At 41.2% G+C, this 115,343-nt stretch carries 100 protein-coding genes, 1 tRNA gene and 1 pseudogene (1 of these 102 only partly in view); 59 read left to right on the top strand and 43 right to left on the bottom strand.

The window, feature by feature from the left end; translation table 11 throughout:
- The 5 genes and pseudogenes from bcsB to VCA1004_RS14335 all read left to right on the top strand — a co-directional run.
- Positions 1-161, top strand: the 3' end of a protein-coding gene (gene bcsB / locus VCA1004_RS14355; protein ID WP_086981119.1) for a cellulose biosynthesis cyclic di-GMP-binding regulatory protein BcsB. It extends 2,101 nt beyond the left edge of the window; the window shows 161 of its 2,262 coding nt (coding positions 2,102-2,262); its start codon lies beyond the left edge, outside the window; the stop codon is at positions 159-161.
- A complete protein-coding gene (locus tag VCA1004_RS14350; protein ID WP_086981118.1) occupies positions 151-3,942 on the top strand; it encodes a cellulose biosynthesis protein BcsC in 3,792 nt (1,263 codons plus the stop codon). The genes bcsB and VCA1004_RS14350 overlap by 11 nt, the downstream gene beginning before the upstream one ends.
- A 3-nt stretch (positions 3,943-3,945) precedes the next feature.
- The gene (gene bcsD, locus VCA1004_RS14345) at positions 3,946-4,386 is read left to right on the top strand and encodes a cellulose biosynthesis protein BcsD (protein ID WP_086981117.1); all 441 of its coding nucleotides are present in this window, start codon (positions 3,946-3,948) and stop codon (positions 4,384-4,386) included.
- Between the two features lie 19 nt (positions 4,387-4,405).
- Positions 4,406-5,410 (top strand): annotated as a pseudogene (locus VCA1004_RS15320) (glycosyl hydrolase family 8).
- A gap of 207 nt (positions 5,411-5,617) precedes the next feature.
- Positions 5,618-5,854: an RNA recognition motif domain-containing protein gene (locus tag VCA1004_RS14335; RefSeq protein ID WP_086981116.1), complete on the top strand. Its 237-nt coding sequence runs from the start codon at positions 5,618-5,620 to the stop codon at positions 5,852-5,854.
- A gap of 19 nt (positions 5,855-5,873) precedes the next feature.
- Here the strand turns inward: VCA1004_RS14335 and VCA1004_RS14330 are convergent, their stop codons facing one another.
- The 6 genes from VCA1004_RS14330 to VCA1004_RS14305 form a co-directional block, all read right to left on the bottom strand.
- Positions 5,874-6,755, bottom strand: a complete 882-nt coding sequence (locus tag VCA1004_RS14330) for a DMT family transporter (protein ID WP_086981115.1) — start codon at positions 6,753-6,755, stop codon at positions 5,874-5,876.
- Positions 6,756-6,886: 131 nt separating this feature from the next.
- Positions 6,887-7,366, bottom strand: coding sequence for a copper chaperone PCu(A)C (locus tag VCA1004_RS14325; RefSeq protein WP_086981114.1), 480 nt, complete (start codon positions 7,364-7,366; stop codon positions 6,887-6,889).
- Positions 7,367-7,954 carry an SCO family protein gene (locus tag VCA1004_RS14320; RefSeq protein ID WP_086981113.1) on the bottom strand — a complete coding sequence of 196 codons (588 nt, stop codon included), beginning with the start codon at positions 7,952-7,954 and terminating at the stop codon, positions 7,367-7,369.
- Complete coding sequence (locus VCA1004_RS14315) at positions 7,951-8,418, bottom strand: hypothetical protein (RefSeq protein ID WP_086981112.1); 468 nt, start codon at positions 8,416-8,418, stop codon at positions 7,951-7,953. The genes VCA1004_RS14320 and VCA1004_RS14315 overlap by 4 nt, the downstream gene beginning before the upstream one ends.
- Before the next feature lie 189 nt (positions 8,419-8,607).
- Positions 8,608-9,525, bottom strand: a complete 918-nt coding sequence (locus VCA1004_RS14310) for a DUF368 domain-containing protein (RefSeq protein ID WP_086981111.1) — start codon at positions 9,523-9,525, stop codon at positions 8,608-8,610.
- A 111-nt stretch (positions 9,526-9,636) separates the two neighbouring features.
- Positions 9,637-10,320, bottom strand: a complete 684-nt coding sequence (locus VCA1004_RS14305) for a hypothetical protein (protein WP_086981110.1) — start codon at positions 10,318-10,320, stop codon at positions 9,637-9,639.
- Between the two features lie 210 nt (positions 10,321-10,530).
- Between VCA1004_RS14305 and VCA1004_RS14300 the strand changes: the two genes are divergently transcribed.
- The 3 genes from VCA1004_RS14300 to VCA1004_RS15310 all read left to right on the top strand — a co-directional run bounded on the left by VCA1004_RS14300 (position 10,531) and on the right by VCA1004_RS15310 (position 13,996).
- On the top strand, positions 10,531-12,144 hold the full coding sequence (locus VCA1004_RS14300) for a peptide ABC transporter substrate-binding protein (RefSeq protein WP_086981109.1): 1,614 nt from the start codon (positions 10,531-10,533) through the stop codon (positions 12,142-12,144).
- 469 nt (positions 12,145-12,613) lie between these two features.
- Positions 12,614-13,495: an MATE family efflux transporter gene (locus tag VCA1004_RS15315; RefSeq protein ID WP_232012660.1), complete on the top strand. Its 882-nt coding sequence runs from the start codon at positions 12,614-12,616 to the stop codon at positions 13,493-13,495.
- 3 nt (positions 13,496-13,498) lie between these two features.
- Positions 13,499-13,996, top strand: coding sequence for an MATE family efflux transporter (locus tag VCA1004_RS15310; protein ID WP_232012686.1), 498 nt, complete (start codon positions 13,499-13,501; stop codon positions 13,994-13,996).
- Here the strand turns inward: VCA1004_RS15310 and yjeH are convergent.
- Both yjeH and VCA1004_RS14285 read right to left on the bottom strand, forming a co-directional pair.
- Positions 13,986-15,266: an L-methionine/branched-chain amino acid transporter gene (yjeH, locus tag VCA1004_RS14290; protein WP_086981108.1), complete on the bottom strand. Its 1,281-nt coding sequence runs from the start codon at positions 15,264-15,266 to the stop codon at positions 13,986-13,988. The two genes, VCA1004_RS15310 and yjeH, sit on opposite strands and share 11 nt — an antisense overlap.
- A gap of 33 nt (positions 15,267-15,299) precedes the next feature.
- Positions 15,300-16,256, bottom strand: coding sequence for an AEC family transporter (locus tag VCA1004_RS14285; protein WP_086981107.1), 957 nt, complete (start codon positions 16,254-16,256; stop codon positions 15,300-15,302).
- 334 nt (positions 16,257-16,590) lie between these two features.
- Here VCA1004_RS14285 and ppnP point away from each other — a divergent pair, with 334 nt between their 5' ends.
- On the top strand, positions 16,591-16,872 hold the full coding sequence (gene ppnP / locus VCA1004_RS14280) for a pyrimidine/purine nucleoside phosphorylase (protein WP_086981106.1): 282 nt from the start codon (positions 16,591-16,593) through the stop codon (positions 16,870-16,872).
- Positions 16,873-17,039: 167 nt separating this feature from the next.
- Here ppnP and VCA1004_RS14275 read toward each other — a convergent pair whose 3' ends face one another.
- The 4 genes from VCA1004_RS14275 to cysM form a co-directional block, all read right to left on the bottom strand.
- On the bottom strand, positions 17,040-18,179 hold the full coding sequence (locus tag VCA1004_RS14275; RefSeq protein WP_408646912.1) for a succinylglutamate desuccinylase/aspartoacylase family protein: 1,140 nt from the start codon (positions 18,177-18,179) through the stop codon (positions 17,040-17,042).
- Positions 18,139-19,044: a 30S ribosomal protein S6--L-glutamate ligase gene (rimK, locus tag VCA1004_RS14270; RefSeq protein WP_086981105.1), complete on the bottom strand. Its 906-nt coding sequence runs from the start codon at positions 19,042-19,044 to the stop codon at positions 18,139-18,141. The genes VCA1004_RS14275 and rimK overlap by 41 nt, the downstream gene beginning before the upstream one ends.
- Positions 19,044-19,493: an ATP-dependent zinc protease family protein gene (locus VCA1004_RS14265; RefSeq protein ID WP_086981104.1), complete on the bottom strand. Its 450-nt coding sequence runs from the start codon at positions 19,491-19,493 to the stop codon at positions 19,044-19,046. Before VCA1004_RS14265 ends, rimK begins: the two co-directional genes overlap by 1 nt.
- Positions 19,494-20,263: 770 nt before the next feature.
- The gene (gene cysM / locus VCA1004_RS14260; RefSeq protein ID WP_086981103.1) at positions 20,264-21,154 is read right to left on the bottom strand and encodes a cysteine synthase CysM; all 891 of its coding nucleotides are present in this window, start codon (positions 21,152-21,154) and stop codon (positions 20,264-20,266) included.
- 208 nt (positions 21,155-21,362) lie between these two features.
- Between cysM and cysP the strand changes: the two genes are divergently transcribed.
- The 4 genes from cysP (at position 21,363) to VCA1004_RS14240 (ending at position 25,299) form a co-directional block, all read left to right on the top strand.
- Complete coding sequence (gene cysP / locus VCA1004_RS14255) at positions 21,363-22,364, top strand: thiosulfate ABC transporter substrate-binding protein CysP (protein WP_086981102.1); 1,002 nt, start codon at positions 21,363-21,365, stop codon at positions 22,362-22,364.
- A gap of 77 nt (positions 22,365-22,441) precedes the next feature.
- A complete protein-coding gene (gene cysT / locus VCA1004_RS14250) occupies positions 22,442-23,293 on the top strand; it encodes a sulfate/thiosulfate ABC transporter permease CysT (protein WP_086981101.1) in 852 nt (283 codons plus the stop codon).
- Between the two features lie 9 nt (positions 23,294-23,302).
- A complete protein-coding gene (cysW, locus tag VCA1004_RS14245) occupies positions 23,303-24,172 on the top strand; it encodes a sulfate ABC transporter permease subunit CysW (protein ID WP_086981100.1) in 870 nt (289 codons plus the stop codon).
- Positions 24,169-25,299 carry a sulfate/molybdate ABC transporter ATP-binding protein gene (locus VCA1004_RS14240; RefSeq protein ID WP_086981099.1) on the top strand — a complete coding sequence of 377 codons (1,131 nt, stop codon included), beginning with the start codon at positions 24,169-24,171 and terminating at the stop codon, positions 25,297-25,299. The genes cysW and VCA1004_RS14240 overlap by 4 nt, the downstream gene beginning before the upstream one ends.
- A 222-nt stretch (positions 25,300-25,521) precedes the next feature.
- Here VCA1004_RS14240 and artM read toward each other — a convergent pair whose 3' ends face one another.
- The 9 genes from artM to uraH form a co-directional block, all read right to left on the bottom strand.
- Positions 25,522-26,196: an arginine ABC transporter permease ArtM gene (gene artM, locus VCA1004_RS14235; protein ID WP_086981098.1), complete on the bottom strand. Its 675-nt coding sequence runs from the start codon at positions 26,194-26,196 to the stop codon at positions 25,522-25,524.
- Positions 26,197-26,198: 2 nt separating this feature from the next.
- Positions 26,199-26,906, bottom strand: a complete 708-nt coding sequence (gene artQ / locus VCA1004_RS14230) for an arginine ABC transporter permease ArtQ (protein WP_086981097.1) — start codon at positions 26,904-26,906, stop codon at positions 26,199-26,201.
- Between the two features lie 17 nt (positions 26,907-26,923).
- On the bottom strand, positions 26,924-27,658 hold the full coding sequence (locus VCA1004_RS14225) for a lysine/arginine/ornithine ABC transporter substrate-binding protein (RefSeq protein WP_086981096.1): 735 nt from the start codon (positions 27,656-27,658) through the stop codon (positions 26,924-26,926).
- Positions 27,659-27,739: 81 nt separating this feature from the next.
- On the bottom strand, positions 27,740-28,468 hold the full coding sequence (gene artP / locus VCA1004_RS14220) for an arginine ABC transporter ATP-binding protein ArtP (RefSeq protein WP_086981396.1): 729 nt from the start codon (positions 28,466-28,468) through the stop codon (positions 27,740-27,742).
- Positions 28,469-28,914: 446 nt separating this feature from the next.
- Positions 28,915-30,369 carry a DUF294 nucleotidyltransferase-like domain-containing protein gene (locus VCA1004_RS14215; RefSeq protein ID WP_086981095.1) on the bottom strand — a complete coding sequence of 485 codons (1,455 nt, stop codon included), beginning with the start codon at positions 30,367-30,369 and terminating at the stop codon, positions 28,915-28,917.
- A 109-nt stretch (positions 30,370-30,478) separates the two neighbouring features.
- Entirely contained in the window at positions 30,479-32,110 is a 1,632-nt protein-coding gene (locus VCA1004_RS14210; protein ID WP_086981094.1) for a sodium/sugar symporter, read from the bottom strand.
- A gap of 232 nt (positions 32,111-32,342) precedes the next feature.
- Positions 32,343-33,344: a substrate-binding domain-containing protein gene (locus VCA1004_RS14205; protein ID WP_086981093.1), complete on the bottom strand. Its 1,002-nt coding sequence runs from the start codon at positions 33,342-33,344 to the stop codon at positions 32,343-32,345.
- A 275-nt stretch (positions 33,345-33,619) separates the two neighbouring features.
- A complete protein-coding gene (locus VCA1004_RS14200; RefSeq protein WP_086981092.1) occupies positions 33,620-34,966 on the bottom strand; it encodes an NCS2 family permease in 1,347 nt (448 codons plus the stop codon).
- Between the two features lie 323 nt (positions 34,967-35,289).
- Complete coding sequence (gene uraH / locus VCA1004_RS14195; RefSeq protein ID WP_086981091.1) at positions 35,290-35,643, bottom strand: hydroxyisourate hydrolase; 354 nt, start codon at positions 35,641-35,643, stop codon at positions 35,290-35,292.
- Positions 35,644-36,080: 437 nt separating this feature from the next.
- On the opposite strand from uraH, the gene puuE reads away from it, so the two are divergent.
- From puuE to VCA1004_RS14165, 6 genes are all read left to right on the top strand, one after another.
- Positions 36,081-37,001 carry an allantoinase PuuE gene (gene puuE / locus VCA1004_RS14190; protein ID WP_086981090.1) on the top strand — a complete coding sequence of 307 codons (921 nt, stop codon included), beginning with the start codon at positions 36,081-36,083 and terminating at the stop codon, positions 36,999-37,001.
- A gap of 108 nt (positions 37,002-37,109) precedes the next feature.
- Positions 37,110-37,625: a 2-oxo-4-hydroxy-4-carboxy-5-ureidoimidazoline decarboxylase gene (uraD, locus tag VCA1004_RS14185; RefSeq protein ID WP_086981089.1), complete on the top strand. Its 516-nt coding sequence runs from the start codon at positions 37,110-37,112 to the stop codon at positions 37,623-37,625.
- A 114-nt stretch (positions 37,626-37,739) separates the two neighbouring features.
- On the top strand, positions 37,740-38,270 hold the full coding sequence (locus tag VCA1004_RS14180) for an ureidoglycolate lyase (protein ID WP_086981088.1): 531 nt from the start codon (positions 37,740-37,742) through the stop codon (positions 38,268-38,270).
- Positions 38,271-38,367: 97 nt separating this feature from the next.
- Positions 38,368-39,627: a urate hydroxylase PuuD gene (locus VCA1004_RS14175; RefSeq protein ID WP_086981087.1), complete on the top strand. Its 1,260-nt coding sequence runs from the start codon at positions 38,368-38,370 to the stop codon at positions 39,625-39,627.
- Positions 39,628-39,787: 160 nt separating this feature from the next.
- Entirely contained in the window at positions 39,788-40,678 is an 891-nt protein-coding gene (locus VCA1004_RS14170; protein ID WP_086981086.1) for a dienelactone hydrolase family protein, read from the top strand.
- 402 nt (positions 40,679-41,080) lie between these two features.
- Positions 41,081-41,320: a GlsB/YeaQ/YmgE family stress response membrane protein gene (locus tag VCA1004_RS14165; RefSeq protein ID WP_086981085.1), complete on the top strand. Its 240-nt coding sequence runs from the start codon at positions 41,081-41,083 to the stop codon at positions 41,318-41,320.
- Positions 41,321-41,424: 104 nt separating this feature from the next.
- Here the strand turns inward: VCA1004_RS14165 and VCA1004_RS14160 are convergent, their stop codons facing one another.
- The gene (locus VCA1004_RS14160; protein ID WP_086981084.1) at positions 41,425-41,607 is read right to left on the bottom strand and encodes a hypothetical protein; all 183 of its coding nucleotides are present in this window, start codon (positions 41,605-41,607) and stop codon (positions 41,425-41,427) included.
- Between the two features lie 358 nt (positions 41,608-41,965).
- Here VCA1004_RS14160 and VCA1004_RS14155 point away from each other — a divergent pair, with 358 nt between their 5' ends.
- The 9 genes from VCA1004_RS14155 to VCA1004_RS14115 all read left to right on the top strand — a co-directional run bounded on the left by VCA1004_RS14155 (position 41,966) and on the right by VCA1004_RS14115 (position 49,763).
- Positions 41,966-42,313, top strand: coding sequence for a transcriptional regulator (locus VCA1004_RS14155; RefSeq protein ID WP_086981083.1), 348 nt, complete (start codon positions 41,966-41,968; stop codon positions 42,311-42,313).
- A 4-nt stretch (positions 42,314-42,317) separates the two neighbouring features.
- Positions 42,318-42,680 carry an SFCGS family glycine-rich protein gene (locus VCA1004_RS14150; RefSeq protein WP_086981082.1) on the top strand — a complete coding sequence of 121 codons (363 nt, stop codon included), beginning with the start codon at positions 42,318-42,320 and terminating at the stop codon, positions 42,678-42,680.
- Between the two features lie 3 nt (positions 42,681-42,683).
- Positions 42,684-42,980 (top strand): DUF4312 family protein, encoded by a 297-nt coding sequence (locus VCA1004_RS14145; protein WP_086981081.1) that lies wholly within the window; start codon positions 42,684-42,686, stop codon positions 42,978-42,980.
- A 35-nt stretch (positions 42,981-43,015) separates the two neighbouring features.
- A complete protein-coding gene (locus VCA1004_RS14140) occupies positions 43,016-43,780 on the top strand; it encodes a DUF4311 domain-containing protein (RefSeq protein WP_086981080.1) in 765 nt (254 codons plus the stop codon).
- A gap of 10 nt (positions 43,781-43,790) precedes the next feature.
- The gene (locus VCA1004_RS14135) at positions 43,791-44,438 is read left to right on the top strand and encodes a DUF4310 family protein (RefSeq protein ID WP_086981079.1); all 648 of its coding nucleotides are present in this window, start codon (positions 43,791-43,793) and stop codon (positions 44,436-44,438) included.
- 130 nt (positions 44,439-44,568) lie between these two features.
- Positions 44,569-45,720 carry an amidohydrolase/deacetylase family metallohydrolase gene (locus VCA1004_RS14130; RefSeq protein ID WP_086981078.1) on the top strand — a complete coding sequence of 384 codons (1,152 nt, stop codon included), beginning with the start codon at positions 44,569-44,571 and terminating at the stop codon, positions 45,718-45,720.
- Positions 45,704-46,813, top strand: a complete 1,110-nt coding sequence (locus VCA1004_RS14125; protein ID WP_086981077.1) for a DgaE family pyridoxal phosphate-dependent ammonia lyase — start codon at positions 45,704-45,706, stop codon at positions 46,811-46,813. The genes VCA1004_RS14130 and VCA1004_RS14125 overlap by 17 nt, the downstream gene beginning before the upstream one ends.
- A gap of 37 nt (positions 46,814-46,850) precedes the next feature.
- Positions 46,851-47,591, top strand: a complete 741-nt coding sequence (gene dagF / locus VCA1004_RS14120; RefSeq protein ID WP_086981076.1) for a 2-dehydro-3-deoxy-phosphogluconate aldolase — start codon at positions 46,851-46,853, stop codon at positions 47,589-47,591.
- A gap of 231 nt (positions 47,592-47,822) precedes the next feature.
- Positions 47,823-49,763, top strand: a complete 1,941-nt coding sequence (locus tag VCA1004_RS14115; protein ID WP_086981075.1) for a BglG family transcription antiterminator — start codon at positions 47,823-47,825, stop codon at positions 49,761-49,763.
- Between the two features lie 161 nt (positions 49,764-49,924).
- Here VCA1004_RS14115 and VCA1004_RS14110 read toward each other — a convergent pair whose 3' ends face one another.
- Positions 49,925-50,515 carry a TetR/AcrR family transcriptional regulator gene (locus tag VCA1004_RS14110; protein WP_086981395.1) on the bottom strand — a complete coding sequence of 197 codons (591 nt, stop codon included), beginning with the start codon at positions 50,513-50,515 and terminating at the stop codon, positions 49,925-49,927.
- Positions 50,516-50,825: 310 nt separating this feature from the next.
- Here VCA1004_RS14110 and VCA1004_RS14105 point away from each other — a divergent pair, with 310 nt between their 5' ends.
- The 4 genes from VCA1004_RS14105 to VCA1004_RS14090 all read left to right on the top strand — a co-directional run bounded on the left by VCA1004_RS14105 (position 50,826) and on the right by VCA1004_RS14090 (position 55,853).
- Positions 50,826-51,365 (top strand): carboxymuconolactone decarboxylase family protein, encoded by a 540-nt coding sequence (locus tag VCA1004_RS14105; protein ID WP_086981074.1) that lies wholly within the window; start codon positions 50,826-50,828, stop codon positions 51,363-51,365.
- Between the two features lie 195 nt (positions 51,366-51,560).
- The gene (locus tag VCA1004_RS14100) at positions 51,561-52,010 is read left to right on the top strand and encodes a DUF2127 domain-containing protein (RefSeq protein ID WP_086981073.1); all 450 of its coding nucleotides are present in this window, start codon (positions 51,561-51,563) and stop codon (positions 52,008-52,010) included.
- A 283-nt stretch (positions 52,011-52,293) separates the two neighbouring features.
- Positions 52,294-53,388 (top strand): NapC/NirT family cytochrome c, encoded by a 1,095-nt coding sequence (locus VCA1004_RS14095; RefSeq protein WP_086981072.1) that lies wholly within the window; start codon positions 52,294-52,296, stop codon positions 53,386-53,388.
- Between the two features lie 5 nt (positions 53,389-53,393).
- Complete coding sequence (locus VCA1004_RS14090) at positions 53,394-55,853, top strand: molybdopterin guanine dinucleotide-containing S/N-oxide reductase (protein WP_086981071.1); 2,460 nt, start codon at positions 53,394-53,396, stop codon at positions 55,851-55,853.
- 182 nt (positions 55,854-56,035) lie between these two features.
- Here the strand turns inward: VCA1004_RS14090 and VCA1004_RS14085 are convergent, their stop codons facing one another.
- Positions 56,036-57,283 carry an MFS transporter gene (locus VCA1004_RS14085; RefSeq protein WP_197715835.1) on the bottom strand — a complete coding sequence of 416 codons (1,248 nt, stop codon included), beginning with the start codon at positions 57,281-57,283 and terminating at the stop codon, positions 56,036-56,038.
- Positions 57,284-57,547: 264 nt separating this feature from the next.
- On the opposite strand from VCA1004_RS14085, the gene VCA1004_RS14080 reads away from it, so the two are divergent.
- The 15 genes from VCA1004_RS14080 (at position 57,548) to VCA1004_RS14010 (ending at position 73,736) form a co-directional block, all read left to right on the top strand.
- Positions 57,548-58,720: a sugar transporter gene (locus VCA1004_RS14080; RefSeq protein WP_086981070.1), complete on the top strand. Its 1,173-nt coding sequence runs from the start codon at positions 57,548-57,550 to the stop codon at positions 58,718-58,720.
- Between the two features lie 122 nt (positions 58,721-58,842).
- A complete protein-coding gene (locus VCA1004_RS14075) occupies positions 58,843-59,922 on the top strand; it encodes an AI-2E family transporter (protein ID WP_086981069.1) in 1,080 nt (359 codons plus the stop codon).
- Positions 59,923-60,003: 81 nt separating this feature from the next.
- Complete coding sequence (locus tag VCA1004_RS14070) at positions 60,004-60,513, top strand: helix-turn-helix domain-containing protein (protein WP_086981789.1); 510 nt, start codon at positions 60,004-60,006, stop codon at positions 60,511-60,513.
- Positions 60,510-61,355: an IS3 family transposase gene (locus tag VCA1004_RS14065; protein ID WP_086981067.1), complete on the top strand. Its 846-nt coding sequence runs from the start codon at positions 60,510-60,512 to the stop codon at positions 61,353-61,355. Before VCA1004_RS14070 ends, VCA1004_RS14065 begins: the two co-directional genes overlap by 4 nt.
- A 201-nt stretch (positions 61,356-61,556) precedes the next feature.
- Positions 61,557-61,631: transfer RNA gene (locus VCA1004_RS14060), tRNA-Gly, on the top strand.
- Positions 61,632-62,066: 435 nt separating this feature from the next.
- Positions 62,067-62,423 carry a MerR family transcriptional regulator gene (locus VCA1004_RS14055; RefSeq protein ID WP_086981066.1) on the top strand — a complete coding sequence of 119 codons (357 nt, stop codon included), beginning with the start codon at positions 62,067-62,069 and terminating at the stop codon, positions 62,421-62,423.
- 58 nt (positions 62,424-62,481) lie between these two features.
- Positions 62,482-62,871 carry a carboxymuconolactone decarboxylase family protein gene (locus VCA1004_RS14050; RefSeq protein WP_086981065.1) on the top strand — a complete coding sequence of 130 codons (390 nt, stop codon included), beginning with the start codon at positions 62,482-62,484 and terminating at the stop codon, positions 62,869-62,871.
- A 344-nt stretch (positions 62,872-63,215) separates the two neighbouring features.
- Entirely contained in the window at positions 63,216-64,526 is a 1,311-nt protein-coding gene (locus VCA1004_RS14045) for an SIR2 family protein (protein WP_232012659.1), read from the top strand.
- Complete coding sequence (locus VCA1004_RS14040; protein ID WP_232012658.1) at positions 64,523-66,235, top strand: ATP-binding protein; 1,713 nt, start codon at positions 64,523-64,525, stop codon at positions 66,233-66,235. Before VCA1004_RS14045 ends, VCA1004_RS14040 begins: the two co-directional genes overlap by 4 nt.
- Positions 66,236-67,303: 1,068 nt before the next feature.
- A complete protein-coding gene (locus VCA1004_RS14035) occupies positions 67,304-67,657 on the top strand; it encodes a tRNA-binding protein (protein ID WP_086981063.1) in 354 nt (117 codons plus the stop codon).
- Positions 67,658-67,782: 125 nt separating this feature from the next.
- Positions 67,783-68,694 (top strand): LysR family transcriptional regulator, encoded by a 912-nt coding sequence (locus VCA1004_RS14030; RefSeq protein WP_086981062.1) that lies wholly within the window; start codon positions 67,783-67,785, stop codon positions 68,692-68,694.
- Between the two features lie 179 nt (positions 68,695-68,873).
- Complete coding sequence (locus tag VCA1004_RS14025; RefSeq protein ID WP_086981061.1) at positions 68,874-69,977, top strand: adenosine deaminase family protein; 1,104 nt, start codon at positions 68,874-68,876, stop codon at positions 69,975-69,977.
- A 26-nt stretch (positions 69,978-70,003) separates the two neighbouring features.
- Positions 70,004-71,311 (top strand): NCS2 family permease, encoded by a 1,308-nt coding sequence (locus tag VCA1004_RS14020; protein WP_086981060.1) that lies wholly within the window; start codon positions 70,004-70,006, stop codon positions 71,309-71,311.
- Between the two features lie 235 nt (positions 71,312-71,546).
- Entirely contained in the window at positions 71,547-72,428 is an 882-nt protein-coding gene (locus VCA1004_RS14015; protein ID WP_086981059.1) for an NAD(P)-dependent oxidoreductase, read from the top strand.
- Between the two features lie 552 nt (positions 72,429-72,980).
- Complete coding sequence (locus tag VCA1004_RS14010; RefSeq protein ID WP_086981058.1) at positions 72,981-73,736, top strand: SDR family NAD(P)-dependent oxidoreductase; 756 nt, start codon at positions 72,981-72,983, stop codon at positions 73,734-73,736.
- Between the two features lie 316 nt (positions 73,737-74,052).
- Here the strand turns inward: VCA1004_RS14010 and VCA1004_RS14005 are convergent, their stop codons facing one another.
- Complete coding sequence (locus tag VCA1004_RS14005) at positions 74,053-74,943, bottom strand: LysR family transcriptional regulator (protein WP_086981057.1); 891 nt, start codon at positions 74,941-74,943, stop codon at positions 74,053-74,055.
- A 138-nt stretch (positions 74,944-75,081) separates the two neighbouring features.
- On the opposite strand from VCA1004_RS14005, the gene VCA1004_RS14000 reads away from it, so the two are divergent.
- Positions 75,082-75,588, top strand: a complete 507-nt coding sequence (locus VCA1004_RS14000) for a lactoylglutathione lyase family protein (RefSeq protein WP_086981056.1) — start codon at positions 75,082-75,084, stop codon at positions 75,586-75,588.
- Between the two features lie 112 nt (positions 75,589-75,700).
- On the opposite strand, the gene VCA1004_RS13995 is transcribed toward VCA1004_RS14000, so the two are convergent.
- The 7 genes from VCA1004_RS13995 to VCA1004_RS13965 all read right to left on the bottom strand — a co-directional run bounded on the left by VCA1004_RS13995 (position 75,701) and on the right by VCA1004_RS13965 (position 83,851).
- Complete coding sequence (locus VCA1004_RS13995; protein WP_086981055.1) at positions 75,701-77,383, bottom strand: FTR1 family iron permease; 1,683 nt, start codon at positions 77,381-77,383, stop codon at positions 75,701-75,703.
- 25 nt (positions 77,384-77,408) lie between these two features.
- Entirely contained in the window at positions 77,409-78,650 is a 1,242-nt protein-coding gene (efeB, locus tag VCA1004_RS13990) for an iron uptake transporter deferrochelatase/peroxidase subunit (RefSeq protein WP_086981054.1), read from the bottom strand.
- Positions 78,651-78,657: 7 nt separating this feature from the next.
- Positions 78,658-79,455, bottom strand: coding sequence for an iron uptake system protein EfeO (gene efeO / locus VCA1004_RS13985; RefSeq protein ID WP_086981053.1), 798 nt, complete (start codon positions 79,453-79,455; stop codon positions 78,658-78,660).
- 280 nt (positions 79,456-79,735) lie between these two features.
- Positions 79,736-80,761, bottom strand: a complete 1,026-nt coding sequence (locus tag VCA1004_RS13980; RefSeq protein ID WP_232012685.1) for a polysaccharide lyase family 7 protein — start codon at positions 80,759-80,761, stop codon at positions 79,736-79,738.
- A gap of 198 nt (positions 80,762-80,959) precedes the next feature.
- The gene (locus VCA1004_RS13975; RefSeq protein ID WP_086981051.1) at positions 80,960-82,273 is read right to left on the bottom strand and encodes a TRAP transporter large permease; all 1,314 of its coding nucleotides are present in this window, start codon (positions 82,271-82,273) and stop codon (positions 80,960-80,962) included.
- A 22-nt stretch (positions 82,274-82,295) separates the two neighbouring features.
- Positions 82,296-82,778: a TRAP transporter small permease gene (locus tag VCA1004_RS13970; RefSeq protein WP_086981050.1), complete on the bottom strand. Its 483-nt coding sequence runs from the start codon at positions 82,776-82,778 to the stop codon at positions 82,296-82,298.
- 110 nt (positions 82,779-82,888) lie between these two features.
- On the bottom strand, positions 82,889-83,851 hold the full coding sequence (locus VCA1004_RS13965; protein WP_086981049.1) for a TRAP transporter substrate-binding protein: 963 nt from the start codon (positions 83,849-83,851) through the stop codon (positions 82,889-82,891).
- A 591-nt stretch (positions 83,852-84,442) separates the two neighbouring features.
- On the opposite strand from VCA1004_RS13965, the gene VCA1004_RS13960 reads away from it, so the two are divergent.
- Positions 84,443-85,408: a polysaccharide lyase family 7 protein gene (locus VCA1004_RS13960; protein WP_232012684.1), complete on the top strand. Its 966-nt coding sequence runs from the start codon at positions 84,443-84,445 to the stop codon at positions 85,406-85,408.
- Positions 85,409-85,557: 149 nt separating this feature from the next.
- Here VCA1004_RS13960 and VCA1004_RS13955 read toward each other — a convergent pair whose 3' ends face one another.
- The gene (locus VCA1004_RS13955; protein ID WP_086981047.1) at positions 85,558-86,700 is read right to left on the bottom strand and encodes a Gfo/Idh/MocA family protein; all 1,143 of its coding nucleotides are present in this window, start codon (positions 86,698-86,700) and stop codon (positions 85,558-85,560) included.
- 57 nt (positions 86,701-86,757) lie between these two features.
- Positions 86,758-87,975 (bottom strand): D-mannonate dehydratase ManD, encoded by a 1,218-nt coding sequence (manD, locus tag VCA1004_RS13950; RefSeq protein ID WP_086981046.1) that lies wholly within the window; start codon positions 87,973-87,975, stop codon positions 86,758-86,760.
- A gap of 157 nt (positions 87,976-88,132) precedes the next feature.
- Between manD and VCA1004_RS13945 the strand changes: the two genes are divergently transcribed.
- A complete protein-coding gene (locus VCA1004_RS13945; protein ID WP_086981045.1) occupies positions 88,133-89,146 on the top strand; it encodes a LacI family DNA-binding transcriptional regulator in 1,014 nt (337 codons plus the stop codon).
- A gap of 270 nt (positions 89,147-89,416) precedes the next feature.
- Here VCA1004_RS13945 and uxuA read toward each other — a convergent pair whose 3' ends face one another.
- Positions 89,417-90,601, bottom strand: a complete 1,185-nt coding sequence (gene uxuA, locus VCA1004_RS13940; RefSeq protein ID WP_086981044.1) for a mannonate dehydratase — start codon at positions 90,599-90,601, stop codon at positions 89,417-89,419.
- 86 nt (positions 90,602-90,687) lie between these two features.
- The gene (locus tag VCA1004_RS13935; RefSeq protein ID WP_086981043.1) at positions 90,688-92,460 is read right to left on the bottom strand and encodes a sodium:solute symporter family transporter; all 1,773 of its coding nucleotides are present in this window, start codon (positions 92,458-92,460) and stop codon (positions 90,688-90,690) included.
- A 199-nt stretch (positions 92,461-92,659) separates the two neighbouring features.
- On the opposite strand from VCA1004_RS13935, the gene VCA1004_RS13930 reads away from it, so the two are divergent.
- On the top strand, positions 92,660-94,132 hold the full coding sequence (locus VCA1004_RS13930; RefSeq protein WP_086981042.1) for a mannitol dehydrogenase family protein: 1,473 nt from the start codon (positions 92,660-92,662) through the stop codon (positions 94,130-94,132).
- A 29-nt stretch (positions 94,133-94,161) separates the two neighbouring features.
- Positions 94,162-95,250 (top strand): class I mannose-6-phosphate isomerase, encoded by a 1,089-nt coding sequence (locus VCA1004_RS13925; RefSeq protein ID WP_086981041.1) that lies wholly within the window; start codon positions 94,162-94,164, stop codon positions 95,248-95,250.
- A 62-nt stretch (positions 95,251-95,312) separates the two neighbouring features.
- On the opposite strand, the gene VCA1004_RS13920 is transcribed toward VCA1004_RS13925, so the two are convergent.
- From VCA1004_RS13920 to VCA1004_RS13905, 4 genes are all read right to left on the bottom strand, one after another.
- The gene (locus VCA1004_RS13920) at positions 95,313-96,062 is read right to left on the bottom strand and encodes an FCD domain-containing protein (RefSeq protein ID WP_086981040.1); all 750 of its coding nucleotides are present in this window, start codon (positions 96,060-96,062) and stop codon (positions 95,313-95,315) included.
- Between the two features lie 350 nt (positions 96,063-96,412).
- Positions 96,413-97,036 (bottom strand): bifunctional 4-hydroxy-2-oxoglutarate aldolase/2-dehydro-3-deoxy-phosphogluconate aldolase, encoded by a 624-nt coding sequence (locus VCA1004_RS13915; RefSeq protein WP_086981039.1) that lies wholly within the window; start codon positions 97,034-97,036, stop codon positions 96,413-96,415.
- Between the two features lie 18 nt (positions 97,037-97,054).
- Positions 97,055-97,987 carry a 2-dehydro-3-deoxygluconokinase gene (gene kdgK, locus VCA1004_RS13910; protein WP_086981038.1) on the bottom strand — a complete coding sequence of 311 codons (933 nt, stop codon included), beginning with the start codon at positions 97,985-97,987 and terminating at the stop codon, positions 97,055-97,057.
- Positions 97,988-98,007: 20 nt separating this feature from the next.
- Positions 98,008-98,352: a cupin domain-containing protein gene (locus VCA1004_RS13905; RefSeq protein ID WP_086981037.1), complete on the bottom strand. Its 345-nt coding sequence runs from the start codon at positions 98,350-98,352 to the stop codon at positions 98,008-98,010.
- Positions 98,353-98,653: 301 nt separating this feature from the next.
- Here VCA1004_RS13905 and VCA1004_RS13900 point away from each other — a divergent pair, with 301 nt between their 5' ends.
- From VCA1004_RS13900 to VCA1004_RS13890, 3 genes are all read left to right on the top strand, one after another.
- Positions 98,654-100,831 carry a heparinase II/III domain-containing protein gene (locus tag VCA1004_RS13900; RefSeq protein ID WP_086981036.1) on the top strand — a complete coding sequence of 726 codons (2,178 nt, stop codon included), beginning with the start codon at positions 98,654-98,656 and terminating at the stop codon, positions 100,829-100,831.
- Between the two features lie 125 nt (positions 100,832-100,956).
- A complete protein-coding gene (locus tag VCA1004_RS13895; RefSeq protein ID WP_086981035.1) occupies positions 100,957-103,122 on the top strand; it encodes a heparinase II/III domain-containing protein in 2,166 nt (721 codons plus the stop codon).
- An 89-nt stretch (positions 103,123-103,211) separates the two neighbouring features.
- Positions 103,212-104,981, top strand: a complete 1,770-nt coding sequence (locus VCA1004_RS13890; protein WP_086981034.1) for a sodium:solute symporter family transporter — start codon at positions 103,212-103,214, stop codon at positions 104,979-104,981.
- A gap of 173 nt (positions 104,982-105,154) precedes the next feature.
- Here the strand turns inward: VCA1004_RS13890 and VCA1004_RS13885 are convergent, their stop codons facing one another.
- Positions 105,155-105,871, bottom strand: a complete 717-nt coding sequence (locus VCA1004_RS13885; protein WP_086981033.1) for a FadR/GntR family transcriptional regulator — start codon at positions 105,869-105,871, stop codon at positions 105,155-105,157.
- A 414-nt stretch (positions 105,872-106,285) separates the two neighbouring features.
- Here VCA1004_RS13885 and VCA1004_RS13880 point away from each other — a divergent pair, with 414 nt between their 5' ends.
- Entirely contained in the window at positions 106,286-107,014 is a 729-nt protein-coding gene (locus tag VCA1004_RS13880) for a FadR/GntR family transcriptional regulator (RefSeq protein WP_086981032.1), read from the top strand.
- Between the two features lie 131 nt (positions 107,015-107,145).
- Positions 107,146-109,017, top strand: a complete 1,872-nt coding sequence (locus VCA1004_RS13875; RefSeq protein WP_086981392.1) for a DUF294 nucleotidyltransferase-like domain-containing protein — start codon at positions 107,146-107,148, stop codon at positions 109,015-109,017.
- 125 nt (positions 109,018-109,142) lie between these two features.
- On the opposite strand, the gene VCA1004_RS13870 is transcribed toward VCA1004_RS13875, so the two are convergent.
- Complete coding sequence (locus VCA1004_RS13870; RefSeq protein ID WP_086981031.1) at positions 109,143-110,333, bottom strand: hypothetical protein; 1,191 nt, start codon at positions 110,331-110,333, stop codon at positions 109,143-109,145.
- A gap of 391 nt (positions 110,334-110,724) precedes the next feature.
- Between VCA1004_RS13870 and VCA1004_RS13865 the strand changes: the two genes are divergently transcribed.
- Both VCA1004_RS13865 and VCA1004_RS13860 read left to right on the top strand, forming a co-directional pair.
- Positions 110,725-111,750 carry a polysaccharide lyase family 7 protein gene (locus VCA1004_RS13865; protein ID WP_086981030.1) on the top strand — a complete coding sequence of 342 codons (1,026 nt, stop codon included), beginning with the start codon at positions 110,725-110,727 and terminating at the stop codon, positions 111,748-111,750.
- A gap of 301 nt (positions 111,751-112,051) precedes the next feature.
- Positions 112,052-113,617, top strand: a complete 1,566-nt coding sequence (locus VCA1004_RS13860; protein ID WP_086981029.1) for a polysaccharide lyase family 7 protein — start codon at positions 112,052-112,054, stop codon at positions 113,615-113,617.
- A gap of 746 nt (positions 113,618-114,363) precedes the next feature.
- Here VCA1004_RS13860 and VCA1004_RS13855 read toward each other — a convergent pair.
- Positions 114,364-115,083, bottom strand: coding sequence for an oligogalacturonate-specific porin KdgM family protein (locus tag VCA1004_RS13855; protein WP_086981028.1), 720 nt, complete (start codon positions 115,081-115,083; stop codon positions 114,364-114,366).
- Between the last annotated feature and the right edge of the window lie 260 nt (positions 115,084-115,343).

The following is a 115,343-nucleotide window of genomic DNA, read 5'->3' as shown; positions in this document are numbered from 1 at the left end:
TGTTGATTATTTGGTATGCCAATCAACATAGTTTTCTACTGGCCTGCTTGGGTGGGCTGATTTGCTTAATTGCAGGTTTTACTTTTTATAATATTTTAGTTTCGCGGTCTAAACAGCGTCTGAATCCTGAACATGAGAACGGGTGGCATAATGAAAAATAAACAATCACAATTATTGTTGGCTGTATTACTGGGGATTTCAGTTCAAGCTCTTAATGTTAATCATGTTCAAGCTGCTGAGAATGATGCTTCTATTAAGATTTTACTTGATCAAGCTAATTATTGGCACAATCAACATCAAGATAATTTAGCAACGGAGTCATTGAAGAAAGTACTCACTGCTGATGCAAATAATGTTCAAGCATTATATTTAATGTCGTTATGGTCTGAACAAAATGGTGATATTCAAGAGGCTGAACGTTGGAAAGCAAGGTTGAAACAGGTTGCGCCGGACTCTTCTCAATATCAAGAGTTAGCAACGATGAGCCAAATAAAATCACTTTCATCGGGGCAGTTAGCTTTAGCTCGTAATCAAGCCAATAGCGGCAATATTACGGCGTCTTTAGCGACTTGGCATAAACTTTTTAATGGTGAAACTCCACCCGTTGGTTTAGCACCAGAGTATTATTTAACCATGGCGGGTGACTCTACGTTATATCCAACAGCATTAGAAGAATTAACGACATTACATCAACAATACCCGGATAATACCGCCATAGAAGTTGCTTTAGGGAAAGTACAAACCTTTAAACCTGAGACTCGGCGTCAGGGGATTGAAAGATTACAGACGTTGGCTAATAGTAATAAAGATGCCGATAATGGCTTGCGAGATGCTTTGTTATGGCTTGCTCCTAAGGTGACAGATGAAGGTTATTATCAAACATGGATACAACGTCACCCCCAAGATAATGCAGTATTAATTCATTATCAAAATAGTGTGTTAGGGACGGTAAAAACCTCTGGTTATCAAGATTTAAACCAAGGCAATTTAGCGCAAGCTGCGACACAATTTCAAAGTGTTCTAAAATCTAACCCTTCTGATGTTGATGCTTTAGCTGGGATGGGCTATGTACGTTATCGACAAAAGAATTTTGCGGAAGCAGAGCAGTACTTAAGACGTGCAGCTGAGCAAGGTGGTACTGCGGCAGTTGAGTATACCCAACAAGCTAATGAAGCCGCTTTCTACCGCCAGCTAGAGTTGGCCAAGCAAGCTGCTCAATCCGGTGATCTTAATAAAGCATTAGCGTTAAGTGAACCTTTAGCTCGTCGCTCTGGTTCGCAAGGGATTTCCGCACAATTATTTCGTGCTGACGTATTAGCACAAAAGAAAAACTACCCACAAGCCGAAAGCACATTAAAAAATGTCTTACGTACAGAGCCAAGAAATGCTGCTGCCAATGAATCTCTTTATTATGTTTTACGTGCTCAAGGTAAAACCGCAGAGGCGAATAAGGTACTGAAAAATTTACCCCAATCCGTCCAAGCTAAATTACAACCACGAAATAATTATCAAGCGATACGCGATAACGCGACCCAAGCATTAAAAAACAATCATCCTGAGCAGGCGATTGCTATTTTACAAACTGGGATTTCAACCATGCCAAGCAATCCGTGGTTACGTTTAGACTTAGCCCGTTTATACGACGCTCAAGGTTTAGATATTGAAGCTAAAGAGGTAATGTCTCCTCTTTATAGCCAACCACGTAATGGTGCGCAAAGTTTGTATGCCGCAGCCCTTTTTGCTAGTGATCAAAATGCTTGGCAGCAAGTGCAAACCTTTCTCAATAAGATCCCTCGTAACCAACAAACAGCGGAAATGAAACAGCTTTTGCAGCAAGCTCAATTTAAAGAACAGTTGCAAGTTGCAGAGCGAGATATAGCAAGAGGTGACAAAATCCAAGCTTCTATTCAATTAGAAGGACTCACGTCTTCTGTTGTTGGCCAACCTGCTTATGCTGGGGAGTTAGCCAGTATGATGGTGAGGGCTGGGGATATTAATTCGGCAGTTGATGTTGTTAATAACAGCTTATCGGAAGGGATCAAGTCCAGTATTAACCAGTATAATAATCATATTGCAGTCTTATATCAGGCAGGCTTAACCAGAGAATCATTGGCGTTATTGAATAATTCAACATTTAACAAAACCAGTACTCAAGAGGCACTTTCTGACGCACATAATTTGTATGTTATTCGAGATGCCAAAGCGTTCAGTGATAAAGGCCAGTATGCCACAGCTTACGATAAGTTAATTCGCGCCTTGCAACGTGACCCTAAAGATACGCAGTTAATGTTAGCCATGGCACGTTTGTATCAAGCAGGGAATATGAATGAAGAAGCTGGAGTGGTGTATGACTATTTACTTCCTCAAGATACTGCCAGCCAAGAAGCTCGAATCGGGGCGATTAATGTTGCATTAGCGGAGAATGATGTTGAAAGGGCGAAAGCATTATCCGAAGGTTTAAACGATAAGCACTCTCCTGAGAATTTATTGTTGCTAGCCCGCATATCAAAAGCTGATGGTAATCATCAACAAGCGCTTGCTAATCTGCGTATTGCGCGTGGTCAACTGGTTGGTTTAGAAAATAATACGTTAACGACTTCTCCGATGATTGGCGGTCAAGTGCTTGCGGATAACCCGTTTAACTCTTCTTACGGAAAAACCATGCCATGGCAAGTCTCTTCGGTGTCGAATTCCTCTCTGGTTTCAAAGAGTAAAACTAATGAACGTTTAGATTTACCCCCAGAATCGACACAAATGAGCACCTTAAATCAAGTGAATATGATGCTTGATGACCTCAATGATGATACCGCAACGTGGATTCAAGGTGGCCTCTCTGTACGAGGTAGAGATGGTGAAGATGGCTTAAGCAATCTCACGGAGGCGAAAGCACCGTTACAATGGACAACCACTGCCTTTGACGACTGGCGCTTGGATATTAACCTTGTTCCGATTTCTTTAAATGCGGGAAGTACTTCTGGTGATGCCAGTCGTCGCTTTGGAACCGGCGCTTTAATTCAAGGGCAAGTCGCACAAGCGAATGGGGTGTCAACGTTATCAGGAGATACCTTACCAGATGTGGATTCACAAGGATCTCAAAGTGTGGCTGGGGTGGAATTAGGTTTTGCACTGACAGGTTATCAATTTAAATTTGATTTGGGTACAACCCCACTTGGGGCTGAAATGAACACCTTAGTGGGGGGGATTCAATGGTCGCCGCAAATAACCAATCATAGTAAGGTGATTGTTAAAGGGGAGCGTCGAGCGGTCACTGACAGTTTGCTTTCTTATGTCGGAGCTCACGATGAGTATTCGGGTAAAGAGTGGGGACAAGTCACTAAAAATGGCGCGAGTGTTCAATACAGTTATGATGACGGCCGTGCTGGATTTTATGCGGGTGGTGGAATATGGAGTTTCTTAGGAACCAATGTCACCAGTAATAACAGTGTCGATTTTGGTGCGGGGGTTTATTTCCGTCCTTTAAGTATGGATGACCGTGAGTTTAAAACTGGCCTTAGTGTTAACTATATGAATTTTGATAAGAATTTAAGTTATTACAGTTATGGTCAAGGCGGGTATTTCAGCCCGCAAAACTACATTAGTATTGCCTTTCCGCAAGAGTATAAACAAGAATTTACCAATTTGGATTTAGTGTTAGGTGTGTCTGTGGGATATCAATCTTATAATGAAGATTCCAGTGCCTACTTTAGTAATAATTCAGATCTACAAGCTCAATTAGAAAGTTATGTTGCAGCTGGTCAAGCAGAGGAAGCTTATTATAGTGCTAACAGTCGAGATGGCCTCAGCTATAACTGGAGAGCCGGTTTAGACTACAAAATTAATAAGAAAACACGGATAGAAGGACGTGTCAGTTACGATACTTTTGGTGATTATAATGAATATATTGCCTTTTTATCTTTCAGACACATGCTAGGTGGAGAGTAAAGGATGGTCAAGTCATCAAAGATTGACGTTATTACGGAGCCATTAGCATCTTCTTTTTGGTTGGCTATTTTGCATAAGGTGCTCCTGCAATCGGAGGAGCACGATAGGGAAGGAATTTTAAAGGAACTGGGCAAGCTCATGGCGAAGACCTTCCCTATGTCTCCGGTAAAAACGTTGCAACAATTAGAGTCGCAAATGAATGCCCATGGCTCCGATTTGGGGTTAGGGATGATCCAATTAACCGCACAACAACAGGCATTAGCTATTGAGCAGACACGTAATGGGACTTGCGAGTATGACTTTGATCAGCCATTAGCGGTATTAATGGCTGAAACGTACTTGGTATGGATGAAGCAGCAAGGGGCCAATGATTCACATATAACAGTATCAATCGAGTCTGTTTCTAAAGATAAGATGACATTCCTTTTTCACGTAATTCGTTAAATTGAGTGGTGGATAAAGAATGAAAATTTCCATCTTAAGACTGATTACCTCGATGCTATGCTTCATGGTGTCTTGGCAGGCTCATGCCTCATCTGATATTGATTGGATACATTTTAAAGCCAAGTTCTTAATGCAAGATGGCCGAGTGTTAGACACTGGAAATGGCAGTGTAAGTCATAGTGAAGGCCAAGGTTATGGTATGTTATTTGCGGTCGCTGCAAATGATAAACAAAGCTTTCAACGCATTTGGAACTGGACAAAGCAATCTTTACAAAACCCCCAATCTCAACTCTTTTATTGGAAATTTAACCCAATCCTTTCCGAGCCATTGGAAGATAAAAATAATGCGACAGATGGCGATATTTTGATTGCTTGGGCTTTACTAAAAGCCGGTAAAAAATGGGGGGGAACTTATACTGAAGAATCAGAGCAGATCTTTCAAGCAGTGATGAATCATACTGTGATTGATTTTGCAGGTAAAAAAGTGTTGCTGCCAGGAGCCCATGGTTTTCGATTTGATGACTATGTTTATTTAAACCCTTCTTATTTTATTTTCCCTGCTTGGAAAGATTTTTATGCGCACACGGGCTCAGCAGAATTAAAAGCCTTGATCGAAGATAGTGAAACCTTGTTATCTAAACAATATTGATCCTCTCCTTATTTAGCGACAGATTGGGTAATGTTAAGTAAAGAAGGACGTTTAAAACCGGCTAATAAATGGCCTGCTCGTGTAAGTTATGATGCAATCCGTATACCGCTTTACCTCAAATGGTACCAACCAAAGAGCCGTTTATTAACGCCTTGGGCTCAATGGTTTGAGAACTTTTCTCGCTTAAATACTCCAGCTTGGTTGGATATTGAAAAAGGACAAACCGCAGACTATATGATGCGTGGTGGTTTATTGTCGGTCAGAGATCTGACGTTGAATAGTTTGTCTCCTGCACAAGCCAAGATAAACAATCACGATGATTATTATTCGGCTTGTCTAAAGCTACTGGCGGTTCTTGCCCAAGATCAGTTTTAAATTTAGGCTGTTCTGCATCTTAATTTTATTGTTCTAACTAGTGACAATTATTATCGATAATAAATCACGAATTACAGGATTAAAACGGATCTAATGTGTTTTATATGTCATGATTAGAGTATGCCGTTTGGGTTTGCAAAGACAATTCTCTATGGCGGCATCGCTTAGAAATAACTTTATTTTCACACTGCATATAAGAGAACCATTATGAAACTTTTAGTTCGTAACCTTGCTCGTCAAACGACCGAAATGGAAATGCGTAAAATGTTTGAAGAATTTGGCGAAGTCGGTGAGTGCACGCTCGTGTTAGATCAAGAAACGGGAGAATCGAAAGGGTTTGGTTTCGTTTATATGCCCGATCTTGATCAGGCGAAAACAGCAAGGTTTGCGTTAAATGGTAAAGAAATCGATAACAGCAAAATTAAAGTGAAAGTAGCAAGTTAATCGTTGAATTTACCTAGTGTTATCGTCGTTGTAAGGTGATCAGTAGGATACCAAATAAGATCATACTGGAAGCCAATACAAAAGAGAGTGTGATGGGTTCTTGAACAAAGACGACACCCCCTAAAGCGGCGATAACAGGGACAAATAATTGTACGACACCTGCTTGAGTTGCACTTAGTCCTTTAAGTGCAACATACCAAAGGGCATAGCCAATTCCAGAAGTGATCGCACCTGAGATCAGGGCTAGCCACACGCCAGTTTGAGTCAGCGTGTGCTGAGTGGTAAGAATATAAACCAATAATCCGATGCACATTGGAAGGCTACGAATAAAGTTACCTGTCGTCGCAGTAAGAGGATCGATACTGCTTTTCCCTCTAATGGTATACCCCGCCCAAGCCACACCCGCTATCGACATTAATACCAAGCCAAATAACGATGGGCTCGATAGGTTAGGAAGCATTAAATAAACCAACCCTGCAAACGCTAATATTATGCCTGCCCATTCGACTATTTTTAATCGATGGCCTTGAGCTAGTTGATAGACAATCATAGTGATTTGGACAGCACCAAATAAAATTAAAGCACCAGTCCCTGTCTCAACAGAAAGATAAGCAATCGAAAAACTTAATGCATAAATAAAGAGCAACCCTGCGGAAGTATTACTGCCTGCAAGGCTCAAGGGTGATTGGATGGAGGGCTTGTGAAGAACATAATGTTTGGTCAGTAGCACTAAGGCTAACATGATAGCGCCAGAGGTTAACCGCAAACCGGTAAAGCTTAATGAATCAATATTATTCTCAATCAAAGCGATACGGGCAAGAACCGAATTTGCAGCAAAAGCTACCAAAGCAAACAAGGTAAAGCATAAAGTAATAAGGTGCTGCTTGGTTGGGTGAGTCATTCAAATGGCTTTTGGGTGGTTAAGTAAAAGGCAAGCATAGTAAGGTTCGCGGGATTAAAAAAGGAAGAATCTGATCTTCCTTAGTTGATTTTGATATAAATGAAGTGATTGTTATTTTTACGCGTGATGATTTAGTGCTCAGAATGCGCCGTAGAGTGATGACTCATACCCACCATGACTTTTTTTACCGGTACGCTCATCGTTTCTGTTTCGCCATTATTATAATTGAGAGTGACCGTGATATTTTGTCCTTCAATCAGTGGTTGTTTTATATTTAATAACATGATGTGGTCACTACCTGGCTTGAGTTGGACTTCACCATGCGCAGGGATCGTAATGCGCTCAACTTGACGCATTTTCATCATATCTCCCACTTTTTCAACGGTATGCAATTCGACTTTCTCAGCGGCATCGGTGTGAGCGGCAACTAATGAACGTTCATTGGCCATGTGGTTTTCTATGGTCATGAAAATGGCACTGTTTACAGCGTTGGGCGCGGTTGCTCTGGCGTAAGGCTCATCATATTTAAGACCATCGTGAGCGAATACTGATGGGCTAAGTAGCAGACTGGTAAGTAACACAGTGTTGAGTAATAGAGAAACAGGTTTCATCTAGAAGTTTCCTTTTTCTATTTGTTGAATAGCGAATATAAGGGGTTGTGGGTTCATTGTATGAGGGACTTTTTTAATGATGGCCCCGTTAGGATGTACAAAATAAAAATATGAGCTGTGATCTATGGTGTACTTCAAGGCGGATTCTTTGAGTTCCGTTTTCTGAAATATCACCCCATATTGCTGTGCTAGCGAGGTGATGGTGTCGAGCGAGCCCGAGTAACCTTCAAGGTTTGGATGAAAATAATGCGCATAAGCTTGCGTATCTTCACCCTTATCGCGCTCAGGGTCTAAAGTAATAAAAATAGGGCGAATGTGACTTAACTCAGATGGGGTTAATTGCTTCATGGCGGCTGAGAGCATCGCTAACGAAGTCGGGCAAACATCAGGGCAACGAGTAAAACCAAAATATAAAATCCGAATACGAGGATCTTGAGGGTCGAATATATTGACCGCTGAGTGATTAGCTCCTTCTAAAAGCTGAGTCGAATGCAAGGTGGATGGTACAGGACGGTTTTGCAGATACACGCTCAAGGCAGCCCCACAAGCAAATGCGATAAGTAAGCTCACAATCCATGATTTTTTCATTTTTCCATCCTGATAGAAGTGTAAACATGATGACCATCTTGGTCGGTTATGGTGCCTATCCACGTCATTTGAGCATCAGTACAAATGGGTAAAATAACCGAGCCTTCATACAGACCATTTTGTTGTTTTGGGAGCGGGAATCTCACTATCCCTAAATCCATCTCTAAGCCACGTAATGTCAGTATTAAGCTATCACTATTATTGTGTGGCCAATTGACTTGAATCTGGCTTTCTTTTAGTGGTTGCGCAATATCTGTATCTAAGGTGATGGTGATGCCTTGCTGTTGGCAGCTTTTGGTCGAGAGCGCGCAATATTGAGATGGTGCGGCAGGCAATTGAGCGAATGGTGATGATGAGGAGAGCCATTTAGGCAGATAAAAACCCGCTAACCCAGCCACAATAAGTAACGCTAAGAGAGGAATAACTGAGCGGTTTTTGGTGGCGGTTGGTGCAAGTTCTGGCATAAGTTCGGTATTATCAATAATGATGTTAACGATGATTAACCGAATATTAACATGAGACTGTGGGCGGTGGGGAATTTATCCTAATTTGTTGAGCGAAAGAGCACAAAATAAAACGTCTAGAAACCGCGAGGCTCCTAGACGTTGATAATGAGGCAAACGTTGATAACGAGATAAGCCTTACTAATGAGGCTATTGCTTGGTCTGTGCCACTTTTTCTAATAACCAAACAATACCAATACCGGCTAGCATGCAAACAATCGATATGACTAGTTGCGAGGGTTGTCCCATAATCTGTTCAAATTGATGCGGCCATAAATTTTGTTCCACTAAAGGAACACGCGCACCATGTGAATCAATACGCCAGCTAATCGTTTCTTTCCACGGCCAAATTTTAGGTAGTGTCCCGACCATTAACCCAGTTAAGAAGACCAAAGTTGCTGCACGGTACTTATTTAATAGCCAAGATAATACGTGAGAGAAGCTGAGTATCCCAACGACAGTACCAAGGGTAAATAATCCTAAAACGGGAATATTGAGTTCTTTTACCGCGGTCAGGATTGTTGGATAAATACCTAATAATAGTAAGATAAAGCTGCCTGAGATCCCCGGTAGAATCATCGCACAAATGGCAATGGCACCAGCTAAGATTAAATTAATACTGGTTGGTTGCATATCGATGGGCTGTAAAACCGTAATGGTATAAGCAAAGCCAACGCCAATGAACAAAAAGAGTACGTGAATTAACCGTCTTTCCTCGACCTGCTTTAAAATATGGACAACTGAAATCAAAATCAGGCCAAAGAAGAAAGACCACAATGGAATAGGGTGGGTTACCAGTAGCCACGAAATTAACTTCGCTAAGGTTAAAATACTGGTCAGAATACCGCCAAATAAAGCAAGAAGAAAACCTGCATTAATATGTGTCAGTACTGCTTTAAACCCCTCACGTTTCCATAGCTTAAACAAGCTAGGGTTTACTTTTTTAATGCTGTTTAGCAAAGTGTCATAAACACCGGTAATAAAAGCAATTGTACCACCAGATACCCCAGGAACTACATCCGCAGCTCCCATCGCGAGACCTTTTAGGTAAGTGAAAAGATAATTCATAGATCAATACCGTTAAATCAAAGTCCATATTGCTTATGGACGGACAAGGATGAGTAGATTGTCATGAATTATGCCAAATAAAAAGCTTTAGTCGCTGTTATTTAACAACTTTTATTGAAAAGCCCACCAAAATGCTTGATAAAACGCATCTTTTGCTTCTTTTTCAATCATTAAGCCATTACTCGAAATTAGCCGATCAAAGGGCCAAGTCATGATTTCTTGGATAGATGCGCGCAATTTGGGTTTATTCGTAAACTTACGTCGCACACGATACGGTAGCGTGAGTTGATTACGTCCGCCTTGTACTAAAGTCGTGAATTTTTGACCTAAAGGCAAGTGGGATTGCAGCGCGACTAGGTTATTACTGATAAATAAGGTGCGACTGGCCGGGTCACAAAAAATCATTTGATTGGGAGATTCATCGTTTTCTATCGAGGTTTGTAGGATTTGCCCTTGCCATTGTTTTGGGGTTTGGTGAGAAAGGACACCATCAAAATTCAAATCGGTTCGCTTTTCGATTAAAGCATGAGGGGCAAAAAAATAGGCTTTTGAATATCCCAGCCACCATTCGGAAAGATGGTGATGATAGGTCGGCGTTGATGAGATGATAAATTTGACTTGGCCAAGTTGCGAGAGGGCTAACTGACATTGAGTGGTCAGTTCAATCGGGGATAAGATCATTAATTCTTCATTATCGAGTTTAATGATGACCATACGTTGGATATGCGTAAATCCAAACTTACGATAGGTTTTATCGATATACCAAACTCGGTTGGTTTCCCATTCTGTAAACATCTGGCTTGCTTCCTTGCAAACAAAAACAAAAACACATTGGAGTTTATCTCAAAATTTACCAGACTAGTTAGTGATTTATACAGTATTTTATTGCGCTAATACCTTAACGATACACAAACTGTCTTTTGTTATTCGCAACAAATAGGTTTATAAATTAGGATAATAAGTATATGTTTTATATTGAAATTTAAATCATTCAAGGAACTGGAAATGAAGTTATCGTCGATTGCCTATTCACTTTTATTGAGTTTACCTTTTATTGCACAAGCTGCGATGATTCACCCTAATGACCAGTTAGCAGAAGATCAAGATTTAGTCCGGGGTAATGGAGCAGAGCCGGCCACGCTCGATCCTACTTTTGTGAACTCAGGGATGCCAGGAGATATTATTGCCAATGATATGTTTGAAGGTTTGTTAATTGAAGACTCTCAAGGCAAGATCATTGCAGGCCAAGCGAGCAAATGGAGCGTCTCTGACGATGGGAAAACCGTCACTTTTACATTACGTGATGGGATAACATGGTCCAATGGGCAGCCAGTATTAGCATCGGATTTTGTCTTTGCATGGCAACGGGCTGTCGATCCTAAAACGGGCAATAATACTGGTCATTACTTTACCACTGCTAATATTGAGAATGCAGGCGCTATTTTAAAAGGTGAGAAACCTAGTTCTGCCTTGGGTATTAAAGCGGTAGATGCAAAAACCCTCCAAGTGAAGCTAGAAAAACCGACACCTTATTTTTTCAGTTTAATGAGTATTAAAACCTTCTTTCCATTGCCACAAAAAGTGGTTGAGAAGCATGGTTCACATTGGACTCGGCCTGAGAATATGGTCACTAATGGTGCGTATAGTTTAGTAAAATGGGTGCCGAACGAATATGTTGAAGTCGTCAGAAATCCACACTATTGGGATAATGAGCATACGGTTATCAATAAGGTCACATACCTTGGTCTCGCTTCACAAGCGGCTGAATTAGCTCGCTTTCAAGCAGGAGAAATTGATATGACGAATCGGGTGCAATTAGATTATTATCAAAAACTACTGAAAGAAAATCCTGACCAAATCAAAGCTCAGCCATTATTAGGGACATATTTATATTCTTTTAATACCAAGCATAAGCCATTTGACGATGTGCGAGTACGCCAAGCTTTGAGTATGGCAGTCGACCGCGATATTTTGGTCGAAAAGATCACCGGTCAAGGGGAGCCAGCCGCTTATTCTTTAGTGCCCGAAACCATTCCTGATTATCAATTAGCGATGCCTGATTTTTTCAAATTGACGTCAAAGCAGCGTATGCAAAAAGCCACTGAGTTATTAAAAGCTGCTGGGTTTGATCAGCAACATCCGTTGTCGTTTACTCTGACGTACAATACCAGTGAAAACCATAAAAAAATCGCATTAGCTTTAGCCTCAATGTGGAAACCGTTGGGAGTGAAAGTGGAATTAAGAAATATGGAATGGCAAGGTTATGTGGCAAGTAAAGCGGTGGGGGATTATCAAGTGGCCCGCTCGTGGATGTTTGCGGATTATCCAGAACCATCAGGACTTTTAAATAATTTTACTTGTGCTCATGTTGCCAATGAAAGCGGCTATTGCGATCCTAAGTTTGACGCTTTAATGGCACAAGCAGCGAATGAAACAGACAAAACACAACGTTACCAACTTTATCATCAGGCGGAAGATTTACTCAATCAAGCCGAACCTTTTATTCCTTTGCACCATTATATGCATACCCGGGTGGTACGTGAAACGTTGAAAGGGCTGCCAGAGAATAACCCTAAAGGTAATATTTATGCCAAAGACATGTATTTTGTCCAGCCTTGAGTTGTCGCGAGTTTTTGAGTCATGAACTGAGTCACTAAAAGGAGCCTAACCGCTCCTTTTTTGATGAATGGAGAGTGGCTTGAGAACAGAAAAGTACTCGAACATTTACTCTATTAATAGCGCTGATGTGTCTTTTATTCATTAACCTCACTGCGGATAATTAAAAGTTACTCAATACCGTACTTTGAGCATCTAACTTATTTAAAATCAAGGTAATAGGCCAGTTATTGACTGATGATCTTGCCTTGTTACCCATCCCCAATTGCGGCATTGAAAGAAAGTATTCAACCTTAAGTACCTGATAGATATTTTTATTACCTATATATCAGAAGGTTAAATTTGTTATTGTGACACTTTTATCCGAAGTTGAGGGTAACTATCTGAAAATTAGATAGATATTATGTTTCTTCATTCGGATTAATGAGTATAATTCCCGCTTATTATTACCTCCAGTATTGTAGAATTTATAATGAACTCCATCGAGATTGAGCAACAAGCCTTATATCAACAACCTATTCATAAAGTATTTTGGCGCTTTACCATTCCTTCTGTGATGGCGATGTTAGTGAATGGCCTGTATCAGGTCGTCGACGGTATGTTTGTTGGTCATTACATTGGTTACGAAGGCTTAGCAGGGATCAATCTTGCTTGGCCTTTAATTGGAGTTGTAGCCGGGCTGGGTATCATGATCGGCATGGGCGGTGGTAGTGTGGTGTCTATTTTTCGAGGTGAGCAAAATGCTCCACAGGCTCAATCTGCATTATCGACCAGCTTATGGTTATCACTAATATTTGGTTTGGTCGCTTCCTTTTTATTGCATTTGGTTGGTCATCGGGTGTTGTTGGCTCAAGGTGCGACACAACAAGTTTTATCTTTAAGTTCTGAATATGTATCGGTTTTTTCTTGGGGAGCGATTTTTACGGTTGCGGCGGCGGCCTTACCCATGCTGATTCGCAACGACAATAGTCCTAATTTCAGCACACTATTATTGGCGATAGGCGCGGTGCTGAATATTCTTCTTGATTATGTCTTTATTGGTATATGGAGCATGGGATTAAAAGGGGCAGCCATTGCGACTTTGATTTCTCAAGCGTGTGTGGTGGTGATTGCCGTGGGTTACTTTTTCTCTAATCAAGCTTACATTCGTTTGAATATTAAAGCACTGCAACTCAATATTAGCCTTGCGCAACGCAGTGTGTCTTTAGGGGCATCAAGCTTATTGATGTTTTTCTATTTTGGTTTTATTGCGGCGGTTCATAACAAGTTATTACTTGAGTTAGGCTCACCTTTACATGTTGCGGCCTTTGCGGTTATTGGTTACCTCGGCACCTTGTATTACCTGACCGCTTAGGGGATTGCCAATGGTGCACAACCATTATTAAGTTATTTCTTTGGGGCCAAACAAGGCGACAAGGTAGCTGCGGTGCTAGCCATCGCCTTAAAGGTGGTGGTGTGTCTTGGAGTCACGGTGGTGATAGGGTTAAACCTATTTCCAGAAGCGGTGGTGAGTTTATTTAGTCGCCAAGATCAGGCGCTATTTGATGCCACCACCCATGCGATGAGACTGCACTTATTTGCTCTCGCTCTAGATGGCTTCATCTTTGTGACCTCGGTTTATTTTATGTCGGTTAACCAAGGCGGGAAAGCTTTGTTAGTGTCGGCGGGCAATATTTTAATTCAACTACCGTTTTTGTACTTCTTACCTCAATGGTTGGGGTTAGATGGTATTTGGTTAAGTGTGCCACTTTCTAATGTTGTGCTATCGATGGTTATCATTCCGATGCTCTGGGCCGATGTCCGGAATAAACAACAAGGATTAACTCACTCTTCCATGGAATCGGTTAGCCGCTGATGTGTTGACTCGGTGATAACGGTGTTTTTTTTCGTAGCCAACGTCCCCAAGGGAGCATCAAAAGGGCAAAAATAGTCACCGCATATAACATGCTCCAACCGAGACAAAGGAAGACGATGGTGCAAAGAACTGTGGAGAAGCCGGCCAAATATTTTGCCCACCCGCTGAGTAATCGGAACGCTGACACCATGGCTAACAAGTACAGGAGCACAAAGACGCTGTTGGCTAGCTTAACGAGCAGTTCAAGATCTAAGTTAACAATATGACCAAATGAGATAGATAAAAACAACACCAAAGCCACCATATAAGTCGCATAAGACGGAACACCGCGAGGGGACAGTTTTGCAAGACGGCTGGTGGGTTGATAGTCACGGCTTTGTGCCCAGACTAACCTGATCATACTTTGGCTATACAGATTAATACTGGCAAAACACGCAAAATAACCAATGACGGTAATGACAATGCCGAGTTTATTACCGAGTAATTGTTCGCTGAGCCAAGGAATGGAGCTGTGCGCGGCAATATTGGGTTCAAAGGCATGGAATTTTAAAATCACTACCGAACAAGCCCAGTAAATAAATCCGGCAACAAAACAGCCTAAAATGATGGCAATGGGAAAGTCTCGTTGCGGGTTCTTAAATTCTTCTCCCATGTGAGAAAATGCTTCGATACCGACAAAGCACCAAAACATCACGGCTAAAGCGGTTCCTAATGGCATGATGGCGGAAGGGTTTAGTGAAGGCATAGCAATATCTGTCAGTTGGATATTTCCTTGCCAGAAAAAGACTGCCACTAGCGCAAAAATACTTAAAGCAATTAAGGCTTGAAATTGAGAAGACGATTTACTGCCTAATAAGGTCAAGCTCAAGATAAGAAATAGAGTAATGAGTTCGGCAAGATATTGATGAGCTAGCCAATCGGGTAATAAAGCTTTGCCAAATCCACCGGCCAGCGTTAAAGCGGCGGGCAGCCCAACCGGTAAAACACTGAGAAATAGCCAGGCGACACTGCGCTCAGTTTTACTGTTAAAGGCTTGTTTGACAAAGTAGGCAGTTCCTCCCGCATTGGGAAATTGCTTGCCGAGTAAGGCGAAAGTCAGTGCTACTGGGCAGATCGCTAACAATAAAATTACCCACGCCCACAATGACCATTCACCGGCAAGATTTGCAGCGAGGGCTGGGATCATAAATAAGCCCGTACCTAATAATGTCGTGGAGAGTTGCCCAACCCCACCAAGCAAAGTAATTTCTTTTTTTAATTGTTGGCTCATAACGATACTCGCCTTACATCCAATGATGAAGGATTACATTAACTGAAAACTGGAAAGAATAACGATACCTAACGTACAGGTGAGAATAGAACCAACTGTGGTTAGTGCAATGATATTGGCGGCCAAGGTCGCATTCCCTCCCATTGCTCGTGCCATAACATAACTGGCGGCCGCGGCGGGCGCAGAGCTCATAAAAAAGATAATGCCTAATTCTAACCCTTGAAAGCCCATCCAATAACCAGCCAGGGTTAATAATAGTGGGCATAAAATCAGTTTGTAGCTGCTCGAAATGATATTGGCGGCTTTGTCGTGACGTAATTCACTGATGTTTAAAGAGCCTCCGGTACATAACAAGGCTAATGGTAGGGTCATGTTGGCAAAATATTGTCCAGTATGCAGGATCATTTGAGGTAAAGAAATCGATAGCTCATGCACCATAAACGCGAGCAATATGGCAATGATCAATGGATTTTTTAGGATGGAAATCAGCATCACTTTATAGGCGTGAGTATCGTTTGTTTGGCTTTTAGGCGACAAAGTGATCACGGCTAAAATATTATAAAGTACGGTTACAGCGGCCACATAAATTGCGGCTAAAGCAACTCCTTCGTTGCCATAAGCATTGGCCACATAAGCTAAGCCAATAATGCCAGTGTTAGAGCGAAAGGCTCCTTGAATAATCACCCCATTTTGACTGCTCTCTTTCATCAAGCTATTGACGGTGAGGGTCGAAAATAAAAAGAAAGCGATATTAGCAATAACGGCAAAACTCACTAGAGACAGACTATTGTCACTGATGGATTCTGAACGAATAATACTAAGAAACAAAAGGGCAGGCAGAGTAACCTTAAAGACGAGCTTAGAAGCAATATCAATAAAGCTGTCGTTAATAATTTGCAGACGTCGTAATAAGACGCCCAGTAATAACATCAAACAAATAGGGCCCGTTATGGAGGCGGAAAAAAGAAATTGCTCAATAATGCCTGACATGATTCATCCATAAAATGATAGAGTAGCCACTCGCCGTACTATTTCCTTAACTAAGAATAGTGTCCATTAATAAAGGAGAGTGAAAAGGGATAAATAGTTTTCCTGCTAACTATTTATGCTTGTTTTATCATATTTAATGGCAAGAAAGAATGTTCATACCGATAAATCCATCAATTAATTCTAGGACCAATGATGATGGTGATAGGATATGAATCAATCAGAGGGATTGATTGGAGTAGAAGCGCTTTCTAAATATCAAAATAATACTTGAGGTCTGGCTTGGGATTGGATACAACAATGGCTTCTCATTGAATGATCACATAAGGATATACACATGATCAAAGAAAATACTTATTTTGAAGGCAGTGTTAAGTCACTTGGTTTTACTCAGCAAGATGGTGATAGCAGTGTCGGCGTAATGGCTGTTGGGGAATATACTTTTGGTACGGCGGCCCCAGAGCGTATGACAGTGATCAAAGGAGCGCTGACGGTAAAACTGCCGAATACACAAGACTGGATCACTTATCAATCTGGTGAATCATTTAATGTGATTGGCAATGCCTCGTTTGATCTTAAAGTGGATGTTGATACCGCTTATCTTTGCGAATACCTCTAAGGCCTTACTTTTCTGCGCGCGTTTAGCTGAAACCCGCAGGTGCGACATCCGAAATGATTAAGCGATTACATCGCCTTTAAGAGCATCAATAAAAGGCCAAGGATCTCTCCTTGGCCTTTTTGCAATCTTAGAAGCCTTATTCAAAAGTGGCTCACAAAGACTTCTTATTAGCGGTCTTGATTAGGCACCGCAATAAAGCCAGTAGTGATACTTTCTTCTTTGGCTTCGACATGCTCAATGACTTGATCGATGTAACTTTCCACTTTTTCACCAACTTCATCATTATCTTCAGTAAAGTAAGCTAAGTGGAACACCGCATCACCTTCATTGACCAATGGTAAGGTTTGTTGACCAATGACAATGCCGTCCTTGGGAGCGTTCATGGTGATTTCTTCATGACCAAGCGGAGAGCTGATATAGGCCAAAACTTGACCTTTATTCACGCGGTCGCCCAGCGTCACCATGGTACGTAAAATACCATCACTTTCCGCACGTACCCAATTGGTTGATTTCGCAATAACCGAATCAGGTACTTTTTTACGACTCATACGTTGCATGCCTAAAGCTTGCATGACACGTTGTACGCCAAGGATACCAGCATTAATAGCAATCGGTTCAAAACGTAGCGCTTCACCGGCTTCATAGGTCAACACTGGCGTGCCAAATTTTTCTGCTTCAGCACGTAGTGAACCATCACGTAAGGCCGCATCGATAATAACTGGCGTACCAAAGGCTTTGGCCATCAACAGCGTTTCATGGTTATCCAAACAAGCACGAATTTGTGGCAAGTTGGTTCGATGAATCGCTCCCGTATGTAAGTCGATAATATAATCGGCTTTTTTGGCTACATCGGTAAAAAAGGTATAGGCAATGCGTGAGGCCAATGATCCTTTCTCTGAGCCAGGAAAGCAGCGGTTCAAATCGCGGCGATCGGGTAAATAACGAGATTTATGGATAAAGCCAAACACGTTTACAATAGGAACGGCAATTAAGGTGCCTTTGAGCTTGTCGGCATCAATTTTTTCAATTAATTGACGAACAATCTCAACCCCATTGAGCTCATCACCATGGATAGCCGCATTCACCATCAGGATCGGGCCAGCTTGTTTACCATGAATAATTTCGACCGGAATTGATAACGGGGAATGGGTATAGAGCTTCGCCGCTTCAATTTCGAGTACTTTTCTTTCACCGGCTTGTACGGTATGGCCCATAAATTCGAAAGGAGAGTTTTTCTTTACTCTTCTTTTATCGCCACGCTTTGAGTTAACCACGCCCACGAGTTTTAGTTCCTTTAACAGATGCATTCTTTTCAATAAAGTCTACAATCATGCCGGCAACATCTTTCCCTGTTGCAGCTTCAATACCTTCAAGACCTGGAGAGGAATTCACCTCCATGACTAAAGGCCCACGAGAAGAACGCAGTAAATCTACGCCCGCTACATTTAAGCCCATAATTTTGGCTGCAGCAACAGCGGTTTTACGTTCTTCTGGTGTAATTCTTACTAAAGAAGCGGTACCGCCACGGTGTAAGTTTGAACGGAATTCACCTTCACCCGCTTGACGTTTCATGGCGGCAATGACTTTATCGCCAATAACGAAACAGCGAATATCTGCGCCGCCTGCTTCTTTAATGTATTCTTGTACCATGATATTGGCTTTTAACCCCATGAAAGCTTCAACGACGCTTTCTGCCGCTTTACGCGTTTCAGCTAATACGACGCCAATACCTTGAGTGCCTTCTAGCAGTTTAATCACTACAGGTGCACCGCCAACCATGTCTAATAAGTCTTTAATATCATCAGGTTTACTTGCAAAACCGGTGATCGGCATGCCAATCCCTTTACGAGATAACAATTGCATTGAGCGCAACTTATCACGTGAACGAGTGATCGCCACGGACTCATTGACAGGGTAGACACCCATCATCTCAAATTGACGCAATACTGCTGTACCATAAAAAGTTACAGAGGCACCGATACGAGGGATGATGGCATCAAAATCTTTCAGCTCTTCACCTTTAAAGTGAATTTCAGGTTGCTCTGAATTGATGTTCATATAACAACGTAAAGCATCGATCACTTTTACTTCGTGCCCACGACTCTGACAGGCTTCAATGAGACGCTTGGTGGAGTATAAAGAACGGTTACGAGATAAAATTCCGATTTTCATTAATCGTGATCCTTAGTTTCAGGTGAAGCAATTAAAAAAGAGGCGGTAGGGTCGACAATAATACGGTGGTGCATTGCCGTTCTGCCCAACAACATTCTAAATAACATATTTTCTCTATTGGTGAGGGTGACTTCTATCGGCCATTGTTCACCATTAAACGCTAGCATCGTTTTGATGACATAACGTTGTTCTTCATGTCCGCCTGAATCTTTGACGGTACGTTGGTCAATGACTTTAGCCGTACATTCTTTAACGAAATCGGTATTTTTTTGCTCAGGATGCACCCAAAAGCGAACCCATAATTCACCCTCTTTTTGAAAGGGCTCAATTTTAAACGTGTGTAAGCAGGAGCTTCGTGCTCCAGTATCAATTTTTGCTTTGATCAGTTCAATGCCAAGCTCAGGTAGGGCAAGCATTTCCCGCCATCCTACGATGATTTTTTGTGTCATTTGTATATCGCTAAGATTGGTGTAATGAATACGCTCATGATGACGAGCGCTTGAATGCTGAAATAGTTTTATCTATTAATCATAGAAAGTGTAAGTGTATTCACTATAACAAATGATTAATGGGATAGGTGCATTTTGGGCGCGAATTTATCAATTATTTTTTTATCAGTCTTGTGAAAACTTTTTATCTCTACGATAAAAATAATTGTCTTGATTCAAGGTAATAGATAACTTCAGCTGCAGATAACTAGAAGTCATTCAATACAGCACTGTGTGCGCCTAACGTCGTTAAAATCAAAGCAATAGTCAGCTATTGAGTGATGATTTTGCCTTGTTATCCATCCTCAATTGCGGCATTGAGACAAAGGAATCCACTTTAGGTCGCTGATAGATATTTTTATTGCCTATATCAGAGGATTAAACTTGTTATTGTGAGGCTCTTGCCCACAGTTGAGGTTAGATAAAAAAAACCTTTCCCAAATCATTGGGAAAGGTAACCTCAAAGGAAAATAACATGAATCAATAAACCACAGAGTTGTGAATGATTGCTTCATGAATACTGCCATGTATTCAATTATGATAAAGCAGAATGCGTGCCAACTTTTTAACTTATTGTTTTTGTTTTATTTATTGGTTTTTTGGTTTTGATTTCAGTTCAATGTTGACGTTGCCTGCACCTAAATGGGGGAAGGTGAGCCCTTTTGGTGCGCAAGTTCGTATGGCTCGTGCTTATTTTTAAGAGCTCCTGATTTTTAGAAGCTATTTAGATGTTAAGAAAATAAGCCAGAAGATAAATAGCGGTCTCCTCGGTCACACACAATGGCAACCACCACAGAGCCAGGATTTTTTTGAGCAATTTCAAGTGCGGCAAAAACAGCTCCACCAGAGCTTACACCAGCACTAATACCCTCTTTTCGCGCTAAGGCTCGAGCGGTCTCTTCAGCGGATTTTTGGTCAATATCCATGATTTGATCAATGGTCGAGTCATCAAAGATGCCGGGTAAATATTGTTGTGGCCAGCGACGGATCCCCGGAATGGCGCTGCCTTCAGCAGGTTGTAGTCCTACCACGCACACATTGGGATTTTGTGATTTTAAATAGCGAGACACTCCAACGATAGTGCCTGTTGTCCCCATACTCGACACGAAATGCGTGATTTTACCGTGACTTTGCTGCCAAATTTCAGGGCCAGTAGAATGAAAGTGAGCGTCGGGATTGTCTGCATTGTTGAATTGATCTAAGACAATGCCTTTCCCTTCACTTTGCATTTGTAAGGCTAAGTCGCGTGCGCCTTCCATTCCTTGTTCTTTGGTGACTAGAATTAGCTCAGCTCCGTAAGCTTTCATTGAGTCTTTACGTTCTTGGGTGGAGTTATCCGGCATAATAAGAATCATCTTATAACCCTTAATGGCGGCGGCCATAGCAAGGGCAATACCGGTATTACCACTGGTGGCTTCAATGATGGTATCGCCCGGTTTTATGTTGCCGCGAGCTTCTGCTTGAGTCAGCATATTGATGGCTGGACGATCTTTGACCGAACCTGCTGGGTTATTACCTTCTAATTTGACCAACACCGTACTTTGGTTGCTTGTGGTAAGACGTTGCAACCGAACTAAAGGTGTTTGACCAATATAAGCTTCAATCGTTGGAAATTCAGACACTTGCAATCCTCTGCGGGTAAATTGATTCAGATGATATTGTGTGGTTATTCTAGAGCTGAACACAAGTGATATTCAAAATAACGATACAATTTATTGTTTGATAATATTCCAAAACGTTCTATTTATAAGCTTTGATATCGTTACCTTATCCACATACTCTGATAACAACGGATGCCATCTAGGCAAATGAATTAGGAGTATCAGAAGCATGAAACGAATCAAGACCGTACTCACAACTTTATTGATTGCGGGTTCCTTTAACGCCTCAGCGGCCGATCAAACCATATTGAACTCTTCTTACGATATTGCTCGTGAATTGTTCGCTACCTATAACCCTATTTTTGAAAAGCATTGGCAAGAGAAGACGGGCAAAACGATCGAAATTAAACAATCCCATGGTGGGTCTTCCGCACAAGCTCGTTCAATTTTGCAAGGTTTGTCTGCTGATGTGGTGACGTTTAACCAAGTGACGGACGTACAAGTCTTGCACGATAAAGGCAAATTGATCCCCGCCGATTGGCAAAGCAAATTACCGAATGCGAGCTCTCCTTATTATTCAACTACCGCCTTTTTAGTTCGCAAAGGTAATCCTAAAAATATCCAAGACTGGGGTGATTTAGCTCGTGAAGGTGTGGCTTCGGTGTTCCCTAATCCGAAAACCTCGGGTAATGCTCGTTATACTTATCTTGCTGCCCTTGGTTATGCCCAAAAAACCTTTGGTAAACAAGATGAAGCTAAACAAGATGCGTTCTTGAAGAAAATGCTGGCTAACGTAGCCGTATTTGATACCGGTGGCCGTGGTGCAACCACTTCATTTGTAGAGCGCAAGATCGGCGATGTGCTTATCACATTTGAATCTGAAGTGAACAATATCCGTAAACAATACGGTGAAGATAATTATGAAGTCGTTGTCCCTAAAACCTCGATCTTAGCGGAATTTCCTGTTGCTGTCGTTGAACGAAATGCCAAACGTAACGGTACCACGGAAGTCGCAACTGAGTACCTGTCTTACCTTTATAGCGAAGAAGCACAACGTATGTTGGCGGGCTTTAACTATCGTGTACATGATGAAAAAGTCAAAGCCGAGTTTGCGGATCGTTTCCCTGAAGTGGAATTACTGACGGTGGAAGAGATCGCTGGTGGTTGGGATAACGCCATGAAAACTCAATTTGCTAATGGTGCAAAACTCGACCAGCTTCAACGCCGTTAATATATTTTACATCCTACTTCGTTACCGCTCGTTTGAGGGGTAACGAATCCTATTTTTGACTGGTTATTTGAGGGTTTATGAGCGGAACTCACGCACTTTCTCGCCCAAAACAGCAACGGGTCTTGCCCGGTTTTACCATCAGCTTGGGAATTTCTTTATTGTTTGTCAGCTTGATCTTATTGCTACCTGCAACCGGATTAGTAATGCAAACCAAAGGAATGACGCTGGGTGAATATTGGTATGTAATTGCTGATCCGCGTGTGGTGGCAAGTTATAAAGTCACCGTGTTGTCAGCTTTTATTGCTTCTTTGTTTAATGGTGCCTTTGGGTTGTTATTGGCTTGGGTATTGGTTCGTTATCAATTTCCGGGTAAACGTATTTTAGATGCTTTGGTGGATTTGCCTTTTGCCTTGCCGACCGCAGTGGCGGGGATCACGTTAGCCACACTGTATTCAAGTACCGGTTGGCTAGGTAGTGTGTTAGAGCAAGTTGGTATTCAAGTGGCGTACACACCATTAGGGATTATTGTCGCGATGGCATTTACCAGTATCCCTTTTGTGGTACGTACAGTGCAGCCGGTCTTAGAAGAAATTTCTAAAGAGGAAGAAGAGGCGGGAATGACGCTGGGCGCTTCTGACTGGGCCGTTTTTTGTAAAGTGATTATGCCAACCTTGCGCCCCGCATTATTGGTGGGTGTGGCCCTGTCTTTTACTCGCAGTCTTGGTGAGTTTGGCGCGGTGATTTTTATTGCGGGCAACATGCCGTATGTCAGTGAGATCACCTCGTTAATGATCTTTGTGCGTTTGCAAGAGTTTGATTTTCCTGCGGCGAGTGCGATTGCTTCGATTGTGTTGTTAACTTCGTTATCTTTGTTGTTAGTTATCAATTTATGGCAAGGCGCTTATTTACGCCGCATTCACGGTAGGTAAGGGGATAAGATGTCGAAACCTTCACGGATTGGAGAGCAGCCGCTCGTTAAATGGAGCTTAATTACATTAGCACTGTTTTTCGTGGCCATTTTGTTAGTCATTCCATTATTAAGCATCTTTCAGCAAGCCTTTGCTAGTGGTATCACGACTTATTTTACCAACTTGAGTGAGCCCGATACGCTACATGCGATTGGCCTAACATTGATTGTGGCCTTAATGACAGTGCCAATTAACTTAGTGTTTGGGGTGATGCTGGCATGGTCGGTGACGCGTTTTGAGTTTGTGGGGCGTAAGTTTTTAATCACCTTGATCGATATTCCTTTTGCAGTATCACCGGTTGTGGCAGGGTTGTTGTATCTATTGCTTTATGGCAGCAGCGGCTGGCTCGGTGAGTGGCTATTTGAGCATGATTTACAAATTATGTTTGCCTGGCCCGGCATTGTATTGGTGACTGTGTTTGTGACCTGCCCATTTGTCGCACGAGAGCTAATCCCATTGATGCAACAACAAGGGCGTTCCGATGAAGAAGCTGCGGTCATTTTAGGCGCCTCATGGTGGCAATTATTCCGTCGTGTAACACTGCCTAATATCAAATGGGCGCTGATTTATGGGGTGATCTTAACTAATGCGCGAGCGGTTGGTGAATTTGGCGCGGTGGCGGTAGTCTCGGGTAATATTCGCGGTGAAACCAATACCTTACCGTTACATGTTCAGCTGTTGTATGAAGACTATCAATCGGAAGCGGCGTTTGCCAGCGCATCATTATTGGCATTTATTGCGTTATTAACTTTGATTTTGAAAGCCTTTGTTGAGTGGCGACAAGAACGAAATCACATCAATGATCAGCAGTCTCAACAAAAGCAACAAGGTGATTTATGAGTATCTGTTTAAATAATATTTCCAAGCAATTTGGCAAATTTGAGGCATTGTCACCGCTCTCATTAGACATTGAAAACGGTGAGATGATTGGGTTGTTAGGACCTTCTGGTTCAGGTAAAACTACGTTATTGCGTATTATTGCTGGGTTAGAAAATGCCAATAGTGGCTCGATCCATTTTGGAGATAAAGACGTCACCAATGTGCACGTGCGTGATCGTCGTGTTGGCTTTGTGTTTCAAAATTACGCCTTATTTCGTCACATGACGGTTGCAGACAATGTCGCATTTGGCTTACAAGTTATGGAACGATCAGTACGTCCTAACGCAGCGGAAATCAACCAACGCGTCAAACAACTTTTAGAAATCGTGCAACTTGGACATCTTGCAGGACGTTATTCTGAACAACTTTCTGGTGGGCAAAAACAGCGTATTGCTTTAGCTCGCGCGTTGGCAACCAAACCGGAAGTGCTCTTGCTGGATGAACCGTTTGGTGCTTTGGACGCTAAAGTGCGCAAAGATCTGCGCCGTTGGTTACGTAATTTGCATGATGAAATCGGCTTTACCAGTGTGTTTGTGACTCATGATCAAGATGAAGCGTTAGAGCTTTCTGATCGTGTGGTGGTGATGAGCAACGGCAAAATAGAGCAAGTGGATTCTCCCGTAGAGCTTTATGCGCATCCCAATAGCCGCTTTGTGTTTGATTTCTTCGGTAACGTCAATCAATTTCAAGCCAATTGGCATCATGAGCAGTGGCAAAATGGAGAAGCCTTTATTTTGCCACCTAAGATGGAAAGCACGCAAAAGAATGGCTCTTTGTATATTCGTGGCCATGAGTTAAGTATAGCGAGCAAACCAAACAGCCAAGCTTCATTACCTTGCCAGGTGGTAGCGGTGAATCCCGTTGGTGCAGAAGTGCGAGTGGAATTATCACCTCTTGGCTGGGAAAGTAACGAGATCTGGGAAGCGAAGCTGTCGCACCAAACGTTAAATGAACATTCTTTTAAGCGTGGTGATGCGGTTTATGCGACGCCTCAAGTCGGGTATTTCTTTGGCGATGACGAGCAAGGTGAGCCTACCGTATTACGTTGGCCATTCCTCGCACCAGGGAATTTGATGTTTGATATATGATGTTATTTAATCTTAACTGAGGTTATTTACTTTCATTTACCAAGAAGTTGACTGTAGAGCTACGACTTGCCAGAAAATTAATGTCTGGTTCTCAAGCCTTTTTCCTACGCAATTTCTGATCTTCTAATGAGTGTAATTGGTATTAATCCCGACAAAAAAGCGAGCTCCTCACGTGAGCTCGCTTTTCTTTCAAAGTGTTTTTACAAGGTTCTCTTTAAATCATCAATGGCTTTGGGACTCAAATGCCAGTACTTTTTGTTCTATTTTGCGAAAGAGTAACGATAACATCCCATTGACGATAAGGTAAAAAGCGCCTGCCATGCCGAATACGGTTAAGGTATCGTAGGTTTGAGCATTAATTCGTTGAGCATAGCCCATCAAGTCCATAATCGTGATAGTGCTCGCCAGTGACGTACCTTTAAATACTAAAATCACTTCATTAGAATAAGCTGGAATTGCCCGGCGAATGGCGTAAGGAAGTAACACACCTAAAGTGGTTTTGGTGCTCATACCTAGTGCTCGACACGCTTGCCATTGGCCCGATGGAATGGCATCAAAAGCGCCTTTGAATAACTGGGTACTATAGGAGGCAGTATTTAGCGCCAGTGCTAACATAGCGCAGAACCAAGGCTCACGTAACCAATCCCATAAAAAGCTATTACGCAGCCATTCAAATTGACCTGGGCCATAATAGATTAAAAAGATCTGTACTAATAATGGCGTACCAGTAAATAACGTAATAATGGCACGACTAAACCAGTGAATGACGGGTAAGCGTACAATCAAGGTCATGGTCATCAGTAACGATAGGCTACAGCCAACCAGTAATGACACAAAGGTCAATTCTAAGCTGGTTTGTAAGCCTTCGAGTAGTTGCCAAATATGTTGTTGATTCATGATTAGGCTCCTACCGGCTGTTTTTTCTTATTATTATCAACCATATTGGCTTCTTGTAATTGATACTTTTTATTCAGCCTTGCAATGACACGCTGGGTGATAAGCGTAATGATCAGATAAACAGCCGCAGCCGTTGCGTACCAAGTAAAGCTTTGATGAGTTGCTGCTGAGGTGAGTTGGGCTTGTTTGAGTAGATCGGTGACACCAATCAATGACACTAATGCGGTATCTTTAAGCAATACGAGCCATTGGTTAGTCAAACCAGGTAACGCATGACGAACCGCTTGCGGTAAAATGATACGAATAAAGGCTCGTGATTTAGGTAAACCTAATGCAATGGCGGCTTCTCTTTGTCCTTTCGGTACGGCTTTTAGTGCGCCACGTAACGTCTGCGCGGCATAAGACGCAAAGATAAGCGATAAAGCAATCACCCCACATAAAAATGGGCTGACTTCAATAAAGTCTCCCGTCAGATAAAAGAGGATCTGACTAGAACCAAAAAAGATGAAGAGAACAACTAATAACTCAGGTAACCCTCGAATGACAGTTACTAAAGCGGTGGTTGGCCAAGAGATCAATTTAAAGCGCGACATTTCGCCACTTGCAAATATCATTGAAAGAACCAAACCTACCGCAAGGCTGGTAAACGCTAACTGAATTGTCAGCCAGCTCGCGTTAATTAACGCAAGAGAGTAACCTGAGAACATCACTTATTTAAGACCACTTATTATTTGCTAGCAAAGTATTTATCGAAGATCGCTTTATATTGACCATTTTGCTTAATTTTATCTAAAGCGGCATTCAATTGATCAACCAATGCTTGATTATCTTTATTGACGGCGATCCCAAAACCATTACCAAAGTAGCTGGTGTTAGTCACAGGTTTGCCAACGTAAGCTAAGTTCGAGTCTTTTTTGAACCATTCAGCCACAACCGCTGTATCGCCAAATACGCTATCAATTCGGCCATTTTGCATGTCGATAAAGGCATCCTGATAACTTGCATAAGGAATAGCGGTAACACCTGGCATTTGCTCAACTAAATAGCTTTGGTGAGTTGAACCATTTTGCACCCCAACACGTTTGCCTTCTAATTCTTTATAATTAGCGACTTTGCCTTTAACTGAAACAAAAGCAGCGGCGTTGTCATAGTAAGCATTAGTAAAGCTGACTTGCTCAAGACGAGCATCCGTAATGTCCATAGCTGAGATAGCCGCATCATAACGCTTGAACTTAAGTGCAGGAATTAAGCTATCAAAGGCTTGGTTTTGGAAAGTACAAGTCGCTTTCATTTCTTCACATAGTGCGTTAGCCAGATCGATATCAAAACCTTGAATTTGGTTATTATCGTCCATGTATTCAAAAGGGGCATAGGTGGCTTCAGTTGCGAATTTTATTTCTTCTTGAGCCAGAGCATGGGTAGACATTAGGCCAATGATGCTCGCGAGTAGAATTTTTTTCATTGTATAACTCCATTTATATCTGTGATTTAAAATATTGGTTAACCAAGAGGTTACCTTCATTTTTATTATTAGTGTATGACGTTAGTGCTTTAAGTAATCTGCAAACGCTTGTGATTGTGGCTGAGTGAAATGGCTATTATCTCCATATTCAATTACATGGCCTTTTTCAAGATAGAGCAAATGACTGGCTACTTTTTTAGCAAAATCGACTTCATGAGTCACGATAATTTGTGTGATGCCGGTTTGACTTAAATCTTTAATAATATTGACGACTTGAGAGGTGATCTCAGGGTCGAGAGCCGCGGTTGGCTCATCAAACAATAACACTTCAGGTTTCATCATTAAGGCCCGAGCAATTGCAACACGTTGTTGTTGTCCGCCTGACAACTGCAATGGCCAAGCATCGGCTTTATCAGCGAGCTGCAATTGGGTTAAGATTTGCAGCGCTTCTTGTTTGGCCTCAGCCTTACCCATACCAGCCACTTTAACCGGCGCTTCGATTAAATTATCTAACACGCTCATGTGAGGCCATAAATTGTATTGTTGAAATACCATGCCGACCTTTTTACGTAAGATCATGCCTTGCTTTTCGGAAACTGGCTCAGAAAAATCGAAAGTTTGAGTGGCAATATTTAAAGTGCCGCTGTTAGGCATTTCCAATAAGTTTAAGACTCGTAATAATGAGCTTTTACCTGCGCCACTTGGACCTAAAAGCACCAAAGTATCGCCAGCCTCACAATGAAAACTGACATCGTGTAATACTTGGTTGGTGCCATAAAACTTATTAATGTTTGAAATTTGAATAGTCATGCCTACAGTCTGCATTTATTTTCACTAGGTAGATATACTAATGAAAGTGTTATTTTATGCAAGAAAAATGTATATAAAATCACATTATGAGCAGATTAAGCTGTTTGATGTGCTGTTAAGGAAGAATCTATTATTTTTTGAGTGAATAGTTTCTTGCGTCAATGATTTCTTGCGCGAATATAAGTTTGCGTGGCTACTATAGCTCAATATGAGTTTTTGCTGATTTAAAAGACGAAAATTGGTGAGAGAGTTATCATTTCTTATTATGAATCAACTAGCAATTCAGCGTTGGTATGAAAGGCACTGACCATTTAAGATCATTAATCCTTATCAAGTGTGGGAGAAGTGACTTAAACGTGTGAGGAATAGAAACGCTTAATTATGCCATTTCTTGTTATATGATAATTTCTACATTGTATGGGAGTGACATAAGCTCATCCGTCATATTAACGACCAAATTTCATTTTAATCAAATCCTGAAAGTTGGTGATGATTCGAAAAGCATCTTTTAAGTGTTGACGCTCAAAACTGCCAAACTGATCGGGTTGCAGTAAGTTATTGACCGGCAAGTCAGTATGAATAGCATTGAGATGATGTTGGTAACGTAATTGGTTCACATATTGATAGGTTTCAATTAAATCTTGATAAGTCTGTTGATTTAAGGTGCCGTTGGCATAAAGCTCTTGAATACGCTCATGTGTATTAAGGCGCAGTGTGTTGTTCATCAAACTGTAAATGCGTGCCAAGTCAACAATACAACTGATGGCTGCTTTTTTGATATTAAGAACTTTATGATCTTGTTCGTCTTTTTCTAGGATTAAATGTTGAAAAATACCCAAGGGAGGGCGAGTCCGTAAGGCATTGCGTACTAAGGCGACAGTAAGATGTGGGTTATTGGTGATGTATTGATGGCGAGTAGCATTAACGGATTCAAATATCTTTTGATTGCCATAAAGGTGTCGAATCTCCATAAAAACATTTAAGTTGAGCAACAAATCGTATTCAGGATTAGTACTCCATTTTCTGAAATATTCATTCCATATGGATTGCTTATGACACCATTGTGGAGTAATTGCCATGAAACGGCCTTCACATAAGCGATACCCCAGTTCCGATAGCCCTTTGCAGACATACATAGCTAAATGTTGGAAATAAACGCGATCCGACTCAGTAGCATGGTCGTCTAAGATCAAAGCATTATCTTGATCGGAAGCTAAATGCACTTCACTTCTCGCATGAGAGCCGGCAACAATCCAAGAAAATTCACAAGGAGGCGAGCCAAAGTTTTCAATTGCCAATTCGATTAATCGATAATTAAAAGCATCGTAAATCATAGTTAATACTTGGCCGATTAGCGTTGGATCTGGACTGACATCCATGATTCCTTCGAAAGCTTGATTACGCTCTTCTGAGAGCTTTATTAATTTGGCAAGTGAGTCAGCACGATGGATCCTATCGATTAAGAAGATGGCTTGAACACTGTTTTTTTGGACTAAATGATGTGGGGTAATTAATCCAGTAACTTGTCTTTGGGCATTAATGACCGGAATATTCTGAATTTTGAATTTCATCATAATTTGCAGCGCGGATAACACCAGTTCATCTTGATAAACTGTATGAACGTGCTGTGTCATGACGAGGTTGACAGGTTGAGTGACATTAATTGCTTGCGCCACTACACGTTTAGTCATGTCTTTATCGGTGATCATACCGATTAATTGATTCGATTGATTAACAATAAACGCACAAGAGACACCGACAATATCCCTCATTTTATGGGCAACCGCTTGGATGGATTCATGCGCTTGCACCGTCACGATTCTTTGGCTGGCAATCTCGCTACAGGGTTTAAAATAATGATGACTTGAAGAGGTCATTGTCGGTAGGCGTTCAGAGTTCATGCTGTGCTATCCCCAAAGAGTTAGGCTATTGATAAAAATTGAAGGAATCTAATATTTATCAATAGCCCCATCCGAAGATGAGGCTAAAGCTATTTAAAAATACTGAACCTTACCAGAATACTGAGTAGAGAACGGCAAGGATAATCACAATGATATAAGCGGCAATGTTGAAACTTGAATCGGTTTTGAAGACGGAAGCGGTTAGGCTGATCCCTTTTGGATCATCGTCATTTTCCGAAGAGCTCAAACTCGTGAAAGCAATCACGGCCATAGTAAATAGCAAGGTGTAGAGCATTTGGTCCATAAATGGCATGTTTAATGGCATGAATTTTAGGAACAAAGCAAATGGGATTGAAAGTACAACACCTGTTACCGCACCTTTGCTGGTGGTTTTCTTCCAGAATAAGCCAAGTAAGAAGACCGCTAAGATCCCTGGGCTAACAAGGCCAGTATATTCTTGAATGTATTGGAAGGCTTGGCCTAAGTTACTTAACATTGGTGCAATTAAACACGCAATGATCAGTGATACGATAGCCGTAATACGACCCACATTCACCAGTTTGTGATCACCTGTATTTGGAGCGATGTACTCTTTATAAATATCCATGGTGAAAATAGTTGCGGTTGAGTTCAGCATTGAGGCAAGTGATGAGACAATAGCGGCAGCTAAGGCGGCAAATACAATACCTTTAAAGCCAACAGGTAAGAACTGAGTTAACCAAGGGTAAGCTTTATCCGCATGCGCCATGGATGGCAGGTTATGGGTTGCCACGTTGCCTAATTGGGCCATTAATTCCGGTGATGAGGTAATCACATATGCTGCAATCCCAGGGATCACTACCAAGAAGGGAACGATTAGTTTCAAAAATGCAGCAAATAAAATACCTTTTTGAGCTTCAGGAACCGATTTAGCTGCTAATGTACGTTGAATGATATATTGGTTAAAGCCCCAGTAATACAGGTTAGCCACCCATAAGCCACCAATCAGAACCGCAATTCCGGGAAGGTTCATGTATTGTGGATTACTTTGATCTAAGATCATTTCAAAGTGGCCCGGTGCCGCATCTGCCATTTTAGTTAAGCCGCTGAACCATCCATCCGCACCACCAATAAAATCAACGGCGACGTAAGTGGTTAATAAGCCTCCTAATACAAGGAAGAATACTTGAATAACGTCTGTCCACACTACCGCTGATAAACCACCATAAATGGAATACACTAAAGCAAAAACAGCGAGGCCAATGATAGAGTACATCAATGGAATACCTAGAATGGTTTGCAGTGCTAGACCACCAAGGTAAAGTACGGAGGTTAAATTCACAAAGATATAAAGTGCAATCCAAAATATCGCCAAGATCGTTTTTAAATTTTTGTTAAAGCGTTTTTCAACAAATTCTGGAATTGTATAAATGCCTTTCTCAATAAAAATTGGCAGGAAGTATTTACCGACAATGATTAATGTGATGGCCGCCATCCATTCATAAGAGGCAATAGCTAAACCGATTGAGAAGCCAGAACCTGACATCCCGATGAATTGTTCTGCGGAAATATTGGCAGCAATCAATGATGCCCCCACCGCCCACCATGGAAGAGATTTACCAGCAAGGAAGTAATCTTCTGTACTTTTTTGCGTCCCTTTTTTGTCTCTGGAAACCCAAAGACCAACACCGATAATGATGGCTACATAAATAGCAAACACCATAATGTCGATGGTACCTAACCCGTTTTCTATATGCGACATAGTATCAAACCTATATTTTTTTATGTTTATATGCTTGACCTTTGACTAGCCTGCTTCACGTTATGATGGCTTATCAAATGCCTTGGTTATCAATTTTGCATACGGAGTGTAAACGTTTACCTAGAGAGAGGAAGTGATAACAATCACAAATGATAAAACTTAGAAATAAATTGTTACGTTCAGAGTTTTGCTGTTTTTTTGAACAGGGTGAACACAGTGAAAATTTCGTTTTTTAATCTAAAGTCTTGACTGATAAACGTTTTACTAAGGTGGGAACATACATGCTGGTTTCGGCTTTAGCCAACTGATTATTAGCGAGGCTCAAGGCTAGCAACGTGGCTTTTTCGGCCATCAGTTGAATTGGATAGTGCATGGTCGTGAGCTTAGGGTGTAGGTATCGTGAGATGATGGTGTTATCGTAACCAACGATAGAAATGTCGTGTGGCGCATGGATACCATTTTCATCTAATACCGATAAACAGCCAGCAGCCATATAATCGTTGTAAGTGGCAATGGCGGTTAGAGGTAACCCTTTGGTTAATAAATTGGTCATGGCTTCTTCCCCTCCGGCTTCATTGGGAAGCCCATAATCGATGTAATTCTCTGAATAAGGTAAACCATAATCTTTTAACGCTTGTAAGTAGCCTTGTTTTCGATGCTCGGTATCTTCAATATCGTGATTAGAGCAAATATAACCAATATGTTTGTGACCATTTTTGATCAGAAACTCTGTTGCGGTATAAGAGCCTTTGATGTTATCGAGTGCAATACAGCGTTCAGCAATTTCAGGAATAAATCGGTTAATGATCACCATTCCTTGAATTTCTTTCGAAAATTCAATCAATTCCTCGTTACTTAATCCTTTACTGTGGATCACCAAAGCTTCACATCGATGGTGAATTAACAGTTCAATCGCTTCACGTTCTTTTTGAGCTGAATGAAAGCCATTACCAATTAATAAGTGTTTGCCTTGCGCAGTCGCAACCGTATCGATGGCTTTGACCATAGCACCAAAAAAAGGGTCAGACACATCACCGACTAACACTCCCATCGCTTGTGACGATTGATTGACTAGTGCTCTTGCTGCCGCGTTAGGTCGATAACCTAATTTTTTCATCGCCAGTGTCACCGCCTCAATGGACGTTTGGCTGGCCTTGGGAGATTTATTGATCACCCGAGAGACGGTAGCGATGGATACTTGTGCTTCTTTTGCGACATCTTTGATGGTTGCCATGGGAGCCTTATGAGTGAAAAGTCGATGTATACGTTTAACTTACCTTGGATCTTTAACGAATGGTATAAAAAAATCAATGATTAGAAAGTTAAATCATCAAGGAAAGGCTGGAAAGATTAGTGAAAAGAATAGAAGAATAAAAGAACAAAAGAAAAACAGGCGTCTCTATGTACTGAGATAACCTGTTTTTCTGGTGGGAGAGCTGGCGTATTTACTAGAGCTTAGATATAAAGGCTACATAACTTACTTTGGTAACATAACCTATTTTATCTTGGTTACATAAACACTAGCTTGGCGACAAAAATAGCCGTCAGTAGGTACATACAAATGGAGACTTCTTTTTGTTTACCGGTTGCCACTTTTAATACTGTGTAGGTAATAAAGCCTAAAGCAATGCCATTGGCGATCGAAAAGGTCAACGGCATCATTAAAGCTGTGATGGCGGCGGGAGCGGCATCGGTAAAATCATTCCATTTAATGTGTTGCATACTGCTCATCATAACAAAGGCAACATAAATTAGAGCGCCAGCTGTGGCATAGCCTGGGATCATCCCCGCTAGCGGTGAGACAAAGATGGCGGCAATAAAGAGGAGTCCAACTACCACAGAAGAGAGACCTGTCCTTGCGCCTGCCGCGACACCGGCAGCACTTTCTACATAGCTGGTCACTGGGGGGCAACCGACGCAAGCGCCTGCCACACTGGCAATACTGTCGGCTTTTAACGCTTTACGTAATGCTTTGATTTTCCCCGTCTCTGGGTCGATCAAATGGGCACGCTGAGCTACGCCCATTAAGGTGCCTGCGGTATCAAACATATTGACGAACAAAAACGCCAAGATCACACTGACCATGGAGAGCTCAAGTGCCCCGGTGATATCCATTGCCATAAAGGTAGGAGCAAGGCTTGGTGGGGTATCAAAAATGCCATGATATTCAACGATGCCCATGAAAAAGCCGATCAGTGTGACGGAAAAAATCCCGATTAATACTGCACCAAACACATTACGCTCACTTAAGACACTGATGATTAAAAAGCATAAGGCGGCTAGAACTGCGCTCGGCTGGGTGAAATCGCCTAATGAGACTAACGTTGCTGGGCTCTCAACTACAATACCGGCAGTTTTTAACCCTATCAAACCGAGAAATAACCCCACACCTGCGGTCATTGAGTAACGTAAGCTGTGCGGAATACTGTCTAAGATCCATTCTCTTAAACGGGTGTAACTCATGACCACAAACAACACACTTGAAATCAAGACCGCGCCCAAAGCGATTTGCCAGCTGTAACCCATCTCACCGACCACGGTAAAGGCAAAAAAAGCGTTCAATCCCATACCTGGAGCCAGGCCAACCGGCCAATTGGCGTAAAATGCCATTAGTAAGGTCCCAATTGCTGCGCCGACACACGTTGCGACAAACAGCGCCCCCGCATCCATTCCTGAGGTGGCCATAATAGAGGGATTAACAAAGATGATATAAGCCATGGTTGCAAAGGTGGTCAAACCGCCAATAATCTCAGACTTAACGGTGGTGCCATGCTCTTTTAGTTTGAACCAACGTTCGAGCAACCCTGCTGGTGTTGGTGATGTTTCGGTTAAGGTTTTGCTGTTTGAATTATCCACGCTGTTATTCCTTGTGGTTTGGTATCTACTTACAAACTCTAAAAGAGACTTTGCTGAGATAGAAAGCACACGACCTATTTATTTAGCCGTGATGCCTTGGAGGACATCCTGCTCTCCATACCGATTAATAGGCCCTATGGTTGACGCTGTGATGGCTATGAGAAGTGATATTCCAATCATAACGACGAGCAAAGCTCATAAGGTCGCGTTAAGGCGTTACCTCAGTTCAACTTCAATCATGTGGGGTAAAACGAAAGGGCAAATGAGTGATGAAATAGCCGTAAGTAAACCATTAACGGCTAATGGCTATTTCATCGATTTGCTTAGCTGCCGCGATAAGTCGAGAAGCTATAAGGAGAGCAAAGAAGAGGGACATGATAATGACTATCTTGATCATTAATACCAAATCGAATCGAAATGTCATCTAAAAATGGTACTTGATCTAGGGTCACGCCTTTGCTTTGGAAATAATGGGCAGTATGGAAAACGAGTTCATACTTACCGGCTTCAAAATCGGCACCATCTAACAGTGGCGAGTCGGTTCGACCATCAAAGTTGGTGGTGACGGTTTTTATTTTTTGTGCGCCTTGTTCAGTGATGCGAAACAGTTCAACTTGAATATCGCAGCCCGGCAGTCCGTTCGCCGTGTCTAAAACATGTGTGGTTAATTTTCCCATAATTGTCTCTGCTTTTGGTGGTTAGATAAAAGTAAGTTGTAAACTAAATGTGAACAGATGAATTTAATTATGTACACAACATTGTGTTAGGTAAAGTTGAGGATGCAAAAAATTCGCTTTGGATCATAACAACAGGCTAGGCTTTAAAGAGATGCTCACCATTATGGTAATGATTTAAAAAAGAAATTCATCAGAGATAAGCGTGCTAGTTTTTTTGAAAAAAAGTTCACTTTCTTGACTTGATAGTCAGTTTTTAGTGACTAAAACGCGGAAAGGTGCGCAAGTTAACAAGATGTGAACAAAATAATTTGCGATGTTTTAATAATTGTATACAATCAATAAAACAAAGATTATGTTGTTCATTAAAACCGATATGACACTTTGATAGGAAAGACATCGGGGAATTTGAATCAAGGATGATGAATAAGGAGAGGTTCATGAGCGGTGAATATCCACGTAACCTAATCGGATATGGGAAAGAGCTACCTCAAGTACAGTGGCCGAATGAAGCCCGAGTGGCAGTGTCATTTGTACTGAATTATGAAGAAGGTGGCGAACGTTGTACCTTGCATGGTGATGAAGAATCAGAAGCATTTTTATCAGAAATTATTGGGGCGCAACCTTTTCCTAATGCTCGCCACATTAGTATGGAATCCATTTATGAATATGGTAGCCGTGCTGGAGTTTGGCGTATTTTAAAGCTTTTTGAGCAATTTAATTATCCTCTAACTGCATTTGTGGTTGGTATGGCGGCAGAACGCCATCCTGACGTGATTAAAGAAATGGTAAAAGCAGGGCATGAAATTTGCAGTCATGGTTATCGTTGGTTGGACTACCATAAAATCGATCTCGAGACCGAACGTGAGCACATGTATAAAGCTATTAACGTGATCAAAGAAATTACCGGCGAGCGTCCTTATGGTTGGTATACCGGTCGAAATGGTGTCAATACCCGTAAATTAGTGGCTGAAGAAGGCGGCTTTTTATATGACTCTGATGCCTATGATGATGATCTTCCGTATTGGCATACCGAAGGACCAAAGCCTCAATTGGTGATTCCATATACCTTAGATACCAATGATATGCGCTTTGCCACGAATCAAGGTTTTCATACGGGTGAGCAATTCTTCCAATATTTAAAAGATGCGTTTGATACCTTGTATGAAGAAGGGGCGGAGACTCCAAAAATGATGTCAGTGGGCTTACATTGTCGTTTGATTGGTCGCCCAGCACGTATTCAAGGATTAAAACGCTTTATGGAATATGTGCAGCAACATGACAAAGTATGGGTATGTCGCAGAATTGATATTGCGAAACATTGGCATGAATGCCATCCCCATCCAGACATGCTCAAATAAACCACATCATCACAATAGAGCATGAATGAACAGTCGATGAATGAACCGCAGTAACGTGACTGGAAGCCAATCTGCGAGTCAATGCAAATAGTGAAAGAGGGAGCAATCGTGGCATTATTTAAAACCTGTAAACCAAGCCAAATGAACAAAGCACAATTTGTGGAAACCTTTGCTGATATTTATGAGCACAGTCCATGGGTTGCTGAGCGTACTTTTGATCAAGGCTTAGATGCGACAGCCGATGAAATTGAGCAGTTGCATGCCGCCATGTCCCAAACCATGCTGCAGGCAAGCCCTCAAGAACAATTAGATTTAATTAATGCGCACCCGGATTTAGCAGGGAAAGCCGCCATTAATGGTGAACTGACCGCTGCATCAACCTCAGAGCAGGCCGGTGCTGGGATCAGTCAATGTACACCAGAAGAATTTGCGCAATTTACCGATTTTAATGAACGTTATAAAGCACGTTTTCAGTTTCCTTTTATCATGGCGGTAAAAGGGGCGAATCGTCACCAGATCTTGGCATCGTTTGCTGAGAGGATCCACAATGATAAAGAAACAGAATTTGCAACTGCGGTTGCTCAGATCAATAAGATCGCTTTGTTTCGCCTGCAAGACATGTAAATCATAAAAGGGAATGAGGACTGTCTGAACACGAAGGGACGTTAGATTTTTGAAATTTCATTTCATTTGCAACTAACTTACCTCAATCAGCCAAAAAATAACGGAAGGGATAACATGACTGTAGACACCATAATTTCATTAGAAGTCGAACCATTAACTAAAGAAGCTTTTCAGCCTTTTGGTGATGTGATCGATAAAGAAGTCAGCGACTATTTTATGATCAACAATGGTTCCACTCGTCGCTATCATCGCATGGCGGATGTGGATGTGGCCGATAACGGTGGTGTGCCCATTATCAGTATTTTTCAGGCTACCCCTTTAGCGTACCCATTAACCATTCAAATGATGGAGCGTCATCCTTTGGGCTCTCAAGCTTTTATTCCTTTACTCGGTCATCCTTATTTAATTGTAGTGGCTGAAAAAGGTGAAAATTTGCAACCAGAAGGATTACGAGCATTTTTGAGTAATGGGCGTCAAGGTGTCAATTATCACAAAGGGGTTTGGCACCATCCAGTATTAGCCTTACAACCAGAGGATCAATTTTTAATCATTGACCGTGGTGGAGAAGGGCATAACTGCGATGAAGTGCATTTTGAACCATCAACGAAAGTCATCTTGTCACTGGATAACTTGCCGAAGAGTTAAAGGCATAGACAAAAGTTATCTAGCGTAGTCTTCTAAGAATAACTCGGTTCACCATATCCCGATTTATTCTAGACATGGAAAAGTTAAGGAGAAAATTATGGATCCGCATATTACCGAATGGCTCAATCTTGCAATTCGCTGGGTGCACATGATCGTGGGTATCGCGTGGATAGGTGCATCATTTTATTTCGTTTGGTTAGAGAACAACCTCAATCGTGTGAACCCAAAAACAGGATTGTCAGGTGACTTATGGGCGATTCATGGTGGTGGTATCTATCACCTTGAAAAATACAAGCTAGCTCCACCACAAATGCCAGATAACCTTCATTGGTTTAAATGGGAAGCTTACTTCACATGGATTACTGGTGTTTTGCTACTGGCGGTTGTGTACTACCTTAACGCGAATATCTATCTGATCGCACCAGGCTCTGAGATGGGTGTTGGCACGGCAATTGGTATTGGTGTGGGTTCGTTGATTGCTGGTTGGGTGATTTATACTTTATTGTGTGATTCTGCCTTAGGCAAAAAACCAATGCTGTTAGGTTTCGTCTTGTTTGTGTGTTTGGTGGGCGCTTCTTATGGTCTTAGCCAAGTATTCAGTGGCCGCGGAGCGTATATTCATGTGGGTGCCATCATCGGTACGATCATGGTGGGTAACGTATTCTTTGTGATCATGCCAGCGCAGCGTAATTTAGTAAAAGCGATTGAAGAAGGCACTGAGCCAGATCCGCGTCTACCTGCAAAAGGGCTGTTGCGTTCACGTCATAATAACTATCTCACACTACCTGTGTTATTTATTATGATCAGTAACCACTTCCCAAGCACTTATGGTTCTGAATATAACTGGTTAATTTTAGCAGGTTTAGCGGTGTTCAGTATTTTAGTTCGTCACTACTTTAATACTCGTCATGGCAGCCAAAAATTTGCTTGGGCGGTGCCAGTTGCAGTGTTAGGCATGATAAGTTTAGCCTTTGTTACCTCTAACAAAATGCCAACCTTCTCTGAGCCAGCAGCACCAGTTGCTCAGCAACAAGAGCAAGCTTCTGCAGCGGCGACAGCTGAAACGACACAAGCGGCAAATGAATCAACTCATGCGGATAATTCGATTTTTTCTCAAGTACAAAAAATCATGAATGATCGCTGTGTTGAATGTCATTCTGCTAATCCAACGAGCAATATGTTTGCCACGGCGCCTGCTGGTGTGATTTTAGACACACCGGAAGAGATCCGTGTCAACGCACCTCGCATTCAGTCACAAATACAGACCCGCGTAATGCCATTGGGGAATTTGACCAAAATGACCGATGAAGAACGTGATTTAGTGGTGAAATGGGTAAATGAAGGGGCAAATATCTAACAACATGTGATGTTTATTTGCATCATCCCTACCTTTATAGAGGCACCTTCGGGTGCCTTTTGTTATTTGTAACGGATTTTAAAAAGCAGTGTTCCCAATCAGAAATAGCGTCTATAGTTATCAATAATCATACAAAAGACCGCATAAGGATGGACCCTGCATGAACCAACAAACCACTAGACCTATTCCGCAAGAAGCTTTTGATTGGTATGACGAATATGCCCATGGATTAATTGATCGACGGGAGTTTTTTTCGCGCTTAGGCGGCCTGGTCGCCTTAGGTTTTACCATGACGACATTAACATCAGCCTTACTACCCAATTATGCGTTAGCTGAGCAAGTCTCTTTTAACGATCCGGACATTGTTGCCAGTTATAAAACCTTTCCCTCTCCTAAAGGATATGGTGAAGGGCGAGGTTATTATGTTGAGCCCAAGAATAAGCAGGGGTCTTTACCTGTCGTATTAGTGATACATGAAAACCGTGGTTTGAACCCTTACATTGCCGATGTAGCCCGCCGATTAGCCAAAGCCGGTTATATCGCGTTTGCACCTGATGCCTTGTACAGTTTAGGCGGTTACCCTGGCAATGACGACCAAGGTCGAGAGATGCAAAGTTCATTGGATAAAGCCAAAATTGAAGAAGATTTTATTGCGGCAGCTCACTTCTTAAAATCTGTCGACGGTAGCAATGGTAAGCTCGGTGCCGTTGGGTTTTGTTTTGGCGGTTATATTGTCAATATGCTGGCGGCCACGTTAGGTGAGGATCTGAATGCGGGGGTGCCGTTTTATGGAACGCCAGCGGAGAAATCGATTCGTTCTCATATTAAAGCGCCCCTGGTGATACAGTTTGCTAGTGAAGATCAAAGAGTCAACGCCACCTGGCCTGATTATGAAAAAGATCTTAAAGCAGCAGAGGTAGACTACGTGGCTTATGTTTATCCGAATACTCAGCATGGTTTCCACAATGATTCAACAGGGCGTTATTCAGAAAAAGAAGCAGAGCTAGCTTGGAGTCGCACTTTAGACTTGTTTAAAAAACAATTAAGTTAATGCCAATGGTACTCATTATTTGAACCTCCTTGCTTATTAAAAGGCTCGATAATAGCGTTATACTTTCGTTTATAACAAAGTTGATTGTAGAACAATAACTTATTGAAATTTTCGCTTTGTTCTCAAGTCTTTTTTCTAGGAAATATCTGAGCTGTTAATGAGTATGTTTAGCTTAATAAAATGAATTGAGCGTTATTTTTTGTTTAGGCTGCCTGTATTTGGCAGCCTTTTTATTGGTGAGTTAACAGATTAGAAATAATTTAACCAAAGGTGGTGGTTTTCTTGTAAAGTTAACAAGGGCATGTTGATTTTTCGAGCTTAAATGAAAAACATGACTGAGCTTAAAAATATGAATGAATGTACTGTTCGTTTACTTTTCATGTGAGATAGGAGGAAAAACCTATGTCGATAATTACATTTTTAATTATTGGTGCTATCGCTGGTTGGTTAGCGGGTCAAATTATGAAAGGCTCTGGTTTTGGGGCCGTCGGTAACATTGTTATCGGGATTGTTGGCTCGATTGTTGGTGGTTTTACGTTTAGCTTACTTGGGCTATCCTCAGGTGGTTTTATTGGCTCGGTGGTGACCGCAACAGTGGGAGCGGTATTACTTTTATATATTTCACGATTAATCAAATCCTAATACCGTCATTTATAAAAACAAAAGCGCCTTACTATCAATGGAACTGACCCCCAATAGAATGGCGCTTTTTGTTTGAAATGACCTCCGCACAGTTTACGCCTCATTTAACGCTCAATAATGATGTCACCCTGTTGATTCTTTTGTAAATGCGCTTGCTGATTTTTAATCAAGGTTGCTGCAAAAGCAGGTTCTACCGCTTGAAGTTGCCCTTTTGTCCGTAACGATGGATTACCCCAAGTGCTGTCTTTATACATGCCAGTTTGTGTGTATTGAATAACGACTTTCATAACGCTCTCCTACTTGTAACAAAATGTAAGCACCAATTAACAATACGTGTAACATTTCGATGCTGCACGCACTAAAAGTGAAAATTAAGTTTACGTTTTGTTAAATCTTGTTCTCTTTTCAGATAAACACGATGAGATAGGTAATGTGATTGTATTCACGTTTCCTAACAAGACTGCATAAGATTCTTAGCTTGAGTAATTTGGTTTAACTTTTTGTTTTTATTGGGTTTTGTATTTATTGCTTCCAATTTGCCAATTATTTCCACTTTTAACTGGAAAAAGAGTCGCTCCCTTTTTTTTTGCCGATAAATATGATGGCTACAAGTTATTTAATATTCATTTGACGTGGAGATACTTTGTGGAAAGCAAAGATTCAAATATCGATGAGACGCAATGGCAGTCAGAATTCGATGCATTATTTGAGCGTTCTATTCAATTATTAAAAGAAAATAATATTTATCCCGATGCTGTACAGAAGCAAATGTTATTTTCTCATTTAAAAGCAATGGTGATTCGTTCACATACCGGTGAATCATTGCCTGAAATTGAAATAGACATGTTTGAAGATATTTCCGATGTTTCACACCAGTTGGCAAAACAAGTTGTTTCATGGGTAGATAATATTGCTTTTGAAGAAACCTATTTATTATCTGTTCATTTTGAAGTGGCAAAAGAAAACGAATTAACCAGTGAGTTAGGAGCTTAATATTATGACTACAGTAAAATTAGTAATTGGCGATCGTTTAGGTAAAGGTCAAAAAGTCGGTGCGGGTGCAGAAGCCGCTGGTGCGGAAGTTACCGTGATTGCTGGGGTTGCCGCAGATATGAAATTGGGCGATGTGATGAAAGAACAAAATGCGGATTTAGGCATTTCTTTCTGTGGTAGTGGTGGCGCTGGAGCGATTACTGCACAAACCAAATATGGCTATAAAGCACGTTATGGCATGCGTTCTATCGAAGAGGGTGTGACTGCCATTAACGAAGGTTATAACGTCTTAGGGTTTGGTTTTATGGATAAAGAAGAATTGGGCCAAAAACTGATTGAAGCATATAAAGCAAAATATAACGGCTAAATTATGAAAGAATCTAGAACAAGCAAAGTGTTGGTGAAAGGCAGTGGTAAAACAAAAAATGAAGCCATGAGTCATGCTTTAAGCCAAATTCAAAAAACAATCTTAAAAGAAAGCGAAAAGATTATTTTAAGAATTGAACCGGTCGATGTTCATATTGTGAGCTCAACGTATAAAGAAGTGAAAGAACGATTTTTATTTCTATTTTTACCAAGAATAAAAACCATTTATTTTTTAACGTTAGAAGTGACGGTTGATATTACTTTGTTTGATCTAGATAAAGTGGAATTTACTTCAGTTTAATGCTCAAACAATAGAATTAAATAAAAGGTAATAATATGTTCTTAATTATATTAATTAAGTCCCTCATCATCGGCGCATTTGTTGGTGTGGGTGTTGGAGTCGGGGCTGCTCGAATGTTCCATGCTCCAACCGTACAAGGAATGGGCGCATTTCGTACATTAGGGGAATTAAACTCGTGCGAAGGTGATCCTGCTTCTCACTTCTCTTTTGGTTTGGGCTTTTTCTTTAATGCATGGGCATCGTCGGTTGCTGCTGGTGCATTTACTCAAGATGTGGATCACCGAATTATTCCTAACTGGGGTGCGGCGGCGTTGCTCGTCAAAAATCGTAATGTGGCAGAAACCATGCATAACCCGAAAAAAATGGGAATTGCGTGCGGCATTATCGGCATGATCGTGGTGGCTTTTTTAAACTCAACCGCCTCTGCGGTGCCTGAAACCTTGCAAATCACTGCGGTGAAAGTGCTGGTGCCTGCCGCCAATTTATTGGTCAATGTTGCCATGCCGGTGATCTTCTGGTTAGCGGCAATTGAAGCCGGACGTAAATCAGGATTTTGGGGCACTATTTTTGGTGGATTGGCACAACTTATCATGGGGAATGCCGTTCCTGGGTTGGTACTGGGCATCTTGATTGGTAAAGGCGTTGAAGACAGCGGCTGGAATAAAGTCACCAAGATTATGTTAGTAGCGGTTATCGCCTTGTTTGCTTTAAGTGCGTTCTTCCGCGGGTTTGATATCGAAGTCTTGGAATCGTTTCGAGTTAATGTGCCGCAATGGCTACACATGATCCATAGCAAGTAAGGGTTGAATGATGGACGAACAACAAAAAAATAATTTTTGGTATGCAGACTGGTCATTCCCATTTTTTGTCGGATTACTGTCTTCAGGTGTGTTTGCCGGTACTCACATGTACTACTTGTATGGTATCGGCGCATTTAACGAAGTTGCATTTGTATCAATGCTACGTGCCGGTATGGATTCAGGTGTCTATGGTGCGGTTGCAGCCTTCGGTGCAAGCTTCTTATTTGCTCGAATTATAGAAGGTTCTTTGGTTGGTATCTTAGATATTGGAGGGGCTATTCAAACGGGTATTGGACTTGGTGTTCCCGCCTTATTGCTTGGTGCCGGTATTGTTTTCCCACTCGAAAACTTTGTTGCTTCACTTGCCACGGGTTTTGCTCTTGGCGTCGCGATTGGCTATATCATCATTTTGGCTCGTAAGTACACCATTAATCAAAGTAACTCAACCTATGGTGCCGATGTCATGATGGGGGCAGGTAACTCATCCGGTCGCTTTTTAGGTCCTTTGATCATCCTATCGGCAATTGGTGCTTCTATTCCAATTGGTATCGGTTCACTGATTGGCGCATTGGTTTTCTATCAATGGCAAAAACCGATTACAGGTGGCGCAATTTTAGGCGCGATGATTTTAGGGGCTATTTATCCTATCGCTTTGTAACGAGACGCTGAGTATCGGGTAATCCTTTTACACTGATCCTTTACCTTTCCAACCTCCTTTGTGGTATTGGATCAGTGTTTTTTTACGCATCTCTAGTGTTTTAATATGCACATAAATATCAGGTCGTTATATGTATGATCTTCTAATTAAATCTGGCAAGTTGATGAATGGTCAACTAGTCGATGTCGCCGTACGCAATGGCAACATTGTCGAGATAAGAAATAGCGTTGAGATAGCAAGCATTAAGGATGATGCTAAACAGTACCTTGATTTACAAGGACGGTATTACATCAGCGCAGGTTGGATTGATTTGCATACCCATTGTTATGCCAAGTCTCCGATTTATCATGATGAACCTGACCTCGTGGGAGTTAATCAAGGCGTCACCACTGTCATTGATGCCGGTAGCGTCGGTGCGGATGATGTGGATGATTTTTATCAATTATCGTGCCTACAAAAGACCAATGTATTCAGCTTATTAAATATTTCCCGTATAGGGTTATTGCGCCAAAACGAACTGGCTAACTTATCAGACATTGATAAAGAGTTAGCCGCTTCAGCCATTCAACGTCATCCAGAGTTTATCAAAGGTTTGAAAGCTCGAATGAGTGGCAGCGTTGTCGAACAGTCCGGCCTAGAGCCTTTGCGCCTAGCGAAAGAAATTCAACGAGAAAATCATGACCTACCGCTAATGGTTCACATTGGTAATAACCCCCCAAATTTAGATGATGTGGTCAATTTACTCGATAACCACGATGTGATTACCCATTGTTATAACGGAAAACCCAATCGAATTTTAGAGGCTAACGGTGAGCTTAAACCGGCCGTTGCTGCCGCACTGAAACGAGGTCTGAAATTTGATATTGGGCATGGTGGGGCAAGCTTTAGTTTTGATGTTGCCGAGCAAGCCATCGCGCAAGGGATTTATCCCGATACCATCAGCTCAGATATTTATTGTAAAAATCGAGAGTTAGGTCCGGTACGCAGTTTGGCACATATCATGTCTAAGTTTCTTGCCATTGGCTTAACTGCTGAGCGCATTGTGCAATGTGTGACTAAAAATGCCGCTGAGGTATTGCGTTTAGAGCAAAAGGGTCAATTAGCGGTCGGTAAAGATGCTGACTTAACCATTTTTGATATTGTCGAACACGAACAATCGCTGGTGGATACAGAAGCGCAAACTCGTCAAGGGACGCGCGCATTTCAACCATTGGCCGCGATCGTGTCTGGTCACGTTATTCCCACTATTGATGGAGTCAAATTAGATGTCTTCAATTCATGAAAAATATAATTTAAAACAAGTTCTTAATTGTTCTGGCCGCATGACTATTTTAGGGGTTTCTACCCCGACAGAATCAGTAGCGAAAGCGGTAAATACTGGGCTGAATCAATATTTTGAGATGAAAGATTTGGTGATCAAATCCGGTGAGTTTATTGCTCAGCAATTAGAAGTTGAAGCGGCGGTGGTCGTGTCTTGTGCTTCTGCGGGGATCGCTCAATCTGTCGCCGCGATGATTGTCAAAGATGACCTGTATCGATTAGAACATTTACACGCTCATCCACATGATGTGCCGTGCGAAATTGTTTTACCTAAAGGGCACAATGTTAATTTTGGTGCGCCAGTGGGCACCATGGTCACTTTAGGCGGTGGGGTCATCAAAGAAGCTGGTTATGCCAATGAATGTACGAAAGCGCATTTAAGTGCTGCGATCACGTCAAAAACAGCGGCGATTTTATACATCAAATCCCATCACTGTGTACAAAAAAGTATTTTATCGGTGCAAGAGGCCGTTCAAGTGGCTCAACAACATCAATTACCACTCATTGTGGACGCTGCCGCTGAAGCGGATTTGAAGTCTTATTACCAAATGGGAGCCGACTTAGTAATTTATAGTGGCGCAAAAGCCATTGAAGGGCCAACCAGCGGGTTAGTAGTGGGGCGCAAACAATATATCGATTGGGTCCGATTACAATCGCAAGGTATTGGGCGTGCGATGAAAGTGGGTAAAGAAGGCATTTTAGGCTTAACGCAAGCGATAGCCGAATATTACACGCGTGGGCATGAAACTGGCCAACAAATGGTGGCTAAGATGGATATCTTTGTGACCACTTTAAATCAAATTAAAGGCGTATCGGCGCAAGTGGTTTGGGACAGTGCTGGGCGAGATATTGCCCGAACGGAAATCACCTTTGATGAAGCGCTACTGGGGTTGTCTACTGCTGAGATCGTGAGCCAATTAACCGCGACCAGCCCGGCTGTGTATTGCCGTTGCTATAAAGTTAATGAAGGGAAGATCGAGATTGATGTCCGCAGCGTTGAAAAGTCTGATTTAGACATAGTGAGCGACAAAATCAAAACGATTTTGAACCCATAATTGATTGAATATATTAAAAAATTTAAGAGAGTGTTTTATGAGTTTACAAGCTAATTTTTATAAAAATCGTGTCTGTTTAAATGTGCTAGCCGGTTCAGTGGACAATGCCAAAGCCATTTATGAAGTGGCAGAAGGGCATGTGGTGGTTGGGGTATTATCAAAAAATTACCCAGATGTTGAAACGGCCGTCAAAGCGATGAAAGCCTACAGCGATCAAATCAATAACGCGGTCTCTGTCGGGCTAGGTGCTGGCGATCCTAATCAATCAATGATGGTGTCACAAATTTCACAGCATCTACAGCCACAACATATTAATCAAGTATTCACAGGGGTTGCGACCAGTCGCGCGTTATGTGGTCAAGATCAAAGCATTATTAACGGTTTAATCTCCCCAACAGGGACGGTGGGCATGGTGAAAGTTTCGACGGGGCCATTAAGCTCACAACTGCCTGATGGTATTGTGCCGGCCGAAACGGCGGTAGCGATGCTTAAAGACATGGGCGGCAGCTCTGTGAAGTATTTTCCAATGGGTGGTTTAGATACTCGTGAGGAATTTGCCCACATTGCGAAAGTGTGTGCAGAGCATGATTTTTGGTTAGAGCCAACCGGTGGTATTGATCTTGATAACTTTGAAGCCATCATGCGTATTGCTTTGGATGCGGGCGTGAGCAAAATCATTCCACATATTTATAGCTCAATCATTGATAAAGAGACGGGTAATACTCGCCCAGAAGATGTCGCTACCTTATTGGCTATAGTTAAAAAATTACTCGATTAGTTTTTAGCTAAGTTTGCACTCAGCGTAGTGGCCTTTTGGCTACTATGCTGAGGGGGTATTTTGATTATAAATGTGTAGAAATGAGAGTTAAGCTCAAACTATTGAAGTCGGATGCTCAATGTGCTTCTTATTTTTATATTATTGATTTACATTTGAAAAATAGTGGCAAGGTGGTTGCTAAATAACGAGAGACAGGATGTCATTCCGCTATTTCCGTCAATTGGGTTTAACATGATACAACTTCCTTATCCTCGCCTAAATCAAATCTTTGATGCGTTACGCCTTGGTCCTTTGCCTCAACAAGAGTTGGCTGACCGTTGTCAGGTGTCTACGCGAACCATTCGTACGGATATTTCTGCCTTAAATGACACCTTAGTGACGTATGGTGCTCAAGTCACTCATCAGCGTAATAAAGGGTATCAATTAGAGATTTTCGATCAGCCACGCTTTGATGAACTGTTGCAGCAAACGCAACAAATGAGGAAATCACCACGAAATCCGAAAGAACGAATGATGCATCTTATGATGTTATTGTTATCTCAAGATTGTGAATGCAAATTAGATGATCTAGCAAACCAATGGTTTGTGAGTAGAACCTCCTTGCAAGGGGATATGGTTGAGATTAGAGATGTCTTTCAGCAATACGGTTTGAAGCTTGAAAGCCGAGCATTCCAAGGGTTAACCGTGCATGGAAATGAGCAAGCGATTCGAGCCTGTATTGCTCATGTTCTGTTTCGCTTAGAGCCGACCGATCATACATTCAATCATATTTGTGGCTGTTTTTTCCCTGAGATCAATTGCGAGTATTTGCAAGACAAGATTTTGCAATGCATTCAGAACCAGCAGATCCACCTCACCGATGAAGGTATCCATCATTTACAAGTGTATTGTGGCATTGCTTTGCATCGCATGAAAACCGGCCATTTTATTCATGAAATAGCGTTACCTGAAATCAGTGAAGAAGCACAAGCAGCGGGGCGTGAACTGGCTGAACAATTATTGCTGAGCATTGCTGATAACTTAGATGGTGATGAATATTTAGACAATGAGCTTGGCTACTTATGCATTCAAATTGCGGCGCGTCGTGTGGTGGGAGCTAATACCTCTTACTTGCAACCGTCTAGTGAGCCTTATCAATTCATTGATTACCTCTTATCCTTCATTAACGAAAAATATTTTTATAATTTAAATAACGATCCTAAGTTGCATCAAGATTTGTTGTGTCATGTGACCACGATGATGTTACGGGTTAAATATCAAATTACCTTACCGAATCCATTAGTGGATCACATCAAGCGTTACTATCCATTAGCTTATGACATGACCGCAGCGGCGATCGCACAATGGAAAGGTCCGTATTTGATTCCGGATAGTGAAGTTGGTTATTTAGTGATGCATATTGGGGTTGGTATTGAGCGAAATTATGCATCAGAAGTCGAACACACCCCAACGGCGATTTTAGTTTGTAACTCTGGCACTTCGATGAGTCGTTTGCTGGAATCTCAATTGCGTAAACAACTGCCACAGTTATCGATTATGACCTGCTACTCACGTAGAGAATATGAAAGCTTGCCAGAGGTTCGCGAAGATATTGTGATTTCTACAGAGAAGTTGTTAGAAAAAAACAAACCGGTGTTATTAGTAACGCCGATGCCAACGCCATTCCAAATTGAGCAAATTCGGAAACATATTCAAAATCATCGTACGCCGCCCTACATATTAGAGTGTTTCTTCGATGAGAAATATTTTAAACATTTACAACAACCCATTACACAACAGGATTTATTGCAGCAGTTATGCGCTGAGTTGGAAACGGATGGCATTGTACCTGCAGAATTTTATCCATCGGTACTTGAAAGAGAAAACATCACTCCAACCATGCTAGGCGATATGATCGCTATTCCTCATTCTGTTGGCCTGATGGCGAATGAAACTAAGGTCTATACCGTGTTTTCTGAAAAAGGGGTGAAATGGGGCAATAATCATAAAGCGCATTTGATCTTTTTGTTTGCCATTAAAAAAGAAGATTACGAAGAAGCTATGGGGTTATATGAGCTGTTTGTGACCTTCATGGATTCCAAAGCATTATCTTCTTTAACTCATTGCAATAACTTTGAAGCCTTCATTCACTTTGCCAAACGGTGTTGGTTAAGCTGTAAAAAAGAATGGTAACCAGCTGATGCGTTTGCTACTTAGGCATATCATGTAGGCAGATCATGATGCTCTAAACAGATAATAGTACTCTAAACAAATAATGGTGATCTAGGCAGATAAAATCGTTACCTAAACAGATAATAGTTACCTAGACAGTAGCAAAGGAGCGGAGCGTCTCATTAAGCTTTAAATGGCCCATAGGTGAAGATACTGTCGATCAGCTCTTGAGTATCCACGTTATCAGGGTTGGCTCGTAGATAAGTACGTAGCCCCATGATCTGAATTTGCAAATAACGAGATAATGGTTGGCATGGCTGTTGTTTGGCGATCTCACCTTTGGTTTGCGCCTCTTGTAATAACTTGGTAAAGGCGTTTTCGATTTGGCTGAGCAAGGTTTTCGCTTGTTCTAATAACTCTTCATTTTCTTCGGTTAATTCTGAGATGGTCTTCACTAACAGGCACATATTGCTGGGGGCTGAATCTTGACTATCGACCACCGCCGCATAAATGAAATTCTTCAAGGCAAGCAACGGGCTATCGGTTTGCACACGGCACTGGGCCAACAATTGCAAGGTGTTCGTGGTGTAATGATGCAAGGACTCCTTAAATAACCCTTCTTTACTGCCAAAGCAGGCATAAATACTTCCCGGACGCATATCAATCACATCTTGCAGGTTACGCATGGAGGTACCATGGAAGCCTTTTTGCCAATACAGCGCCGTTGCTTTTTGGATAACCTGTTCTCGATCGTATTTGGTTGATTTTGCCACGTACATTACCTATTTCGTTTATCTTGATTTCGTTTTTCTTTCGACGTGTCTTAGTGTCTCGATTGACATTATTGATGCGTCATCTTGTTCTCTTCTTGTACATGGTGAGGACTTTTTAAGTTACTGTTTAATCAGTTTTTTATTGAGATTTAAACCATTTAATCATGCCAATTAACTTATGTACACCACGTATGCTTGATTATTATTTTGAACATTTGTTCAATTTTAACTTGAACGATCGTTCAAATCCACATATATTATTGGTCATACAGCAAGCATTATGAAAATCACAACAAGATGGGGAAATATAATGAGTCATTTTACGATCCACGATGTGCAGTCTGCACCAGAAGCAAGTAAACCTGGACTAGAGCGTTCACTCAAAGCGAATGGTTTTATCCCGAATTTACACGGCGTACTAGCTGAAGCCCCTGGCTTATTAGAGGGCTACCAAGTACTGCACCAACTATTTTCTAATTCATCCTTTAATGCTGAAGAGTTAACGGTGGTATGGCAAACCATCAATGTTGAACATGAATGTCATTATTGTGTTCCAGCGCATACAGGGATTGCGTTATCTATGAAAGTGGACGAATCGTTAAATACCGCGCTGCGTAATAACACGGCAATGCCAACGGAAAAGCTGCAAGTATTGCATGACACTACCTTGAGCATGGTGCGTAACCGTGGTCAGTTATCAGAACAAGAGATTCAAACTTTCTTTAATGCAGGATACGGTCAACGTCAGTTGCTTGAAATTGTCTTGGGCCTTTCGCAAAAAGTGATCAGTAACTACACCAACCATCTTTCTAAGACGCCGGTTGATTCTGTATTTGAAAAATTCGTTTAATGGAAAGCCTTCCTCTGGAGATGACTGATCCGGCGGAGCGATTGACATTAAATGGGTAAACTAAGCGACATAAGGGATGATCTTATGTCGCTTTTTTCGTTTTTGATTGCGAGTGTACGATTAATCTGTGATATTGCTTGGTGTATGAAATCTAACGTTAAATAGAATGGCTTAATGGTGATTTAAGGAACACTCATGTCTCAACCTGTTGGTTTAAAAGCGGTTGCATTGCTTGAAGCGTCGAAAGGAGTGTTGGCTTTATGTGTGGCATTAGGGGTATATACCTTGTTTAGTCATGATGCCCAACAAATCGTTATCGAGTTAATCCAGCATTGTCATCTTAATCCCGCCAGTTATTACCCTCATTTATTGATTGAGAAAGTGGCTCTCATCACACCGCAAAACCTTAACCTGATCACCATTGGAATCATGCTTTATGGTGCGATTCGATTTATAGAAGCTTACGGCTTATGGCGAGCGAAAAGGTGGACCGAATGGTTTGCACTTGTCAGCGGGGCAATTTATATCCCATTTGAAGTATATGAACTGATTAAACAAGTGGATGTACTCACGGTTGGAGCATTCGTTATTAATATATTGGTTGTTGGCTATATGGTGGCGGTTCTTAAACACACCAAGCACTAATTTTTGTTGCTTGCGGGTTAAAATTTTGTTTTATAAAGGTTTCTTGAACCTGTTTTTTGTTATCTTCTCAGATTTTTTTTCATTAACAATAAAGCTTTTATTGCGCCTATCATTTAAACTACCCCTTATTGGTTAGGTGGTCGTTGTAGTGATGGGGTCATCAAGAACAAAAATAACGATTATTTTGATGATTTATTTGTCATTTACTGCATTCAGAACCTATCCTTAAGTAGTATTTTTGTTGAATTATTGATTCTAATTTACTGTAATGTAAGGAATATATATGAAGAAACGTTACGTTGCCATCATCGTGTTAATCGGTGTGGTAATTGGCTGGATCACGTTTGGGGGAACCCAAGCGGCACTTCACGCCACTTCAACGACTGAATTTTGTGTCTCATGTCACACCATGGAAAAACCTTTTCAGGAGTACCAAGGTTCAGTTCACTTTAGTAATAGTAAAGGTGTAAGAGCTGAATGTGCCGATTGTCATATTCCAACACACAATACAGTGGATTACCTTTGGACTAAGATCCGTGCATCAAAAGACATCTATCACGAATTTGTGACAGGTAAAATTGATACTGATGAGAAATATGAAGAGCATCGTTTAGCCATGGCTCAAACGGTGTGGGATCAATTGAAAGCGAATGATTCTGCAACTTGTCGTTCTTGTCACAGCTTTGATGCCATGGAGCTTTACGACCAACCTAAAGGCGCACGTGACATGCACTTAGCGGCACAAAAAGATGGCCAAACGTGTATCGATTGTCATAAAGGTGTCGCTCATATGGCCCCACAAATGAAGCTAGATACGTCTGAATTTGATCATTTAGTGGATATTGCGAACAACACGCCAGCAGACGCAAAAGAAGTGTATGCTCTAAATCCAATTCAAATGGGCGATTTAGCGACGGTTAACCCATCAACTGCATTAACCGTGACTAAAGCTGAAGGCACAAAACGTTCAGTGACACTGTCGGGTTACCAAATGAAAGGTGCAGAGCAAATTTTGTACTTTGATAATGGTAAACGCGCCATTATTGCTAGCTTGACGGACAATGGTCAAAAAGCATTAAAAGTTGGTGAATATGAAACCGATCATTACGGAAACCAATGGCGTAGTGCAACCTTAACCGGTGAAATCGATGGCCCAGTATTGGCTTCACGTGAACCGTTATGGAAATATGCAACAGACCTAGATAACGTATATTGTTCAACTTGTCACGCTAAGATCCCTGCCGATCACTTTACTGTCAACGCATGGCCTTCAGTGGTGAAAACCATGGGCTCTCGTACCGATATTTCAGCCGCTAACTTAGAAATTTTGACTAAATTCTTCCAATATCACGCCAAAGATATGAAAGGACAGGAGTAATTAGAATGAGCAATATGAATATCTCCCGTCGTGGGTTTTTAAAAGGGGCGGGTGCCTCAGCTGGAGCGTTGGCAATTAGTAGCATTGTTCCTCTTCCTGCGTCTGCTAATAGCAATATTTCGGAGCGTGGCTATGTGATTACCGCGGGCCGTATGGGAATTTTGAAAGCAAAAGTAGTCGATGGAAAACTGGTTGAAACAACCAATGCGTTACCGCAAACCATGGTCAACCATTTACAACAAACCGGTCCTTCGCAGGTGTACACGAAAGCGCGTGTTAAGTACCCAATGGTGCGTAAAGGCTTCCTTGAAAACCCTGAAAATCCAACCGGAGTACGTGGTAAAGATGAATATGTTCGCGTATCTTGGGAAAAAGCATTAAAACTGGCACATGAACAACACATGCGAGTCCGTAATACTTACGGTCCTGAAGCCATTTATGCCGGTTCATACGGTTGGCGTTCAAGTGGTGTGTTGCACGATGCTCGTACCTTGCTACAACGTTATATGACCTTGGCGGGTGGTTATGTGGGTTACTTAGGTGACTATTCTACCGGTGCAGCGCAAGTTATCATGCCTCACGTAGTGGGCTCGATTGAGGTGTATGAACAACAAACCACCTATCCTGTCGTGATGGAGCATTCTGATGTTGTGGTATTTTGGGGATTAAATCCGCTAAATACGTTGGAAGTGGCGTGGACGGCTGCTGACGGTCAAGGTTTAGAGTTTTTCCATCAGCTTAAAAAATCAGGTAAAACGATTATTGCGATTGATCCTATGCGTTCTGAAACCATTGATTTCTTTGGTGACAACGTACAATGGATCGCCCCGCACCCAATGACTGATGTCGCCCTTGCTCTAGGGATCGCACATACATTAGTTAAGAATAAGCAACATGATGAGACGTTCTTAAAAACCTATACCCAAGGTTTTGAACAGTTTAACCAGTACTTACAAGGTGAAACTGACGGCGTTGCGAAAGACTCAGCTTGGGCGGAAAACATTACCGGTGTACCAGCCAAACAAATTGAACTATTAGCGGATATTTTCTCGAAAAACCGCACAATGCTGATGGCGGGCTGGGGTATCCAGCGTCAACAATTTGGTGAGCAACGTCACTGGATGATCACTACTTTGGCGGCGATGTTAGGTCAAATTGGTCTTCCTGGTGGTGGTTTTGGGTTCTCTTACCATTATTCAAATGGTGGTAACCCAGCGCGTGATGCGGGTGTATTACCTGCGATGACGGCAACCATTGATGAGAACTTTACAGCGGGTATAAAAACTCATGGGGTAGTTAACGCATTCCCTGTTGCTCGTATTGTTGAAGCGATGGAAAACCCGGGTAAACAATATCAACATAATGGTCAAACTCGCACCTTCCCACATTTGCGAATGATCTGGACATCTGGTGGGGCCAACTTTACACAACACCAAGATACTAACCGTTTAGTGAAAGCGTGGAATAAGCTAGATTTTGTTGTGATCAATGAAATTTATTGGACTGCGGCGGCAAAACATGCCGATATCGTTTTCCCAATTACTACCAGCTTTGAACGTAATGATATGACTATGGTTGGTGACTATAGTAATCAGTTTATCGCGCCGATGAGACAAGCCGTTGCAGCAGAAGGTGAATCGAAGAGTGACTTTGAAGTGTTCGCATCCTTGTCTGAGCATCTATTCAAAGGCGGTCGTCGAGTGTATACCGAAGGCCGCGAAGAAATGGAATGGTTACGTGACTTCTATAAGAAAGCACAAAATAGTGGCCGTAATGCTCGTGTAGCTATGCCTAACTTTACTCAATTCTGGGAAGCGAATGAATACCTAGAAATGAAATGGAATGATGAAGCTGCAAAATTTGTGCGCTTTGCTGATTTCCGTAAAGATCCGGTGCTTAATCCACTAGGTACACCAAGTGGTAAGATCGAAATTTATTCGAAAACTCTAGAAGGTTTTGGCTTAAAAGATTGTCCAGCTCACCCGACATGGCTTGAGCCAACAGAATACACCGGCAGTGCCAAAGAAGGCGAATTGCAATTGATGACGGCTCACTCCGCTTATCGTTTGCACAGTCAATTCAACTACGCCGATGTGCGTAAAGAATACGCGATTGCCAATAAAGAGCCGATTTTGATCAATAAAGATGATGCGGCTAAACGTGGCATTAAAACAGGCGATGTGGTGCGAGTGTTTAACCAACGTGGGCAAGTGCTGGCGGGGGCAAGCGTCACCGATGGCATCAAACAAGGTTCGGTTTGTATCCACGAAGGGGCATGGCCTGATTTTGATCCTGAAATCGGCATTTGTCGTAATGGTGGGCCAAACGTTCTGACTCTTGATATTCCAACCTCTCGTTTAGCCAATGGCTGTGCGGCTAACTCTGCACTGGTTAAGGTCGAAAAATGGGTTGGTGAAACGCTTGAGACTCAAGCCTTTGAGCCACCAAAAGTGACGCAAGCTTAATCCTGTTTTAACTTGTATCCTATAAATAAAAATCTGAGCTGTTATGGCTCAGATTTTTTTATTTTTCATCCTTGCTTTTAATGTTTTATAAAAACAGTGGAATAGAAAGAGGAAGTCGCTAGGTTAGTTATTACTTAATATCAATCTAATATCAATCGTCCGTCCTAATTCGTGTATTTGGTTTAACTTTTTACCGCGTCATCTTTGTTTTGAAGGGCTGATTTTTGTTTAGAGAAATAATACAGACCAATAAGCGCGGCGAGAGCACTACTTAATGCCCCAAGCGCTAATGACCAACGTGGGCCATATTGATCGGCAATCCAGCCAACGATCGGTGCTCCAATCGGGGTACACCCCATGGCAATCGCCATACGAATCGCAATAACTCGCCCGCGCATACTTGGCTCTGTAGTGAGCTGTAATAAGCTATTGCTTGAGGTATTGAAGGTTTGTACGGAAACTCCAATGAGAATTAAGGTCACTCCAAATAACCAGTAGCTTGGGCTAATGGCAGAGATAATAAAGCCAACAGTAAGAACGCCACACCCAAGTACTAACGAGCGCATGGACGGGCCTTCACTTTTGGCTGAAAATAATGCCCCTGCGACAGAGCCTACCGCCATTAAGGTGGTTAATAATCCAAATTGTTCAACCCCCACATCAAACACTTTTACTGCCATGGTTGAAATGAAAATCGGGAAATTGAGCGCAAACGTACCAATCATAAACAACATAAAAAAGATCGTTCGTAGATCGTCACGTTGCCAAGAATATTGAAAGCCTTTCAATAAGGCCCCAGGACCTTTGGCACTGCGAGTGCTTGGATGTAACTCATTAATTCGAAAATGAAACAGTGAGAAGAGTACCCCAACAAAAGATAAAGCATTCACGATAAAGACCCAACCTGTGCCAATGCCAGCAATCAATAAGGCTGCCAGAGAGGGGCCTATCATGCGAGCGGAGTTGAATGAGGTTGAATTTAACGCCACAGCATTGGATAAGTCTTTATCGCTGACCAATTCAGTGACAAAGGTTTGGCGAACGGGAGCATCTATGGCGGTAGTGCAACCTAGAATAAATGCGAAAATATAGACCTGCCAAAGTTCGATATGGCCGGTTAAGGTTAAAATCCCGAGCAATAAAGGTAATAACGCCAACAAAGATTGAGTGATGATTAAGACTTTGCGGCGGTCAAATTGATCGGCAATGTAACCAGAAAAAGGCAGTAATAAAGCGTGTGGTCCAAACTGTAAAGACATGACAATTCCCACCGCGGTCGCATTGTGTTGCGTTAATTCCGTTAACACTAACCAGTCTTGCGCTGTACGTTGCATCCAAGTGCCAATATTGGAAACCAGAGCACCAATCGCCCATAAACGATAATTATAAAATTGTAATGAACGAAACGTGGCTTTAATTGCAGAGGCCATGACCAACCTTATGATAACAATGCGCGATTAAGATAAGAGGGGGTAATGGTAACGTGTTCATTCACCATCCCCTAATGATAAAAACGTCTAAAAATAGCTGTGATTATGACAAAAAAGCTACAAAAGGGTTAAAGTCTTTATTTTTATGGAAATGCATTGTGATTACAAGGCGATAAAAAATCCCATAAGATTGTTTATGTCTCAATAAAATACAGTGCTAACATGCGCGATGATAATCACAGTTTTTATGGTGCTGGGTGACGTATGACAACAAAAATATCTCGTCGTAAACAATATTTCCAAGTTTTAGCGATGGGTTTTAGTGCCTTTATTTTTAATACCACCGAATTTGTTCCGGTAGGGATTTTGACCGATATTGCGCAAAGCTTTGGTATCACGACGGCCAAAGTTGGCTGGATGCTCACCATTTATGCATGGGTAGTGGCTCTGTTTTCGCTTCCTCTGATGCTGCTTACTCGTAAAGTTGAGCGCAAAACCTTGTTGTTGTGTTTGTTTGGTGTTTTCTCTGCCAGCCATGTGTTGTCGGTATTGGCGTGGAACTTTCCAGTCTTGGTCATCAGCCGTATTGGAATTGCTTTTTCCCATGCTATCTTCTGGTCGATTACGGCCGCCATTGCGATACGTGTTGCTCCTGCGGGTAAAAAGACATTTGCTTTAAGTGTGTTAGCGACAGGGACTTCTCTTGCTATGGTATTAGGCGTACCAGTAGGGCGTTTGATTGGACAATGGTTTGGCTGGCGAGCGACATTTGGCGTCATCGGTGGGATCGCTTTTATGATGATGCTGATCTTAGCCCGCCTGTTACCACCATTACCGAGTGTCTCATCTGGCAGTTTAAAAAGTTTATCGGCGGTATTCAAAAAGCCAGTGTTGTTAGGGTCGTATTTCTTTATCTTTTTAATCTTTACTGCTCACTATACTAGTTACAGCTATATCGAACCGTTTATGCATGAAGTCGGACAAGCCAACAGCTACTTTACGACTTTCTTACTGTTGTTGTTTGGTGGTGCGGGTATTGTCGGCAGTGTGATTTTTGGCATTTGGGGTGAAAAACATAATACTAAGTTATTGCTGGCTAGCGGTGTGCTTTTAAGTATCTGTTTATTTTGGTTGAATGCTGTAGCTCTTTCTCAATGGGGGATCACTGGTCTTATTTTTGTTTGGGGCGCGGTGATGATGCTGGTGCCTGTTACCATGCAAGTTAAGGTATTCAATATTGATAATGATGCCTTTGAAGTCATTATGTCGATGTATTCTGGCATCATAAATTTAGGCATTGGTGCAGGTGCTTTATTAGGCGGTAAAGTGTTATTGCATTTCGGGTTAGCCAATATTGGCTATGTGGCGGCCACCATTGGAGTGATTTCAATGATTGTGCTGGTGGCCTTGTTACGAAAATACCCCATCTTACGTTAAAATTAGTAATGTAATTTATTGAAAATGGAGAAAATTCCCATCATTCAGCTATATTTGAAATGGTGATGATTTACACTTTATAAACACACTATTGTTACATCGACCACAAGGATAGTCACGGTATGAAACCTATTGATGAAGAGTCGCGCCAGTTTGTAAACAATATGGTTGAGTCAGCCATTCGAATTGGGCTTATTTTTATTTTGGTGTGGGGGACATTTCATATCGTTCGCCCTTTTATTCTTCCCGTATTATGGGGGGCGATCATTGCGGTGGCATTGAACCCGGTAGTGAATATGCTCAGTGCACGTATTCGAGGAAAACGCACTCTGGCGGTAACCCTAGTAACGGTGGCTAGCATCGCATTATTGATTTCGCCTTTTGCAATGATCTCAACCTCAATTTATGACGGCTTGATGTTCTTAACCGACGTCGTGAAATCGGGACAATTATCGCAATGGACGCCGAATCCCGCGATACAAGACTGGCCATTAGTCGGCCCATCCATTTTTGATGGATTAACCTACCTATCTTTGCACATTAAAGATATGATCGTGCAATTCCTACCCCAGATAAAAGTTGTTTTAAGCCACTTATTGGCGACCTTTGGCAGTGGTTTAGGTAGCTTAGTCATGTTCTTTTTATCCTTGGTGATTGCGGGTGTCTTTATGGCGGCAAGCGAACCGATTTCTCAAGCTATTATTCAGGTCTTTGAACGTAGCGCAGGAGAACATGGCACACGTTGGGCTAATATGTTGTCGAATATTATTCGAAGCGTTTTAGTCGGGGTGATTGGCGTGGCTTTTATTCAAAGTTTAATTATCAGTGCTGCTTTATTTACTTTTCATATTCCCGCTGCTGGCTTAATTAGCCTAGTGATCTTAGTTTTGTGCATTGCCCAACTTCCAGCCATTTTACCTTTGTTGCCCTTATTTGGTTATATGTACCTGACGGCTGATACCACCTCATTTATTATCTTTACTGTGTGGGGATTACTTGCCGGGCTTTCCGATAACATTTTAAAACCACTATTGATGGGGCGTGGATCTGTGGTACCTATGCCCATTGTGGTGATTGGCTCTTTAGGTGGCATGATGTACGCGGGGATCATTGGGTTATTTTTAGGTGCAGTCATTCTATCCCTATGGTGGGGAGCCTTTACGGTGTGGCTTAAAATTGATCAAGGTAAAGCGCTTACTTAACCACCATCCAAAAATGGAATAAAAACAGCGCCTACTTGAACTGACCCCCAATAGTTGGACACCAACATTGGGGGTTATTTTATGTCTAAGTACATCAGAGAATTAAAGCTGTGCATTGCTCAGCGTTGCCTTGATGGCGAATCATCGACATCTCTTGCAAAAGAGTTATCTATTCCTGCGAACCAAATTCGTTATTGGACTTCTGTTTACAGGATCCATGGTTCATCTTCATTTTTACCTCTTGATTATGAAAATTCCGCAGATTTTAAATTCTCGGTATTAAAATCAATGTGGGAAAATAACTGGTCTATAAGCCAAGCGAGTGCTGAATTCAATTTTTCTTCTAACGGGACTATTTCTGTTTGGTTAAAGCTTTATAATCAGTCGGGATTCCAAGGCTTACATTCCCGACCTAAAGGCAGACCATCTATGAAAACTCAATCAAATAAGCGTCCGACTAAACCTGATGAAGACATGTCACTTGATGAACTCAGAGAGGAACTGGCTTATTTGAGAGCGGAGAATGCTGTTCTAAAAAAGTTAGAGGAGCTGGACAAGTTAAAACGTCAAGCAGCAAAGAAAAAGCGTTGACTGTTCAAGCTCTAAAACACCAACACAAAATCCAGCATTTATTGCAATCCATTGGATTGCCCAAGAGTGTGTATTACTACCAATGCCAAGTGTTGAGCACTCCCGAGCCTTACGCGAATGAGATAGCGAGTATTGAAAGAATATTTCATAAGCATAAAGGTCGATATGGTTATCGACGCATTCATTATGCTTTACGTAGAGAAGGCATCTACTTAAATCATAAAACGGTTCAGCGCTTAATGGCAAAACTAGGGCTAAAATCGACCGTAAGACCGAAGAAATATCGTTCTTATAAAGGTGCGATTGGGCGTATTGCCCCGAATATTCTGAAGCGAGACTTTAAATCGACGAAACCAAATGAAAAATGGGTGACCGATGTGACGGAATTTAAAGTGGCAGGTGAAAAAGTCTATTTATCTCCTATCATCGATTTATTTAATCAAGAAGTCGTTAGTCATACTGTAGCGAGCTCACCTAAATTACATCTCGTGACCGAGATGCTAGAGAAAGCGACGAGTAAGTTAAGTCAAGCGTCCTCGTTAACTTTACATAGTGACCAAGGGTGGCAATACCAACACCGTGATTATCGTAACAAGCTAAAAGAGAAAAGAATAAATCAGAGTATGTCGAGAAAAGGAAACTGTCTTGATAATGCTGTGGCTGAAAACTTCTTCGCACTTTTAAAAACAGAAATGTACCATGGTTACCACTTTGACAGTGCTGAGCAACTTATGGCATGCATTGATGAATATATTGATTATTACAATAACGATCGGATTAAGGTGAAATTAAAAGGCCTAACTCCGGTAGAATACCGAAATCAGGCCTTAGAAGCCGCATAACAGAAATGTCCAACTTTAAGGGGTCACTTCATACTACGCTTAGCGCTGTTTTTTTGCCCAGTAAACCTAATGATAATTTCATTTATACAATCATTTGCTTATATTGTGCGCAATCAAACCAAAATGTGTAGAAAAAGGCTTTTATTTTTTTATCGTTATGGCATAGTAACACCCGTCTTCAAGAGACAGCTTACCAGTTAAGCGTGCGTCGTATAATGGCTATTACCTCAGCCTTCCAAGCTGATGATGCGGGTTCGATTCCCGCCGCACGCTCCAAATCTTATATAAATCTCACGTATCTATTTGAAAAACAACACTCTTTATTGAGTGATTTTTTGTATCTGCAATTTGGTTTTGTTCATTTCAAATTGCTCGGTGGTCATCTGGTGGCCAAGCGGTGTCCATATTTAAATTTGAGCTAAAAATTGAGCAGAAGTAACTTCCTCCGCTCAATATTGGAAAAGCTAATCTTAATTCTCTGAAATCACCATTTCCAGCATATTTAAGAAAATTAAAGGGCTTTCTAAATGAATACACAATTCAAAAACGACTACAGCATGGTTTTGAAAGAGAATTGAAGCCTTATTTGAGGCGAAGCCAGGTACACCTAAGGTTCTGAGCTTGAACTACATTAAGGACCAACTAAAATTGGAGGTTATTTTTTGTGATTTAAGCCTCGTGGAACTATCCATCTGCAATAAGGAAGTAAAAATGAATATTAAGGAGTTTTCTAGCTTGGTAGATTTGTCGAATTACACGCTTAGGTACTATGAAAAGATCGGCTTACTTAAAAATGTTCGGCGCAACAATAGTGGTCACCGAGTGTATACCGAGAAAGACGTAAAGTGGGTAGAGTTTGTGATTCGCCTGAAAGAAACGGCCATGCCACTAGAAGATATATTGAGATACGCTCGGCTAAGAGAGCAGGGCAATAGCACGATACTTGAACGTCAAGCCTTGCTAGAACAGCACCAACAGAGTTTACAAGCGTATATAGAGCAACAACAATCTCACCTTTCGGCGTTGGAAGATAAAATTGGTCTGTATAAAGATGGAAAAGTGTCTTGACTTAGAGTGAACTCTAACTTGTATGCTGTACTCTTATTGAACACATAGGAGTAAGACAATGAAAACGTCACGTTTTGAAAAAGGATTAGAACTACTTAAACATATTGATGGTGAAGCAGGGCAAAATGTTATTGATAGCTTGAAAGATATCAGCCCTGATTTGGCTAAATATACCATTGAGTATCCTTTTGGTGATATCTATTCGCGCAAAGGCTTGGATTTGAAATCGCGTGAGATTGCTACAGTGGCAGCATTAACAGCATTAGGCAACTGTGCTCCACAACTTAAAGTACATTTAAATGCGGCGTTTAATGTGGGTTGCAATGAAGAAGAGCTCAAAGAAGTGATTATTCAGATGTCTGTTTACGCTGGCTTTCCTGCTGCGCTGAATGGGATGTTCGTATTCAAAGAAGTGCTCATTGAACGAACCGAGAATCACAACAACTAAGTAGACTATGTATACGCATTTAACGTAAGTTCACTAAATCTACGCCCAAACATAACCTTTTTACTCGTGCGATTTTGCTCATCGCACAAGTATTAACTAACTCATTTGTCATACCTGTAGTTGTTTATGAACCTTTAATGTTCCATTTTCCGAAATTGACCCAAATACAACTTATATAGTGGTAATGAAATTCACGCGGAAATAGTGAGTTTTTATGTTTCTAAAGTTGCTCCGGGACAAAAGTGACTTAGCCCATAGTATTGTTTTTAATGTGGTGGTGTCATGGTTTCTGTCAATCTAACATAGTAGACTCAAGTAGTTACTTTTTGAACTGGATGCTAATTATGACTAACGAATCTTCTCCTGATGGCCTTGCCGCGCAAGTTTTTGGTTCACAAATACCTCTCCCACCTTTTGGTAATATTGAAAAAGGAGAGCTAGCAATTAAGTTTTCTAACTCTACCTTCTGGTTACCACTGGACGAAGCAACAATGAGAAGAGTTCATCGACAAACAGGTGTCCTTAGCGATGAACTTCGTAATAGTCTAGAACTGAATCAGCAAAAGGCTTCAGAGTTCCTTTCAAAATCTCTTCAGCTTCCAAATCTAGCTCTCTTTGCTGGGAGTGGTGCTTCCCTTGGAGAGCCCAATGGCCCATCCATGCGGGATCTTTGGGTAAAATGTATGTTCGTGAATGCCGAAGAGAATGGTAGCGAGAACGCAGTCGAACAGCTTCATGAGGAAGCCAAAGCCATTTGCAACAAGTTACGCTATACAGATTTTGAATCACCTAATATTGAGCACTTTTTGTCTGCTTGTGATGCATACCTTACCGTTTACCCAGAAGACCAGTCAGTGAAGCCGTTCTTAACGTCTTGCAAAGCTAAAATACTTGAAGCTTGTTCTCAGTTTTTAACGACAGACAACTCTGATATTTCAGCATATACTGAAACACTTAGAAAGTTAGCAAGGCGGCGTACAAGAGATCCAAGACTAAAAGTATTCACAACTAACTATGACATGTGCTTTGAAACGGCGTCTTCTGATTTGGGGATGATGGTCGTTGATGGGTTTTCCTACACAAGGAAGCGACGTTTTAATGGTCAATACTTCAATTTCGATGTGGTTAACAGAGCCCATGAAGAGCAATCCTTCATTCAAGGTGTAATTCAGTTATATAAGTTACATGGCTCCGTAAGTTGGGAGTACCAAGATAAAGATGTGTATGAAGTTCAGCAGCCATCTCCAGAATTAGCATGTCTTATCTATCCAGCAAAAGGGAAGTACCAACAAGCATTTATACAACCTCATCTAGAGCTTTTGTCTCGTTACTTAGAATTTCTACGGCTACCAAATGCTTGCTTAGTGGTAAACGGATTTGGTTTTAATGATGACCATTTATCTGAACCTATTCTTTCTGCGATTAAATCTAATCCAAGCTTGAAGTTAATTGTTTCTGATTATGCCGCATATGGGCAAATTAACGGTGGTGGTAGCCATTATTGGCAAGATTTAGCTTCATGTGGAGCCGATGTGACATTCATTAATGCTTCTTTTAAGCAGTTATCTGGATTGATACCCAACTTAGCCGCACTGAGCCCTGCTGAACAACTCGGTAAAGACGTTCAACGCTTGTTGGTGGGAGGTAATGGGTGATTGGTTTATTAAATAGTGGGCTCCTAAACCCTTCCCTTAAGGTTGGAGTGATCTCAGGAGTTAACGCAAAAGGTATCACGCTGAATCTGACAAAGGCTGGATTGAAGTCGGCGAGTTATCACGATGGAGGGCGCTATGGTAGAGGAGAAGTCGGCGAGTTAGTTCTTATTGAAGGACAAACGGAGTTAACTTTGGGGAAGGTTCTAGATGTTAGGTTACCTGAAAAAGTACGACAAGATCTGGCTAGTGTAAGTTCTGAAAATGAGATTGATGCTATAGGTTACATGCAGGTACTAGGCTCCGTTTGCCTTAGTACATTGGTAGTTTCTGCAGGTGTAACAACATATCCAAGAATAGGGGATAGCGTTTATTCTGCACCTGCTGAGTTTATTGCAAAGCTACCTGAACTATCCGATCGTGCCATATCAAGGGAACAGCCTAGACTAATCAAACTAGGCTCTATAGCTGATGGTGTTTCTAGTGATGTTGCTGTAAGTCCCGAAAAGCTTTTTGGTAGACACTGTGCAATTCTCGGCTCAACAGGAGGAGGGAAAAGCTGGACAACTTCTAGGCTTATTCAGGAGTGCGCTAAGTTTCCGAGCTCTAAAGTTATCGTTATTGATGCCACTGGAGAGTACCGAAGCCTACCCACTTCCTATACCATGCATCGCCACTTGGGGAAGCCTTTAAATACGCACCAAGACTCCACTTGCTTTAGAATTCCGCCAACTGACTTCGTCGAGTCTGACTTTTTAACTCTCTTTGAACCATCAGGGAAAGTACAAGGGCCCAAACTTAGGGAGGCTATAAGAAGTTTGAGGCTTGTTCACTTGGATCCGTCTATAGCTGACCATGGTGTTTTAATGAAAGTTAATCGAAGCAAAGAGGCTTATAGAGCTTCAATGCGAAAGCGACAACCTGATACACAGTTACCTTTCTCAGCCTTGGTGGACTTACCTACACAGCCTTTTGATGTTAAAAAACTCATGCGGCAAATAGAGCAAGAATGTTGCTGGTCAAATAATGATGCCTGGGGGAACCCAACAACCGATTTAGGCTATTGTTCTTCTCTTTTTACAAGAATTCAGTCTGTACTCAAATCTCCATCGTTCGAAGTAGTGTTTCAAGAATCTCAAGGAGACACTCTTGGGCAAGTTTTAGATGAATTTCTCAGTTCACATAATCGTGTTCTCCGTTTGTGTTTAAGTGCTACTAGTTACGAGTTTAATGCGAGGGAGATACTAGCTAATGTGATTGGACGTAAGTTGCTGTCTTATGCGAGAAATGAACGATTTACTAATCAACCTTTACTTGCTGTAGTAGACGAAGCTCATAACTTTCTTGGGAAGAAGGTAGGATTTGAAGAGTATGCAACTCGTCTTGATGCTTTTGAAATCATTGCAAAAGAAGGGCGTAAGTATGGTTTGAACATTTGCCTTACCACTCAACGACCTAGGGATATTACCGAAGGTGTGATAAGCCAAATGGGTACTTTACTTGTCCATCGCTTAACTAACAGTAATGACCGTGAACTTGTAGAACGAGCTTGTGGAGAAGTGGATAAGTCGATGATCGAGTTTCTACCTAATCTAAAACAAGGGGAACTTGCTGTTGTTGGGGTCGATTTCCCGATTCCTCTGACAATTCAAGTGCATAAACCTGAGCACCCACCATTGTCTGATAGCCCAAGTTATCAGTTGTACTGGTAATATAGTTAACTATTGGCATTAGATAATGCTAAGGAAAATTCTGGGGGCATGTTTTTCTTTTGGCGCTAGAAAAATTTATCTGAAAGTCTGACATACACCAGAAGTCGTAAAACGGAAATGTGCAATAATCAGTTAGAAACATTATTGAAAAAGCCGAACTTCAACGTATTCGGCATTTTCGGCTTAGTGGTGAGTTTGAAACGACTGAATAGATTAACCGGTACTAGTTCGAACGTGTTCAACTATCAGTATTTATTGTGAATTGACCTGTCATTTCTACACTATTAGAAAGTACACAGGTAACGCTACAACCAGTGCACAGGAGAAAATTCAGCTCGTACTACAGTTCTCGAAAACCACCTGCTTATCTTTTATTGATTACCTTCCATGCTTTTTATCCCATTTATCTGTAATAACATACAACACACCAAATGCTGTAAATAAAACAGTAATGCCGATGAGCAGTGGAACCAGTCCGTTAGCAAGATTTACATAATCCCTCTTTTAACAACTCACTGTTATATATGGGATTTTCATATTTTTGTCAGCGTCAAACATCGCGTTTATCCGGAAAGCTTTTTAGGCAACGTTCGACTCTTATAGATAATACGTTAATCGGTAACAGTATCAATTGAGTGACAGTATAGCCTTGGTAATGTAAGGCATGTCGGGATGAAAAAATAGCCACATAGCTAGCAATTAATAAGTTAGGGTTGGCATGATAAAATTGGTTAATGGATATCAGTAGTTCTTTCACTCTGAATTATAACCTTAGTGGGATCATTGAAAGCGGTAGGAGAGGCGGACTCCTGGTTTCAGTTCGATTGGTTGGTTAAAAAGAGAAACCTGTTACAGATCAGTATGCTGGAAATTGAGACTAAGTGAATAACATGTCAAAGTGGGCAGGCTTTTAAAGTCGCTTGTTTTGCATAAAGTATTAGCGTTAGTCTGATTACTTTTTCATTGAGTTCGTTATTGAATTCACTGTGTTAGCTCACGAAACGGGAACTGAGTACCTTCGTGGGAGTTATTAGTTTAGGTATTTAGGATAACTGTGAGGATAGAAGGATGAAATACGCTCCAATTAAAGATGAAATTACCGTTGAAGATTTCGCGAAAATTGATATTCGTGTTGGTCTAATTATTGACGTCTCTGAAGTAGCCAAGTCAGATAAACTGATGAAGCTAACGGTCGATTTTGGTGATCATCAACGTTCAATTTTGGCTGGTATTAAACAAGAACGCGAAAATCCCAAAGAAATTGAGGGAAAACAGGCCTTGTTTGTAGTCAATTTACCTGAAAGAAAGATGGCTGGTGAAGTGTCTCAAGGAATGTTGTTTGACATTGGTTATGAAGATAAATTGCAACCATGCCTTGCTTGTCCAGAGACTGAAATGCCAAATGGTGCAAGAGCTGGGTAATTCTCAACTTATCAAATTGCTGTGCTCGCTCTAGAAATACTATTCGCAGGTATCAGTGGCAAACAGGATTGGTTATTATGGCTCGCTAAATCATGAAGAATAGGTGAGTGGTAGGTGGTTTTATCATGGGTATAGATACCAAATGGTTGGAAGATTTTATTGCGTTGAGCGAGTTAAGAAATTTTTCTCGTGCAGCTGAAGCCCGTTTTATTACTCAGCCAGCGTTTGGGCGTCATATTAAGGCATTAGAAGAAGCGGTGGGGCGTCAATTGATTGATAGAACCACACACCCGGTTAGTTTAACCCCAGCGGGAAAACAGTTTCGTACGACGGCACGTAACCTTATTCAACAATTAGACCATGGGTTAACCCAACTTAAAGGCGTCGATCAGCCACTTTTTGCACCATTAAAAATTGCCTCCCCTCATTCATTAGCTTCACCAACTTTGATGAATTTAATGGAAGAGATAACAACCCCCAGTGAATTACCTTATAGCGTAGATGTGCTACGAGTTGATTTTGCGACTCAATCTTTGATGGAAGGGCAAACCGATATCCTTTTCGCTTTTGATGTGATTGATTTATTGCAGCCGCCTTATCAAAACATTCCCGTTGGTAAAGGGGCCTTTGTATTGGTTTCAGCAACCGATTCGCAAGGCCAGCCTCTCTATACCCCAAATTTAGAACAACCAGTGCCTTTTTTACGTTATTCTTCAGAAAGTTATACCGCTCGCTTAATTGAAGGGCATGTCGGCTCTGATTTGGGATTTTCTCATAGAACGTGCTTTGAATCTTCCATGTGTCAACTGCATAAAGACATGGTGTTACGTGGTAAAGGGGTGAGCTGGCTTCCTAGTTGCTTAATTGAAGCTGAGTTGGCGAGTGGTAAGCTACATGTTTTTGATGATCCTCGCTGGAATGTTCCTTACCAAATGAGAATGTATCGTAACCATAATAGGTTATCGGATATCGGGGAACAATTTTGGGCGCACTTGAAAAGCAAAGTAGCTGACGGTTGGCTCCTTTCATTGTTGTGACCTTGAGCTGAACTTCTCAGCCATTTTTTTATGTTTCATTTCTATGCGGCGTTTTTATGCGGTTCGCTATTTTATGCGGCGCGCTATGTCGAAACGACACTGGTCTATCAAAATAGGCATTTCACTAAATCTCATTTTCTCCTCAGACTAAAGCAAACGTTTGCTTTCTTGGGGGAATAATGAGGCAACTGACATTAGAGCAATTTATCAACCGCATTCCTAAAGCGGATATCCATTATCATTTATTAGGTGGTGTGCGTTTAGAAACTATGGTGGATCTCGCTGAGAAATACCAACATCCACTGTCATTAAATGAAGCGAAGAGCTATTACAGAGCTTATCAACACCAAACGGGCTCCTCAAAAGGAGGGATTGCAGCATTATCACTGTTATACCAATTGATGCAGCAGCCAGAAGATTATTATCGCGTTTTGCTTGAAGTGGCCGAAGATGCACAGGCTTGTGGGGTGAAATATATTGAGACTTTTTGGAACCCATCCGATACGGATTTAACGTATGAAGTGGTCAATCAAGCGTTGGTAGCGGGGATTGAGGCGGCATTTGAGCAATGGGGTATCGTCATCCGCTTAATTCCTTCTATTAATCGTGAAAAATCTCCAGAAGTGGCGCTAGCGATGGTGGAAGCCATGATTCGTTCTCCACATCCTTATGTATTAGGGATCGGGATTGATTATAAAGAGCATCATGCGCCAGTAGAACATTTTTGGAAAGCCTACCAATTAGCCCAAAAACACGGTTATAAATTGACAGCGCACTGCTCTGAATTTGGCCTGCATTGGCGAAATGTGGAAAGTGCGATTGAGCTGTTGCAGGTTGATCGTATCGATCATGGATACAGTATTATTGATAATGCACAGTTAACACAAAAATATGCCGCTTTGGCGATTCCTTTTACCGTGGTTCCTTCCAATACGTATTTTCTAAACCAATGGCCTAATTACCAAGAATGGTGTGCTAACCATCCCATTATCACCATGGCAAAAGCGGGCTTAACTATTGTGCCATGTACTGATGATTGGCACATACACAATACCAATACCACCAATTGTTATCGGACTATGGTGGAAGATTTTGGCTTCGATGTATTGAGCTTGAAAACCTTTATGATCAATAGCGTGAAGGCGAGTTGGATGGATGAAGAGCAGAAAAACCTCTGTATTCAATCTTGGAGTGAGGCATTTGATGACGCTTATCAACAATTGGATGAGCAGATTTTGTTGGATCAAGCCCATCACATTCACTACCGATCTCCATTAGTGTAATTCGCTGATTTTTTTTAGGATAAATCATGGAAAAGATTAAAGCTTTTTTTGAGTTTGAAAAATATCAAACCAATTTTAAAACCGAAATTATTGCCGGTTTTACTACTTTTGCCACTATGGCCTATATTGTGGCTGTCGTACCAGGCATGCTAAGTAAAATCGGTTTGCCTTTTGGGGAAGCGATGACCGTCACAGTGATTATGACTGTGATTACCACTATTGCGATGGCGGTTTATACCAATCGACCGTTTGTTCTCGGGCCAGGACTGGGAAGTGTGGCCATTTTTTCTTTTACTTTAGTGGGCGGCGGCGTGCCATTAAGTATTGCAGCAGGCATCGTCTTTATTAGTGGTGTGCTGTTTATGTTGGTGTCTTTTCTTGGGGTGAGGGACTTTATTGTTCGTGTGATCCCACATGGAGTAAAAGTCTCGGTGGGTGTTGGTATTGGCTTATTTATCGCGCTGCTGGGTTTAAAACAGGCCGGTGTGGTAGTCGCCAATGCAAGTAAGAATGTCTTAAACTTTGGCGATTTAACCTCAACGAGTGCCTTATTAGCCTTTTTCGGGTTTTTCTTAGTGTTATTTTTTACGGCACGTAAGATCCGTGGGGGGATTATTCTGGCGATATTGATCACAACGATCATCGGCATTCCACTTGGGATTACCCATGTGCCGGATTCACTGATTTCTATGCCGCAAAGTATCGAAGATATGGCATTTAGCCTGGATATTCTAGGCGCAATGGATGTGAAATATCTTCCTTTTTTATTGGCTTTCTTTATCCCTGATTTCTTCTCAACGTTGGGGACCTTGTTAGGCGTAGGCGCACAAGCGGGTTATTTAGATGAAAAAGGTAACTTGCCAGGCATTGAAAAGAACTTTCATGTCGATTCGGCTGCGACAACCTTTGGGGCGCTCTTCTCTTGTCCGGTGTTAACGACTTATTTAGAAAGCTCGGCGGGTGTCGAAGCTGGAGGAAAAACAGGGTTTACCGGAATAGTGACAGCGGCTTTGTTTGCGTTGACATTATTTTTATCGCCTCTTGCGACAATGGTTCCAACGGTGGCTACGGCACCTGTGCTGATCTATATTGGATTTTCGATGATGACGTCATTGCGTAAAATTAATTATGACGATATTACCGAATATTTTCCGGCGTTTGTGTGCGTCGCGATGACCATTTTTAGTTTTAACTCAGGTAATGGGATTGCCGCCGCTTTAGTGGTGTATGCCTTCTTGAAATTGGTACTGGGGCGTTTTAAAGAAGATCATTGGTCAGTCTATGTTATTGCTATTGCGATGATTTATTATTTTAAAATTGTCGCTGGCCATTAACTCGCTTTAAATAGATAAATTCTTTTTAATCAATGAGATAAACTCTCGATGGATAAGGTTAATACTTTGTTTGTCGAGAGTTTCAATTATTGGTCAAATCAAGTTGTCCTCCGTGGTAAACCTCGTGCTAAGTCACAGAAATCATGTTCAAAGCAGATTTGATATTGCTTAAACAATGCAGACACGTATACTTCATCTCACTGAGTATATAATAATACAATTTGGAGTATTTAAGATGTCTAAACCAGTTATCGGATTTATCGGCCTAGGTTTAATGGGCGGCAACATGGTAGAAAACCTACAGACTCGTGGTTACCAAGTTAACGTTATGGATCTCAACAAAGAGGCTGTTGCAGCGGTTTTAGCTCGTGGTAATGCAGCGGAAGCAAGCTCTGGTAAAGAACTGGCTGAAAAAAGTGATATTGTTATGCTTTGCTTAACGACTTCTGAAGTAGTTGAAAAAGTCGTTTATGGTGAAACAGGTATTTTAGCAGGTATGTCGGAAGGCAAAACTCTGATTGATTTCGGTACCTCTATCCCTGCATCAACTAAGAAAATTGGTGCTGACCTAGCAGCGATTGGTGCTGGTATGATCGATGCTCCTTTAGGCCGTACTCCTGCTCATGCTAAAGATGGTCTACTTAATATCATGGCAGCAGGCGACATTGAAACCTTCAATAAAGTGAAGCCAGTGCTTGATGAGCAAGGTGAAAACGTATTCTATTTAGGTGCACTAGGTTCTGGTCATGTGACTAAGCTTGTGAACAACTTCATGGGTATGACAACGGTTGCCACTATGTCTCAAGCTTTTGCTGTTGCAAAACGTGCCGGTGTTGATGGCCAACAACTGTTTGACATTATGTCAGCTGGCCCATCAAACTCTCCATTTATGCAATTTTGTAAGTTCTACGCGGTAGATGGTGAGGAAAAACTAGGTTTCTCTGTTGCGAACGCCAACAAAGACTTGGGTTACTTCCTGGCTCTATGTGAAGAATTAGGTACTGAATCGCTAATTGCTCAAGGTACTTCAACTAGCTTACAAGCGGCTGTAGATGCGGGCATGGGTAACAATGATGTACCGGTTATCTTTGATTACTTTGTTAATTTGAACAAGTAATTTAAATCAGCATAAATCTCGAAACTCGTTATTGTTAGGTGTTGTGCCTAGTTATAACGAGTTTTTTATTTACCCCATCCATACCTTATTTTCTTTTTTGATTTAACCTCAACTGCGGATAAGAGTGTCACAATAAAATCCTAACTCATTGATATATAGGTTAAAAAATATCCACCAGGTACCTGAGGTTGGTTACTTTTTCTCAATGCTGCAATTTGGGATGAATAACAAGGCAAAATCATAAGTCAATAGCTGGCCTATTGCGTTGATTTTAACGAAGTTAGACGCCCAAAGTGTGGTATTGAGTGACTTCTAGTTATCCGCAGTTGAGGTTAATTTACTACTTGCGAGCAATTTGCAGTAGATCTCATTTCTCTACTTTAGCTGGTTAAATCTTTTTACTTTAAGTTTATTTGTAATACAATATACCTAGTGTTTGGGTTGTATCAAAAGCACCAATATTGAGATTATTGTTGTTACAGTGCCGGTTACGGTAAAACTATAATTTTGGATCTGTTGAGTGCAAATTCTAATTGAGAAGAGAGAATAGATATGTCTAAGAAGGTTGCATTTATTTCTGGCGCTACAGGCGGAATTGGCTTTCAAGTAGCGAAACGTCTTGGTCAAGATGGTTATACCGTGGTTTTAAACGGCATTGAAGATGAGCAAGGCGCAGTACGTGTTGCTGAATTAAAAGAGTTAGGGATTGAAGCTGAGTATTACGGCTTTGATGTGACTGACGATAAAGCGGTGACTGAAAATATCAATGCGATTGGTGAAAAATATGGCAAGCTTGATGTTGTGGTTAACAACGCTGGTGGCTTAGGTGGTCGTAGCCCAATGGAAGAAATGACGACGGATTTCTACCGTTTCGTTATGGCGCTAAACCTAGATAGTGCCTTCTTTGTATCACGTGCTGCGATTCCATTCTTGAAGAAAGCAGAAGGTGGTTCAATCATCAACTTCACATCAAACGCTGGGTGGAATGCTGGTGGTCCAGGCGCAGGAATTTATGGTGTATCTAAAGGCGCCGTTCATACTTTAACTCGTGCTCTAGCTAAAGAATTGGCTCCTGCAGGTATCCGTGTTAATGCTGTGTCTCCAGGAACCATCGATACGCCTTTCCACGCTCAAATTAAAGCGACTAAACCAGAAGTGTTCGCTTCATGGAAAGACAGCATTCTACTTGGCCGTCTAGGTCAACCAGAGGAAGTCGCTTCAGTGATTTCTTTCTTAGTCAGTGATGATGCGTCCTTTATCACCGCAGAAACCATCCAAATCGGCGGTGGCCAAGCGCTAGGTATTTAATCTAAGAGCCAGTTATTTAATGTAAGAGCTAGTTATTGAATTAAGCTCTCGATATCTCCTCAATGTATTGACATTGTGAAGATCAGTAAGCGGCTGAACAGGCAGAGTCCCCTATGGCTTTGATGTTGAGTCGCTTTTTTATTTGTCCAGTTAATAGCTTGTTGCCGTTTATTCGCCTGTTACTGTTTATTCTGTTATTAACAGAAGATAGCGTTCTATCATGATGAGCGAGTGACTGTTTTTTATGGTGACATTTCTTTATGTGTGAACGGTAGATTTCATTATTGAGCGGCGCTATAACCATTGAATTCGGGCATTAATGATTGATCCATTGCTGCAAATGTTTCAAAACCATCGCCTGCCGTTTAGTGTGTGGCTTGTGGCGTTTTCCAACACAATACAAAGGTTCAGTGACTCTTTGAATCGGCTGATGAATAGCAATCTCTTCATTTAAAGAAAACCCGTCTACCGCACTTTTGGGTAAGACGGTAAATCCCATTCCTTGCGAGATGGGCAATAAGATCTGACTTAATTGATTGATATAACTTTTAGTGGGAATTTTTTCAATTTCAATATCTTGCCAACTTTCTTCACCACATCGATGCAAATAAAGCGATAAATAATGATCGGCATCAGGATGACGTATCATGCCTAATGACATCAGTTGTTGTACCGTGATCGGTGAAGCTTGATAACTTTTAGGCACCACTAGACACAAAGATTCCACCCCAAGTTTTTCAATTTCAAAAAAACTCTCTTGTGGCTTATGAGTCACGATACCTAAGTCAATTTTTCCTTCTTGCACATCATTGAGAATCTTTTGATTAGGGGCCACTTCTAATTGCACGATAAGCGCTGGATTGTGTTTTTGCAGCTCAAGTAATTTAGGAAATAACGACAGAGCTAACGAGCCAGAGCAAGCTAATTTAATATCACCATGATAAGGGTCGTCGGTATTGAGTGTGTCCAATAAGGCTTTTTCATTGAGGCTTAACTGCTGGGCATAAGCATACACTCGCTCACCTTGTTCCGTTAATTCGAAGGTTTTGTTATATCGAATAATTAAATCGTGTCCACAAGCGGCTTCTAATTTCTGGATATGCTGGCTGACTCCTGGTTGAGTCATAAACAGCTTCTCACTGGTTTTAGTGAAGTGTCCGACATCCACTAAAGTTTTAAAGGTATGTAGCCAAACCGGGTTCAACATCGTATTCATCACTCTGATAACAATAATTTATTGAAATGAGAATAATCGATAATTTTAAAATGTAAAGTCAGTTGATTAATATTCACCTCAAGCAATAACAAACACCAAAACTAAACCATTAAAACAATGAGGTAATCAATGGATAATAAAACATACCCAAGAACGTTTTCTCATATCGGTATTTCGGTGCCTGATCTTGAGGCGGCGGTAAAATTTTATACGGAAGTATTGGGTTGGTATTTAATTATGGAACCGACAGATGTCGTAGAAGATGACTCTGCAATCGGCGAAATGTGTACCGATGTCTTTGGTGCAGGCTGGGAGCGTTTTCGAATTGCGCATATGTCAACCGGTGACCGAGTAGGTGTAGAATTATTTGAATTTAAGAATCAAGAAAACCCTGAAGATAACTTTGAATACTGGAAAACTGGCGTATTCCACTTCTGCGTTCAAGACCCGGATGTTGAAGGTTTAGCGGAACGTATTGTAGCCGCTGGTGGTAAAAAACGCATGAAAGCGCCACGTTATTATTATCCAGGTGAGAAACCATATCGCATGATCTACATGGAAGACCCGTTTGGTAATATTCTTGAAATTTACAGCCACAGCTACGAGTTACATTACTCTAGCGGTGCTTATAATTAACCTCAGCTGCGGATAATTAACTTCGTGAGACTAAGTCGTTATATATAAAATAAAGGAAAGCCAGTAGTGTTTATTACTGGCTTTTTACTATGAGAAATGAGAGGGCAAGGCGTTAATTTGGGGAAAGGCGTGGTTGTGTGGCCTTTTTTTGCCAATAAATAGAGGCGATGACAATGAGCATATACACTGCATGTGCCAATATCGTTTCAACGGTAGGATAAAAACCGATGAGGTTAATAGTGGGTAAGCTTGGCAGCACATGAATGCTTAATGTGCCCGTCAGTTGCAGCGCATGAATACTCACACCTAACATTTTGAAAGCTAAGAAATACACTAACCATGTGAAGACTTTGAAAATCACAGGGATGGGCAATTTCATAGAGCTTTTTAAAATGAGCACCGCAACCAGAGCAAGAATAACGATGGCAATGACAATGCCAAGAATGAATTGACTCAGCGCTATTTTTGGCAAAATGCCGGCATAAAATAATACCGTTTCGGCCCCTTCACGAAATACCGCTAGAAAACTTAAAGCCCCTAGAGAAAGAAAACTTCCGACACTTAAAGCCTTGTTGGTATGTTGATGTAAAAAGCGTTTCCACGATTCTGCGGATGATTTGCCATGTAACCAAATACCGACAAAAAGCATCATTAGTACCGCAAATAATCCCACAATGCCTTCTAGTTTCTCGCGTGTATTGCCTGCGATGTTGGTCGGCAAGAACTGCACTAATCCCCAGGCTAATAATAAGCTGGTGACTAACCCTAAGGCGGCACCGCTGATCACCCAAGATTGCCCCCGTTTTTGCTCTGCCGCTTTCATGGTTGAGAACAAGGCAATCACAATCAAGAGCGCTTCTAAACCTTCTCTTAATAAAATCAGAGCGGCATCTAAGGCGGTGTAATTGGCAGCAGGGTTTAACGCCGACAGTTCATCAATCAGCCGTTCTAATTTGCTTTGATGCTTGTCATCACCATTCGCCGCCATAATTAGTGGCAGTTGATTTTCAACCCGAGTGTACAAACTGGGTGAGCGGGTGCTGACATCACTTTCAAAAGTGGGCCAATGCTGGATGAAAGATAAGATGTTTTGGTTGCCCGCACTGGTGTCGTGTTGTTGATAATCACTTAAGGCAGTGTTTAATAACGCAATACCGGAGGCTAATGTCATATCACTGGTGCTGGTTGTGATGGTTTCACCACGGTTGAAACTGTCGAGCGAAGCGCCTAATTGATCCGTTTGCTGTTGGATCTGTATCCACGATGGTGTAGCGCGAGATTTCTCTACATTTAATAGTGCTAAAGCTGTCTCGATTTGACCATAATGTCCCATACTGGTTTCATGCACGACACGTTCACGTTTTGCCCAGGCCGAATTAAAACGCCGGAAATGGGTATTCACTAACGCCATATCTTGTTGAGCAACGGCTTGCGCTAATGCGTCATAAGTTGGCATGACGTACTTAATGAATTGTTTACGCATGGTGGCGTAATCAACGGGATTGACGTATTTTTCCAGCGCAATTAATGCTGAAGATAAGGCGGTTAAATGTTCCACCGTTGGTGATTGCTGCGCCGTTTTCATCGCTTTGATGACGTTTTTTTTATTGGCCGTTTCTGCAATATTAAGGCTAGACAAATAGGTGTCCATTTGTGAAACGTCTTGTTTTGCCGCGCTGAGGTCACCACTTTTCGTTGCTCCTATCGCATCAGAAAGCGCGATGTAAGCCGGAGAAAAGTTGACCTTATCGGCGGCAAGCGCGTTGGCACTCAATAGCAATAGAGCGCAAACCATAACGCGCTTAAAAAGGTGAAAAAACTTAACCTTCGAGTAAAGATTGTCCAAGGTACTCTCCCTCTTTGACACCAGGAAAACAAGCGAATAAGCCGCTTCCTACATGAGTAATGTATTCATTCATTTTGTCGATTTTGCCAAAGGCATTTTGTATATCGATAAATTGTTGTGGTGATTTTTGAAATGACACAAACAGGAGCCCAGAATCATACTGACTGGTACGAGTATTGATGCCTTCGACGTAAGAAAAAGAACGGCGTAGCATTTGTTGGCCTGTACTGTGAGCAAGGTGTACGTGTGAATCAACCGGCATCGCAGGTTCACCTTTATGGTCTTTTAGCGATGGATTGATAGGTTCAAATTCTTCAGTTTGTCCCATTGGTGCGCCATTTAGTTTATGTCGTCCAAAGGTATTTTCTTGTTCGCCAAAGCTGGTGCGGTCCCAAGTTTCTAAATGCATTTGGATACGACGAACCACTAAGTAGCTTCCGCCTTGTAGCCAATTGGGTTCGGTTACCCAAATATGCTTATCTGGTTCTTGCAGAGTCAAAGCGTTGGCTGTGCCATCTTTAAAGCCAAATAAATTACGTGGGGTTTGATTCGGCTTATCATAAGAGTTGAAGCCGCTTTGCGCCCATAGCATTGAAACCATTGAGGTTCGGGCATAGCGAACTAATTGTCTCACGGCGTGAAAAGCCACTTGAGGGTCATCAGCACAAGATTGAATGCAGATATCACCACCAGTGTATTGATCTTGCAGTTGATCACGAGGGAAGTGCGGCAAAGGGGTAAACTCTGCCGGAGCTTTATCGGCTAATCCGAGTTTGTGTAAAAAAGAAGGAGCAATACCAAAGGTTAAGCTCAAATTATTACTGGCTAAACTATCGGCTTCGCCAGTATCGGAAGGTGGCACATATTTATTTTTTCGATAGGGAGCAACATTCTCACCTTGAGTTAATAACGCCGCTTGTTGAGTCCATTGCTTGAAGAGTTGAATGACAGCGGCTTTATCGGTGCTGTCTAATCTCAACACCATAAAATAAATATGACGCTGTTGCGGAGTGACAATACCAGCCTGATGTTGCCCATAAAATGGGATAGGGGTATAGGTTGCTTGCGTGAGATTTTCTGCTGTGGTTGTTGAGCCTTGAGACGCTAATGCTTTTCCGAAAAGAAGAGAGGAGCCGCCTAATGCCGCTCCTTTTAGCAATAGACGACGAGATAAACTAGAAGGTTCAAGAGATGTTTTATTCTGTCGTTTATTCATTATGCATTTATTCCAAAATAATACCCATTTGAGCAAGCGGTTCGCCCAATTTGTTGACTGCTTCGGCTAAGCCCGCAATTTCGGAATCGCTTAATTCGGTATAAGATTTGAATTTATCACCGACTTTTTGTTGAGCAAGTAACTGATTCACTTGTGCAAAACGGTCATCTAAAGTCTTAACTAGATTCGGGTCAATCGTGGTGAGCTTGGCTTTAAACAGAGTGTAAATTTTCTCAGCACCGTCGATATTGCCTTGGAAGTCATAGAGATCAGTATGAGAGTAGATTTCTTCTTCGCCAGAAATTTTACTGGTTGAGACTTCATTGAGTAGGTCAATAGCACCTTGAACCATTAATTCTGGCGTGACCTCAACGGTAGCGACTTTGGCACGTAGCTCTTTCACATCAGACATCAGTTGTTGGCTATATTGCTCAGTACCTTGGGTAGTGTTATGGACCCATAATATTTCTTCAATAGGGTGAAATCCGGTCCACTTTTCATTGGGCTCTAAGTCGGCTTTACGGGCATCAATGCGGGGATCTAAATCACCAAAGCTTTCTGCAATGGGTTCAACCGTTTCAAAATTCATGCGCACAATCGGATAAAGCGCTTTGGCTTCTTCGAGTTTTCCGGCATTTAAATAGTCCACAAAAGTTTGAGTTTGTGTTACTAAAGCATCAATTTTATTGATCGAAAATGTTTTGTATTCCTGTAATTCTGCATCAATGTTTGGCGCAGCTTGTACCGCAGAGATATTCAAGCTAGCAAGCAGTGCTAAGGATAAGCACGTGTGTTTAAACGTCATAAGACCTCACTTTTGATAATGATAATTAGTATCAACAAATGAGATTGTACGAGCGAATGTAACAATGTCAAATGGTTTGTTTCTAAATGTAACTAGTTTTAGTGTGGTTATTTTGAATAAATTGTTGCTATTTTGAAATGAAATGCATGAAAAATACGATTATCATGAAGCGAAATAAAAAACAAAGATAATTAGAAAAATAACCGCCATCGTGCAGTACAAAGGCGGTCATTGAGATTAGGGAAGGAATAGGAAGAACACCTCCCATTGTTAGAATGGCTTAGTTAGAGAGTTCTAACTTTGAGAAACTTACGCTGTTATAGTCACCATTTTTCACGTCGGTTGCAAAGTCACCAGTACCTGCACAACCAGGAGACCAGAAGCCTTCATCATCTTTCACGCTACATTGACCATAAGCTCCGGCTTTGAAGTAGAAAGAATCGCCGGCATAGCCGTGTGGGTTATCTTTAGAGTCAACTTCGCCAGAAGGGGTGAGGTTTTTAGACAAATCGATTTTGTATTCAACGGTCTTATGGTTTTTAGTCGTAAAGGTTAAATGCATGATATTGCCTTTAACGTCGACTACGTAACTAAACTCTTCGCCTAAAGCAAGGCCAGCCTCTTTAGGGTCGGCTTTGTTTTCCCAAGTATTGCCCCAAACTGGATAAGCGATATCGATACGGTTTGGATCGTCTTTTTCTAAGTTACGTTCGTAGTTCCAGAAAACAGACCCTGTTGTATGACCCGGCCATTTTTTGTAGAAGATTTTTAAAGGTTCGTTGCCATAACCAAAGCCGCTGTTTGCTTCCATTAATTTAGGATCTTTGTTGGCATGAATTTGGCCCACTACCACTGAATAGGCAGGGTACTTGTCGGGTTGATTGGCGTGCGTCGCTACATGATTGACTTTGAGGGTGGCGGATAACTTACCACCAATCGCACCGTATTGTTTAGCATTAGGGTGGGCGGCAATCGCAAAGTTATTAGCCGGTGCTTTAACATCAATGGTGAGATCGGTGCCACGTAACATTTGACGTAATTCAGAGCGAGCATTAGAAGAGCCTGACGTGGTAATGGCTTTATTTTGAACTTGGAAAACCATATTGCCATCGTCATCTAAGAAGAAATAATCTGGATTGGAGTAGCTAAACATAGCGACGCCTTCGATCTCGTCAATTTTACCGTTTTTATCTCGATCTTCTGGTACGGTAATTTTCCAATTCATCATGTCAAACTTATCCGCGGGTACGGGGTAAGCTTGCTGTTGTGCCATCGAGTTTGCCGAGAAACCTAAAACAACCGACATGCAGAGAAATTTTTTTAACATGTTCTGTCCCTTTTACATTTTTTATTGGAATAAAGTTGCGATGTTTAATCTTACATTTTTGAAGAGAATACATTTCGCATTAACATCTTATGATAATACAAATAAGTGAGTGGTGAGATTTATCACAAATTGAAATTATACAGTGAAGGGGTTAGTGAACCCCTTCACATATTAAGATTAAAAGTTGTGGATTAAGCCTAATGCTTCAGGAAGCGCCAAACTTAATGCTGGAATAAAGGTGATTAATAGTAACGTAATAATTAATACGGCACAGAAAGGCATGATGGCTTTAATCACTTTTTCTATTTTGGCGTTACTGACACTACAGCCAACAAATAAAGCGGTTCCGACCGGAGGCGTAGCAATACCAATACATAAATTAAAAATTATCATCATGGCAAAATGTATAGGATGCATGCCTAATTGTGTGGCAATGGGCATAAAAATAGGGGTGAAAATTAATAATGCCGGGGTTAAATCCATAAACATTCCTACGATCAATAATATTAAGTTCATTAATAAAAATATGATGATTGGATTGTCGGAAATAGATAACATCCATTCACTGATCATGTCAGGTAAGCCTGTAAACGCCATGGCCCAAGACATGATGGTTGAAGCCCCGATAATAAATAACATGATGCCGGTGATTTCAGTAGTTTCAATACTGATTTTTTTCATATCCGCCCATGAAATTGAGCGATAACAAAGTGACAAAATAAAAGAGTAGAGTACCGCTATACATGCGCCTTCAGTCGCTGTGAATACACCGCCAATAATCCCACCAATTACCACGATAATTAAGCCAAGGCTTGGGATGGCTTGCCAAGTAATTAAGGCTTTTTCTTTTATTGTTTGCTTAATATAAGCGTGCTGATCGTAACCTTTGCGCTTAGCGATAAAGTAAGCGACGATCATGCAGCTAAGTCCCATTAATATCCCAGGGACATAACCGGCAATAAATAGTGCGGCGACTGAGGTTCCTCCACTGACGACAGAGAAAACGATCAATGAGTTACTCGGGGGAATTAATAATCCTGCAGGGCAAGAGGCAACATTAACCGCAGTGGTATACGCTTTATCGTAGCCTTCTTTTTTCATTTCGGGTGCTAACGTTTTACCGACGGCTGCGGCGGCCGCAACGGCAGAACCAGATACCGCTCCAAACATCATATTAGATAAAATATTCACGTGCGCTAAAGAGCCCGGTAATCTTCCCACTAATAATTTTGCAAAATTGACGAGGCGACCTGCAATGCCGCCGCGATTCATAATATTGCCCGCTAAGATAAAAAAGGGAATCGCGAGCAAACTAAAGCTATCGACACCAGTTACAATCTTTTGTCCTGCGGTCATTGAAGCAACATCAAAAGGTAAAATCGTATACATGATAACCAATGAAGACATGGCAATCGCAATGGCAATCGGCACGCTGAGTGCAATCATGGTTAAAAAGAGGCATAAAAGCCAAAAGCCGACTGAAATATCCATAATTCAGGTCTCTTATATTAGGTTAGTTATTTTTAAACATGGGTTCTAAAATGTTTAAAATCAGATAAAGCAGAATCAAAATGCCAGACACTGGCAAGATAAAATAGACATAAGCCATTGGGATTTGTAGTGCGGGAGAAAATTGCTGCATCGTGCGTCCAATTAATGCAGATCCCCCTTTTAGCATGGCAAGAGAGACAAAAGAAATAATCAGTGTATTAATAAAGAATTGTAAAAATAGATTTATTTTAGGTGGGATGCTATCGGCTAATAATGTAATTGCAAGATGGCCTCGTTTACCAAATAAATAACTTGCGCCAAGTAAACCTAACCAAATCATTAAATAGCGTGATAATTCATCCGTAAAAGAGCTGGGATTATTTAATATATATCGGCTAAATACCTGCCATGTGACCGTAATCACTAAAGATAAAAGTGCAAATCCACAAACGATAAGAATAGTTTTATCTAAATATGAGCGAAACAATTTAAGTTGAGTATACATAGAATACCCTTTATTTTATTACCAAATACAGCTTGCCCTACCTCAATCATAGAGGACAAAGAAGTAGGACAAGTATGATAAAAACGATGTAATAGGCTATTGATTGACGCTTATTCGATCGCTTGGATTCGCTTAATATAATCGCTTAACTTTGGATCTTTTAATGCTTCATCGAGCATTGGCTGTACTTTTTGTTTAAATTTGGCTTTATCAACTTCCACAAACGTTACGCCCATTTTTTTGGCTTTTTCAACGTTGGCATTTTCAATTTGATCCCACAATTTAATTTCTTCATCAAGGGATTCTGCAGCGGCTTCTTTTAGGATTTTACGTTGATCATCGGTTAAACCATTCCAAGAATTTTCCGAGATAATGATTAAATCGGGGCTCATGGTGTGCTGATCCATGGAGTAGAATTTTGCTACTTCACTATGGCGCATTTCTACCAAACTGGAGACGTTGTTTTCGGCAGCGTCAATCACACCTTGTTGTAATCCAGTATAAACCTCGGTAAACGGCAATGGGGTGGCTTTGGCACCGAGCAAGCTTATCATCTGCATCATGGTTGGAGATTCTGGTACGCGAATTTTCATTCCTGCTAAGTCATCTGGCGTTTTAATGGGTTTTTTCGCATAAAAGCTACGGGAGCCTGAATCATAAAAAGTTAAGCCAATAAATCCTTTTCCTTTACTGGAGTTGAGCATGTCTTGCGCAATATCGCTTTTCATAAATTTACGCATGTGTTCAGGATCATTGAATAAAAATGGGATAGAAATCGTCTTAAAGGTGGGTTCAAATGATTCTGCGAGTGAGCCGTTAATTTTCGCCATATCAATGGCACCTGTCACGACTTGCTCAGCTTGATCTCGTTCAGAGCCTAACTGTGCATTGGGGAAGATTTTAATGGTTAAATCCCCATTTGATTTTTCTTTTACTTTATCAGCAAAAATAACCATCCCTTTATGAGCGGCATTATCTAAAGACATTGCATGCCCTAATGTGAGTTGTTTTGCTGAAGCATTAAAATGAGTGAATAGGGAGGCAATAACAAGAGGTAAAAGTAACTTTTTCATTCTATATCCTTATTATGATGATGTTCCTTAAATGAGTGTATTTAAGTGTTTAAATAATACAATAAGGCCCTGTTCAAAATATGACCGCCGTCTTAAATTCATTATAATTGTGACTAAGATAACATTAGAATAAATTTCTTTGTGAGCGGGTTTGTATTTAATCCTTATATTTCATTTGCTTACATTTAATTGGCTGAGTAATGAATTGTGATTCGTTTTTTATTTTTAATAAATTAATCATACAAAATTATAAAAATGTGAAGTAAAGCATTATGTATTTTTATGGATGGTCGATTGTCTGGGAGCGAGGAAATAGTTGGAGTTGAAGAAGTAATGTTAATGTTGAAAATTCATGTTGCTCTTTAAGAAGGTTCGTTTTTTAAAGGCATATTCTAATTTTAAGTCCTAAGTGAAAAAATGGTTTAAACTTTTTACCCGATCACATTAAGTCATACAATAACATTATATTATTGTGGTGATTAATGACATCATAAGGACGATAAAATGAAAAAGGTGTTTCTTGCACTGTCGATTGCTGGAGTTGTGACAGGTTGTACAATTAATGAACCAAAAGAGCCTGCAACAATTGCAATGGCTGAAAATAGCTATGTGGCTGCAAATAACAACGTGGCGGCATTGGCACAGTCACTGGATGTGACCAAAGCACCTGCCGAAAACTTTGACTTATCTAAGTGGAAAATCAACTTACCTTATCCCGATGATAAGCCAGAGCGTAAAGGTCAGGTGATGGAGTTATCGAAAGAACAGTTGAATAACCATGTACCGCCATTCAGTGATCCGAATTGGTTCTATACCGATGCTAAAACTGGTGCGATGGTCTTTAAAGCTCCCAATGAAGCGGTGACAACCCCAAACAGTAAAAATACTCGTACGGAATTACGAGCAATGTTAGCGACAGGCTACAATGATCCTGCTAACAACTTTGTAGTTGCGGCACATAAAGATGCCAATAAATATGGCGCAATTGGTGGCGAGCTTTCGGCAACGTTGTCGGTAGATTGGGTTAGTACCAGTGGTAATGATGCTAAATCTGGCGCACATGCGGTGGTGATTGGACAAATACATGGTTCGAATAATGAACCCCTAAAGATCGTTTACCGTAAAATGCCAAATCATGAATACGGTTCGTTATCTTGGAATTACGAAACCAATCCAATTAATAAATCTGACCGAAAAGATATTAAGCATGATGTGTTCGGTAAAAATAAATTATCGAAAGCATCGAGTGATCCCGTTGATGGTATTCGTTTAGGAGAAGTATTCTCTTATGATGTGAATGTTAAAGACAATGTGATGCATTTAACTTTCAAAAAGAATATCGGGGAAGCGAATGAAATCGTGAAAACTTACGATGTGGATTTAAGTAAGCCATACCCAGGTGAAGCGAAAGATACCAGCTACGCTCAAGATTGGATGTATTTCAAAGCGGGCGCGTATAACCAATGTAATACTGGCTCATCTCAATGTACTAACAATGGAGTAGAAGCAGGTGATTATACGCAAGTGAGTTTCTATAAATTGGTATTAAATCAATAAGGTTATCGATAAGGCTGAGTGATTAAAGTACAGCGTTCATAACCTGGAAAATGAATAAGAAAAACGGCCAATTAAATATTTAATTGGCCGTTTTTATATCGTTATTGTGTGATTGTTTTCATAAAAGTAATCAAGGGATTAAGGTCTCTCTAATGGGATGAATTCAGCTCAATCCAACGGTCGTTTTGGCGAATTAAATCAATGATCTTTTGGTATTCGGCACCTTCTTTGAAGCCTTGATAAGATTCAACGGTTTCGCCGCTCAGATCTTTAACTAATTGAGTGGCTAAGTGGGTCCAACTGCGCTGAGTATCATCGTCAATATCAGGCAGGGCGCTACGAATAGAGTCTGGTAAATCGATTTCTTGCCATTCTTTATTGTCATCCCAAAGGTACAGAGGGCCACTACCATAATGTCCTTTAATATAAATCGATCCCTTACTGCCATGAAATACAATATGATCTTCATTAAAGCGAGGTACTAAACCGCCATGTTTAAACAGTACCGATACTGGCTGTTTGGCGGGTAGACGGCTTTCAATTTTCATTAACACGGTGTACGACCATTCCACATCACAATCACGCCATTCCAGTGAGGGATCATTGATATCTTTCGGAATGAAATTACGGCGTTGAGTAAAATTATGCACACCATTAACGACAGGCGCTTGTGGCATATCATTACGCACTTCACCTTGTAGCGCTAAAATATTGTCGCCAATCACAGAGGTGACAATTGAGAGTAAATGAGTGAAGTTGTTATTGAGACGGCCACCGCCATTTTCTATGGTATGCGACCAACCAAATGGGATGTGTCGGTCAAGGTTAAAGTGGGAAATGCACTCCACTTCTAATGGCTCACCAATTCGACCGGATGCCACCAATGCTTTAGCATGCATAATTTGCGGCATATAGCGGAAACTGGCAGCAAATGCGGTTTTCACTTGTTTGGCTTCCGCCAGTTCATAGAGGGCTTGGGAAGTGTCACCACTGGCGGTTAAGGGTTTATCACAGAACACATGACAGCCAAATTGAATAGCTTGTGTGATCGGTTCAACATGTGCCCCGCCGGGAGTTGCAATTGAGACAATGTCGGGCTGGCAGGTTTCTAGTGCCAATTGCCAATCTGTGCCAAAGTAGGGAATCGCCATGTCTTTGGCCACTTTTTCAACGACATCGGGCGTTCTGCCAACAATGCCAACAATGTCAGCACCAGCATCACGAAACGCTTGTGCATGTCCTTGTCCTGCAAACCCGGTTCCGTGGACTAATACTGTTAGTTTTGAACTCATACTGTGCCTCTGTTTTATCAATCTGGTGTTAAGGTTATTGCGCTAATCTGAAGTGAATTACCAATGCCATAAAGTGCCATCTTCAAGGCGACTAACCGGTAAATAGGAACGTTTGTAAGGGTATTGAGTTGCGGCTTGCTCATCAAATTCAACCCCTAGCCCCGGAGCATCACTGACATAAATCATGCCATTTTCTAACTTCATATCGTGTTTAAAAATGGTTTTAGACTCTTCATTGCCAAAGCCGACAAATTCTTGGATCCCAAAGTTATGGGTTGAGATATTGAGGTGCATGTGGGCGGCAAAACAGATTGGGGAGAGATCGGGCGCCCCATGAGGCGCTGTTCTCACGTTGTAAATATCCGCAAAATCAGAGATCTTTTTCACACCAGTAATGCCGCCAGCATGTGTGGCTGCCACTCGAATGTAATCAATGAGCTGATTTTGGATCAGGTCCTTACAATCCCAAATCGTATTATAAGTTTCACCGAGTGCCAGTGGGGTCGTAGTGTGGTGACGAATCAGTTTGTAGTTATCTTGGTTTTCAGCAATCGAGGCATCTTCTAAAAATAGTAGCTGATACTCTTCAAGCATCTTACCTAATTTTGCCGATTCGATGGGGGTTAAACGGCTATGCACATCATGCAAAAATTGCGCTTTATCGCCAAAACGTTGACGAGCTTGTTCAAATAACTCTGGCACCAGTTTGAAGTATTTTGCCGTCGACCATTCTTGCTCTGGCGGGAGAGGGCGATTGCCTTGCAGTTCAAAATAGTCTTTTTTATCGCCTAATACGCCGTAGGTTTCTGACAAGCCCGGAATGGCCGATTGCAAGCGAATCGCTTTAAAGCCTTGTTGGATTAATTCCTCGGTTTTATCTAAAGTATCTTCAATGTTTTCGCCATTAGCATGCGCATATAGGGTGATCGCTTCACGGCACTTGCCACCTAATAATTGATATACAGGTAATCCGGCAACTTTTCCTTTGATATCCCATAGAGCCATATCAATGGCGGCAATCGCGGCCATCGTAATTGGGCCACGACGCCAATACACACCTTTGTATAAATATTGCCAAATATCTTCGATGTTGTGGGCATCTCGGCCTACTAAACAGGGAACCACATGCTCTTCTAAATAGGTGACCACCGCTAATTCGCGCCCATTAACAGTGGCATCGCCTAAACCATAGACCCCCGATTCTGTCGTGACTTTTACGGTCACAAAATTGCGTCCTGGGCTAGTAACAAATACTTGAATATCGGTAATCTTCATGGTGTCTCCAAGAGTTTAGTTAAGTGAAGAACGCGACTGATTTTGAAAAATAAAGCCGTCTGTAAACCGATTTAGTAAATCGGTTTACTTGATAAGATAAAAGGATCCAGATAGCATGTCAATTCATCAACATTGATCGAGATAACAAATCATACAAATGACGAAAATTAGAATTATCGATGTGGCAAATTATGCCAATGTCTCTAAAAGTACCGTGTCTCAATACTTGAATGGACGCTTTGGTCACATGTCGGAAAAGACCAAAGAAAAGATTAAAAATGCGATCAGTGAATTGAATTATGTCCCTAATCCAATCGCCCGCAGTTTAAAAAGCGATAAGACCAAAACGATAGGGGTGATTGTTCGTGATATCAGTGGTTTTAATACCAGTCGAATTTTGCGAGGAATCGATGATTATTGTAAACAGCAGGGGTATAACGTCTTAATTTACAATACTGATTTTGATGAAAAAATAGAAAAACAATCACTCATTGCCTTAAAGCAGATGTGTGTTGATGGCATCATTATCACCTCTACCGGTAAAAATAATGAACTGCTTAATGAGTACATGGCCAGTGGTTTTCCGGTGGTGCAATTCCAGTTGGAATATCAAGATACGCAAAGCCCTATTGTGGTGTCGGATTATCAAGAGTCGGCACGAAAAGCGACAGAGTATTTGATTTCATTAGGCCATCAACGAATTGGTTTTATTACGCAAGACTTTGAAAGCAGCTTATCAAGACAGCAACGTTTTCAAGGTTATCAGCAAGCGTTAGAAGCCAATCAAATCCCATTAGATGACAAACTGATTGTATATTGGCAACGCAGTCGTGGCTTTGCAGTGAATGATATGAAAACCTGGCTACAAGGTGAAGAGGCCCCAACAGCAATTTTTACTCAGCATTTAGCTATTACTTCTGAGATCTTAAAGTTATTTGACCGTTATCAAATCGAGATCCCAACAGATATTTCTTTGGTTGGGTTTGATGAAATTCCTATGGTGGATTTATTGAAAGTACCAGTCACTGCGGTTCAACAAAACTCTTATCAAATTGGCTGTGAGTCCGCCAAGTTATTGTTAGCAAACATTCATGATGAAAAACCAAAGGTAGAAAAAGTAGTGGTGCCTAGTGAATGGGTGATCCGGCAATCTTGCTCAAGACTTGAGTGATAGCGAACGGTTCGGTGAAAGGCTTGAAGTTACTTGGGTATATTAAGGGTTTGAAATTAAGTAAGAGCTTTAATTGATTGATATTAGTATAAATCAAAAAAAGGAGGCGTATTCGCCTCCTTTGTGTATAGAACCTTGATAAGTTCGTTATTGAGTCTTAAGTTATTAAGCCTAAGTTATTAAACTTGGATTATTAAGCTTGGATTATTAAGCCTGAGTTTTTGAGTCTTAATTATTAAACATAAGGTATTAAGCATCAGTGGCTTACCATCAATCATTGAAAAAGCTACGTTGTAAAGCAAACTCCAAACCACGAATTTCAGCGAGGCCTTTAAGACGACCGATGCAAGAATAACCAGGGTTGGTGACTTTATGTAAATCATCAATAATTTGGTGTCCATGATCCGGTCTCATTGGGATCAGGTCCGGTTTGCCATTTTTCTTACGCTGATGTTCTTGTTTTAAAATCGCTAAGATCACTTCATACATATCCACATCACCGTTTAAGTGAGCGGCCTCATAAAAGCTCTGTGGATTGTCTTCTCTTTTGGTGGAACGTAAATGAGTAAAATAAATACGGTCGCCAAAAGTTTCAATCATCTTGACCAGATCATTATCTCCGCGTACCCCATACGAGCCGGTACACATGGTAAGGCCATTCATTTGGCTTGGAACTTGAGTGGTTAAATACGCTATATCCTCAATGGTCGAGACAATTCGTGGCAAGCCCAAAATCGCGCGCGGTGGATCATCTGGATGAATCGCCAGCTTCACGCCATGTGCTTCACAAGTGGGGATGATACGGTTTAAGAAATAGACTAAATGTTCACGTAATTTGGTTGCATCAATGTGGTCGTATTTGGCCAGTTGGGCTTTAAATTGCTCGAGAGTGTAACCTTCTTCCGCCCCTGGTAATCCGGCAATGATATTTGAGGTTAATTGATCAATTTTGTCTTGAGGCATGCTCGCAAAGCGGTGTTTTGCTGCTTGAATATCCTCGCTTGAATAATCCAATTCTGCTCCAGCACGTTGCAAAATACAGAGTTCAAAAACGGCGAAATCAATATTATCAAAACGTAGGGCTTTAGAACCATCTGGTAATTCGTATTCAAGATCAGTACGAGTCCAATCTAACACCGGCATAAAGTTATAACAGACGGTATGAATACCACATTTGGCTAAGTTAATGATCGATTGCTGATAATTTTCAATCCATTGCTCAAATTGCCCGGTTTGAGTTTTGATCTCTTCATGGACGGGAATGCTTTCGACTACGTCCCAAGTTAAGTCATGGTTTTCAATTAAGGCTTTTCTTTCTAAGATATCGTGTTCAGACCAGACATCACCATTTGGAATATGGTGTAGGGCGGTAACAATGCCGGTAGCTCCCGCCTGACGAATATCATTTAAAGTGACGGGATCCTTTGGCCCGTACCAACGCCATGTTTGTTTCATAAAATCTTATCCAATATAGTAATAATGAAATATTGGCAGGACAAACGCTATCCTGCCATTAATGTGTGAATTAGGTGCTGAGTGAGTTAGACAGAAGCGGCTTTTAATTGGTCATCTTTCATTTTGCCTGCTCGTAATAGCAACCAAGCAATGAAACCAACCATCAGCGACATCAATACGAACAATCCACGTCCCCACATTGGGTTTGGTAAGAAGATTAAGAGAAGCAAGGCCGCACTGGTAGCCGCCAAAACACGACCCAACAACTTGTATTGTTGTCTATCGGCTTCATAAGAATCTTTGCCTTCATGAACCACAACCGGAGTCGATACATTATTAAAGAAAGCATCGATTTCAGATTGACGTTTAGCGGATGGCGCTTTGTAGAACAATTGGGTTAAGACGAAGAAACCACCAGTAATCACAATGTGGCATACCACACCGAGAGTGACGGATTTCAATTCAGCAAACTCACGTCTTGTTAATGGCTCTGCGAGGTTAAATAGGTTTTGCAGCATTTCCGGAGTAGTGGTCGCGATAACCGCAGATACACAGCCACCAACGGCGATGGTTGCCCAACAAGACCAATCGGGTGTTTTCTTGATAAAGAAACAAAGTAATGAAGGAATTAACACCGGGAAAGCGACAAGAGTACTGACCATCATCAAAGCATCAAACAGGCCGAAGTCTTTTAATTTACTCATAAATAAACCGGCAACGATGATCATTAGACCAAAGACAATCGTTGCAATTTTACTGGCAAATAAAATAGATGCGTCGGATTTATCTTTCGCAAAGTAAGGTTCGTACACGTTTTTGATAAAGATACCCGCGTTACGGTTTAGCGCCGAGTCCATAGAAGACATGGTGGCTGCAAACATTGCTGACATCATTAACCCAACCATACCGATAGGCATTTCATTACGTACAAAGACAAAATAAGTCGCGTTTGAAATGTCTTTTCCTAATACGTCTAGTCCCCAAGTCGACATGTCTGGATAATGACCACCCACATACCAAGCAGGTAAGAACCAAATGAACGGACCAATCGCCATTAAACAACAAGCTAAAATAGCCGCTTTACGCGCATTACGGGTATCTTTTGCGGCGATATAGCGGTAAGAATCGATCATGTTATTGGTACTGAAGAACTGCTTAATGAAGATACAAATAAACCAACCGACGAATAAATAAGCGTAATTATAACCATCGCCCACAAAGCCTTGTTGAGGTAGGCCAGATTCTAAAATAGGGGTGACACCGCCTGCTTTATAGATAGCAACAATGGTTGCAATAAAGGTAACCACCGTAATGATGATCATTTGAATAAAGTCAGAAGCTACGACTGCCCAGCTACCGCCTACTAATGACATGAACAATACCACGCCGCCAGCGGCAATAATGGTTGTTTCAATCGGAATGTTGAACACCGCACTAGCGAAAATTGCAAGCGCATTAAGCCAAAGAGAAGCTTGCAACACACTAGAAGGTACGGTTGCCCAAGTTACGACTTGTTCACTGACTCGGCCAAAACGCATACGAATCCCTTCAATGGGACTGATTACTCGCATTTGACGAGATTTAGCCGCGAAAAATAGGTAGTTACAGAAGTAACCAAGTGCGTTTGCGAAAAAGATAACCGCAATAGACAAGCCTACATCTAGCGCTTTACCCATGACGCCGGTGAAAGTCATCGCACTTAACGCTTGTAAAAAAGCGGTAGAGCCGACCATCCACCATAGCATTTTACCGCCCCCTCGAAAGTATTCACTGGTCGAGGTTGTTGCTGAACGAAACATCCATCCAACCACAATCAAGAAGATAAAGTAGCCTAAAACGATATAGATATCGATGTTCATAATTTAGCCTTTATTCAGTTCAAAGTAATAAGAAACCAACTTGTTTTACTCCTGAATTCATCACGCTGTCAAAATTGGTTGTCCAATTGGTCGACCTTTGTCACACATTTTGTATTATTAATAATCAAATACTATAAATGGGTGTATCTTATTACTCAGAGTAGATTGTGGTATGAATAGAGATTTAAGGTGTACTTTTATGACTAAGACCTTGTTTAATGAGGTTATTTCTCGTGACGTCAAGATGGTTCATATTGGGCTTGGTGCGTTTCATCGGGCCCATCAAGCCTTATATACCAGTGAATTGAACGATCAAAAAGAGAGCGAAAACTGGGCAATTGCAACGGTGAACTTGTTTGGATCTCTTGATTTGGTTAACCAACTGAATCAACAAAAGCAGCAATATGCGGTTTTGGAAAGGGGGAATGAAAAAGACGAATTAAAAATATCAAACTCAATTGCTTATGCCTATCATCCGGCTGAGCATGGGGTTGAAACGATCGTTGAGTTGATGGCCTGTGAAGCGATCAAAATTGTCTCCTTGACCATCACTGAGAAAGGTTATTGTATTGAGCCAAGCAGTGGAAATTTAGATCTCAATAATCCCTTAATACAACATGATGTGTCTTCACCGATGCGGCCTCAATCTGCCATTGGTTATATTGTCGCGGCTCTAAAACTGCGTCAATTAAGGCATTTATCTGCCTTTACGGTTTTGTCTTGCGATAATATTCAACAAAATGGTGATGTGGCAAAAAAAGCCATTATCAGCTACGCCCGTTTGATTGATGCTAAGTTGGCGCAATGGATTGAAGATAACGTCACCTTTCCTAATACCATGGTCGATAGAATTGTTCCGGCGGTGACAGCGGAGTCATTGCAGAGTGTTGAGCAAGCATTAGGCTATTTTGATCCTTGTGCGGTGACTTGCGAATCGTTCCGTCAATGGGTGATCGAAGATAATTTTGTTTGTGGTCGACCTGATTGGGACAAAGTGGGGGCACAGTTTGTTCATGATGTCCGCCCATTCGAAAAAATGAAATTAAGAATGCTCAATGGCAGTCATTCATTTTTAGCTTACTTAGGATATTTAAGTGGTTATCAATATATTTCAGAAGCGATGGCTGACCCATATTTTAAAGCGGCTATTGTGGATTTTATGCTTAATGAACAAGCGCAAACCTTAGCAATGCCAGACAATATTGATGTCAATCAGTATGCTGATTTATTGGTTGAGCGCTTTGAAAACCCTAAACTGCAACATCAAACCGCACAAATAGCCACCGATGGAAGCCAAAAATTACCACCAAGATTTTGTGAATCAATCAAGTGCCTACGAGTGAAAGGTCAGAGTACTCAGTGGTTAGAGCTTGCTGTGGCTGGCTGGATGTTTTATGTGACGGCGCAAAAAAGCGAGTTTAATGACATCATCGTTAATGATCCTTTAGCTGAACGCTATCTGAGTATAAAAAAACAAGGCCTCACTCCTTCTGAAAGAGTGAAGGCGCTATTTGCCATTGAAAGTATTTTTGATAGTGAAATCAGTCAGGATAAGGAGTTTGTTGAAAAAGTCGCTTTGAGGTATGAAAGTTTTTTACGTCATGGAGTCAAAGAAACACTCTATGCTTTGGTTGATGAAACCCCTTTGGTTGATGAAAAACCGCTCCGTTAACGCTGACAAAAGATAAAGTTGAGAAGACAATGAAGTATAAAAACCAAGTAATTCAATTTGAAAATAACCGCGTTTGGCGTTCGTATTTAGGTGGCAAAACCTTAGATAGCCTAGGAGGGGCGCAATCTCCGCAAGACACGCACTTTCCGGAAGAATGGATTGCTTCAACCACCAAAGCCGTTAACCCGGGCAGAGAGGACATACAAGAAGGGGAGTCTATTGCCATTTTAGGCAACGAGAGAATCCACTTTTCACAATTAATTGCCCTCGACCCTGATTATTTCCTTGGAGAGAAACACGTCGCCCAATACGGAGCAAATCCAATGGTATTGGTGAAGTTTCTCGATTCATCAATTCGGCTACACTTTCAAGTTCACCCAACAAGAGATTTTTCATTAAAGCACTTAAATTCAAATTCAGGTAAAGCAGAAGCGTATTATATTTTAAAAGTTCGAGATGAGGTACAAGACCCTTATCTGTATTTAGGCTTTCAAAACCCGCCCAGCAAAGATGAATTAAAAGAGATTATCCTCAAGCAAGATATCACCAGTTTGAAATCATGCTTTAAAAAAATACCGGTTAAAGAGGGAGAGTGTTATTTCATTCCCGGAGGGATGCCACATGCCATCGGTGAAGGCATACTCATGATTGAAGTCATGGAACCTTCCGATTGGGCGGTTCGATTTGAATTTGAGCGAGGTGGCTATACATTGCCAGAAGAAGCTAGGTTCATGAAAAGAGATTTGGACTTTTGTCTGGATGTTTTTGATTACTCGAAACACTCGGTTGCTGATGTGATCAAATACAATCAAAAGCAACAGCGCCTAATATTGGATTATGGAAATGGCTCAGGGAAATATTCATTAATTGATGAAACAACAACTGATAGATACCGTGTATGTTTATCAAAAATTAATGGGCAAGTGACCAAATCGGAATCTGAGTTTTATATCGGCATTATTAGCTCTGGGCAATGTACTCTATTCATTGGTGACGAAGTCTTACACTTGAAAGAATTTGATAAGTTTTTCTGCCCAGCAGGCTTAGACAGCATCACCATACTTTCTGATGAGGGTGTGGATATTATAGAGTGTTATCCACCTGAACATAATGGCTGATAATTATCTTTAAAAATAGGTTTGAGAATGAATCAGCACAAAAATAACCCCTTATGCTGGGGTTATTTTGTGATTTTTACTGATGGGATGGATTCAAATAAATAACCATCAAAATGAGGGTCATCAAAGTCTGATAACTCTAAGAGTCGATTTTTAACATTTTCTAAGTGTTGCCACATAGCATGTTTAGCTTCTACGGGCGATTTCTTGCGCATGGCAATGAGGATGTTTTGATGATCCTTTAACCATTCTTCTTTGTATTCTGTGGTTTCTATATGGCAGTGTAATTTGTTCCACATAGAGCTAGATTCTCTTCTGTCCCACTCATGTTTAAGAATATCAACCAGCACGGAGTTTTGTGTCGCTTGAGCGATAGAAAGATGGAACAGTTTATCCCCTGTTGGGTTAATGACCTGATTTTTGAGGTCATCTTGTTCAATTTCTAGCGCTTCTCTCATGCGTTCGATATCGGCGGGTGTCGCTTGTAGGGCGGCAAATTCGGCGATATTACTTTCTAACAATTGCCTGGCTTGTAGCATCTCGAACGGGCCGACATCTTCATTTTCTTTAATGTTAACGACGTTAGGTAAGTTGATGACGTAGACCCCAGAGCCTTTTTTCACTTCAACTAAATTTTCCAGCTCTAACATGATAATGGCTTCACGTACCACGGTTCGCCCAACGTTTAATCGTTCAGCAATGTCTCGCTCAGGTGGCAACCGACTTCCAACCGGATACAGGCCATCTGAGATTTCTTTTCTCAAGGTTAAACCTAACACTTGGTATGCACGTTTGGGGTCATAATTTATCATTTCTTAGATGATCTCACTCAATAATAAAGCCGTTGAATATTCTTTTATCGATGGGCCATGCTTTTCTCGAACGGTCATAGTGTACATGGACTCAAGGGGAGATGCACGATTCTGAGAAGCGTCAAATCATACTACTCACCATCGGAGAGCCTTGTTATTCATTCCAAATTGTAGGGTTGAGAAAAAGTCATTAACCTTAGCTACTAGATAGCTATTATATCACTTTTATATCAAACGGTTAGACTTGTTATTGTGACACTCTTATTCGCAGTTGAAGTGAGTTATTTAAAAAGAAAAAAGCCCCAGCCGGGGAGCTGAGGCAAACCATCATTCAGGGTCGGAATGATAAATTAGTTCACTTTGCTGACGGCGTCTTTGATGAGAGTACCAAGCTCGGCCCATTGCTCATTATCAATGAGTTGTGTTGGTACCATCCAAGTTCCGCCACACGCTAATACCGCGGGGATGCTTAAGTAGTTGTCAATATTGCTTAAGCTTACGCCGCCGGTTGGCATGAATTTAACTGGATACACAGCGGTCAGTGCTTTTAGCATGTTTACGCCACCAGAAGGTTCTGCTGGGAAGAATTTAACGGTTTTTAAGCCCAATTCCATTGCTTGCTCAACGAGGCTTGGGTTGTTTACACCCGGAACGATTGGCATGTTTTTAGATTGGCAGTATTTTACGGTGGTCGGGTTTAGCCCTGGGCTAACGATAAAATCCACACCTGCATCAATCGCTTGATCGACCTGCTCTGGGGTTAAAATAGTCCCCGCGCCGATGAGCATGTCTGGGTAGGCTTCACGCATTGCTTTGATTGCACCTACTGCCGCTTCAGTACGAAAGGTGATTTCAGCGCATGGCATACCATTTTCCATTAAGGCTTTCGCCAGTGGTAGGGCATGCTCTACTTTATTTAAAGCAATAACAGGAATGACTTTTAATTGTGCAAGTTGTTGATCGAGTGTCGACATAGTAAATCCTTAAAAAACTTATAATCCGATATTTGGCATCGCGGTTTGTGGAATGATCGCACCTTGATATTGAATCACGGTGCCCGCGACTAAATGACCAGATAAGGCAGAATCTTTAGCACTGTGTCCATTGAGGCGTTTGGCTAAGTATCCAGCGCTAAATGAGTCACCGGCTGCGGTGGTATCGACCACATTGTCAATTGGCTTGGTTGGGACGTATTGGATGGAATCTGCTTCAATCACGACACAATCTTTGCTACCGCGTTTAATGGCGATTTCTTGTACGCCTTGTCCTTGGGTGCGCGCAATGCACTGTTCAATATTGTCATCACCAAAGAGGTCTTGTTCATCGTCAAAGGTCAATAGGGCAATATCGGTATAACTTAATACTTTCAAGTAAGCTTGTTGAGCCGCTTCGATTGATGGCCATAATTTTGGTCGGTAATTATTATCAAAAATGACTTTACCGCCTTTGGCTTTTAATTGGCTCATTAGGTTGAAAAGCTGTTCACGACCATTTGGAGTGAGAATGGCTAAGGTGATGCCAGTTAAATAAATAGCATCAAATTGCGCCAGCTTCTCTAATAACGCTGGGCTTTCTGGTTGATCGAAAACATATTTGGCTGCAGCATCATTACGCCAATAAAAGAAGCTACGTTCACCGGTGGCATCCGTTTCGATGTAATACATACCAGGTTGTTTGTTCTGTAAACGCAAGATATGTTGTGTATCGATGCCTTCATTGTTCCAGCTGTTTAGCATGTTTTGGCTAAAGCTTTCTTGGCCGAGAGCGGTAATGTAGCTGGTTTTCACCGGGGAATTTTGTGTTAGGCGCGACAAATACAATGCAGTATTGAGAGTATCACCACCAAATTTTTGGCTCAGAAGCTCACCAGACTGTTGCAGTTCGATCATGCATTCGCCAATCACAGCAATATTGAATGTTGTCATATTTACACCTAATGGGTTGCTTATTTTAAAAAGTCTTCACGTGCTGGAGAAAACATATCTAATAGAATGCTGTCTTGCTCTAACGCAACAGCACCATGTTCCATGTGTTTACGAGCAATATAAGCATCGCCTTTTTTCAGAACGCGTTTTTCACCATTGATTTCTGCTTCAAAGCTGCCTTCAACCACATAACCAATTTGGTCATGAATTTCGTGAGTATGAGGAGCACCGATAGCACCTTTATCAAAGCATAAGTGTACCGCCATTAGGTCGTCAGTATAACCAACAATCTTACGCTTAATGCCGCCGCCAATTTCTTCCCATTCGTGTTCATCAATTTGGAAAAAAGGATTTACTAGACTCATGTTGCCTCTCTAATTTTTATATTCAATAAATGATTAGCTGCATCATAACCGAAAAATTCTTTTGTAATACAATATCTCTATTTGTTCGTGATGTAAGTCAAAAAAATAATTATAAACCGGAGGTGATTAGCTTAGGTTATGGCTAAACGTCCTTTAGTAATAAAGACTTTTTCAAATGATTATGACGGTATTATAAATGTGACTTACTTCTTTGTTTGATAAAAAGTGAGGTGATATCCAAGCCTTATTGTATTACTTTATCCGCAATGATATTTAATGTTATCGCTTGAGGGTAAGTAAGATGAGTAATGAATTGGCTGCCGTATTATTAAGTGCAGAAGAAGTGTTAGAGCTAAGAAAGGAAGTGGGTCGCGATAGCTTAATGGGCAAAACTATCGCCACCATTAAAAAAGATGTGGATGCGTTTATGGCCTTAGAATATGACGTACCTGGCCATGGTGAAGCGGGGGGTTATGAACACAACCGCCATAAGCAAAACTACAACTATATGAGCTTAGCAGGCCGTCTGTATTTGATTACAAAAGAAAAAAAATACGCGCAGTTTGTTGCTGAGCTTTTAAGCCTTTATGCCGATAAATACCTGCAATTTGATTTCCATGTGCAGAAAAACACTAACCCAACGGGTCGTTTATTCCACCAAATTTTAAATGAACACATGTGGTTAATGTACGCTAGCTTGGCTTACTCTTGCGTGAAAGAGTTTATGTCTGAGACCGAATGCCAGCATGTTGAAAAAAACTTATTCCTTCCCATGCTGGATATGTTCACGGTGAAATATAGCCATGACTTTGACCGCATTCATAACCATGGTATGTGGGCAGTGGCCGCGGTGGGGATTTGTGGTTTGGCCGTGAATAAACGTGAATACCTTGAAATGGCGGTATTTGGTTTAGATAACTACGAACAAGGTAAGCAAGAGATGGGGCCTGGTGGTTTCTTAGCTCAAATCTCGCAACTATTCGCACCTTCTGGTTATTACATGGAAGGCCCTTATTATCACCGCTTTGCAATTCGCCCTTTATGTGTGTTTGCAGAAGTCTTGCACCGTCATATGCCAGAATTGGATATTTATAACTTTAAAGACAAAGTGATTGGCAATACGGTACAAGCGTTACTCGCGACGGCTTATCCAAACGGTGAGTTTCCTGCCTTGAACGACGCATCGCATACCATGAGTATTACGGATATGGGCGTACAAGTTGCCGTGAGTCTTTATAGCAAACATTACGGTTTAGACGATAACTTATTAGGCATGGCGAAAATTCAAAACCAAGTGTGGCTACATGCGTGTGGTTTAGAGCTGTCTCGTGCTTATGAACAAGCGATGGCTGATTCAAAAGAGATTGGCATGCCATTTTGGCCAAGTGTTGAGCTTAATGAAGGCCCTGAAGGTCACAATGGTGCTCAAGGCTTTATTCGCATGCAAGACGACAAAAAAGACGTATTCCAATTGGTGATGAACTATGGCCAACATGGTATGGGGCATGGTCACTTTGATACGTTAGGTATTACGTACTTTAACCGTGGTCAAGAAGTGTTACGTGAATATGGTTTTGGTCGTTGGGTGAACGTAGAGCCAAAATTTGGTGGTCGTTATCTTGATGAGAATAAATCGTACGCTCGTCAAACGATTGCACATAATGCCGTGACGATTGACGAGAAATGCCAAAATAACTTTGATGCAGACCGTGCCGATACCGTTCATGGTTTACCACACTTCTTCAAGGTGGATGACGCAACGGTGAATGGGATGAGTGCCTTTGCTAATGATCATTACGAAGGTTTTGACATGCAACGCAGTGTTTTCATGTTGAAATTAGAGGAATTAGAAGCACCGTTGTTGCTGGATTTATATCGCCTAGCGTCAGAAGACAATACTGAGCATCAATTCGATTATTCACATCAATATCAAGGTCAAGTGATTCGTACGAACTTTGACTATCAAGCAAATCAAGAGCTAGACACGCTAGGGAATGACTTTGGCTACCAACATTTATGGAATGTAGCGAAAGGCCAAGCACAAGGTACGGCGTTAGTGAGTTGGCTACAAAATAACACGTATTACACTTGGTTAGGCGCAAGTTCAAATGACAATGGTGAAGTGATCTTTACTCGTTCTGGTGCGAATGACCCAAGCTTTAACTTACGTAATGAGCCGGCGTTTATTTTACGTTCTAAAGGACATTCAACGTTATTTGCTTCAGCACTTGAAACGCATGGCTACTTTAATGAAGAGTTCGAACAATCGGTTGCGGCTCGTGGTCAAGTACAAGATATTCGAGTACTGGGTCATGATGAAGTTGGCTCTGTGGTTGAAATTGAAACTGCAAAATCGCTGATTACTTTTATGGTTAGCAATCAATTGGGTGCGACAGAAGAATCTGTTCACACGGTCGCAGCGAATGACAAACAATACACTTGGACAGGCTTTTACTCGCTAGAAGTCGTAGCGAAATAACGTATAAGCACAAACGTAAAAGCAAGATCCAAAGTAATTGAAGCAGGCAAGACGGCGCTCAATGAACGAGCGCCGTTCACAACGTGGTCGCTTCAAGTACGAAGAATATATCAGGAGAAAGAATAATGACTTATCAACCTCTATTAATGAATTTCGAAGAAGCGGCCGAGTTGGCCAAAGAATTGGGTCAAGACACCTTAATGGGTAAAGCGCTTGAGCGTGATATCCAACAAACCAATGAATACATGGTTAATGTGGGTATTGAAGTACCAGGACATGGCGAAGGTGGTGGCTATGAACATAACCGTCATAAACAAAACTATATTCACATGGACTTAGCGGGTCGCTTGTTCTTGATTACCGGCGAGCAAAAATACCGTGATTACATTGTTGACATGCTAACGGCTTATGCCACTGTTTATCCAACATTAGAAAGTAATGTCAGCCGTGACAGTAACCCTCCGGGTAAACTATTCCACCAAACCTTGAATGAAAACATGTGGATGCTTTACGCTTCTTGTGCTTATAGCTGTGTGTATCACACTTTAGAAGAAGCACAGAAACGTCAAATTGAAGATGACTTGTTTAAGCATATGATCCACATGTTCGTGGTAACGTATGGTCACGATTTTGATATCGTGCATAACCACGGTTTATGGGCGGTTGCGGCAGTGGGTATTTGTGGCTACGCCATTAATGACCAAGAGTCGGTGGATAAAGCGCTGTATGGTTTGAAATTGGATAAAGTCAGTGGCGGCTTTTTAGCGCAGCTTGACCAATTGTTCTCGCCAGATGGCTATTACATGGAAGGCCCGTATTACCATCGTTTCTCCTTGCGTCCGATTTACTTGTTCGCCGAAGCGATTGCTCGTCGTCAACCAGAATTGAACATCTATGAATTTAATGATTCTGTGATCAAAACCACTTCTTATGCTGTGTTTAAAACCGCCTTCCCTGACGGCACATTACCTGCGCTAAATGACTCTTCGAAAACCATCAGCATTAATGATGAAGGGGTGATCATGGCGACTTCTGTATGCTTCCACCGTTATGAGCAGTCTGAAGTGTTACTTGGTATGGCAAACCACCAACAAAATGTCTGGGTTCACAGCGCAGGTTTAACTTTGTCGAAAGCGGTTGCTGCGGCGCATGAGATCAAACCATTCAGTTGGGGCAGCCTTTACATGACTGATGGCCCGAAAGGGGAAAAAGGCGGCTTGAGTATTCTTCGTCACCGTGATGCACAAGATGACGATACTATGGCCTTGATTTGGTTTGGTCAGCATGGCTCGGATCACCAATATCACTCAGCGCTTGATCATGGTCACTATGATGGTTTGCATTTGAGTGTTTTTAACCGCGGGCATGAAGTATTACACGACTACGGATTTGGCCGTTGGGTTAACGTCGAACCAAAATTTGGTGGCCGTTACATTCCAGAAAATAAATCCTATTGTAAGCAAACTGTGGCGCACAACACGGTTGTGGTTGACCAAAAAACACAAAATAACTTTGATACAGCGCTTGCAGAATCTAAGTTTGGTCAAAAACACTTCTTCTTAGCGGAAGAGGATAAGTTCCAAGCAATGAGTGGCACCATTTCAGAATATTATGACGGTGTGGATATGCAGCGTTCTGTTCTGTTGGCTGAGCTACCAGAGTTTGAAAAGCCATTAGTGATCGATGTGTATCGTATTTTATCGGCTGAGCAGCACCAATATGACTTGCCATATCATTATACGGGTCAAATTATTCGTACCGATTTTGACTACCAAGTTGAAAGTAAATTGAAACCACTTGGTGAGGGTAATGGCTATCAACATCTTTGGAATGTGGGCTCAGCAAAAGTTGAAGGCAGTTCGCTAGTGACTTGGTTGCATGATTCAAGCTACTACAGCTTAGTATCGACCGCTCCAAAAGGTAGTGAAGTGATTTTTGCCCGCACTGGCGCGAACGATCCTGATTTTAACCTGCGTTCAGAGCCAGCCTTTATTTTACGCCAACAAGGCCAAGATCATGTTTTTGCATCCGTGTTAGAAACTCATGGTTACTTTAATGAGTCAATCGAAGCATCTGTAGGGGCGCGTGGCTTAGTACAGAGCGTTTCGGTGTTAGGCCATAACGCGACAGGGACTGTGATCGAAATTGCTTTAACATCCGGTAAAACATACCAATTTGGTATTTCAAATCGTCCAAACATGATTGATGTCGATGGACCTCAATCGGGCGAGCATAAAGTGGAATTTAATGGTGTCGTGTATCAATGGACGGGCGCAACTGCTCAGCTTTAATTGATTCAATAGATACGATGTTATGTCACTACCGGAATGCTCATTGAGTGTTCCGGTTTTTCCTTTTGAGTCGTTGGAGTAATGAATCAATGAATGGTTTGGATATCTCGATCATTGCTGGATATTTCGTGTTTATTATTATTGCTGCGTTCATTTTTAAACGCTTTGCTAAAACCTCATCGGGCTTTATTCGGGGTGGTGGAGCCATGATGTGGTGGATGGCAGGCGCTACCGCGTTTATGACCCAGTTTTCAGCATGGACGTTTACGGGGGCTGCTGCCAAAGCCTATGAGGATGGCTTAGCGGTCTTATTCTTATTTTGGGGAAATGCACTCGGCTTTTTTGTCGCCGCATTATACTTTGCAGCCAAATACCGAAAATTACGGGTTGATACCGCAATGGAAGTGATTCGAATGCGGTTTGGTAAAAGTTCAGAACAAGTGTTTACTTGGCTACAGTTTCCGCTAACCACTATCTCGTGTGCTATTTGGTTAAATGGACTCGCCATTTTCGTGGCCGCTGTATTTAGTATTGACCTCTACATCACAATTATTGGGGTGGGGGTGTTAGTGACCTTTATTGCGGTGAGTGGAGGCTCTTGGACGGTTTCGGCAACGAACGTGATTCAGTTGGTGTTGTTGATGGCTATCACTTTAACCGTTGGGGCTTATGCGCTCATTTATATCGGTGGGCCGGTTGAATTAGTGGCTCAATCAGCCATTCCTTCTGTCATGGGTACGGAAATGAACTACTGGCAAATCTTTGTGGTTTGGGTGGTGTTCATCATGGCGAAACAGACGATTGGCACTAATAATGCGATGTCTTGCTATCGATTCTTAGTCACAGTAAATGAAAAAGAGGCACGTAAAGCGGCTTGGGTTGCCGGCATCATGTTCGTCATTGGCCCTGTGATGTGGTTTATTCCACCTTGGGTAACTGCCACCATGAATGTGGATTTACAAAGTTTTTATCCAAATCTAGGCTCAAGTGCTAACAACGCAGCTTATTTGTTCTTTATCCAAAATTATATGCCGCAAGGGGTATTAGGTTTAGTGCTCGCGGCGATGATTGCCGCCACGATTGCCCCCATGACCACAGCCTTAAATCGTAATGCGGGTATTTTTGTACGTAATGTCTACCAATCGGTGATTAACCCTGCTGCGAGCGAGCAGCAACAAATGCGACTTAGTAAGCTCTCCACTTTAATTAATGGCGTGATTTCTATTGGTGCTGCGCTGCTGTTCGCTTCAATCAAAGAATACAGTTTTTTTGATTTGATGATGTTATTTGGTGCCTTATTACAAATTCCGCTCGCCATTCCATCGTTAATGGGCATGGTCATCGTTAAAACACCCGACTGGTCCGCTTGGGCAACGTTAGTGGTAGGCTTGACCGTTTCTTGTTTCATGCAATTTGTGTTCAATGTCGACTGGTTGCTACCTTGGTTTAATGCAGAAAGCTTTACCCATAGAGAAAGTGTCGATTTAACCGTTGTGGCGATGCTGGTGGCACAAATTGTGATCACCGGTGGTTTCTTTGCTTTAACTGCACTTTGGTATAAAGCGCCGCTCCATCAACGAAAACAAGAATTAGAGCGCTTTTATCACAATGTGAATACTCCCATCAGCCAAGAAGAGGAAGCCTCTGTCGATGGTAAACAAGGTGCCTATTTAGGACGTTTATCGCAAGTGTTGGGTGGCTTGATCATTCTGATTGGTATCGGCTTTGAGACAGGTGTGGATATGATTACCTTTATCGTGATTGGGGGCTTGATTTTTATTGCTGGAATCCAATTGTATAAGAGCCGCTTAACGGCAAGGCAAGTTGTAGAGGAGTCAGTGATTCCTAATGGTCAGTAGCTCAAGTTCAATGTATAGCTCAATAGGAAAAAGTGATACATAGATTCATTGGGTATTAGAAGGAATAAGGCGCGGCTCTGAACTCCAAAAGGGGTCAGAGCCGCATTTTGTTTTGTGTATTGGTTTTTGCGTATTGACTAAAGTTTATCGCTTACGGGTGGCAGCGCGCTGACTTAAACCGAATTAAGAGATAATAACTCGTGATTGTTCTTAAGCAAAATATTCGAGGCTTGTCGCGCTTCAACGGCGTTTCTATCGATAATTGCTTGATATACCGCTTTGTGTTCTTTGATACAAAAATGGCCACGCACCGAAGTGTGATTAAAGAAGGATTTATAAACGGTGGTCAACACGTTACCAAAAGGGGTAAAGAAATCATTGGAAGTTGACTGAAATATCAAGGCATGAAAATTTAAATCCGCTTCCGTCCAAGCGTCAGCGTCTTTCGCTAAGCTTGCTTTTTCCATATTCAGAAAATGTTTTGTAAGACGTTGACGTTGTTCTTGAGTGGCATATTGTGAGCATAATGCACAAGCTGCGGGCTCTATGGCTTTTCGTAACCCTAAAAATTGATCTAAGAATCGAGAAGGGTCTTCATTGTCTTTTAACCATTCTAATAATTGTTTATCTAAAAACTGCCAATGTTTTCTAGGTTGGATAAATGTGCCGACTTTAGGCTTTGAACTGATTAAGCCTTTAGAGGCCAACAGCTTGATCGATTCTCGTAAAGCCGTGCGGCTCACACCAAAGGTTTTGCATAATTCCAACTCATTGGGTAGTTTTGCGCCAACCTCAAGCTGACCATTAATGATTTGGGTTGCTATCTGTTGAGCAATATACACATTCAACCGATAGGTCATAGGAGTAAAGCAGAAGGATTCTTCCGTCATTGACATTTCCTCATTGGAAAAAAAAGCCAGCGTGATACTGGCTAAACAAATATTCCAAAATGCCGGATTGTGAGTGCAAAACTGAAATAACGGGTTTGACGTTTTCAGCTATTAACAAACAAATAGACAATTAAATAAAGTAGGTACCCTAACGCCGGACTAAAAACGAAAGGTAAATAAATAATACAATATGACTTTATTGTGTCAATATTAATCGCCTATTAAACTCGATTAACAATAGAATTTGTGATCAAGATAAAATTTATCTTTGCTATTTTTTAGTCACCTTAAGTCAATAAACATTTAAATATATTGTATAAGTGACTCATGTCACTTCCGAGCGGTTAAAAAAGCTGGTTGCTTTTATGGTAAATGCTACAATGTCCATAAATAAGACAAGGGGCTTTTGATATTATGTCTAACGAATTTAGTTCAATTTCTGGTTCAAAACGCAGTTTACATGTGCAAGTAGCACGTGAAATTGCCCGCGGTATTTTATCCGGTAAATTACCGCAAGGTTCTATCATTCCAGGGGAAATGGCTCTTTGTGAGCAATTTGGTGTAAGTCGTACTGCGTTACGCGAGGCTGTGAAGCTGCTTACTTCAAAATGTTTACTCGAATCTCGTCCTAAAATTGGGACTCGTGTGGTTCAGCGTTCTAATTGGAACTTTCTTGACCCTCAATTGATTGAGTGGATGGATGGTATTGCCGATAATGACGTTTTCTTCCACCAATTTTTAGGGTTAAGAAGAGCCATAGAGCCAGAAGCTTGTGCATTAGCAGCTAAGCATGCAACCGTTGAGCAACGCATTGAATTATCGGAAACTTTCCAGAAAATGTGTGATGTGGCTGCCAGTGTCAATACAGAAGGTTTCGATCAAAACCAATGGACGGCAGTCGATATGCATTTCCATAATTTGATTTTTAACTCTACTGGAAATGATTTTTATCTGCCGTTTGGTAATATCTTAATGACCATGTATAAAAACTTCATTGTGCACTCGTCACAAGAAGGGGGTTTATGTTTACAAGAACACCGAGATATTTACGAAGCGATCATGGCGGGTAATGCTGATAAAGCACGCGAATGTTCAGCGAACCATTTACAAGAATCGAAACACCGTTTACCTGCTTTAAGTTAAGCGGCTTGTGTTTTAGTTCAAATTTTTAGCGATTAAAGCCGTTAGGGGTCTTCCTAGCGGCTTTTTTATTATCCGAGTACCGCACAATAAGGTAATATTATTCATATTATAATAAGACCATGCGAGGGCGTATGTCAGACTCTTTAATTGCCAATGTTGAACAATATATTTCAACCATCGAGCCATTTAATAATTTACCAGCGGATGTCATTAGTGAACTGGCGGCTATTGTCCAAATTACCTATATCAGTAAAGGTGATATTATCGATCCGTGCACCGTTCAAAATGAAAAATATTTATATATCGTGCGTACTGGTGCAATCGAACAGCGCAAGCTTGATGGGCAATTACGTGCTCGTTTAGGTAATGATGACCTTTTCGGCTTTACCTTTTTAGATGGAACAGCAGAAGAAGCCAACTTATATACTGCAGTGGCACTGCAAAATTCATTACTTTACTTAATTCCGCATTCAGCCTTGCTGCGTTTATTTGAAAGAAAACCTGAATACGCGGAATATTTTGCCTCGCAAGCTCAAGTTCGATTAAAAACGGCTCATGATGTGGTGTGGTCAAATAAAGAAAAAGGCTTATTTATTAAGCGAGTTGGTGAGGTAGCAAGTAGCGTTATTCCCGTTGTAACTTCCGATATGACGATCAAAGAAGTGGCTCATGAGATGCGTATTGTAAAACGTTGTTCGTGTGCGGTGATCTATGAAAACGACGCTATTATAGGTTTGATTACTGACCGTGATATGACCAAAAGAGTGATTGCGCTTGAAGCTCCATTGAATGCACCAATTAAATCGGTCATGACACCTAATCCGTATGTTATTAGTCCTGATGCGCTGATTTTAGAAGCGGCTTCCATGATGATGGAGCATAATATTCGAAATATTCCTGTAGTTAAGGACGGTAAAGCGGTTGGTTTATTAACCACCACGCACTTAGTGCAAAACCACCGAATGCAGGCGATTTTCCTTATTGAGAAAATTAAATATAGCAATAGTGTGACAGAGCTGGCTCAGTTAACCGCAGAGCGACAAGCGATTTTTGAAGCGTTAGTTGAAGGTAAGGTGTCTTCGGACATCATCGGTAAAGTCATGTCGATGATCATGGACTCGTATATTCGACGTTTAATTCAAATAGCTGTGGACAAATTAGGTAAACCGCCGTGTGATTTTAACTGGATTACTGCTGGTTCTCATGCTCGTAATGAATTAAATATTACTTCAGATCAAGATACCGCTTTAATTCTGGCGGATACAGCGACTAAGAGCGATAAGATTTATTTTCGTCATTTAGCGTCTTATGTTTCCAATGCATTAGATACCTGTGGTTACGCTCTGTGTACGGGGAAATTTATGGCAGCAACTCCGAAATGGTGTCAGCCGTTATCGGTGTGGAAAGAATATTATAAAAAATGGGTACAGAACCCAGAGTATGAATGTCTTTTGAATATTAGTGTGTTTTTAGAAATTCGTTCTGTTTATGGTAATTCTGAATTTACGGATATTTTACGTAATGAACTCCATCAAAATATCAAACAGAATCAAAGCTTTTTGCCAGCTCTTGTCCGTGATGCCGTGAATACCAACCCACCATTAGGGATCTTTAACAGCTTGGTGTTAGAGAAAAATGGTGAACAAAGTAAAGTATTAAATATTAAGAAATATGCCATTAACTTGATTATCGACCTTGCGCGAATTTATGGTTTAGCGGTGGAGTGTGATTCATCGAGCACCGAAAACCGTTTTAGAGCTGCTAATGAAGCCGGGATTTTAAGTGATGATTCTTATAAGAATATTATCGGCGCTTATCATTTCATTGCTCAATTTAGATATAGCCATCAACATGAACAATTGAAGAAAGGGCTAGTGCCAGATAACTACATTGAGCCTAACACCTTTGGCAGTTTTGAGCGCCAGCACTTAAAGGATGCGTTTAGGATTATTGCTGATTTGCAGGATGCAGCAAAACTACGTTTTGGCTCCGTGGGACATTAAGTCTTTATTTTGGATATTGAATAATTTTCAGTTATCCATTGTTGAGTTAATTTATTTGGGAGTAAATATAAAGTATTACAAAGGACGCTAGGTAGCGTCCTTTATGGTTGAGCTAATTTATATTATTAGAATAAATCAGAGCTGATGTTGTCGAAGTAAGCAGTAGTTCCACCAGAGTCTGTATCACCAACATAGATAGTTAATTGAGATGGGGTCATTGTTGAATCTAACTTAGTTTCAGACTGTGTCATTGTATGCTCTATGCCATTGACAGATACAACGATATTGTCGTTATCCCAAGCTAGGGATAATGTATTCCAATCATCAGGGGTTAAGGTTAATGCTTCAAGTGGAATATCAGTACTACCAGCTTCAGCTTCAATGCCACCATCAGCTTGTAATCGTAGTTCAAAATAACGTGTGTCGTTATTTTTATCAGAGCCAATATTTATATAAGTGGTTTTTTCATTTGAACTAGGGATAAATACATCTAAAGATATTTCTCCTGTAAGAGTTGCTTCATTGATAAATTTACGCACAACGTAAGGCTTGTTACCTTTGACTTCACTAGCCTCTCCTTTGTTCACAGTCTCTTCTAAATCACTAACTTTTAATGAGTTAGAGCCACTTTTTGCCTGCTCTGAACTAACAGTGGCAATTGAGGTTCCATTACCATCACCTACAGTATTATATTCAATCCAAGCAGGATTCGCTTCACTGATATTCGTACCGTCAGCATAATCATCAAAAGTTTCACCGGTTCCGATGACAATGCCGGCATTTTCATTCGCCGCATTGACTGCACTTTTTATAACATCATTGCTAGATTGATTGGTGCCAGAAAGAGTTCCAAAAGCTGCTGTATCAATGGTTAATGCGCCGCTGGCTACAGAATAAGTACCATCGACTGGTGTTGCGCCACTTGCATCATAATAAGTAAAGGATAAAGATCCAGCTTCAATATCCTCAGTAAGAGTCGTTGGGCCTTTTACTTCATAAGTGCCCGGTGTTGCATCATCGTCGTAATAATATTGCGTTGTACCATCAAAAACATACACATTTGGCAAATCTACAGCATCAGCATAAGTTGAAACACCAGAAAGAGTTGCTGCTTCGCTAGAGCTACCAATTTCCCAGTAACCACCGGCTAAAGGAGAGGTTTCAACGACAGTTCCACCGCCAGAATTATCACCACCACCAGACGAACTGCCACCGCTAGAGCTGCCTGAATCACTACTAGAACCATCAAAGTTACAACCAGCTAAGGTTGTGGTTAATGCGAGAGCAATGAATGGTGCAAGCTTATTTAATTTCATAATCATCATCCTAATGTCGTTATCGTATGTGTGACCACACTTGTTATTCCTGTATTAATTGATAATTGGTTTACCCAACGTCAATATAAACAGTTTCATTATTATCTTTTAATAATACAAATGTTTTAGACTTTAATGTTTCAATTTCGTGATATTGGTTTTCTTTTTCTTGTTATTTTTAACATTTATTTGTTTTTTTAAATAAAGCGTATTTCTCAACTTATTGATTTGTTTTGTTATTTTTGTTTTGTGATCGAGTTAAAATTTATAATTGTTTTAAAATGTTTCGATAACATTTTTATAACTAAGTCACATTTGTAAAGAGATGCATTATCTTGGTTATTAAATTAGATGGTATTGTATTATTTATTTTGTGATCTAAGGAAAGAGCATGTTATCGAGACTGAACGTTAAATCTTCTAACAACACACGACTCTCATTGTTGGCAATGATGATTTCTTCTTTAATGTTAGTGGGGTGTGGTGGGTCGGATGAGGGGAGCGATAATGTCTCACCACCTGACAGCAGTGGCAACTCATCAGGGACAATTACACCTGATGTGGGATTGGATTCACAAGTCGCACCTTCGGAGAACTTTGATTTATCCGCTTGGTATTTAGGCCTTCCTATCGACCAAAATAACGATGGCAAATCGGACAGTATTTATGAAAAGGAACTGACTGCTGGATTTCAATATGAGCCCTATTTTCACACAGACATGGGTGATGGCGGGATGGTGTTTTTAAGCTACGTATCAGGCTCTAAGACTTCGACCAATACCAGTTATACTCGTTCTGAGTTACGTAGTATGTTGCGTAGCGGTGATACGACCATTAAAACCCAAGGTGTTAATATGAATAACTGGGTGTTCGGTTCGGCACCTGTGAGTGATCAGCTCTCCGCTGGTGGTGTTGATGGGACCTTAACGGCTACTTTGGCTGTTAATCATGTTACTACGACGGGAGATTCTTCCCAGGTTGGCCGTGTAATTATTGGTCAAATACACGCCAATGATGATGAACCAGTACGGATTTATTATCGTAAATTGCCGAAAAACTCGAAAGGTTCGATTTATATTGCCCATGAACCACGAGATGGCTATGGCAGTGAGCAAAAATACACCATGATTGGTTCGCAAAGCAGTAGTGCAAGTGAACCTAGTGATGGAATAGCTCTCAATGAGAAGTTTAGCTATCGAATCAAAACCAATGGTGATCTATTGACGGTGACTATCATGCGAGATAACAAACCGGATATAGTGCAACAAGTTGATATGGTAAATAGTGGTTATAACTTAGGTGGGCAATATATGTATTTTAAAGCCGGCGTTTATAATCAAAATAATACCGGTGATGCGAAGGATTATGCTCAAGCGACTTTCTATCATTTAGAACATGAATATGGAAGAGTTAAGTGATTTCTTTAAGTAATACTAATAAAGGCGAATAGCGATAAGTTATTCGCCTTTATTGTTTTGTTTATTTAGACATAAAGGGAGTTGTTTAGTCATGATGTTAAATTTTTCGATGAGAATTCAGATCTTGAGCAAAAATTTAAATTAAAACCCAAATCATTTCAGGATCATTGTCTCGTTTTTACGATATGATTGTTATTTGTATTATAAAATTATGAAATAGTGTATTTGAAGGATCGATCAAATCAAGAGGTTATTCATAACCCTTAAGAATTTGTCATGTATAAACATAGGTGGTTTAGAAATGAAACATAAAATCGTCAAAACATTATTAGCCTCTTCCGTGCTATTTGCTGTCGGTTGTACATCAAACGGGAATGATACAAGCAACTTGCACCCTCAAAGTGAAACCGGTGCGCCACTACTGACCCCGGTCGCGATTGAAGCCAGCTCACATGATGGTAACGGCCCAGATAGATTATTTGACCAAGATATTAATACACGTTGGTCAGCCAATGGTGATGGTGAGTGGGCGGTATTAGATTATGGTTCAGTGCATGAGTTTGATGCGGTACGAGCGGCATTTAGCAAAGGTAATGAACGCAAAAGTAAATTTGATATTTTAGTGAGTACTGATGGCAAAACCTGGACGCCAGTTTTACAAAATCAAGAAAGTTCTGGCGGAGTGATTGGGTATGAACGTTTTGAATTCAGTCCTGTACAAGCACGTTACGTAAAATATGTCGGCCATGGTAACACGTCAAATGGTTGGAACAGTGTGACTGAGCTTGCGGCGGTAAAATGTGGTGTTAATGCGTGCCCATCAAATCAAATTATTACTCCAGCTGTCATTGCGGCAGAGCAAGGCTTAATTGCACAGCAAAAAGAAGCGGAGAAAGCTCGTCAAGCAGCGCGTAAAGATTTACGCAAAGGTAATTTTGGTGTACCAGCTGTATACCCATGTCAAACAACCGTTAAATGTGCCAAGACGGCGCTTCCCGTTCCAACCGGACTTCCTACAACCCCTAAAGCAGGCAATAAGCCTAGCCAAAACTTTGATTTAACCTCTTGGTATTTATCTCAGCCATTTGACCATGATAATAATAATCGCCCAGATGATGTGTCTGAGTGGGATTTAGCTAATGGTTATGAACATCCTGACGTATTCTATACTGCAAAAGATGGCGGTTTGGTCTTTAAGAGCTTCGTAAAAGGTGTTCGTACCTCGCCAAATACTAAGTATGCTCGTACAGAAATGCGTGAAATGCTTCGCCGTGGTGACACCTCTATTCCAACCAAAGGCGTGAATAAAAATAACTGGGTCTTTAGTTCTGCTCCTGTTGCCGATCAAAAAGCCGCTGGTGGTGTAGATGGTGTGATGGAAGCAACACTGAAAATTGATCACACCACGACAACCGGTGAAGCTGGTGAAGTTGGGCGCTTTATCATTGGTCAAATCCACGACCAAGACGATGAGCCAATCCGCTTGTACTACCGTAAGCTGCCTAACCACGAGAAAGGAACCGTTTATTTTGCTCATGAAAACACACTGAAAGGTACCGATCAGTTCTTTGATCTTGTAGGTGGCATGACTGGTGAAATTGGTGATGATGGCATCGCATTAGGTGAAAAATTTAGCTACCGAATTGAAGTTAAAGGAAATACTTTAACTGTGACGGTAATGCGTGAAGGTAAGCCTGATGCGAAGCAAGTGGTGGATATGAGTCAAAGTGGCTATGATGTTGGCGGCAAATACATGTACTTTAAAGCCGGTGTTTATAACCAAAACATTACCGGCGAGATGGACGATTACGTACAAGCGACATTCTATAAATTAGAAAAGTCACACAGCACGTATCAAGGTAAGTAATTTTCCAAGGTAATTAATATTGATAGTATATCTCTGGGTTTGTTAACTCAGCTACCATGATGTAAGCGCTCATATTCGTATGGGCGCTTTTTTTATCAGTAAATTAGAAGCTATTATGGTTATGCCAATTGCATCATCATGTTTTTCCTAAAGAGGTTAAATGGTTTTTTTGAACAAAATGAACATGTTAAATATAGTGTTGATAAGCTTTTTTAGGTGTTTTAGCGCTCATAGTTATTCTTTTTAGCGAGGTGAGAAATAGCTTAAATAAAACGAACTCAAAAAGAGGAGGCTACCGTTAAATAGGCATGACAACCATTTTATTCAAACTTTCTCCTTTGACCTATGTTTTCTGGAATGACTTAATGGTGTATGAAATAAGGCATATTCATACATTAGCTTGGTATTAATTTAACCTCAGTTGCGGATAACTAGAAGTCACTCAATACGGCGCTTTGAGCGTCTAACATTCTTAAAATCAAAGCAATAGGCCAATTATTGACTCATGATTCTGCCTTGTTATTTATCCGCAAATTCCGACATTGAGAGAAAGTAATCAATTTTAGATATCTGATAGATATTTTTATCACTAGTATCTCAGAGGGTTAGACTTGTTGTGATGACACTCTTATCCGCAGTTGAGGTTAATAACGAAAAGAGAAAGTAAATAGACAATAAAAAAGCCACTCAACGAGTGAGTGGCAAAATACAACAATGCTATGGAAAATTATTTATTAGGATTAGCTTTAGAAGCTGTAAGTAATACCTACACGGCTACGTAGCTGACGGTCGTCCAGTGAACTTGAAACAGATACGTTCCCGAATTCAACGTATGGGCGCCAGTTTGTGTCATTTTTATAACCGATTTTTAGGTTGTAGTCGTAGTTCCAAGTTTTGTTGTCGTAAAGGATCCAGTTATCACCTTCGTGCGCTTTTTCATAGTTCGCTTCAAAATCGAATTGAACCATATTGTCCCAAGTGTACGTTAAGTTAGCTGTGACTTTCGATTTTTGCCATGTTTCCCCATTTTCTTTCTCATCGGTGTAATCACGGAATTCATGACGGTAACGTAATTTAGCCGTCACACCCGAGTCGAAATCATACCCTACGCGGACTTGAGGTTTATAGGTGACACGTTGGTCACCAAAAGTAATTGGCATACCAGGTTGAACATAAAATTGGTCAGTGACGTAGTGTTTAAATTCATAAACAAACTCAGAGTCACCACGTTCTAAATCTTGATATCCGTAAGACTCATCTTTACCGTTGAACTTCATTTCTACGCTGTAGTAATGGGTACCTAAATCAGTTTTTGTGCTGCCACCGATTTTAATGCGGTCACCATTGCTTTCACTGTCATGTTTATATTCATGGCGATAATCAACAGAAGCAGCTTGGGCTGTAATGGCAGGAGTAGCAAGTAAAAAGGCAGTAGTGGCCAGTACAATTTTATTTAATTTAAACATATAGACGTCCTATCTCATTTTTGTTTATGTTTGGTTGTTGATAATTCAACTAAACTTATCCATCTCTATATTTGTATTATTGAGATTAAATAATACAAATATAATAAGGGAATAAATTAAAACAAAATGTGAAAATGATCAGGTTCTGCTTGTAAAATACGCTATATAGCCTGATTTTGATAAGAATTGTGATCGAAGTAACGAATATTTAAGAAGGTTAGTTGAACTTTATTTGATAAACAATACTACAAATAAAAGCG

The organism is Vibrio aphrogenes (assembly GCF_002157735.2).
GTDB classification, from domain to species: domain Bacteria; phylum Pseudomonadota; class Gammaproteobacteria; order Enterobacterales; family Vibrionaceae; genus Vibrio; species Vibrio aphrogenes.
This window is presented reverse-complemented; position numbering and strand designations above follow the sequence as displayed.

Excerpts from the sequence above, each read along its gene's own strand:
- VCA1004_RS14350 (WP_086981118.1), top strand. The coding sequence starts at position 151 with ATGAAAAATAAACAATCACAATTATTGTTGGCTGTATTACTGGGGATT.
- bcsD (WP_086981117.1), top strand. The coding sequence starts at position 3,946 with ATGGTCAAGTCATCAAAGATTGACGTTATTACGGAGCCATTAGCATCT.
- VCA1004_RS14335 (WP_086981116.1), top strand. The coding sequence starts at position 5,618 with ATGAAACTTTTAGTTCGTAACCTTGCTCGTCAAACGACCGAAATGGAA.
- VCA1004_RS14330 (WP_086981115.1), bottom strand. The coding sequence starts at position 6,755 with ATGACTCACCCAACCAAGCAGCACCTTATTACTTTATGCTTTACCTTG.
- VCA1004_RS14325 (WP_086981114.1), bottom strand. The coding sequence starts at position 7,366 with ATGAAACCTGTTTCTCTATTACTCAACACTGTGTTACTTACCAGTCTG.
- VCA1004_RS14320 (WP_086981113.1), bottom strand. The coding sequence starts at position 7,954 with ATGAAAAAATCATGGATTGTGAGCTTACTTATCGCATTTGCTTGTGGG.
- VCA1004_RS14315 (WP_086981112.1), bottom strand. The coding sequence starts at position 8,418 with ATGCCAGAACTTGCACCAACCGCCACCAAAAACCGCTCAGTTATTCCT.
- VCA1004_RS14310 (WP_086981111.1), bottom strand. The coding sequence starts at position 9,525 with ATGAATTATCTTTTCACTTACCTAAAAGGTCTCGCGATGGGAGCTGCG.
- VCA1004_RS14305 (WP_086981110.1), bottom strand. The coding sequence starts at position 10,320 with ATGTTTACAGAATGGGAAACCAACCGAGTTTGGTATATCGATAAAACC.
- VCA1004_RS14300 (WP_086981109.1), top strand. The coding sequence starts at position 10,531 with ATGAAGTTATCGTCGATTGCCTATTCACTTTTATTGAGTTTACCTTTT.
- VCA1004_RS15315 (WP_232012660.1), top strand. The coding sequence starts at position 12,614 with ATGAACTCCATCGAGATTGAGCAACAAGCCTTATATCAACAACCTATT.
- yjeH (WP_086981108.1), bottom strand. The coding sequence starts at position 15,266 with ATGAGCCAACAATTAAAAAAAGAAATTACTTTGCTTGGTGGGGTTGGG.
- VCA1004_RS14285 (WP_086981107.1), bottom strand. The coding sequence starts at position 16,256 with ATGTCAGGCATTATTGAGCAATTTCTTTTTTCCGCCTCCATAACGGGC.
- ppnP (WP_086981106.1), top strand. The coding sequence starts at position 16,591 with ATGATCAAAGAAAATACTTATTTTGAAGGCAGTGTTAAGTCACTTGGT.
- VCA1004_RS14275 (WP_408646912.1), bottom strand. The coding sequence starts at position 18,179 with ATGCATCTGTTAAAGGAACTAAAACTCGTGGGCGTGGTTAACTCAAAG.
- rimK (WP_086981105.1), bottom strand. The coding sequence starts at position 19,044 with ATGAAAATCGGAATTTTATCTCGTAACCGTTCTTTATACTCCACCAAG.
- VCA1004_RS14265 (WP_086981104.1), bottom strand. The coding sequence starts at position 19,493 with ATGACACAAAAAATCATCGTAGGATGGCGGGAAATGCTTGCCCTACCT.
- cysP (WP_086981102.1), top strand. The coding sequence starts at position 21,363 with ATGAAACGAATCAAGACCGTACTCACAACTTTATTGATTGCGGGTTCC.
- cysT (WP_086981101.1), top strand. The coding sequence starts at position 22,442 with ATGAGCGGAACTCACGCACTTTCTCGCCCAAAACAGCAACGGGTCTTG.
- cysW (WP_086981100.1), top strand. The coding sequence starts at position 23,303 with ATGTCGAAACCTTCACGGATTGGAGAGCAGCCGCTCGTTAAATGGAGC.
- VCA1004_RS14240 (WP_086981099.1), top strand. The coding sequence starts at position 24,169 with ATGAGTATCTGTTTAAATAATATTTCCAAGCAATTTGGCAAATTTGAG.
- artM (WP_086981098.1), bottom strand. The coding sequence starts at position 26,196 with ATGAATCAACAACATATTTGGCAACTACTCGAAGGCTTACAAACCAGC.
- VCA1004_RS14225 (WP_086981096.1), bottom strand. The coding sequence starts at position 27,658 with ATGAAAAAAATTCTACTCGCGAGCATCATTGGCCTAATGTCTACCCAT.
- artP (WP_086981396.1), bottom strand. The coding sequence starts at position 28,468 with ATGACTATTCAAATTTCAAACATTAATAAGTTTTATGGCACCAACCAA.
- VCA1004_RS14215 (WP_086981095.1), bottom strand. The coding sequence starts at position 30,369 with ATGAACTCTGAACGCCTACCGACAATGACCTCTTCAAGTCATCATTAT.
- VCA1004_RS14210 (WP_086981094.1), bottom strand. The coding sequence starts at position 32,110 with ATGTCGCATATAGAAAACGGGTTAGGTACCATCGACATTATGGTGTTT.
- VCA1004_RS14205 (WP_086981093.1), bottom strand. The coding sequence starts at position 33,344 with ATGGCAACCATCAAAGATGTCGCAAAAGAAGCACAAGTATCCATCGCT.
- uraH (WP_086981091.1), bottom strand. The coding sequence starts at position 35,643 with ATGGGAAAATTAACCACACATGTTTTAGACACGGCGAACGGACTGCCG.
- puuE (WP_086981090.1), top strand. The coding sequence starts at position 36,081 with ATGAGCGGTGAATATCCACGTAACCTAATCGGATATGGGAAAGAGCTA.
- VCA1004_RS14180 (WP_086981088.1), top strand. The coding sequence starts at position 37,740 with ATGACTGTAGACACCATAATTTCATTAGAAGTCGAACCATTAACTAAA.
- VCA1004_RS14175 (WP_086981087.1), top strand. The coding sequence starts at position 38,368 with ATGGATCCGCATATTACCGAATGGCTCAATCTTGCAATTCGCTGGGTG.
- VCA1004_RS14170 (WP_086981086.1), top strand. The coding sequence starts at position 39,788 with ATGAACCAACAAACCACTAGACCTATTCCGCAAGAAGCTTTTGATTGG.
- VCA1004_RS14165 (WP_086981085.1), top strand. The coding sequence starts at position 41,081 with ATGTCGATAATTACATTTTTAATTATTGGTGCTATCGCTGGTTGGTTA.
- VCA1004_RS14160 (WP_086981084.1), bottom strand. The coding sequence starts at position 41,607 with ATGAAAGTCGTTATTCAATACACACAAACTGGCATGTATAAAGACAGC.
- VCA1004_RS14150 (WP_086981082.1), top strand. The coding sequence starts at position 42,318 with ATGACTACAGTAAAATTAGTAATTGGCGATCGTTTAGGTAAAGGTCAA.
- VCA1004_RS14145 (WP_086981081.1), top strand. The coding sequence starts at position 42,684 with ATGAAAGAATCTAGAACAAGCAAAGTGTTGGTGAAAGGCAGTGGTAAA.
- VCA1004_RS14140 (WP_086981080.1), top strand. The coding sequence starts at position 43,016 with ATGTTCTTAATTATATTAATTAAGTCCCTCATCATCGGCGCATTTGTT.
- VCA1004_RS14135 (WP_086981079.1), top strand. The coding sequence starts at position 43,791 with ATGGACGAACAACAAAAAAATAATTTTTGGTATGCAGACTGGTCATTC.
- VCA1004_RS14130 (WP_086981078.1), top strand. The coding sequence starts at position 44,569 with ATGTATGATCTTCTAATTAAATCTGGCAAGTTGATGAATGGTCAACTA.
- VCA1004_RS14125 (WP_086981077.1), top strand. The coding sequence starts at position 45,704 with ATGTCTTCAATTCATGAAAAATATAATTTAAAACAAGTTCTTAATTGT.
- dagF (WP_086981076.1), top strand. The coding sequence starts at position 46,851 with ATGAGTTTACAAGCTAATTTTTATAAAAATCGTGTCTGTTTAAATGTG.
- VCA1004_RS14115 (WP_086981075.1), top strand. The coding sequence starts at position 47,823 with ATGATACAACTTCCTTATCCTCGCCTAAATCAAATCTTTGATGCGTTA.
- VCA1004_RS14105 (WP_086981074.1), top strand. The coding sequence starts at position 50,826 with ATGAGTCATTTTACGATCCACGATGTGCAGTCTGCACCAGAAGCAAGT.
- VCA1004_RS14100 (WP_086981073.1), top strand. The coding sequence starts at position 51,561 with ATGTCTCAACCTGTTGGTTTAAAAGCGGTTGCATTGCTTGAAGCGTCG.
- VCA1004_RS14095 (WP_086981072.1), top strand. The coding sequence starts at position 52,294 with ATGAAGAAACGTTACGTTGCCATCATCGTGTTAATCGGTGTGGTAATT.
- VCA1004_RS14090 (WP_086981071.1), top strand. The coding sequence starts at position 53,394 with ATGAGCAATATGAATATCTCCCGTCGTGGGTTTTTAAAAGGGGCGGGT.
- VCA1004_RS14085 (WP_197715835.1), bottom strand. The coding sequence starts at position 57,283 with ATGGCCTCTGCAATTAAAGCCACGTTTCGTTCATTACAATTTTATAAT.
- VCA1004_RS14080 (WP_086981070.1), top strand. The coding sequence starts at position 57,548 with ATGACAACAAAAATATCTCGTCGTAAACAATATTTCCAAGTTTTAGCG.
- VCA1004_RS14075 (WP_086981069.1), top strand. The coding sequence starts at position 58,843 with ATGAAACCTATTGATGAAGAGTCGCGCCAGTTTGTAAACAATATGGTT.
- VCA1004_RS14070 (WP_086981789.1), top strand. The coding sequence starts at position 60,004 with ATGTCTAAGTACATCAGAGAATTAAAGCTGTGCATTGCTCAGCGTTGC.
- VCA1004_RS14055 (WP_086981066.1), top strand. The coding sequence starts at position 62,067 with ATGAATATTAAGGAGTTTTCTAGCTTGGTAGATTTGTCGAATTACACG.
- VCA1004_RS14050 (WP_086981065.1), top strand. The coding sequence starts at position 62,482 with ATGAAAACGTCACGTTTTGAAAAAGGATTAGAACTACTTAAACATATT.
- VCA1004_RS14045 (WP_232012659.1), top strand. The coding sequence starts at position 63,216 with ATGACTAACGAATCTTCTCCTGATGGCCTTGCCGCGCAAGTTTTTGGT.
- VCA1004_RS14035 (WP_086981063.1), top strand. The coding sequence starts at position 67,304 with ATGAAATACGCTCCAATTAAAGATGAAATTACCGTTGAAGATTTCGCG.
- VCA1004_RS14030 (WP_086981062.1), top strand. The coding sequence starts at position 67,783 with ATGGGTATAGATACCAAATGGTTGGAAGATTTTATTGCGTTGAGCGAG.
- VCA1004_RS14025 (WP_086981061.1), top strand. The coding sequence starts at position 68,874 with ATGAGGCAACTGACATTAGAGCAATTTATCAACCGCATTCCTAAAGCG.
- VCA1004_RS14020 (WP_086981060.1), top strand. The coding sequence starts at position 70,004 with ATGGAAAAGATTAAAGCTTTTTTTGAGTTTGAAAAATATCAAACCAAT.
- VCA1004_RS14015 (WP_086981059.1), top strand. The coding sequence starts at position 71,547 with ATGTCTAAACCAGTTATCGGATTTATCGGCCTAGGTTTAATGGGCGGC.
- VCA1004_RS14010 (WP_086981058.1), top strand. The coding sequence starts at position 72,981 with ATGTCTAAGAAGGTTGCATTTATTTCTGGCGCTACAGGCGGAATTGGC.
- VCA1004_RS14005 (WP_086981057.1), bottom strand. The coding sequence starts at position 74,943 with ATGTTGAACCCGGTTTGGCTACATACCTTTAAAACTTTAGTGGATGTC.
- VCA1004_RS14000 (WP_086981056.1), top strand. The coding sequence starts at position 75,082 with ATGGATAATAAAACATACCCAAGAACGTTTTCTCATATCGGTATTTCG.
- VCA1004_RS13995 (WP_086981055.1), bottom strand. The coding sequence starts at position 77,383 with ATGGTTTGCGCTCTATTGCTATTGAGTGCCAACGCGCTTGCCGCCGAT.
- efeB (WP_086981054.1), bottom strand. The coding sequence starts at position 78,650 with ATGAATAAACGACAGAATAAAACATCTCTTGAACCTTCTAGTTTATCT.
- efeO (WP_086981053.1), bottom strand. The coding sequence starts at position 79,455 with ATGACGTTTAAACACACGTGCTTATCCTTAGCACTGCTTGCTAGCTTG.
- VCA1004_RS13980 (WP_232012685.1), bottom strand. The coding sequence starts at position 80,761 with ATGTCGGTTGTTTTAGGTTTCTCGGCAAACTCGATGGCACAACAGCAA.
- VCA1004_RS13975 (WP_086981051.1), bottom strand. The coding sequence starts at position 82,273 with ATGGATATTTCAGTCGGCTTTTGGCTTTTATGCCTCTTTTTAACCATG.
- VCA1004_RS13970 (WP_086981050.1), bottom strand. The coding sequence starts at position 82,778 with ATGTATACTCAACTTAAATTGTTTCGCTCATATTTAGATAAAACTATT.
- VCA1004_RS13965 (WP_086981049.1), bottom strand. The coding sequence starts at position 83,851 with ATGAAAAAGTTACTTTTACCTCTTGTTATTGCCTCCCTATTCACTCAT.
- VCA1004_RS13960 (WP_232012684.1), top strand. The coding sequence starts at position 84,443 with ATGGCTGAAAATAGCTATGTGGCTGCAAATAACAACGTGGCGGCATTG.
- VCA1004_RS13955 (WP_086981047.1), bottom strand. The coding sequence starts at position 86,700 with ATGAGTTCAAAACTAACAGTATTAGTCCACGGAACCGGGTTTGCAGGA.
- manD (WP_086981046.1), bottom strand. The coding sequence starts at position 87,975 with ATGAAGATTACCGATATTCAAGTATTTGTTACTAGCCCAGGACGCAAT.
- VCA1004_RS13945 (WP_086981045.1), top strand. The coding sequence starts at position 88,133 with ATGACGAAAATTAGAATTATCGATGTGGCAAATTATGCCAATGTCTCT.
- uxuA (WP_086981044.1), bottom strand. The coding sequence starts at position 90,601 with ATGAAACAAACATGGCGTTGGTACGGGCCAAAGGATCCCGTCACTTTA.
- VCA1004_RS13935 (WP_086981043.1), bottom strand. The coding sequence starts at position 92,460 with ATGAACATCGATATCTATATCGTTTTAGGCTACTTTATCTTCTTGATT.
- VCA1004_RS13930 (WP_086981042.1), top strand. The coding sequence starts at position 92,660 with ATGACTAAGACCTTGTTTAATGAGGTTATTTCTCGTGACGTCAAGATG.
- VCA1004_RS13925 (WP_086981041.1), top strand. The coding sequence starts at position 94,162 with ATGAAGTATAAAAACCAAGTAATTCAATTTGAAAATAACCGCGTTTGG.
- VCA1004_RS13920 (WP_086981040.1), bottom strand. The coding sequence starts at position 96,062 with ATGATAAATTATGACCCCAAACGTGCATACCAAGTGTTAGGTTTAACC.
- VCA1004_RS13915 (WP_086981039.1), bottom strand. The coding sequence starts at position 97,036 with ATGTCGACACTCGATCAACAACTTGCACAATTAAAAGTCATTCCTGTT.
- kdgK (WP_086981038.1), bottom strand. The coding sequence starts at position 97,987 with ATGACAACATTCAATATTGCTGTGATTGGCGAATGCATGATCGAACTG.
- VCA1004_RS13905 (WP_086981037.1), bottom strand. The coding sequence starts at position 98,352 with ATGAGTCTAGTAAATCCTTTTTTCCAAATTGATGAACACGAATGGGAA.
- VCA1004_RS13900 (WP_086981036.1), top strand. The coding sequence starts at position 98,654 with ATGAGTAATGAATTGGCTGCCGTATTATTAAGTGCAGAAGAAGTGTTA.
- VCA1004_RS13895 (WP_086981035.1), top strand. The coding sequence starts at position 100,957 with ATGACTTATCAACCTCTATTAATGAATTTCGAAGAAGCGGCCGAGTTG.
- VCA1004_RS13890 (WP_086981034.1), top strand. The coding sequence starts at position 103,212 with ATGAATGGTTTGGATATCTCGATCATTGCTGGATATTTCGTGTTTATT.
- VCA1004_RS13885 (WP_086981033.1), bottom strand. The coding sequence starts at position 105,871 with ATGACGGAAGAATCCTTCTGCTTTACTCCTATGACCTATCGGTTGAAT.
- VCA1004_RS13880 (WP_086981032.1), top strand. The coding sequence starts at position 106,286 with ATGTCTAACGAATTTAGTTCAATTTCTGGTTCAAAACGCAGTTTACAT.
- VCA1004_RS13875 (WP_086981392.1), top strand. The coding sequence starts at position 107,146 with ATGTCAGACTCTTTAATTGCCAATGTTGAACAATATATTTCAACCATC.
- VCA1004_RS13870 (WP_086981031.1), bottom strand. The coding sequence starts at position 110,333 with ATGAAATTAAATAAGCTTGCACCATTCATTGCTCTCGCATTAACCACA.
- VCA1004_RS13865 (WP_086981030.1), top strand. The coding sequence starts at position 110,725 with ATGTTATCGAGACTGAACGTTAAATCTTCTAACAACACACGACTCTCA.
- VCA1004_RS13860 (WP_086981029.1), top strand. The coding sequence starts at position 112,052 with ATGAAACATAAAATCGTCAAAACATTATTAGCCTCTTCCGTGCTATTT.
- VCA1004_RS13855 (WP_086981028.1), bottom strand. The coding sequence starts at position 115,083 with ATGTTTAAATTAAATAAAATTGTACTGGCCACTACTGCCTTTTTACTT.